Raw genomic sequence first — 113,112 nt, forward strand, 5'->3', positions numbered from 1 at the left:
GAGAGGAACCGCTTCGCGAAGCGCACGGACCGGTAGCCCCGGCTGGCCGAGGCGACCGGCAGCCGGTCCACGATCCCGGACACCCCTCGGCGCAGCGGGCGTGGGACGCGCTGGTAGCGCAGCGCCAGAAGGTTGGCGAAGTGCTTGCGGTACCCCGCGAACAGCTCGTCGGCGCCCATGCCCGAGAGCATCACCTTGACCCCGGCCTCACGGGCGGCCACGCAGATCAGGTAGGTGTTGATCGCGGCGGGGTCGCCGATCGGCTCGTCCAGGCTGTACGTCATCTGCGGCAGCAGGTCGAGGACGTTCGGGGCGATCTCGATCTCGTGGAGGTCGACGCCGAACCGCTCGGCGACCTGGCGGGCGTAGCGCAGATCGTCGGGCATCGCCTCGAACTTGGCGTCCTCGGCGCGGAATCCGATCGTGTAGGCGGAGATCCCGGGCTGGTGGCGGGCGGCCAGGGCGGTCAGATAGCTGGAGTCGAGGCCGCCGGAGAGGAAGGTCGCCACGGGTACGTCGGAGAGCAGGTGGCGCCGGGTCGACTCCTCGACGACGGCGTCGAGGTCCGGCTGTTCGTCGGCCAGGGCCCGCTCCCGGCCTTCGGTGGCGACGTCCTTCAGGTTCCAGAACCTGCCGCGTTCCACCCGGCCGTCGGGACGGCATCTGAGCCAGCTCCCGGGCGGCAGCTTCTCCGCCTCACGGAACGCGCAGCGGGAGTCCGGCACCCAGTAGTAGAGGAGGGAGGCCACCAGCGCCGCGTGATCCACCTCCAGCGACTTGCCGGTCGCGGCGGCGAGGGCCTTGAGCTCGGAGGCGAACATCAGGCCCTGGCCGCGCCGGAGCAGGAAGAGCGGCTTGATGCCCAACTGGTCTCGGGCCAGCACCAGTTCGCCGGTCCGCTCGTCGAAGACGCCGAACGCGAACATCCCGCGCAGCCGGGGCAGGCAGTCCGTGCCCCAGCGCCGCCAGGCCTCCAGGAGCACCTCGGTGTCGGAGGTCCCGCGGAAGCGCACCCCGGTGGCCGCCAGTTCGGCACGGAGTTCGGGCGCGTTGTACAGCTCGCCGTTGTAGGTCAGGGCGAGGCCGTCCGAGACCATCGGCTGGGCGCCGGTCTCGGACAGGTCGATGATGGACAACCGGCGGTGCCCCAGCTGCACTTCGCCGTCGCCCAGGGGGTGGCCGTAGCGGCCCGAGCCGTCCGGTCCGCGGTGGGCGAGGGTGTCGGTGAGCCGGTCGGTGACGGCCTTGCCGTCAGGCCATCGGTACGTGCCCGCGATGCCGCACACGTCCTACCTCACCTCCTGGTCGTTGTCGGGGACCCGTGCGGTCCGTATCGGCTGCCGTTCGGTGAGCCGCCGGCCCTCCCCTGTCTGCACGGCGTGGGCGGCACCCCCGGCGTTCTGCCAGCTCGGCCGCTCGGTCCGGCCGCGCAGCGCGTTGGCCAGCCCGTCCCACAGCGTGCCGTCGGTCCGGTCGCGCGGGTCGGGGGCGATCAGCACCACTCCGACGACCGGGATGCCCTGGTCCGCGAGCTGCCGGGCCACGGTGTGCAGCCAGGAGGCGCTGCCGTGTCCGGCACGTACGACGAGCACGGTGCGGGTGCCGAGGTACTGGAGGTCCGTCCACGCGGTACCGGGCGCCACCGAGCCGACGCCGATCCGCTGGTCCTGCGGGGACACGGTCGCCGCGTGCTCGCCGCCGACCACGGTGGGGTCTCCCGGTTTCGGCCGGTGGCCGGAGAGCTGGGTGCCGGGGAGGCCGTCGACGACGGTCACCGGCCCGTCCTCGCCCAGTGCCCGGGCGAGACCGAGGGCGATCACGGCCGTGCTGCGCGCGCAGCCGAGTTCCAGCAGCGACAGCGGTTCCGGCGCGCCGCGCGCGGTGCGGACCAGGGTGGTGGTGAGGCGTTCGCGGGCCACCCGGGTCCGCCGGCGCTGCCACAACCTGCCGGAGCGGCGGGGCAGTTCGGCGATGACCGAGGCGCCGAGGTTCGCCGCGATGTCCCGGCGCAGCACGGGCCGGTCCGCGACGACCACGCCGACGGCGGCCAGCGCGAGCCCGAGGAAGAGCCCGAGGACGAGTCCGACCACGGCGTCGGTGACGAGGGCCTTGGGCAGGGAGTGCTCCACCGCGCGCGGGGCGTCCACGATCTGCGTGCCGGCGACGAGCTGAGGTGCGCCGACGCGTGCCTCCTCGGCGCGCTGGCCGAAGTCGGAGATCTGCGAGGTGAGTTCGGCCCGCCGGGCGAAGAGCGACTCCAGGTTCGCCGCGTCCTTGGGGTCGGAGTCGGGCGACCGGCCGCCGATCGTCTTGTTGACGTCGGCGAGCTCCGTCTCCATGCGGTCGCGCTGGTCGATCAGGCCCTGGGCGTTGGCATCGGCGATGGCCTGGATGCGCTTGGCGTGGTCCGCGACGAACGCCTCGGCCAGCGCCTTCGCCCGGGCCACCGCCTCCGCGTCGGTCTTGCCCGTCACATCGATCTGGAGGACGTTGTTGGTCAGTCCGGTGCCCCGGTAGTCCTTCATGAAGTCCTCCGGTTTCTCCGGGGACTTGAGGATCTTCAGGGCCTGGCCGGCGATCCGCGAGGTCGCCAGCAGCTGGGCGTCGGTGCGGATCAGCGTCCCGGTGTCGTTCGGCTGGTCCTCCTGGTGCGCGACCAGCACCTTGGCCACAGCGGCCGGGGCCGGCGGCATCAGGACCGCCACGGCCGCGCCGGCCAGCATCCCGAGGAGCGCCATGAGGCCCCACAGACGGCGGCGTCTGCGCACCGCAACCACCAGTGCCTGGAGGTCGAGGAGCGGGGTGGCAGCCGACGACTCCGAAGTCGTGCTCGTCGTCACGCTGGATCTCCTGTCGCGTGGCCATGGACCGCGAACGTCAAAGTGGCGTCGTCGGAAAGTCGGTCGGCGGTTTCCGTCGGTCCGGTGCGGACCGTGCCGGCGACGACGACGCCGACGAGTTCGTGGCCGCCGTCCGCGCACGCCTCGGCGATGCCGGCGAGTTCGACGGCGGTCCAGCTCCCCGCGCTGAGGACGGCGAGCGCGCCGGACTCGGTCTCGCGGTCCGGCACGATCGGCCGGTCCACCGAGACCTCCACGACCCGCAGCCGGGGGTCACCCGCGGCCTCGGCGACGAGCTGTCCCGCGGCCAGCCGGGCCACCTCGTCACCTTCCGGTACGACGACCAACAGCCGCCGGGGAGAGGGCAGTTGACCCCGGAGGCGAGCACACACCCGCCGGTAGCGGATGCGCCGCCCGGCCTCGTCGGCGGAGCGCGGCGGGGCCGGGAGGTCCCACCGGGTGTCGATGCCGAGCAGGCGGCGGAGCCCGGCCCGTGCGCCGTGGCTCTCGGGCCGGTGCCCGTGCCGTTCGCCGGGCACGTCGACGGTGCCGAGGAACGGCGAGCCGAGCGCGGCGGCTATCTCCGGTTCGGTGCGCAGCCGGCGGCTCACCCGGGCGGCGGCGAGATGGCCGACGACGCCGAGCAGGAGGAACAGCAGTGCTCCGGCGCCGATGAGCTGCGTCCTCGTGGGAGCGGCCGCGCCGGTCGGCCGGGGGGCCGGTCCCATGACGACCATGCTGGCCTTGGCGGTGGCCGGGTTGGCCTCCTCCAGCTTCTTCATGGCTTCCTGGAGTCCGGTGCGCAGGCCTTCGAGCTCGGTGCGGGCCTGCACGCTCTCCACGGTCTGCCCCGGACCCGCCGAGCCGGCCAGCTCGGTGATACGGCGGTTGGTCTCGGCCACCTGCTTGCGCAGCGCCTCCGTCGCCGTGTCCGCCGCGGGGTCGGTGTCGCCGCCCGCGATGCGGGTGGCGAAGGTGACGAACTGCTGGGCCAGCTGGTCGGAGAGCCGCTGTGCGCGCTCGGGGGTGTCGGCCGTGCCGGAGACCTTGATGATGTTCCCGTCGTCCGCCTTGGCGCTCACGTCTTTTTGCAGCTCTGTGCCGTTCACGCCTTTCCAGTGGAGCGCGGCGGCGGCCCGGTCGGCCACCGCCGAACTGGTGGCGATGTCCACCTGGGTCAGGAGTTCACGCTCTTCCCACTGGCCCGGCAGCAGGACCGATGCCTCTGCCGTGTAGCGCGGCGGAAGCAGCAGCACCGAGGTGCCGTAGCCGAAGAGCGCGCCCACTACGGCGAGGACGGCCAGCAGCCGCCAGCGCCGACGGAGAATCCGTCCGATCGTGACCAGGCGGATCGTGTCGTCATTCAATGGTGCGGCCTCTTCCCCGTACGGACCGGCCCACGCGCGGACACCGGGGCTCGGTCCCGGCAGGCGGCGGCATAGGCGGCGAGCAGTGACGCTTGCGAGTTCTCCCAGGACAGCGGTCCGCTGATCCGCTCCTGGCCGGTCTTCCCCATCCGGGCCCGTTTCCCGGGATCGTCGAGGAGCAGCGCGACGAGCTTGGCGAACTGGGCCTCGTCGTCGTCGGGCGCGTAGACGGCGGCGTCACCGGCGGAGACGCGCGCCTCCCGGAGGTCGAAGGAGACGACCGGCCGCCCCATCGCCATGTACTCCAGGACCTTGTTCATGGTCGACACGTCGTTGAGCGGATTGCACGGGTCGGGGGAAAGGCAGACGTCCGCGGTGCACAGGTAGCGCACCAGGTCGGCGTCCGGGATGCGCCCGGTGAACTGCACCTGCTCGGTCAGACCGAGCTGCCGGGACAGTTCGACCATCGCGTCGAAGGCGTCGCCCGCGCCGACGAAGACCGCGTGCCAGTCGGTCCGCCCGAGCTCGTCGCGGAGTTTCGCCAGGGCCCGCAGGGCGTAGTCGACGCCGTCCTGGGGGCCCATGACGCCGAGGTAGCACAGCAGATGGGGCTTGCCGCGCTTCAACTCCGGCTCCGGCGGCACGGGTTGGAAGCGGTCGGTCGCGGGCGCGCTGCGCACCACGAAGACGTCCTCCGGCCGCTTGCCGCCGCGGCGCAGCGCGACGTCCTTGTAGCTCTCGTTCGTGGCGAGCACGATGTCCGCGGCCCGGTAGGTGCGCCGCTCCAGCGCGCACACGGCGCGGTAGAGCAGGTCCTCGCCGCGGTCGAACCGGGAGAGGTACAGCTCGGGCACCAGGTCGTGCTGGTCGAATATGAAGCGCGCGCCCCGCCGTTTCATCCACAGGGCGGGCAGGAACAGCAGGTCGGGCGGGTTGCAGGCGTGGACCACGTCGACCGGGCCGACCTTGCGGGCCAGCCGGACCGTGTGCCACAGCGCCGATCCGTACTCCCGCAGATAGCCGGCCGGTCCTCCGGTGGCCGCGCGCAACGGGTAGCGGTGGATCCGCACGCCGTCAATGACTGCCTCCGCCTCCGTGTCCCGCTTCTCCCCGCGGGGGCAGATGACGTGCACCTCCCAGCCCGCGTCGCGCAGGGTGGTGCACTCCTGCCACACCCTCCGGTCGAACGGCACCGAAAGGTTCTCCACCAGGATCAGCGCGCGTCGGCCCGTCCCGTCGCCGCTGTTCGCGTTACCAGGCAAGGCCCATGTACCCCGGCTCGGTCCGGCGCGCGTCGGCGTCGGGAAGGTGGATGAGGTCGACGATCGCCGGTCCGCCCGTGCGGGGCAGCGCCGACAGCACGGCCGGATCTCCGGTCCCGACCAGGCACACCTCGGCGTGCTCCAGCACCTCGTCGACGGAGTCGGCGAGCAGCTGCGCGAGATGCGGGAGCCGGCTCTCGATGTACTCGCGGTTCGCGCCGAGCAACCGGGAGAGGCTCACGTTGGCGTCGTAGATCCTGAGGTCGTAGCCCTTGCCGAAGAGTCGCTCCGCCAGTTCGACGAGCGGGCTCTCCCTGAGGTCGTCGGTGCCCGGTTTGAAGGACAGCCCGAACAAGCCCACCCTGCGTTTGCCGGTGCGCTCGACCAGGTCCACCGCCCGCTGGAGGTGGTCGGAGTTGGAGGCCAGCACGTGCGAGAGGATGGGGATGGAGACGTCGGCCCGCTGTGCCGCGTGGACCAGGCTGCGCAGGTCCTTGGGCAGGCAGGAGCCGCCGAAGGCGAAGCCGGGGCGCAGATAGGCGGGGCTGATGTTCAGCTTGCGGTCGGCCAGGAACACGTCCATCACCTGGTGCGAGTCCACGCCGAGGGCCTGGCAGACGGCGCCGAGTTCGTTGGCGAAGCCGATCTTGAGGCCATGGAAGGCGTTGTCGGCGTACTTGATGGCCTCGGCGGTCGGGATCGGCACCCGGAACACCTCGCCGGGCAGGCCGTCGTAGAGCGCGGCCACCGCGTCGCCGCTGGCCGGGTCGAGTTCGCCGATGACGGTCTTCGGCGGGTCGAAGAAGTCCTTGACGCTGGTGCCCTCGCGCAGGAACTCCGGGTTGACCGCGACCCCGATGTCCACGCCGGCGGTGCCGCCGAGGTGCTTTTCCAGGATCGGCACCAGCAGGTTCAGGCAGGTGCCGGGGAGCATGGTGCTGCGGAACACGACGGTCTGCCGGCCGCCCCGCTCGGCGAGTGCGGCGCCGATCTCCTCGGTGACCCGTTCCAGGAAAGTGGTGCAGAGGCTGCCGTTGGGCTCCGACGGGGTGCCCACGCAGATCAGCGACACCTCGCTGTCCGCGATCGCCTCGCGCACGTCCCGGGTGGCGCGCAGCGCGCCGGTCCGTACGACCTCGGCGATGAGTTCGCCGATACGTTCCTCCACCACGGGTGCCTTGCCGTCGTTGACCAGGTCGACCTTCACCTGGTTGACGTCCACCCCGATGACCTCGTGGCCCATGCTGGCCAGGCACGCGGCCGACACACAGCCCACGTAGCCGAGCCCGAAGACGCTGACTCTCATGACCGCTCTCCCCCCAGGCAGGCCCTGCGGCCTGCGGTCCGCGCGTCGGTCGGACGACCCCCGCGCATCAGTAGGCCCCCTGCCCGTGGATCACGGCGCGGAGTGTCTTCCACAAGATCACCGTGTCCAGGGCCAGCGACCAGTCCTCGACGTAGCGCAGGTCGAGGCGGACCGCCTCTTCCCACGGCAGGTCGCTGCGTCCGCTGATCTGCCACAGGCCGGTGAGCCCGGGCTTGACCAGCAGCCGTCTTCGGATGTCCGGGTCGTACGCGGCGGACTCCTCCGGCAGCGGGGGCCGGGGTCCGACGAGCGACATGGATCCGGTGACCACGTTGAAGAGCTGTGGGAGCTCGTCGAGCGAGTACCGGCGCAGCACCGCTCCCACCCGGGTCACCCGCGGATCACGGCGGAGCTTGAACAGCAGGCCCGCGCCCTCGTTCCGGTCGGCCAGGGACGCCCGTGCCCCGTGGGCCCCGGCGACCATGGTGCGGAACTTGAGGATGCTGAACTCGCGGCCGTCCTTGCCGACTCTGCGCTGGCGGTAGAGGACCCCGCCGCGGCTGTCCATCAGCACGAGCAGCCCGACGAGGAGCATCAGCGGCGCGAACACCACCAGCAGAATCGTTGCGCCCACTCGGTCGACGACCCCTTTGATCGCCCGGCGGCCCCCGCTGAAGGTCGGCATGCTGACCCGCAGCAGCGGAATCCCGAGCACCGCGTCGACGTGCAGGCGCGGGCCGGCCACCTCCATCAGCACGGGGGCCACGACCATCTCGGCGTCGCTGCCTTCGAGGTTCCAGGCCAGCCGCTGGAGCCGGTCCGGTGACCAGTACGGGTCCGGTGTGACGGCTACGACCCGGTAGCCGTCGTGGCGGACGTGCTTGGCGACGTCCTCCAGCATCCCTATGACCGGTACGCCGTCCAACTGGTCGCCGTCGAGGCCGCCTTGGTCTCCGTCGACGCCGCGGCCGTCCGTCGTGCACACGGCCTCCACCCGCCAGCCGAGGTGCGGGAACTTGCGGGTCCGGTTGATCAGATCGCGCACGGTTGCCGGGCTCCCGGCGGCGAGCACCGGTCTCAGGCAGCGTCCGTCGTAGCGCTGTCTGTGCAGCCAGAGCCGGAGCACATACCGCTCCGTCATCGTGACGAGCGCGATCGCCGGGATCGCGACGAAGATCCAGAGCTTGATGTTGCGCGAGGTCAGAGCGATCCCGCCGAGCGCCAGGACGACGGTCGCCGTGAACAGTGAACGTCCCAACCGGCGGAATTCCTCGGCGCCCTGGCCGAGTACGGCCGGAGACCACGAGCGGCTCACCGCCAGCGCGCCCAGCACCAGCAGCTGGGTGCCGAAGGCGAGAATCCCCCACTTCTCATGCCAGTTGGCCGCGTCCCTCGCCCCGAAGAAGTCGCCGATCCCGGCCACCACGAAGGCGGTGGCCACGGTGTCGCTGAAGATGACGGTACGCCGGTACCGCTGCTCCCAATCGGTCGCGGGCTGACTGATCGCCCCGTCCGTCAGACGCCCACGCGCCGACGGAAAAGGGCCGACTATTCCCCCCTGCCGCACAGAACCCCCCAAGGTCCCCAGTGGTCCGGCGTCGCCGCCTCACACTGTTTCGCCCCCTGCGGAGGGTCCCCGCCCTCCGCACTGTGCCTCCCCCTCGAGAGGCCCCCGCCGCACTGTTCCCCCTCGGAAAGCCACCGCCCCCGGCGTGTGGCATTCCGCTTGTCCCAGAGTTACGTCGACGACCCTGGCGATCGCGGACCCTCAGGTCCCGCCGGGCTCGTGACGTACGCGAGGACCCTCCGAAACCTCGGATGCTCCCCGTGCCCCAAGTCCCTCTCGAACTCCAAGAATTGATCCCCCCACGTCCGGCGCGGGAGACGCGGCTACTGGCCGTCCACAACGCCCGACCCATAGATCATCTTTTGTGGCTCGGTGTCCCACCATGCGAAAGCACGGTCAATCTAGACCATCTGGGGGCGCCTGAAGAGAGGTCTGTGTGGATTTTGTGCTCAAGATTTTGAGAGGTGTGTCCGTGGATCGCCGAACGCCCACGGGTGCCTTGGTGACGGAAAACGTCCCTTGCGCCCACCGACGGCGGCACTCCTCCGGACCGACGGCACCGGCGGCGCGAGGCGTCCCGGCACCGATCAACGGCACCCGGTACCGGCATTCACCGCTCCGTTTGCGCAGGCAGACGCCGACGCCGACCGCGACCGGGTCGTCGCCGTCGACTCCTAGATCGTCCACGCCGTCCAGCCCGCCACCGGAGCCCACGCGAACCGCCCACCGGCCGCGCCGGGCGCCCAACCGGCCGATTCACGTACCCATGGGGCGTACTCCTCACGAGCCGTCAGACCCCACCGAAGAAGGCAGGACAGGCGCGCGACAATGCCGCGAGGGCCGATCGGATCGCCCTGCGCGAGCGCCGTGGCGGATACGACGGCCGGTCGCCGGCCCTCGCCGGTACGGGGAGCGCGGCAAGATCGCGCCGAAGCCCGCGCACCAAGCCGCTCGGGCACGACAAAGACCGCCTTCCCATCGCTGAGAAAACGGCCTCTGACCTGCGACTTCTAAAGTCGGGACGACAGGATTTGAACCTGCGACCCCTTGACCCCCAGTCAAGTGCGCTACCAAGCTGCGCCACGTCCCGATACCCGTCTGACCTGGGGTTTCCCCTGGTTGAACGCGCATGGAAACAATACCGCACTCCCGTCGGTGATCGCGCACGCCTTTATCCGGGGGGGGATCGCCTTCCGTCCGACTCCGAACCCGCCGCTTGACCTGAAGTTTGGTTGAGGTTGCACGATCGTCCGCATGACGACCACCACCACGGAACACAGCAGCCTGCACACCTACGGCGACCTGCCCCGCCTCATGGGGCTGATGACCGGCGACGAGAAACACGGCCCCGCGGCGACCTCGACACTCGACGTGCTGTGGGTGCTCTACGACCGGGTGCTACGGGTCTCCCCGGAGCGGATGGACGACCCCGAGCGGGACCGGTTCCTGCTGTCCAAGGGGCACGGGCCGATGGCGTACTACGCCGTGCTGACCGCCAAGGGATTCGTACCGGCGGAGTGGCTCCCGGACTTCGGTTCCTACGACTCGCCGCTCGGCCACCACCCCGACCGGGTGCTGGTGCCCGGCGCCGAGATCGGCAGCGGGTCGCTGGGGCACGGGCTGCCGATCGCCGTGGGGACGGCGCTGGGGCTGCGGGCCCAGGGGCGCACCGAACCGCGGGTCTGGGTGCTGGTCGGGGACGCCGAGCTGGACGAGGGCAGCAACCACGAGGCCATCGCCTTCGCCGGCCCCGCCGGACTGGACCGGCTGCACACCGTCGTCGTCGACAACTCCTCCGCCAGCCATGCCCGCCCCGGTGGCATCGCCGCCCGCTTCGAGGCCGCGGGCTGGTCCGCGGTGACGGTCGACGGCCGTGACCACGAGGCGCTGTACGCCGCCTTCACCGCGCCGCACCCCGGTCGGCCCCATGTGGTCGTGGCCCGGGTCGAACCGAAGTCCGCCTGACCGTCCCGTCCCGCCCTCCCCTCCCCCACCGGCACATCGAGAAAGGCTCTCCATGGACACCATGCGTGACCGGTTCGCCCCGGTCGTCTCCCGGCTGCTCGACGACGATCCGCGGGTCGCGGTCGTGCTCGCCGAGATCGGCAGGGACGGCTTCGCGGACGCTCGACTCCGGCATCCGGAGCGGGTGATCAACGTCGGCATCCGCGAGCAACTCCTCGTCGGGGCGGGCGCGGGCCTCGCCCTGACCGGGATGCGCCCGATCGTGCACACCTTCGCCAGCTTCCTCGTCGAGCGGCCCTTCGAGCAGGTCAAGCTGGACCTCGGGCACCAGGACGTCGGCGCGGTCCTCGTGAGCGCGGCGGCCTCCTTCGACTGGCCCGCCGGCGGATTCACACACATGGCACCGGGCGACGTGGCCCTCCTCGACACCCTGGACGGCTGGACCGTGCATGTCCCGGGCCACCCGGACGAGGCCGAGACCCTGCTCCGGCACGCGGTCGCGGCAGGCGACGACAAGGTCTACGTCCGGCTCTCCGTCCAGTCGAACGCGGAGGCCCGCCCGGTCGACGGCGCCCGCTTCCACACCGTCCGCGAAGGCCGCTCCGGCGTGGTCGTCGCCGTGGGACCGATGCTCGACAACGTCCTCGCCGCGACGGAGGGCCTCGACGTCACCGTCCTGTACGCCACGACCGTACGGCCCTTCGACACGGACGCGTTGCGTGCCGCCACCCTGGCCGCCGGCACGGATGTCGTCCTGGTCGAGCCGTACCTCGCGGGCACCTCGACGACGGCCGCCAACGACGCGCTCGCCGACGTGCCCCACCGCGTCCTCGGCCTGGGCGTCGGGCGCGCGGAACTCCGCCGCTACGGCACCATCACCGAGCACCTGACCGCCCACGGCCTCGACCCGCGGGCGCTGCGCGAACGGATCGGGGGCTTTCTGGGCGGATGACCAGGGCCTGTGCCCGGCGTACGGGCACGCCCGCGCCGGCACCCGTGGTCGCCGTCACCTCTCCTGCGGGCAGGCCCGTTCACGCGACGCCGCGGTGCTGAGGGCTCCCGGGCCGGCCGTGATCGCGTCGGCGCGTATCAGTCCGCGTACGGCAGGTATCAGGAGCAGGGTGGTCGGCACCACGAGGCTCATCGCGCCCGCGGCCAGGAGCACGTGGTCGGTGCCGAGGGCCGTGGCGGCGGGGCCCGCCAGGGCCTGGCCTACCGGCATCATCGCGAGGGAGCCCGCGACGTCGTAGGCGTGGATGCGGTTGAGGACGTCCGGTGGGACCTGGGTCTGGACGCTCGTCGCCCACATCACGCCCCAGAAGGACATGCCCACCCCGGCGACGGCCGCTCCGGCCGCCATCGCGGACACGCCGAGCCCCGCCCCGACCGTCGCCGGGAAACCGGCGAAGGCGAACAGGGCGATCGCCCCGGCGCGGAGCATCCGGCGCGGGCGCAGCCGCAGGGCGAGGAGGCCGCCCACGACGGTGCCCGCGCCCAGGGCGGAGTTGATCAGGCCGTAGGCGCGCGGGCCGTGCTGTTGGACGACCTGGGTGGCGACGAGCGGGACGGTCGGGCCCCAGACGGCGATCATGTAGAGGCACCACACGGCGATGACTCCCCAGAGCCAGGTGCGGGATCTGAACTCCCGCCACCCCTCGACCAGATCGGCCTTGAAGGCGCCCGAGCCGTGCCCGGGTTCGCGGCTGCCCGGTGCGAGCGGGGGCAGCCTGAGCAGCACGAGGCACAGGGCGCTGACCGCGTAGGTGGCGGCGTGGGCCGCGAACACGCCACCGGGCGAGGTGAAGCCGACGAGGAGGCCCGCCACGGCCGGACCCGCGAGCTGGGCGGCGGACTCGGCGATGCGTATCGCGCCGTTCGCGCCCTGGATGTCGGAGGCGAGTCTCGGCACCGTGCTCGCCACGCCGGGCTGGAAGACCGCGCCCGCCACGCCGTTCACGAAGCCGATCACGCAGATCTCCCACAGGACCACATGGCCGGTGAAGAAGAGTGCGGCGGCGAGGGACTGGGTGCCGAGGCGCACCAGGTCGGCGCCAATCATCAGCTTGCGGGTGCTGAAGCGGTCCGCGATCACCCCGCCGAAGACCACGAGTCCCGCGAAGGCGGCGGCCGTCGAGGCCATGGCGAGGCCGACCGCGCCCGCGCCGTACCCGTGTTCCAGCAGGCCGGCCGCGAGGGCCACGGGGAGCATGGTGTCGCCGAGCCGGGCGACGGCGCGGGCCACGAAGAAGAGGGCGAAGTCCCGTGACCAGACGGGCCGTTCGCGACGCTCGTCACCCTTCCTCACCAACTGGGTGACCGCATCGGCAACGATGTCATCGCCTCCGCCGACCGCCCCGCCCGGCACCGGCCCCTCGCCTGCCGGACTCGACGACGTCCCCGTCATCTCGCACCGCCCCCTCCCCCGACCGCCGCCCCCGCGGCGCCCCGCCGGTGTTCATGAACTCCCTCTGGGCGGGAGCCGGATCCCCCTCCGTCCCGGCTCCCACTCCCGCTGTCGGATGATGCCACGCGCCACTGACAACGCCCGAGGTAATTTCACTCGCCGGACGGCAGACCCAACTCGGGGTAGGCCTCCAGGAGTCGGGGCGTGGCCGCCTGGCGCCAGGAGTCGGCGAGGATGTCACGGAGTTCCTCCTCGCTGTCCAGCCCGGCGAGGTACGCCCGCACCCAGGCGAAAGCCGCCTCGTGATCGGCGACCCAGAACTTCTTCGGCTCCGCCAGGACCAGTTCGTCGCGCTCCTCCTTGGGGCAGCGCACCGCGATGGAGGTCTCCTCCTCGGGCAGCGTGACGAACATCTTCCCGGCGACCCGAAAGGTGGGCATGTTCCAGGCGATCTTCTCCGTCGTGTCCGGGAGGGAGAGGGCGATACGGCGTACGTCTTCGGCATCCGGCATGCGTCGCAAGATAGCGGCTGCCACTGACAATCACCTGGTGAGCGTGGCTGCTCTCACCGGCGGGGACCGTCCGTCGCACCAAGCCGCCCGTCCACGCCCGTGCCCACCCGCTTGTAGTAGAGCGTCGTCGGGCGCAGCACCCCGTCCGGGCTCGCCGCGTAGTCCGGGATCACACCGGCCCGGGTCCAGCCCGTGGAGCGGTACAGGTGTTCGGCGGGGCTGTCGGTCTCGGTGTCGAGGTGGAGGAGGGTGATGCCGGCGGCCACGGCCGCGTCCTCCGCGACGGTCAGGAGACGGCGGCCCAGGCCCTCTCCCCTGGCCTCCCGGTGCACCATCAGCTTGACGAGTTCGGCGCGGTGGCGGCTGTTGGGCTTGCCCGGGAAGGCCAGACTCACCGTGCCGATGATCCGGCCGTCGCGCGGCGCGGCCCAGACGGCGAGGTGTCCGGCGGCCACCGCGTCGGCGCGCTCCCGCCACCAGTCGACGGCCGCCGTACGGGCGAGCGGCGCGAGGAACCCGATCGAGGCGCCGTCCGCCACGGTGTCGGTCAGTAGGTCCGCCAACTCATCCGCGGCGGACCGGAGTTGGGGCGCTTCCAGGCGCCGCACGGTCACCTTCACGGCAGCACCACCGCCAGTACGTAGCGCACGTCGTCGGGCCCAGGGCACCGGAACCGGGTCGGCCCCCACACCCGCAGCCGCAGGCAGTCACCGGCGCCCAGTTCGTGCTCGGCGTCCTGCGCCGTCACCGCGAGGGCTCCCTCCAGGACCCAGATGTGCTGTTCCAGGCCGGGTACGGGTGGCCGGTCGTAGGCGATGTCGGCGCCCGCGCGGAGCCGTCCCTCGACGAGTTCGCCGCGCAGCCCGGTGTGCGGGGGCGACACGGACCGTCGTACGAAACCGGAGGCGCGGTCCTCCCACACCGGTTGGTCGGCGGCGCGGACCAGCAGGGCGGGTTCGGCCTCCACCTCGCTGAGCAGGTGGGACATGGTGCGGCCGTAGACGCCGCAGAGGCGGTTGAGGAGGGAGGCGGTGGGGCTGATCTCGGCGCGTTCGGCGCGGGACAGCGTCGAACGGCTGATCCCGCTGCGCTCCGCCAACTCGCCCAGGGACCAGCCGCGTTCGGCCCGCAGAGCGGCCAGCCGGGCGCCGAGCCGGGCGTCCATGGGGTCCGCGGTCTCCACGGCGGTCTTCGCCTCGTCCGGTTTCATATTCGGGACGGTATCCCGGATATGAGACGACGAGGTTACGTCCGGGCCACTTCCTCCAGCGCGTCCAGTACCGGCCGGATCAGCGGGTGCTCCTCCGTGCCGCGGCGTACGGCGGCGAAGACGCGGCGGGTCGGGGCGACGCCGTCGACGGGGCGGACGACGACTCCGGTCAGGTCCGTGCCGCGCAGTGCCGAGCGGGGGACGAGGGCCACGCCCGCGTCGGCCGAGGCGAGGGCGACCACGGCACGGAAGTCGTCCGAGGAGTGTTCCAGGCGGGGCTGGAACCCGGCGTTCTCGCAGGCCAGGACGACCACCTCATGGCAGGGATTGCCAGGGTACGGGCCGATCCAGGGGTCCTTGGCCAGTTCGGCGAGGGGGACCTCGTCGGCGTCGGCGAGGCGGTGGGTGACCGGGACGACGGCGTCGAACGGCTCGGCATAGAGCGGGAGATGCGTCAGGCGCGGGTCGTCGGCGGGCGGGGCGCCGCGGTACTCGACGGCGACGGCGACGTCGACCTGCCGGTCCAGCACCATCGGCAGGCTGGCGTCGCCCTCGGCGTCCTGGACGCGGAGGCGGATTCCGGGGGCCAGCCGGGAGAGACGGGTCACCGCGGGCGCCACGACCTCCGCGATGCCGGTCGCGAACGCGGCGACGGTGACCGTGCCGGCCGCGCCCGAGCTGTACGCGGCGAGCTCCGCCTCGGCCCGCTCCAGCTGGGCCAGGACCACATTGGTGTGGCTGAGCAGGATCTCACCGGCCGGGGTCAGCCGTACGCCCTTCGCGCCGCGCTCGACCAGCCGGTGCCCGGTCTCCTGCTCCAGCGCGGCGAGCTGCTGCGAAACCGCCGAAGGGGTGAGGTACAACGCGGCGGCCGCCGCCGTCACGGTGCGGTGGTCGGCCACCGCACGGAGGATGTGGAGCCGCCGCGCTTCGATCATGGGACCGATTATCGCAATATGTCCGAGGGCGGGGGCGCGCATGGGGTGAAGGGGGGCGTGCCTGGGGGTGGAGGGGCGGGCGAGCCCGGTCCCAGGGGCGGTCGGGCCTGACCCGGCCCTCCGGGGCTGCCCCTCTCACCGAGCAGCCCCCTCACCTGGGGACAGCCCCCGACCTCACCCCGCCAGCTCGGCCCGCGCGGCGACGAACGCGTCCACCGCCCGGTTCACGTCCTCCGTGGAGTGCGCCGCCGACAGCTGGACCCGGATACGGGCCGCCCCCTGCGGCACCACCGGATACGAGAACCCGATCACGTACACGCCCCGCTCCAGCAGGAGCTCCGCCATCCGCCCGGCCACCGCCGCGTCGCCGATCATCACGGGGGCGATGGCGTGGTCCCCGGGGAGGATGTCGAACCCCTCCTCGGTCATCCTCCGGCGGAACAGCGCGGTGTTCTCGGCGAGTTGGACGCGCAGGTCGTCCGCGGACTCCAGCAGGTCGAGCACCTTGAGGGAGGCCGCGGCGATCACCGGGGCGAGGGCGTTCGAGAAGAGGTACGGCCGGGAGCGCTGGCGCAGCAGCGCGACGATCTCCGCGCGGGCGGCGACATAGCCGCCGGAGGCGCCGCCGAGTGCCTTGCCGAGTGTGCCGGTGATGATGTCGACGCGGTCCATGACGCCGTGCAGTTCGGGGGTGCCCCGGCCGCCGGGGCCGACGAAGCCCACGGCGTGCGAGTCGTCGACCATGACCATCGCGTCGTAGCGGTCGGCGAGGTCGCAGATGTCGCGGAGCGGGGCGACGTAACCGTCCATGGAGAAGACGCCGTCGGTGACGATCAGCTTGCGCCGGGCGCCGGACGCCTCCTTCAGCTGCTGTTCCAGGTCGGCCATGTCACGGTTGGCGTAACGCAGCCGGCGGGCCTTGGAGAGGCGGATGCCGTCGATGATCGAGGCGTGGTTGAGGGCGTCGGAGATCACCGCGTCCTCCGGGCCCAGCAGGGTTTCGAACACGCCGCCGTTGGCGTCGAAGCAGGAGGAGTAGAGGATCGTGTCCTCCTGCCCGAGGAACGCGGACAGCCGGGCCTCGAGTTCCTTGTGCACCTCCTGGGTTCCGCAGATGAAGCGCACGGACGCCATGCCGTAGCCCCAGCGGTCGAGGGCCGCGTGCGCGGCGGCGACGACGTCGGGGTGGTCGGCGAGGCCGAGGTAGTTGTTGGCGCAGAAGTTGAGGACCTCGCCGGGACGGCCGCCCGCGGTGACGCGCACGGTCGCGGACTGGGGTGAGCCGATCACGCGTTCGGGCTTGTGGAGCCCGGCGGCGCGGATCTCGTCGAGGGTGGTGCGGAGGTCGTCGCGCACGGAGTCGAACATGGGGGAAGCTCCTAAAGTTCCTTCACCGAAAGGGAGTTACGCGGCCCGGAGGGGATCTACGCGGTCCAGTCCAGGATGACCTTGCCGCCCTTGCCGCTCGCGGCGTCCGCGAACGCCGCCTCGAAGTCACGGTGGCCGTACCGGCCGGTGATCACGGGCGCGAGGTCGAGGCCGCCCTCCAGCAGGACCGACATGGCGTACCACGTCTCGAACATCTCACGGCCGTAGATGCCCTTGATGGTGAGCATCGAGGTGACGACGCGGGACCAGTCGACCGGGAACTCCTCGGCGGGCAGGCCGAGCATGGCGATCCGGCCGCCGTGCGTCATGTTGGCGATCATGTCGCGCATCGCCTCGGGGCGGCCGGACATCTCCAGGCCGATGTCGAAGCCCTCGCGGAGCCCCAACTCGCGCTGCCCGTCGGCGATCTGAGTATCCGTCACGTTCAGGGCGAGGCTCACGCCTATCTTGCGGGCGAGGGCGAGGCGTTCCTCGCTCACGTCGGTGACCACGACGTTCCGCGCACCGGCGTGCCGGGCGACTGCCGCCGCCATCAGGCCGATCGGGCCCGCACCGGTGATCAGCACGTCCTCGCCGACGAGCGGGAAGGAGAGCGCGGTGTGCACGGCGTTGCCGAACGGGTCGAAGATCGCGGCGACGTCGAGGTCCACGGGGACGCGGTGCACCCACACGTTGGCGGCGGGCAGCGCGACGTACTCCGCGAAGGCCCCGTCCCGGCCGACGCCGAGCCCGACCGTGGCCCGGCACAGGTGGCGGCGCCCGGCGAGGCAGTTGCGGCACTTGCCGCACACCAAGTGGCCCTCACCGCTGACCAGTTCACCGACGGCGATGTCGGCGACGTCCCGGCCCGTCTCCACGACCTCGCCCACGAACTCGTGGCCGAGCACCAGCGGCGTACGGATCGTCTGCCGCGCCCAGCCGTCCCAGTTCCGGATGTGCAGGTCGGTGCCGCAGATCCCGGTCCGCAGGACCTTGATCAGTACGTCGCCGGTTCCGACGGCGGGCTCCGGGACGTCCGCGAGCCACAGCCCGGGCTCCGCCTTCTCCTTGACCAGCGCCTTCAACGCAACGGCTCCTGAGGGTGAGGTCCCGGGCGCGGGCACGCCGAACGAGCCCGTTCCGGGTGTGGGGTGGATTCTGTGAGCAATCTGCCCCACCGGAGCGCCCCGGTCCATCGAGGTTTTCTTAAGCCGTGCCGCAGCTTTCCTTCACAGCGGTCAGCGCCGGTGACGAAGGGGGCGTTCTCCGAGCCGGACCGCATCCGAGCCCGCGAGCCGCCCGGCGCGGCGCCTGAGGTCGTCGGCCCGCTCCAGCGGGGCGCGGGTGTGCGGGAGCAGGGCGGCGCCGGCCGGGGTGAGGGCGATCGAGCGACGGTCGCGGTCGCAGAGCCGTACGCCCAGTTCGCGTTCGAGGGCCTTGATCTGCTGGGAGAGGGAGGGACCGGCGATCAGGAGGCAGTCGGCGGCCCGGCCGAAGGTCAGCTCCTCGGCGACGGCGACGAAGTACCTCAGCCGGCCCACGCGCCACGTCCGGCATGCTGCCTGTCGTGGCGCGCGGGCCGGTCACGGGTCACGATGAAGGCCTGGAAACCCGGCGCCCTGCCGTGGAGGCCCGAACGGAGCGAGATCATGCTGCGAGAGTTCCTGGTCGAGATCACCACCACGATCCCCGAGGGCACCCCTCAGGAGGAGGTCGACCGGCGCCGCGCCGCCGAGGCCGACCGCGCCCGCGAACTGGCCGCGACCGGCCGTCTGGCCCGGCTGTGGCGCCCGGTCGGCGAGCTGCGCAGCGTCGGCATCTGGCGCGCCGCCGACGAGGAGGAACTCCGCGAGAAGGTGCTCGGCACCCTGCCCCTGCACGCGTGGATGGCCTTCGCCGTCACCCCGCTGGAACCGCACCCGAACGACCCCGGCCGCACGGAGTAACTCGCCCTATCCGAGAGGGACTTCAGCACCACGGCGTGGATCGCGCTCCGGCGCGGTCCCGCGACCCTGCTGCACGGCGGGCTGCCCGGCCTCCGTCTTCTCGGACAACTGCCGTAGCCGGTAGAGCGGTTGGGCGCCGTCGCCACCGCGGCCGAGGATTCGCGTCCCCTCCCGTCGCCACCGTGCGACCGGTCGCCTATCCCCCGCCGAGCAGTTCGAGCCGGGCCACCAGGTCCGCCGCCGTCGACTTGATCGTCTCCAGACCCGGCTTCCCCCACGGCCGCGGTTCCGTGTCGACGACACACACGGTGCCCAGCGCCATCCCCGTGGAGTCGATGAGCGGTGCCCCCAGATAGGAGCGGATGCCGAACTCGTCGACGACCGGGTTGCCCGCGAACCGCGGATAGTCGCAGACGTCCTCCAGCACCAATGCCTTGCGCCGGACCACCACATGGGGGCAGAACCCGTAGTCACGCGCCAACTGCCGCCCCACCTCGGGCTTGGCATGCTCCCCTCCCGACACGGGCCGGGGCAGTCCGACCCCGCCCGGAGTGTGCAGGCCGGCGAAGAACTGCCGGTTCTCGTCGATGAAGTTGACCATGGCGTACGGCGCCCCGGTCAGGCCGGCGAGATGGTCCGCGAAGGCGTCGAGCGCCGGGTCCGGGTGCGCCCCGAGGCCCAACCCGCGCAGTCTGCGCCTCCGTTGAGGAGCCTCCTTGTCCTCGGGCGTGAGCAGCAGACGACCGGCCGGACGCGGCGGGTCGTAGCTCATGGGCGAACTCCGTCCCTGTGGACGTATGTCATGGAGGGCCTCCGTGGCGGTGTGCGGGGATCACATATGGGCACCATGGCTGGGCGCATGGGCCGGGGCGTGGGCGATGAGATGGCGTACGAGGGTCAGCAGGGTCTGGACACCCGAACTGGAGATCCGCGCGTCGCAGCGGACGACCGGGATGCCGGGGTCGAGATCGATGGCGGCGCGCACCTCCTCGGGGTCGTAGCGGTAGGAGCCGTCGAACTCGTTGATCGCGACGATGAAGCCGAGGCCGCGCTGTTCGAAGAAGTCGACGGCCGCGAAGCACTCCTCCAGGCGGCGGGTGTCGGCGAGGATGACCGCACCGAGGGCGCCCTCGGACAGCTCGTCCCACATGAACCAGAACCGCTCCTGTCCGGGCGTACCGAACAGGTAGAGCACGTGTTCCGGGTCGAGGGTGATCCGGCCGAAGTCCATCGCCACGGTCGTCTCGACCTTGTTCTCGATGCCTTCGAGATCGTCGGTCGCGGCACTGACCGTGGTGAGCAGTTCCTCGGTGCTGAGCGGCGCGATCTCGCTCACCGCGCCGACGAAGGTCGTCTTGCCGACGCCGAAGCCGCCCGCCACCAGGATCTTCAGCGCGGTGGGAAACGGATCGTGGCCGCTCTCGTAGTCAGAGCTGTCGTCGTAGTCCATCGAGCACTGCCTCCAGAAGAGACCGGTCAGTGGGGTTGTGGTGGAACTCGGGTGGCTTGGTGGTCAGCGCCCCGCAGTCGACGAGGTCCGACAGCAGCACCTTGGTGACCGCGGCCGGCAGCTTCAGGTGGGCGGCGACCTCGGCGACCGAGACGGGCGCGCGGCACAGGTCGAGGGCCTGTGCGTGCTCGGGTCCGAGGTAGCCGAGGGGGGTGGCTCCGGTGGCCATCACCTGCGACAGGAGGTCGAGTGCGACGGAGGGCCGGGTGCGGCCGTTGCTGACCGTGAAGGGGCGCACAAGACGTCCGGCCGCGTCGTCCAACCAAGGCCCGTCGCCGGCCGTCGCCACGCTCAACGCCTCATCGCAGGGGAATCGACGGCATGCTGCCGGGGCGCGGTCACGAGATAGGGGCGGACGCTCTTGACCAGCATCGCCATCTCGTAGCCGAGGACGGCCGCGTCGGCCTCGCGGCCGGCCAGTACGGCGAGGCAGGTGCCCGATCCCGCGGTGGTGACGAAGAGGAGCGTCGAGTCGAGTTCGACGACGACCTGCCGGACGTCTCCGCCGTCACCGAAGCGGACGCCCGCACTCCGGCCGAGGGAGTACAGCCCGGAGGCCAGGGCCGCCATGTGGTCGGCGCTGTCGGGGTCGAGCCCGTGAACCGACTTCACCAGCCCGTCGCAGGAGAGCAGGACCGCGCTGGTGGTGTGCGGCACGCGCTGCACGAGGCCGCTCATCAGCCAGTCGAGATCGGATACATGGCCGGTCGGCTGGCCGGTCGGCGCATCGCTCGCCATGGTGGATCGACTCCTTGGGGTCCGAAGGTCTGCGGGAGCGCGGGTGGGGGTGACGCTGGGCGTGGGGGTGGGGGCCTGCGTGGTCATCCGGCTGATGCGCTCCCGTCGTGCCGGGCGGTGCGGTCGTGGTCAGGTCCGGGCACATGGGTGTGCGCTTCGGACAGGGGGGCCGCCTCCATGTGAGGGGCGAGGGTGAAGCGGTCCGTCCCGGTGTCCGGTGCCGCTGTGTGAGCCGTGTAGCGGTGGAGCGCCGTGTCCTGATAGCCGGAACTCGTGTGGGTGGCCGACAGGTGCGGCGGGTCCACGGCGGTGTGCGCGTCCGGGGCCGTGGGGTCGGCGTGGAGCGCGTTCAGGTAGACACCGCCGGTGTGGACGCCGCCGGTTGTGTCGGCCCCGTTGGTGTGCGGGAACTCCATGTGGGGCGACGACGTGTGGTCCGCCGGCACGTGGTCGGAAGACATGTGGTCCGACGACATGTGGTCGAAAGACGTGTGGCCCGACGCCAGGTGCGATGCGGCCACCTCGACACCCTCCGACGGCACCGCCCCGGCTGCCGCCTCCGCGGCCTCCGCCGCCTCCATGTGCTGCTGTGCCTCCGCGAGGCCGATCCCGCGCTGGAACGCGGCCATCAGACCCGGGTCGTGCCCTGCGGGGTGTTCGGTGTCCTGGCGGGGTGTCGGGCCGTCGCGGAGCTGGGGTGCGATGTGCTCCTGGGCGCGGCGGCGCGGCAGTTGGGGCGGCTTGCCCATGGTGCCGCGCACCGCTCCGCCGCGCGGGACGGGCGCCGCGGTCACGTTCTCCGCCACGGTCTGCCGGTCGTCGGCACGGATTCCGGGCACGGCCGCCAAGGGGTTCGCGCGCTCCGCGTGGGCGCCGCGCACGGGCAGCGGCACCGGTCCGCCGCCGTTCGGCGCGGGTGCGGCGGGCGGTACGGAGTCCCGCCGCTGATGGCGTCCCGGCGACCCGGCCTCACGCTGGTGCCGCCCCGGTGCGCCCTGCCCGACCACGTGCTGACCACCACCGTCGGTCCCACCCTGCGGAACCTGCTGCGGCGGAACGAGCTGCTGCCCCCCGCCCAGGCTGTCCTGCGGCTGTCCCGCGGCCCCGGGGGCGCCCCGTGCCGTACCCAACAGGGCCTGCGGGACGACGAGTACGGCCTGCGTCCCGCCGTAGATGTTGGTCTGGAGTCGGACGTGGATGCCGTGGCGGCGGGCGAGCTGGGAGACGACGAACAGACCGATGCGGCCGTCGGCGAGGAGGCTGGCGACGTTGACCTGGTCGGGGTCGGTCAACAGGGCGTTCATACGGCTCTGTTCACCGGCGGGCATGCCGAGGCCGCGGTCCTCGACCTCGACGGCGAGGCCGGAGGTGACGAGGTTGACGCGGAGCAGCACCTGCGTGTGCGGGGCGGAGAACACCGTGGCGTTCTCGACGAGTTCGGCCAGCAGGTGGATCACGTCCGCGACGGCGTGGCCGCGCAGGGTGCCGTCGATCGGCGGCACGAGTTTGACGCGGGAGTACTGCTCGACCTCGGCGATGGCGGAGCGCAGCACCTCGGTCATGGAGACCGGGTTGCTCCACTGTCTGCGGGAGACGGCGCCGCCGAGGACGGCGAGGTTCTCCGCGTGGCGGCGGATGCGGGTGGCGAGGTGGTCGACGTGGAAGAGGCCCTTGAGGAGGTCGGGGTCCTCGATCTCGTTCTCCAGCTCGTCGAGGATGGAGATCTCCCGGTGCACCAGGGACTGGAGGCGCCGGGCGAGGTTGACGAAGACCTCGACCTTCTGTTCGCTGCCCGCCTGGCTGGAGAGCTGGGCAGCCGCGACGACCGCGGTGACGGCGCCGTCGTGGGCGTGTGCCAGGTCGGCGGCCAGAAGGTCGAAGTCGTCGGCGTCCCCGGGCGGCCTGCTGGGCGGCTTGCGCTGCGGTGGGCCCTCCCCTCGGCGGAGCGCCTCGACCAGGTCGCGCAGGTCGGCCTCGCCGCGCGCGCTGCTGCGGCGCAGGGCGCCGATGCGGTCGCTGACGGAACTCGCGGCGCGGCCCGCGGCCACGGCGGCGATCAGGATGCCGGTGAAGGTCACCGACGTGGCTCCGGCGAGGACGCCCCAGAGGGTGAGGCTGGTCCGCGCTCCGGTGGAGCGGACGGTGAACAGCACGGCCGCGCTGGCGCTCAGCGCGACCGCGACGGGCGGCAGCACGGCCAGGCGCAGGAGTTGGGGGCGTATGTGCGTATCGGGCAGTGCGGGCACGGGGCGGGCGGCCGGTCGCCCGTGCCGGCCGCCCTCACGGCGGTCTGCGCGTGCGACCGGTGCACGGAGTTGAGACATCGGCGTCCTCGTACGTGGTGCGTCGGGCCGGTTGCTCGCGCGGGGTGCGCGATTCGGGCATACGCCATCGGCGTGCCGGTCGAGAGAGCCGAAGAATTCGGCCCCGCGTCGCCCGACGGACACTCACAGTAGTCGCCAACGCATCAGGTGCGATGGGCAGTTGACAAACTCCCCCGGGGACCGTCCCGCTCTGGTATGAGGCCTCGTACGACAGACCGATAACCCCCTCGACGACATGCCGAAGAAGGACAAAGAATCGATCGCGCCTGATCGGAACCGGTCATGAAAAAACGTCGGGGGCCGGTGAGCAGTGATGCCCACCAGCCCCCGACGTTCGCCTCCCGCGCCCTCGCGACCGGATCGCGGGGGCGTTTCCCGGGGACTCGACCTTCCTCAGCCGCACCCCTGAACATCACGGAACGTGATGACGGGTCGAGCCTTCCCGGCCCGGTTCAACTCGGCTCGGCTGGCTCAGCGCTCGCTCGCGAGGTCCAGTTCCGCCGGGGGCGCCGGCTGCTTCGCTTCCGGCTCGGCCGGGGTCGCGGTGTGCCAGTGCCGGTCGATCGTGCCCCCGAAGGGACGCCACCACGGGTCCGTCGCCAGGGTGCCGCCCGGCTCGAACGGCTCGCCGGGCGTCGGTGTGGCCACGGCCTGACCCGCCGACTCCCCCGCGTCGGCGGTCCACTCGCCGGGCTCGGCCCATGGGTGCAGCGCCAGGTTGAACGTGCCCCAGTGGATCGGCAGCAGCACCCCGTGCGGCTGCCCGCCCTGGAGGTCGAGGTGGGCGCGCAGGCCCTCCTCCGGGGTCATGTGGATGTCGGGCCAGAACTCGCTGTACGCGCCGATCTGGATCATCGTGGCGTCGAAGGGACCGTGCGCGGTGCCGATGTCCTTGAAGCCGTCGAAGTAGCCGGTGTCGCCGCTGTGGTAGATCCGGTGCTCGTCACCGGCGACCACCCAGGAGGCCCAGAGGGTGTGCTGGGTGTTGCGCAGGCCGCGCCCGCAGAAGTGGCGGGCCGGGGTCGCGGTCAGGGTGAGGCCGCCGACCTTGGTCTCCTCGTGCCAGTCCAGCTCGCGCAGCCGGTCGGGGGACACGCCCCAGTGCTCCAGGTGCGCGCCGACGCCCAGCGGGACCGCGAACAGGGTGTCCGTGTCGGCCAGCGCCTTGATCGTGGGCATGTCCAGGTGGTCGTAGTGGTCGTGCGAGATGACGACGACGTCGACCGGGCCGAGCGCGGCCAGCGGCAGGGGCACCGGGTGCAGGCGCTTGGGTCCGGCGAACGGGAACGGGGAGCAGCGCTCGCCCCAGACCGGGTCGAAGAGGACCCGGTGGCCGTCGATCTCCGCGAGCACGCTGGAGTGGCCCATCCAGGTCAGCCGCAGGCCGGTCGCGGCGGGCCTGGCCAGGTCGGCGAGGGTGGTGGCGTGCACGGGCAGGGTGCCGGTGGGGGCGCGGCGGGCGCGCTCCTCCTTGTCGAGGTAGGACTTGCCCATCCCGCGCATCGCGCCGCCGGAGGGGCGAACGCTCGTGTTGCCGCCGGGGTTCTGGAAGACCCCGTCCTTGAAATGGGGGGATCTACGGATGCGCGCCAGGCGCTCGCCGCTCGGGTCCGCGCCGAAGGCCTCGGGCTGCAGCGCGCGGAGCCCGGAGCTGAGGGCACGGATTCCGGTCACGGTTCCTCCAGGTGGAGTCGGTCAGGCTTTCCATTATGGTCGACCCCTGCGACAACGCCGTCGCATCGGCATCACGGAGCCCGCTTTCCAAAGAAAGCCCAAAGTTCCATGCCGGGGGACGACACGCCGGGCCGGGACCCGGTCCCGCGTTGACAGGACCCGACGCCACTTCCGATACTGACTCGCCGTTCAGTAACCACTGGCCGGTCGACCTTCGGTACGCGTCCTGCCGGCCGGTGCCCCGAGGAGCCCGTATGACCGCCCCCTTGATGTCGCTCACCTGGACCGACCACGTCACCGGCCGCCAGGGCTTCCTGGTCGTCGACCGGCTGGTGCGCGGAGTGTCCAGCGGCGGCCTGCGGATGCGGCCGGGCTGCACCCTCGACGAGGTCACCGGGCTCGCCCGGGGGATGACCATGAAAGAGGCGCTGCACTACGACCCGGAGGGCCGCTACGTCCCCCTGGGCGGCGCCAAGGGCGGCATCGACTGCGACCCGCAGGACCCGGGGTCGTACGGCATCCTCGTGCGCTATCTGCGTGCCATGCGGCCGTACATCGAGAGCTTCTGGACGACGGGTGAGGATCTCGGGCTCACCCAGGACCTGGTCGACCGGGCCGCCGCGGAGGCGGGGCTCGTGTCGTCGATCCAGGCCGTGTATCCGCTGCTCGACGACGAGACGGAGGCACGGCGGCGGCTCGCGGACGCCTTCGCGGTCGAGGTCGACGGCATCGGTCTGGACGAGCTGGTCGGGGGCTGCGGGGTCGCCGAGTCGATGCTCGCGGCGCTGGACCGGGCGGGCGTGCCGTACGCGGGGACGCGGGTCGCCGTCCAGGGCCTGGGCACGATGGGCGGGGCCACGGCGCGGTTCCTCACGCGCGCGGGGCTGACGCTCGTCGCCGTCGCCGACGTCAAGGGCACGATCGTGAACCCGGGCGGACTGGACATCGACGCGCTGCTGTCGGCCCGGGACGCCTACGGCACCGTCGACCGTTCGGTGCTGCGTCCCGGCGACCTCGAACTGCCCGGCGAGGACTGGCTGTCGGTCGACGCGGAGGTGCTGGTCCCGGCGGCGGTGTCGTACGCGGTCGACACCTCGAACCAGCAGGGGATCACCGCCCGCTGGATCGTCGAGGCGGCCAACATGCCCGTCCTCCCGGAGGCGGAGGAACTGCTCTCCGCGCGCGGGGTCGTCGTTCTGCCGGACGTGGTCGTGAACTCCGGGACGAACGCCTGGTGGTGGTGGACCCTGTTCGGCGACATCGGCGCGGACGCGGACGCGGCGTTCGCCCACACCCGGCGGTCGATGCGCGCCCTGATCGACCTGATGCTGGCCCGCGCGGAGGCCGACGGCACCACTCCGCGCGCCGCCGCGCACGCGATCGTCGCGGACCGGCTGCCGGTCATCGCGGAACGGTTCGGCTGGTACCGGTGACGTACGGGGCACCACCCCTATGGGCAACGGATTAGGGTGATCGCGTGGCGAGAGTGCGGCTGGGCGTGGCGGAGCGGCGGGCGGAGTTGCTGCGCGCCGCCGTGGAGCAGATCGAGGCGCGGGGCGTGGCGGCGGTCAGGATCGCCGACGTGGCCTCGGCGCTCGGGGTGAGCAACGCCCTGGTGCTCTATCACTTCTCGACCAAGGAGAAACTGGTCGCCGCCGCGTTCGCCTTCGCCGCCGAGGACGACCTCGCGCATCTGCGCAAGCTGCTCGGCCGCCGTACGACCGCGCTGCGCCGGCTGCGGGCCGCGGTGCGCTGGTACGCGCCGACCGGGCCGGCCAAGGGCTGGCGGCTGTGGATAGAGGGCTGGGCGGCGGCGCTGCGTGAACCCGCCCTCCTGGACGTCACGCGGGATCTCGACCGGCAGTGGAAGCAGGCCCTGGCCGAGGTCGTCGCCGAGGGGGTGACCGCGGGCGAGTTCCACTGCCCGGACCCGAGCGCCGCGGCCCTGCGCCTCACGGCCCTCCTCGACGGCCTCGCCGTACAGATGACGGCGTACGCGGGAGCCGTGTCCCGGGCGCGCGCCCTGGAGTGGGTCGACGAGGCGCTCGCCCGTGAACTGGGGCTGGACCGGGCCGCGTTGACGACGCCCTGACCGGTCTCTCCGTGGAGACCCGGTTCACTTCGCGGGCCGTGACGACGGCGCCCGTGGCACGCACCGCGCCAGGAGCGACCGCCGCGTCCGCTCGCCTCTCCTCAGGCCACTATCCCGATCCGCATCTTGATGGCGTCGGGCGACAGCGCGCCCTTCGCCTCCACGTGGTCGCCGGAGGACTCGCCGCGCAGACGGCGTCCGATCCACGGCACCAGGTACTCGCGCGCCCAGTGGACGTCGTCGCGCCGGATGTCGAGCGGGCCGCGCGGCGGCAGCGGGGGCCAGGGCTGGTCCGGGTCGGCCGGGACGTCGACGCCGAGGACCTGTCCGGCGCGGAGCGCCACGCGCGTGTGCCCCTCGGGAGAGAGGTGCAGCCGGTCGCCGTCCCAGGCCCGCCGGTCCTGGATGGTCTTCAGGGACCACAGGTCGAGCACCGGGCAGCCGTAGCGGTCGGCGATGGCCCGGACGTGGCCGTTGTAGGTGGCGATCTTGCCGCGCAGGTGCTTGAGCACGGGCACGCCGCGGGTGTCGAAGCCGGTCGTCACCATGACGGTGCCGACGGCGCCGGTGAGGTCGGCCACCGCGCGCTCGAAACGCTCGGCAACCTCGTCGGGGTCGGTGCCGGGGCGGATGATGTCGTTGCCGCCCGCGCAGAAGGAGACCAGGTCGGGGCCGATCTCCTTGGCCCGGGTGAGCTGGTCGGCCACGATCTGGTCGAGCAGCTTCCCGCGCACGGCGAGGTTGGTGTACGCGAAGTCGCCCTCGGGCCGGCGATCCGCGAGCAGTACCGCGAACCGGTCGGCCCAGCCGACCATCGCACCGTCGGGCCCGGGGTCGCCGACGCCCTCGGTGAAGCTGTCCCCCACCGCCACGTACGACCCGATCACTGTTCTGCTGTCACTCTTCGAATCGTTAGCCACGGCAACCATAATTCACCCTTGGCTGTGACCTACGCGATCGTAATTAGGGGTTGACGGGCGGTGAGATAAGCCACTTGTAAAGGGTTGTCCAAAGTCGGAATAACTCTCTGACCAGGGTCGTTGACGCCGGAACTGCCCTACGCCGAAGGCCGGACCCGGGGATAGAGGTCCGGCCTTCGGTGATGTGGGGGCCTGGCGTCGGGCCTGATGTCAGCCGACGGTGACGCCGTGCGAGCGGAGATAGGCGACCGGGTCCACGTCCGAGCCGTAGTACGGCGTGGTCCGGATCTCGAAGTGCAGGTGCGGGCCGGTCACGTTGCCGGTCGCCCCGGAGAGGCCGATCTGCTGGCCCTCGGTCACGGTCTGGCCGGCCGAGACGGAGAGCTGCGACATGTGGGCGTACTGCGAGTACTGGCCGTCCGCGTGCCGGATGACGACCTCGTTGCCGTAGGCGCCGTCGTAGGCCGCCGAGACGACCGTGCCCGCGGCGATCGCCTTGATGGTGGTACCGGTCGGGACGACGAAGTCGACGCCGGTGTGGTAGCCGCTGGACCACATGCTGCCGGCGACGCGGTAGCCGGTGCCGATGGTGGCGCCGGTCACGGGAAGGCCGTAGCCGGTGGAGGTGCTGGTGGTGTCGGCGCTCTGCGTGGCAGACGACTCCTTCGAAGAAGAAGACGACGAGGACGAGGAGGACGATGTGCCGGACGACGTCGACGACTTGGTCGTGTCCGTGCCGCTCGTCGCGGCCTTCTCACCGAGGGAGAGCTTCAGGCCCGGGTGGATCAGCGACGGGTTGCCGCCGATGGCTTCGCGATTGTCCTGGTAGATCTTCTTCCAGCCGCCGGTGACGTCCTGCTCCTCGGCGATCTTCGAGAGATAGTCGCCCGACTTCACCGAATACGTCGTGACGCGCGCCGACTTGGCGGCGGTGGACTTCTCGCTCGCCGTCTTCTCGGCCGCCGGAACGGACTGAACCGCCTTTTCCGGAGCGGACGTCGTGGTCGCGGCATGGGCGCCGGTGGCTCCCATGAGCGGAAGGGCGAGTGCCGCGCCGCCGGTTCCGGCGACGGCTATCGAACGGGTGAAGCGCTGGGGCTTCGGGCGGCGGTGTTTACCCTTCGCGGGCATGACGAATTCCTCTCCGGCGCCTGCGAGGTGAGCTGTCGGGTTCGGGCTGGAGATGCCCGGCCGCGCCCGGAGCGCGGCTTGACCCCAAGCCCGTTCCGGAGACCGGAACAGGCGTCTTACCTGTGGGTCCCCCGCTCCTGCCGCATACGGGTGAGTGGATGCGAAGTCCGGTCGGCGGCAGGACTGGGCGTCCGTCCGGATTGGTGGCGAACGTAAGCGAGGAAGACGCAAAGGGACAAGCAGGAGGTTCCACGGATTTGCGTTTCTTGTGATCCCCTGTGGGAATTCACCGTCACCCTCCGTGAATTCCCCCGGGACTCCGTCCGTCAATTCCCCTGCAAAAGCACGTCAATTACGTGAACATGACGAACGACGTACGGTCACGAATATGACGCTGCTCACGTACCCGACTCTCAGCTTTCTTTTTCCCAGGGCGAGTTGGAACGAAGGTTGCAATTGGGACAGAAGGATCAGATGCGACGCAGCCGGAGAACCGTCGCATCAAGGTCACCGCGCAGGCCGGTCCGCAATCCGTGGTGCAACAGCACGGCCCCTCGGTGGACTTCGCCCGTTTCGAGGCATTCGTACGATGCTGTCGGGTCAAGCCCACGCAGCCGGAGCGCCGGGAGGGGCTCGCCGTAGTGCTGCGCCTGGAGGAGGGCGAGGACGACGGTCTCGTCACCGCGGACGTACTGCACGGCGCTGAGCCCTCCGGTCGGCGGGCGCAGGCGGTGCAGGTCGCCGTGCTGCACGAGGGGCCGGATCTCCTTGTAGAGGTCCACCCAGCGGCGGGCCTCGGCGAGTTCCTCCTCGGTCCACTCCGAGAGGTCGCCGCCCACGCCGAGCACGCCGGCCATGGCGCTCACGAACCGGAAGCGCAGGCTGCTGACCCGGCCGTTGAGCTGGGTGTTGGGGCTGTCGGTGACCCAGGCGGCCATCACGCGCGCGGGGTGGATCTGGCTGAAGCCGTGCTGGATGGCGAGCCGGTCCAGCGGGTCGGTGTTGTCCGAGGTCCACACCTGGTCCGTGCGGCTCATGATGCCGAGGTCGATCCGGCCGCCGCCGCCCGAGCAGGACTCGAAGGCGACACCCGGGTGAGCCGCCCGCAACCGGTCCAACAGGCCGTACAGGGCGCGCACATGGTCGACCCATAGGCGCTGCGGGTAGGCCTCGCCCGGCCAGCCCGCGTCGGTGAAGCAGCGGTTGAAGTCCCACTTCACGTAGTCGATCGGGGCGCTGGAGAGGAGCCCGTCCAGCTGCTCCCACAGGTACTCCTGAACGTCCTCGCGGGCGAGGTTCAGGACGAGCTGGTTGCGGAACTCCGTCCGCTTGCGTCCCTCCTGGTACTGCACCCAGTCGGGGTGCGCGCGGTACAGGTCGCTGTCCGCGTTGACCATCTCGGGCTCGACCCAGATGCCGAACTGCATGCCCAGGGCGTGCACCCGGTCGGCGAGGGGCTTGAGCCCGGCGGGGAAGCGGTCCGGATTGGGCGTCCAGTCGCCGAGCCCGGCACGGTCGCTGGTCCGGGCGCCGAACCAGCCGTCGTCCACCACGAACAGCTCGACCCCGACCGCCGCCGCCCGCCGCGCGAGCACCTCCTGCTGGTCCTCGGAGATGTCGAACTGGGTGGCCTCCCAGGAGTTGTAGAGCACCGGCCGGTCCTGGTCCGCGTCCGGGATGACGTACGTCCGCTGGTACGTGTGCCAGGTGCGGCTTGCGCCGCCGTGGCCGGTCTCGCTCCACAGGCCGGCGAAGACCGGGGTCGTGAAGGACTCCCCCGGCGCCAGGAGCAGCAGCCCGGAGTCGTCGTACCCGGCGCCCCCGGTGATCTGCACGCGCGCGTCCGGGAGCTGGGCCACGGCGAGCCGCCAGGACCCCGACCAGGCGAGGGCGCAGCCGTAGACCTCGCCGCGTTCCTCGGTCGCGTCGGTGTCGAGGGCGACCCAGGGGAGGTGCTGGTGTCCGGTGTGGCCGCGGCGGCTGCCGATGACCTTCTCACCGTAGGTGAGGTCGGAGCGCACCAACCGGGACTCGGCGGCCCACCGCCCGTGCAGCTGCGACAGCCGCCAGCCCTCGCGCTCGGGCAGCGTCCAGGTGGCGGAGTCGGCGCGCAGCAGCTCCAGGGGCTCGGCCCCGTCGTTGTCGAGGGTCGTCCAGCGCTCGACGACGTCGCCGCGCGTCCGGTAGTGCAGCGTGATCGCCAGTCCGCCGTCCCGGAAGCGCAGCCGCAGCTCGTCGTCCTCGGTGTCGTACCGCTCGAAGGTCCACTCCGTGCCGCGGCGCTCGGGCGTGCGTACGGAGAGGGCGGGGCGGGCGAAGCGGGGGCCGCCATCGACGGGGTACTCCTCGCGGCCGTCGAGCTGCGACTCGAAGGAGGAGGCCCCGGGCAGCGGGCGGGCCGCCAGCTCCTCGGCGTCGGCGAGTGCGATCGCGGGGCCCCAGTGCAGGTGGAGCAGCTCGTCGTGCTCGGTGAGATGGACGGCATAGCTGCTCGTCGGGCCCGACAGCACCCATGTACGGCCGTTCTCGGCGATCTCCAACATCAAGTCCCTCACAGATTCGAACAAGTCCGCTCAAGCACCAACATCATCAACGGCGCGGGGCCTGCGAGGCAACGCCTGTGGACAACTCATTGCCTGGGGAACCCATGTCGTATCGTCGAGAACGTGCCCGCCGGTGAGCCGCGTCGTCGGGCCGAGTGGGAGGGAGTCCTCGTGACGCAGCAGATTCCGTCGACCGAGCCGGAGTTGTCCGGAGTGCGCAATTTCCGGGATGTGGGCGGACTTCCGACCGTGGACGGACGCCGGGTGCGGCACGGGGTGCTGTTCCGCAGCGGCCACCTCGCGCACGCGACGGAGGAGGACGCCGTGTTCCTCGGCTCGCTGGGCCTGCACACGATCTTCGACTTCCGCAACGCGTCGGACCAGAAGCTGGAGGGTCCCGACGTCGAGCTGCCGGGTGTGCGCAATGTGAATCTGCCGCTGAGCGACCCGGCGGACGGCTCCGAGTTCTGGAAGATGGTCCGCGACGGCGAGATGGAGCAGCTGCGCGAGATCCTCGGCGACGGCAAGGCCGCCGCCCGCATGATCGCGTCGTACCGCACGATCATCAAGGAGCGCACCGCCGAGCACTCCCAGGTGCTGCGCTCCCTCGCGGACGACAGCGTCCCGGCGCTGATGCACTGCGCGGCGGGCAAGGACCGCGCGGGCCTGTCGATAGCCGTGACGCTGCTCGCCCTGGGCGTGGAGCGCGAGGCGATCGTGACCGACTACCTGGAGTCGAACGCGAAGCACCGGCGTTACAAGGTGCGCCGCAGCAGTTCCTCCGCCGCGGGCTACTCCCCCGAGGTGATGGAGCTCCTCAGCCCCCTCTTCGACGCCCGCGCCGAGTATCTGACGGCGGCCTTCGAGACGGTCGAGGAGACCTGGGGCGGCGTGGACGCCTACCTGGAGCAGGGCCTCGGGGTCACCCCGGAGATCCGGGAGCGGCTGCGCGAGCGCCTGCTGGACTGAACCGGCCGAGGCGGCCGGCCCGGCTGGACGGACTTCCGTCGCGGGCTACTTGGCGCCCACGGAGAACAGCAGGTAGATGAAGGCCGCGAAGAGGTGGCCCACGGCAATGTAGATGATGAGCCGAATCCACAGGGCGCGGGGGAACTTGTCCTCGATGTTGTTGCCGCTCATGATGTCTCTCCGGTGATCGGGCCCAGGCACAGGGTGGCCGTGGGGCTCTGGAGCAGGGTGTGGACGAACAGGACCTCGACGCCGTCCTCGTCGGCCGCGGCGAGGCGGTGCGGGGTCAGCGAGTCGAAGTGGGCGCTGTCGCCCGGCGCGAGGATGTGCGCGGTGTCGCCGAGGCGCAGCCGCAGCCGGCCGGCGAGGACGTAGAGCCACTCCTCGCCAGGGTGCACGCGCACGATGTCGCCCTGGGAGCCGTGCGGGATGCGGACGCGCAGGGACTGCATCCCGCGGCCGGGGGCGCCGGCCTGCCAGTAGGTCCAGCCGCCCGCGCGGGTCGGTTCCATGTCGGCGGCGCGGACCACGGAGTCCCGGTCGGTGGCCGTCTCGCCGAGCAGATCCGAGACTGTCGTACCGTAGATACGGGCGAGCGCGAGCAGCATCGGCAGCGAGGGCTGGCGCTGCCCGGTCTCCAGACGGGAGAGATGGGCGGGCGAGAGCCCGGCGGAGCGGGCGGCGGCCTCCAGGGTGAGGGAGGCGCGGCGGCGCAGCGCGCGGAGCTGTGGTGCGACGGTGGTCGGCAGGTCTTCGGTCGGCCCGGCCGACGGTTCCGGCCCGGTCTCGGAGGAGCTCATGCCCTCCATTCAGCCGGACTTTTGCCCCTGCGGCAAATTTCTTGCCTCAGGGGCAAAAACCTCCCGGCGCCCACTCCGCGGGCTCGGCGCGGCCCCCTACCGGTTGGCCACCGCCTGCTTCACCAGCGTCTTGCTGAAGTCCCACATCAGCCCGCCGCCACTGTGCGCGTCGTCCATCACGGCGGTGAACGCGTCCACGAACCGGTCCACCTCGCGCTCGCCGATGACGAGCGGCGGGATCAGCTTGATGACCTCCAGGTGGTCGCCGGAGACCTGGGTGAGGATGCGGTGCCGCTGGAGCAGCGGTACGACCACCATCTGCGCGAACAGGCCCTTGCGCGCGGCCTGGAGCATGGTCCAACGGCTGCGCAGCTTCAGCGACTTGGGCCTGCCGAACTCGATGCCGATCATCAGGCCCCGGCCGCGGACATCGGCGAGCAGCTCGTACGTGTCGACCAGTGCGGCGAGCCGGGACCTCAACTGGTCGCCGGTGGCACGGGCGTTGGCGACGACCTGCTCGTTCTCCATGACGGACAGCACGGCGAGGCCGGCCGCCATGGCCTGGGCGTTCGCCCCGAAGCTCGCCGAGTGGACCAGCACGCGGTCCATGGACGAGTAGACCTTCTTGAAGATCCAGTCCTTGCCGAGGGTGGCGCCGACCGGCACATAGCCGCCGGAGAGCGCCTTGGCCACGCAGACGAGGTCGGGCTCCACGCCCTCCTCGTGCTGGTAGGCGTAGAAGTCCCCGGTGCGTCCGAGGCCGGTCTGCACCTCGTCGGCGATGAGCAACGCCTTGTGCTGGTGCAGGAGTTCCTGCGCGGCGCGCAGATAGCCGGGCGGCGCCTCGTGGACGCCCTTGCCCTGGATCGGCTCGACGACGAGCGCGGCGACGTCGCCCTTCTTCAACTCCCGTGCCAGGGCGTCGAGATCGCCCAGCGGTACGGCAGTGTCGGGCAGCAGCGGGGCGAAGCCGTCACGGAAGCCGTCCTCGCCGTTGACCGAGAGCGAGCCGGTGGTCAGGCCGTGGAAGGCGTGGTCGCAGTAGAGGACGCGGGGTTTCCCGGTGGCGTAGCGGGCGAACTTGAGCGCGGTCTCGACCGCCTCCGTGCCGCTGTTGCCGAAGAACACCCGGTCCAGGTGCGGGCTGTGGGTGAGGAGTTGCTCGGCGAGCAGGCCGGGCAACGGCTGGCAGTCGAAGCGGGTGAGGTCGGCGAGCTGGGCGTCGAGGACGTCGTGCACCGCCTTGCGGACGACGGGGTGATGGCGGCCCAGGCCCATCACCCCGAACCCGGCGAGCATGTCGAGGTAGTCGTTGCCGTCGGCGTCCCAGAAGTAGGCGCCCTCGCCCCGCTCGTAGACCTTGTCGAAGCCGATGGTGTGGAGCATGCGCGGGAGCTGGTGGTTGAGGTACTTGGCGTGCAGCTCGTAGCGCTCGGCTCCGCGCTCGGCCAGCAGCGCGGTGAGGTCGAACTCCTTGGTCATTCGGGTTTCTCCTTGGCTGTGCCGGCGTTCGTGTCCTTGACCGCCAGGCTTGCGCTGATCCGTCCGGCGACCTCGACGGGTGTGAGGCCGATGTCGGCGAGCACCTCCCCGCGTTTGGCGTGCGCGAGGAACTGGTCCGGGATGCCGAACCGCCGTACGGGGACGTCGACTTCGGCGTCCCCGAGCGCCAGCGCCACGGCGGCGCCGACGCCGGAGGCGCGGCTGTTGTCCTCCACGACGGCGACGAGGCGGTGCTCTGCGGCGAGGCCGGGGAGCGCCGGGTCGACGGGCTTGACCCAACGGGGGTCCACGACCGTGCAGTTGATGCCCCGCGCTTCGAGGAGTTCGGCGGCCTGGAGGCAGACGGGCGCCATCACCCCGACGGCGACGAGCAGCACCTCGGGGGTCTCCGTGGCGCGGTGCAGGACGTCGAGGCCGCTCACCCGGTCGATCGCGGGGATGTCCGGTCCGACCGACTCCTTCGGGAAGCGGACGAGGGTCGGCGCGTCGTCGACGGCGACCGCTTCCCGGAGCTGGGCCCGGAGCTGGCCGGCGTCACGCGGGGCCGCGATGCGCAGCCCCGGCACGACCTGGAGGATGGACATGTCCCACATGCCGTTGTGCGACGCCCCGTCGACTCCGGTCACTCCGGCGCGGTCCAGGACGAACGTGACCCCGCAGCGGTGCAGCGCCACGTCCATCAGGAGCTGGTCGAAGGCGCGGTTGAGGAAGGTTGCGTAGACGGCGACGACGGGGTGCAGTCCGCCGGTCGCCAGGCCCGCCGCCGACACCGTCGCGTGCTGCTCGGCGATGCCCACGTCCCACACCCGGTCGGGGAACCTCGCGGCGAACTTGCCGAGGCCGACCGGGTGCAGCATGGCCGCGGTGATGGCCACGACGTCGTCGCGTTCCTCCCCGATGCGCAGGATCTCGTCGCCGAACACGCTGGTCCAGGACGGGCCGTTGGAGGGTGCGAGGGGTGCGCAGGTGAGGGGGTCCATCACGCCGACGGTGTGGAAGTGGTCCTCCTCGTGGGCGAGGGCAGGCTCGTAGCCGCGGCCCTTCTCCGTGAGGCAGTGGACGAGGACCGGGCCGTGGAAGCGTTTCGCGCGGCGCAGCGCGGACTCGACGGCGCCGATGTCGTGTCCGTCGATCGGGCCGACGTACTTGAGGCCGAGGTCCTCGAACATGCCCTGCGGGGCGAACGCGTCCTTGAAGCCCTTCTTCGCGCCGTGCAGCGACTCGTAGAGGGTGTTGCCGACGACCGGGGTGCGCAGCAGGACGCGCTTGCCCCAGGCGAGGACCTGTTCGTAGCTGTCGGTCGTGCGCAGGGTGGCCAGGTGGTTGGCGAGGCCGCCGATGGTGGGCGCGTACGAGCGCTCGTTGTCGTTGACGACGATGATCAGCGGCCGATCCTTGGCGGCGGCGATGTTGTTCAGCGCCTCCCAGGCCATGCCGCCGGTCAGCGCGCCGTCGCCGATGACCGCGACGACATGGCCCTTCTCGCCCTGCACCTGGTGGGCCTTGGCGAGGCCGTCGGCCCAGCCGAGCGCGGTGGAGGCGTGGCTGTTCTCGATGACGTCGTGCTCGGACTCCTCGCGTGAGGGGTAGCCGGACAGGCCGCCCTTGCCCCGCAGCTTCGAGAAGTCCTGACGGCCCGTCAGCATCTTGTGCACATAGCTCTGGTGGCCGGTGTCCCACAGGATGCGGTCGGCCGGGGACTCGAAGACGCGGTGCAGCGCGATGGTCAACTCCACCACGCCCAGGTTGGGTCCGAGATGACCGCCGGTCCTGGCCACCGCGTGGACCAGGAACTCCCTTATCTCTTCGGACAGTTCGCCGAGTTCCGCCTCGGACAGCGACTTCAGGTCGCGTGGTTGGCGGATGCTCTCCAGGATCGTCACGTCGGGCCCCCTTCGGTCCGTGCTGTTCAGCTCACGGTGACGGCCGGCTCCCCCGCCGCGACGCCGTCCTGCTCCATCTGTTCGGCGATCTTCATCGCCTCCTCGATGAGGGTCTCCACGATCTTCGACTCGGGCACGGTCTTGACGACCTCGCCCTTGACGAAGATCTGACCCTTGCCGTTGCCGGAGGCGACCCCGAGGTCCGCCTCCCGCGCCTCGCCGGGGCCGTTGACGACGCAGCCCATGACCGCGACGCGCAACGGCACCTCCATGCCCTCCAGGCCCGCCGTGACCTCGTCGGCGAGCTTGTAGACGTCCACCTGGGCCCGCCCGCAGGACGGGCACGACACGATCTCCAGTCGGCGGGGCCTGAGGTTCAGCGACTCCAGGATCTGGAGGCCGACCTTGACCTCCTCGACCGGCGGGGCGGACAGCGACACCCGGATGGTGTCGCCGATGCCCTCGCCGAGCAGCGCCCCGAAGGCCACCGCCGACTTGATCGTGCCCTGGAAGGCGGGACCGGCCTCGGTGACCCCGAGGTGCAGCGGATAGTCGCTCTGCGCGGCCAGCTGCCGGTAGGCGTTGACCATCACCACGGGGTCGTTGTGCTTGACGGAGATCTTGATGTCGCGGAAGCCGTGCTCCTCGAAGAGGGACGCCTCCCACAGGGCCGACTCGACGAGCGCCTCGGGCGTCGCCTTGCCGTACTTCTGGAGCAGACGACGGTCCAGGGAACCGGCGTTGACCCCGATCCGGATCGGCGTGCCGTGGTCCTTCGCGGCCCGCGCGATCTCCTTGACCTTGTCGTCGAACTGCTTGATGTTGCCGGGGTTCACGCGAACCGCCGCGCAGCCCGCCTCGATCGCGGCGAAGACGTACTTGGGCTGGAAGTGGATGTCCGCGATCACCGGGATCTGCGACTTGCGGGCGATGGTCGCCAGCGCGTCCGCGTCGTCCTGCGTGGGGCAGGCGACGCGGACGATCTGGCAGCCGGACGCGGTGAGTTCGGCGATCTGTTGCAGGGTGGCGCCGATGTCCGACGTACGCGTCGTGGTCATCGACTGGACCGAGACGGGGGCCCCGCCCCCGACCGCCACCGGCCCGACCTGGATCTGCCGCGACACTCGTCGCGCGGCGATCGGCCGGACCGGCATCTCGGGGACGCCCAGGGACACTGCGGTCATGGCGTCAGTCGCGGTTTCCGGCGACGGTCTCGCGCATGGCCCGCAGGGACTCCTTGAGGGAGCCCATGGTGGCGAGGACGGCGGTGGGCTCGTAGCCGCAGTGCGCCATGCAGTTGGCGCAGCGCGGGTCCTTTCCGCGGCCGTACTTGTCCCAGTCGGTCTCCTCGATCAGCTCCCGGTACGTCGGGACGTACCCGTCGCTCATCAGGTAGCAGGGGCGCTGCCAGCCGAAGAGGGAGTAGTTCGGGATCGCCCAGGCCGTGCACGGGAAGTCGACCTTGCCCTCCAGGAAGTCCAGGAAGAGCGGCGAGTGGTTCAGCCGCCACTTGCGGCGGTTGCCGCCCGCGAAGGCCTTCTTGAACAGCTCGTGGGTCTGCGCGACACCCAGGAAGTGCTCCTGGTCGGGCGCCTTCTCGTAGGCGTAGGCGGGCGAGATCATCATCTCGTCGACCTTGATGTCGTCGTTGAGGAAGTTGAGCACCTCGATGATGGTCTGCGGGGTGTCCGTGTTGAAGAAGGTCGAGTTCGTGGTGACCCGGAAGCCGCGCTTCTTGGCCTCCTTCATCGCCTCCACCGCCTCGTCGAACACACCCTCCTTCGCGACCGACTCGTCGTGCCGCTCACGCAGCCCGTCGATGTGCACCGCGAAGGCGAAGTACGGCGAAGGCGTGAACTTGTCCAGCTTCTTGCGGAGCAGCATCGCGTTGGTGCAGAGGAAGACGTATTTCTTCTTCGCCACCAACTGCCGCACGATCTCGTCGATCTGAGGGTGCATCAGGGGTTCGCCGCCCGCGATGGACACCATCGGCGCACCGGACTCGAGCACCGCCCCGACGGCCTGCGCCACCGGCATGCGCTGCTTGAGCACGCCCGCCGGGTGCTGGATCTTGCCGCAGCCCTCGCACTTCAGATTGCATGCGAAGAGAGGTTCCAGCTCCACGATCAGGGGGAACTTGTCCCTCTTGCGAAGCTTCTGTTCGGCCAAATATGTAGCGACCTTGATGGACTGGCGCAGCGGCATGGCCATCTGGCTCACCTCCGGGGGAGCAGCAAAGAACGGTGCCATTCGAAAAAAACAGGAAGAACGGATCGAAGAACGCGGAAAGCCGATATTCCACCGCGCACCGTGCCGATCCGGACGAGTTCATGTTCAGGAGCGTCCACGACCACCCGTACGGCCGCAACCGGGCGCGCGCCCGTACGCACGGCGCTCAGCAGCGTGGCCGCCGACTCCATGTCGACCGCGATCGCGCCGGTCGCGAGCAGATCCGACCGTTCCTGTCCGCGGACGATGTGATCGGAGCCGGTCAGGGGGCCGGTGTGGACGGCACGTCCGGGCAGCGCCCGGGCGAGCTCCTTGACGAGCAGTTCGGTACCGACGCACGGAACGGTTCCGCGCGCCTCCCTGGTCTCCTCGGCGACCACGAGGTCGCCGGGGTGCATACCGGGGGCGAGTCCGGCGCAGAAACCGGTGGCCAGTACGGCGGCCTCCGCCAGCGCCGGGTCGGCGAGGCGCCGGGAGACGGCCTCCTCGGCGGCCTGTGGCCCCATCCCCGTCCTGAGGAAGGTGACCGGCCCGCCGGCGCCGGAGCGGTCGCCTGCGCGCAGGGCGAGGCGCTCGATGCCGAGCGCGCAGGCGATCAGCAGCGGCGTTCCGGCGGGCTGTGAACTCATCAGCCCCCCTTGGCCGGGGAGAACGCGGGCTGGGAGAACGGTTCTCCATGGACGAAGCGGCCGAGCGCGGTGAGCGGGAAGACCTGCCGGTAGAGGTGGTAGTTGATGGAGAAGTCCCACGGGAAGCCCGTGCCGGTGAAGTAGGGCTCGTCCCACGACCCGTCCTCCCGCTGGGTCGCCGCGAGCCACGCCACACCGCGCTCCACCGCCTTGGAGTCCCGCTCCCCCGCCGCGAGCAGGGCCATCAGCGCCCAGGCCGTCTGCGAGGCGGTCGAGGCGCCCCGGCCGCTCCACTCCTTGGCGTACTTGTAGGAGCGCAGGTCCTCGCCCCAGCCGCCGTCGTCGTTCTGGACGCTCTCCAGCCAGGTGACCGCGCGCCGGATCGCCGGGTGCGAGCCGGGGAGCCCGGCCGCGGCGAGTGCCGGTACGACGGACCCGGTGCCGTAGACGTAGTTGACGCCCCAGCGGCCGAACCACGAGCCGTCCGGCTCCTGTTCGGCGAGCAGCCACTCGATGCCGCGCCGGGTGCGCGGGTCGTGGGCGAGGCCCTCGACGGCGAGCATCTCGACGACATGCGCGGTGACGTCCGCCGACGGCGGGTCGATGACCTCGCCGAAGTCGCAGAACGGCAGCCGGTTGGGGAACGGGCTGGTGTTGTCGACGTCGAAGGCGCCCCAGCCGCCGTTCTTCGACTGCATGCCGAGGTTCCAGCGGACCGCGCGTCCGGCGGCCCGGTCCAGACGCTCCGGGTCGTGATGTCTGACCCTGCGCAGCGCGAGCACCACCTCGGCGGTGTCGTCGATGTCGGGGTAGTTGTCGTTGTGGAACTCGAACGCCCAGCCGCCCGGCGGCAGTTGGGGCCGCTTGACCGCCCAGTCGCCGGGGCGGACGATCTCCTCCCCGAGCATCCAGTCGGCGGCCTTGACCAGTTGGGGGTGGTCGGCGGGCACTCCCGCGTCGGCGAGCGCGATGGTCGCCAGGCAGGTGTCCCACACCGGGGACTGGCAGGCCTCGATCATCCGGGCCCCGTCCTCGCGCCAGACCGCGAACCGGTCCAGCGACTCGAGTCCCGCGCGCATCACGGGGTGTTCGAGGTCGTAGCCCAGCAGATGCAGGGCGATCACCGAGTACACGGCAGGCGGCTGGATGCCGCCCCAGCAGCCGTCGTTCTCCTGCCGCTCGATGATCCAGCGGGCCGCCGCGTTCATCGCGGACCGGCGCAGCTTGCGCGGGGCGACCTTGCGGTAGAGGTGCAGCGCCTTGTCGATCCGCTGGAAGGCACCGTCCCAACTGGCCACCGGCGCAAGGGGCTTGACCGGGTTCGGATGGTCCGGGTCGGTGTGCAGTTCGTCGAGCGGGAAGGGCGCAGGCCGCACCGGCCGCTTCGCGGAGACGACCGTCAGCGGCACGATGGTCTGCCGGGCCCAGCATCCGAAGTCGTAGATGTTGAGCGGCACCCAGGTCGGGAAGTACAGGAGTTCCGGCGGGAGTTCGGGCAGGTCGTCCCACTTCCACCAGCCGAACAGCGCGAGCCAGATCCGGGTGAAGACGCGGGCCGAGGCGATGCCGCCCCGCTCCCGGACCCAGGCGGACGCCTTCGCCATGTGCGGGGCGTCCGGCGCGTCCCCGGCCAGCCGCAGGGCGACGTACGCCTCGATGGTGGTGGAGAGTTCACCGGGTCCGCCGTAGAAGCTCGCCCAGGTGCCGTCCTCGCGCTGTTCGCCGCGGATGAAGAGTGCGGCGGCCTGGGTCGTCGACTCCTCGCGGATGCCCAGGAACTGACGGAGCAGCAGATCCTCGGCGTCCATCGTGACGTTCGTCTCGAGGTCGCCCTTCCACCAGCCCTGCGCGTCCTGCTGCGCGAGGAGGAAGTCGGTGGCGCGTTGTACGGCGTGGGCGGCGGCGTCGTGCACCCCGGCCGCCACGGGGGTGTTGATGTCGGTTTCGCTGGCCGCGGCAACACGGGGAGGCATGGCCCCGGTGCTTCCGTCGGTCGTCGCTGTCATGGCTTCCCCTTCGTGCAGTGGCATGTCTCTGCTGTGGGTCCGCCGTCGGCCGGTGCTCGTTCGTTCGCAGCACCGGCCGGCGACTACGCGAGGGCTATTCGACCGATAGTGATCATCTCTTTCGTACGACGACGAAGTCCGCGAGCGCCGTGAACCGTGCCCGAACCCGGTCGGGCATGTCGATGGCGTCGAGGACCTCGATGGCGATGGTGTGCTGACGGCGTGCCTCTTCGGCGGTCCACTCGCGGCCGCCGGCCTCCTCGATGAGCGCGGCGCGGGCCGCGAACTCCTCCTCGGAGAAGTTCTCGAAGTCGCTGCTCTTGGCGTCGGCGGCGAGGATCTCGCCGAGCCGGTCCGAGGCGGGTCCGCCCGCCGCGAGCGCCGCCACCACGGGCAGGGACTTCTTGCGCTGGCGCAGATCGCTCCAGGTCTGCTTCCCGGTGGCATCCGGGTCGCCCCAGATGCCGAGGAGGTCGTCGACGGCCTGGAAGGCCAGGCCGAGGTGGTAGCCGTACTTCTCCAGGACGTCGGCGGTGCGGTCGTCCGCGCCGCCGAGCACGGCCCCGATGGAGGAGGCGCAGGCGAGCAGGGCGCCGGTCTTGTTGCCCTCCATCTCCAGGCACTCCTCGACGCTGACGCGGTCGCGGTGCTCGTAGGAGATGTCCTGCGCCTGGCCGTCGATGAGGGCGCGGGTCGCGGTGGTGAGGCGGCGGGTGGCGCGGCCGGCCTCGACGGTGCCGAGCTCCAGCAGGACCTCGTTGGCCAGCGCGAAGAGGGCGTCGCCGACGAGGATGGCCTGGGCGGGGCCGTGCACCTTCCACACGGTGTCGCGGTGGCGGCGCTGCTCGTCGCCGTCCATCAGGTCGTCGTGCAGCAGCGAGAAGTTGTGGATCAGCTCGACGGCGACGGCGCCGGGGATGCCGGTCTCCGGCGCGGCGCCGGTGACCTCGGCGGAGAGCACGGCGAGCGCAGGGCGTACGGCCTTGCCGCCGTCGCCGGCCGCCGGGTTGCCCTCGGCGTCGATCCAGCCGAAGTGGTAGGCGGCGACGGTGTCCATGGGGGGAGCCAGCCGGTCCACGGCCGCCCGCAGCACCGGTGTGGCAAGGGTCCGGCCGCGCTCCAGGAGCGCGGACACGTCCACCGCGTCGGCAGCCGTCTCGGCCGGGGGCACAGTGGGCACAGTCTCTCCTCTTGTCGCGCTACCGAAGGTGCGGGGGTCGCCTGCCGCCTGCTGATCGAGCATCACGCCGCCTCCTCGAACTCGAAGAGATGGCGGGGGCGGGGCCGGCCCAGGGCGGCGAGGGCGGCGTCCGCCGCGCTCACCCCACTGCGGACCGCACTCTCCATGGTCGCGGGCCACCCTGTGGCGGTCCACGCTCCGGCCAGGTACAGGCCGGGGGCCTTGGTGCGGGCGCCGGGCCGCAGCCGTCCGACGCCGGGGGCGGGAGCGAACGTCGCCGTGCGCTCCCTGGTCACGAAGAAGTCCTTCACCTCGGCGCCGCGCGCACCGGGCAGCAGCCGCTCCAGTTCGGGGAGGTAGCGCTCCCGCAGCGCCGCCACGGGCTCGTCGATCTCGTCGTGCACGGCGGACTGGGACAGCGCCAGGTACTGGCCGTCCTTCAGCCCGGACGCGTCGGTCCGGTCGAACACCCACTGCACCGGGCTGCCCAGCGCCGCGAAGAACGGGCGGGCGAGCACCTTGCGGTCGTAGACGACATGGACGTTCAGGATCGGCGCGGTGTCGATGGCGAGCAGCCGGCCGGGGTTGTCGAGGGCGCCGTCGGGGAGCAGTTCGTGGGCCTCGCGCTGCGGTACGGCGAGCACGACGCTGTCGGCCTCGATCGTCTCGCCGGGGCACTGAACGCTCCAGCGTCCGTTCCCGTCTGTAGAGATGGAGGTGACGCGTGTACGGACTTCGGTGCGCACGCCCGCGGAGTCGAGCGCCCTGCGGGCGAGCCGGTCGTGCAGTTCGCCCAGCGGGACGTGTGCCCAGCCGATGTCGGCCGCGCCCGGGTCGGAGAGCAGACCGGTCTTGAACACCATCGCGGCCAGGGCGAGTGAGGAGTCGCCCGCGACCGCGTTGAGGGTGGCGACCCCGACCAGGTCCCACAGTGCCTCGACGGCACGCGCCGACTGGCCGTGCGCGGTGAGCCAGCTGCCGAAGTTCTGCGCGTCCAGGGCCGGATCGGCGAGATCGAGCCCTTTGAGCGCGAGCGCGGCACGGCCCACTCTGGCGCGTTCGGCGAGCGAGAGATGCGGGTACGTCGCGAGGCTGCGCCCGAGATGCAGCGGCACGGGCAGCGCGTCGCGGCGGAGTCTGCCGAGCCGGCGTCCCTCGGGGCGGTTCACGTCGAGTACGGGCACGTCGAGACGATCCTGCAGCGGAGCGAGCGCGGCGCCCTCGATGCGGTCGAGGAACCAGCGGTAGGCGGTGCAGCAACGCAGGTAGACATGCTGGCCGTTGTCGACGGTCAGGTCGCCGCGCTGGAAGGAGAAGGCGAGTCCGCCGAGGCGCGGGCGGCCTTCGAGCAGGGTGACGCGGACTCCGGCGTCGGCCAGCGCGAGCGCGGTGGTGATGCCGGCGAGTCCGCCGCCGACGACGACGGCATGCCGGCCGGCCTGTGCCGTCGCCGGATCGGCGGGCAGCCCGTCGGCCCGCGTCCCGTCGCTCATCGTGCACTCCCCCCTGCGCGCCCGCCGAGGCACTCGAACCAGCCACGGCGGACCGTTTCCGTCAGGGACGCCGCACCGCACCGGAGGGTTGCCTGCCGCATCTCTCCGGTGACCTCACCCTGGCCCACTCCGTCCATCAGGCGCGCCTCCTGAGAGTCCTCCGCGAGACGTGCCGGGCGTCCAGTCCGGACAGGCCGCGCACCGCGACGTAGGCCTTCTCGCGGCCGGGCAGGGAGACGCGGCCGCGCAGGACGGCCTCCGGCTCGCGCTCGATGCGGTCCAGCAGGCGGCGGTAGATGCCGGCCATGGCGGCGACGCAGGCGCCGCTGCGGCGGTCGAGCATGGGGAGCAGCCGGTAGCCCTCGGCGAAAAGAGTGCGGGCCCGTCGCACCTCGAAGTGGACGAGACCCGCGAAGTCGGAGCCCTCGGGTGGCGTCGGCCCGTCGAACCCGGCCGAGCAGCCGAATTTCGCGAGGTCGTCGGCGGGCAGATAGATCCGGCCGCCCTCGGCGTCCTCGCGGACGTCTCTGAGGATGTTGGTGAGCTGGAGCGCGAGCCCCAGCGTGTCGGCGTACTCCGGGGCGCGCTCGACGCCGCGCGCGCCGGGCTCGGTGCCGAACACGCCGAGCGAGAGCCGCCCGATCGCGCCCGCGACACACCGGCAGTAGACCTTCAGGTCGTCCCAGGTCTCGTAGGTCTCGCCGCGTACGTCCATCAGGACGCCGTCGATCAGTTCGTCCAGGCCGTCCAGCGGGACCGGGAAGGCCCCGGCCGTGTGCGCGAGGGCGACCGCGACCGGATCGGTGTCGTCCTCCTCGACCTCGCCCTCGCGGACCCGGGTGAGCAGCGCCCGGGTGTCCTCCAGGCGGGCCGCCTTCACCTCGGTCTCCAGCGTGCCGTCGCCGATGTCGTCGACACGCCGGGAGAACGCGTACAGCGCCGACATGGCCCGACGCTTGGGCGCCGGGAGCAGTCTGATGCCGTAGGCGAAGTTCCGTGCCTGTTGTCCGGTGACGGCCTCGCAGTAGCTGTAGGCGGCGAGTACCGGCGCGGACATGTGCGGTGCAGACTCCACGGTCCGGATCACCCCTCTCCTCGCAGAGTCACGCCCACCTCACGCAGCAACTGGATCTTGCCGGGCTTCGGCGGGCCGGGAAGTACGTCGTATTCGGCGGCGGCGATCGCCCGGATCGCCGCCCTCCCCCCCGCCACGAACCCCGCGAGCAGCAGCTTCAGTCTGCCGTGGACGCTACCCACCAGGGGGGCGCCTTCATTCAGGAGATCGCGGGCGCGTTCTGCTTCGTATGCAACCAGTGCGCGCACCGATGCGCCCGCGGAGGGCGTGGCGAGATCCGCTTCCTGGACGTGAAAGCGCTTCATGTCCTGGGCGGGCAGGTAGATGCGGTCGCGGCCGAGGTCCTCGGTCACGTCCTGCAGGTGTTCGACGATCTGAAGTGCGGTACAGATCGCGTCCGACAGCCGGACCCGCTCGGGGGTCTCGGTGCCGGTGACGCCGAGGACCAGGCGGCCGACGGGGTTGGCGGACAGCTCGCAGTAGGCGAGGAGGTCATCGTAGGTCTCGTAGCGCGTGACGAGCTGGTCCTGGCGGTTCGCGGCGATCAGGCCGAGGAAGGGCTCGGGGGTCAGCGCGCGGCGGCGGACGGTGGGCTGGAGGCGGCGCAGCAGGGGGTGGCCCGGGGTGCCGTCGAAGACGCGGTGGAGGTCGGCCTCGAAGGCGTCGAGGAGGACCAGGCGGTCCTCGGCCTCCGCGGGTGCAACGCCGAGCAGCCGGGCGTCGGCGCCGCCGGGGGCCAGGTCGCCGTCGCCGATGTCGTCGACGAGACGGGCGAATCCGTACACCGCCATGAGATCGGTGCGCCAGGCTCGGGGCAGGAAGAAAGGCGCCACGGGGAAGTTCTCACCCGCGGCCTTGTCGAGTGTGCCGCGCTCCGGATCGCCGGTGCCGGCAATCCCGCTTCCCGTCACCGCTCACTGCCAGGGGCGGGGACGGCACATGCTTCGGTGAGCTGGGGAGTTTCCGTAGCCATTGCCGTCACATCTCCCGTTCTACACTGCCGACCCAATACACACTATTTCGGACACGCCGCCCGGACGTCCGCACGGATACCCGAAGAAGGGTGTCGCGCATTATCGCCCCACTTGCCGCTATTCGGCACCGGTACAGCTTACGTTGTACAACGCAGCGAGCTTCCTCGGGGTGTCCTGCACATCACAACAACACACCGATTGGCGTCAAGATTCCTTGGGCCGGGCCGAGTTGACGTTTCCTTTGCAGACGCGGGGCCCCGCCGGAACAGTTCCGGCGGGGCCCTGGGAAGCGTTATGGGCTTTTGCGGCCCCTATGCGGGCGCACTACTTGCCCGTGAACTTCTCGTACTCCTTGAGAACCTCGTCGGTCGGGCCGTCCATCCGGAGTTCGCCCCGTTCCAGCCACAGCACACGGTCGCAGGTGTCGCGGATCGACTTGTTGTTGTGACTGACGAGAAACACCGTGCCCGCGGACTTCCTCAGTTCACGGATGCGCTCCTCGGAGCGGACCTGGAACTTGCGGTCACCGGTGGCCAGCGCCTCGTCGATCATCAGGACGTCGTGGTCCTTGGCGGCGGCGATGGAGAAACGCAGCCGGGCCGCCATGCCGGAGGAGTAGGTGCGCATCGGGAGGGTGATGAAGTCGCCCTTCTCGTTGATGCCGGAGAAGTCGACGATCTCCTGGTAGCGCTCCCTGACCTGCTCGCGGGACATCCCCATGGCGAGACCGCCCAGGATGACGTTCCGCTCGCCGGTGAGGTCGTTCATCAGGGCCGCGTTCACGCCCAGCAGGGACGGCTGGCCGTTGGTGTAGACCCTGCCCTTCTCGGCCGGGAGGAGGCCCGCGATGGCGCGCAGCAGGGTCGACTTGCCGGAGCCGTTCGACCCGATCAGGCCGACCGCCTCGCCGCGGTAGGCGACGAAGGAGACGCCCTTGACGGCGTGCACCTTGCGCACCCCGCGCTCCTCGCCGCGCTTGACTATGCGGCTGAGGGCCGACGTGGCGCTGCCCTTGCCGGTCTTGGCGCCGTGCACGCGGTAGACGATGTGCAGTTCGTCCGCGACGACGGTGGGAATCAGGTCCCCCGGCTTCCGGTCCGTCAGGTTCTGCTCGATGTTCTGCTCAGCCACGGCCGTACCTCTCCTCCGCCTTCCAGAAGTACACGAAGCCGCCGGCGAACAGGACCACGGCCCAGAAGGCGGCGATGGCCCACACGTGCGGCGGCAGGTTCGACGCGCTGTAGCCGTCGATCAGCGCGAAGCGCATCAGGTCCATGTAGACGGCGGCCGGGTTCACCTGGAGCAGCCGGACGAACACCTCGGAGCGGCCCTCCATCATCGTGCTGATGGAGAACATGACGCCCGACGTGTACATCCAGGTGCGCAGGATGAACGGCATCAGCTGGGCCAGGTCCGGAGTCTTGGCGCCCATCCGCGCGACGATCAGCGCGAGCCCGGTGTTGAAGAGGAACTGGAGCAGCAGGACCGGGACGATCAGCAGCCAGGACAGGCTCGGGTAGCTGCCGAAGCCGATGACGATGATGAACAGCACGGTCATCGAGAACAGCAGCTGCTGGAGCTGCTGGAGCGCGAAGGAGATCGGCAGCGAGGCGCGCGGGAAGTGCAGCGCGCGCACCAGGCCGAGGTTCCCGGAGATCGCCCGCACGCCCGCCATGACCGAGCTCTGCGTGAAGGTGAACACGAACACGCCCGTGACCAGGAACGGGATGTACACGTCCCGGGACATGCCCCGGGACGCCTTCAGGATGACGCCGAAGATGAAGAAGTACACGGCCGCGTTCAGCAGCGGGGTGGCCACCTGCCAGAGCTGCCCGAGCTTCGCCTGGCTGTACTGGGCCGTCAGCTTCGCCTGGGAGAAGGCCAGGACGAAGTGCCGGCGTCCCCAGAGCTGCCGGACGTACTCGGCGAGTCCGGGGCGGGCACCGCTCACGGTCAGCCCGTACTTGGCGGCGAGCTGTGCCGCCGTGAGGCCTGCGTCGGGCGACGGACGCGGGCTCACCGCGATTCCGCCGTCATGCGTTGTCTCACTCAAGAGTGGAAGCCCTCATCTTTGGATGCGTCTTACGATCGTCTTGCGTTCGTCTTACGGAATTCTGCTACAGAACGCGACACGTATCCGCCGAGGGATACGGTCCGGAGGCGTGCGCGTGCCGGGGACCCGGTCACGCGCCCGGCGAGCCTGTCAGATCACGGGAGGACGGCCGAGCCGGGTCAGCCGCCACACGGTACGCCACCGGATGGGCCGGCGCGGCCCGCAGGGGGTGGTCCAGCCCTCCTTGAACCCGCCGAACCAGGCCTGGAGAGCCGGGCGCGAGGGGCGGCGCAGAAGCGTGAGCAGCAGCCATACCCCGAGGTAGACGGGGACGAGGGGCGCGGGGAGGTTGCGGCGGGCCAGCCAGACCCGGTTGCGGGCGACCATGCGGTGGTAGACCGCGTGCCTTGAGGGCGCGGTGGTCGGGTGGAACAGCACCATGTCCGCCCGGTAGTCGATCATCCAGCCCGCGTCGAGGGCCCGCCAGGCGAGGTCGGTCTCCTCATGGGCGTAGAAGAACTCGTCCGGGAGTCCGCCGACCTCGGCGAAGACCTTCGTGCGGACGGCGTTGGCGCCGCCGAGGAAGGTGGTGACCCGGGAGGAGCGCATCGGGTCGGAGGCGCGCAGCCGCGGGACGTGCCGGCGCTGGGTGACGCCCGTCTCCGGGTCGGCGATGCGGAAGCTGACGATGCCGAGGCGGGGATCGGCGGCGAAGGCCTCCCGGCACAGCTCGGCGGTGTCGTGCCGGGCGAGGAGCCCGTCGTCGTCGAGGAACATCACTATGTCGACATCGCGACCTGCGGGCCCGAAGGCCTCCAGGCCGACGTTCCGGCCGCCGGGGATGCCCAGGTTCTCGGGCAGTTCCATGGTCCGCACGCCCTCGGGGACGTCCGGGACGGGCGAGCCGTTGCCGACGACGACCGCCTCCACCCGGTCGCCGTCCTGCTTGGCGACCGAGTCGAGCAACGCCCGCAGTTCGTCGGGGCGGTTGCCCATGGTGATGATCACCGCGCCGACCTTCATGCCGCTCACTTCAGCCTGCTCGACGCGAGGATCGACACCAGGTGCAGCAGGGTCTGGAGCAGCGCGATGCCGGCCAGTACGGCGACGCCGAGCCGCGAGAAGTACAGGTCGCCGCGGACCTGGTCGACGATCGCGAGGACCAGGATCAGCAGGGTCGCCTCGATGCCGAGGATGAGCCGGTGGAACTTGAAGGCGGCTGCGGCCCGGCGGGCCAGTGCCATCCCGGAGGACCGCATCTCGGCGGCGGCCTCCTGGACGGGGGCCTTGCCGGTCTGGTGGCGGGCGACGCCGACCAGGTCGGTCTCGGCCTTGATCAGGATCGCGCCGAGCGCGGCCAGCGTCCCGAGGAACGCCCACAGCCAGTCGATACGGCCGCTGCCCCACAGGTCGGCGGCGCGCAGCCCGAAGCCCACCAGCACGGCGGCGTCGGTCAGATAGGCGCCGACCCGGTCGAGGTAGACCCCGGCGAGGGAGTACTGCTTGCGCCAGCGGGCGATCTCGCCGTCGACGCAGTCCAGCAGCAGGTACATCTGGACGCACACCACGCCCAGCACGGCGCCCGTGATCCCCGGCACCAGCAGCGCCGGGGCGGCGAGCACGCCGAAGACGGTCATCAGGTACGTGAGCTGGTTGGGCGAGACCCTGGTGTTCACCAGGTAGCGGTCGACCCGCAGGGACACCTCACGCATGTAGAGGCGTCCCATCCAGTGCTCACCGCTGCGCCGGTCCTTCACCCCTGCGGGGTGGACGACGGGACGGAGTTCAGCTACCGATGGCCTTGACATAGTCGGCGTAGATGTCCTTGATCTGGTCGGTTTTCAGGTCGAGGTGTTCGAGGATGGTGTAGCGCCCGGGGCGGGTCTCCGGAGCGAACTCCACGGCGCGGACGAACTCGTCCACCGTGAAGCCGATCTCCTCCGGCAGCACCGGCAGTCCGTGCCGGCGCAGCACCTCGGCCATGGCGGCCGATTCCTCGTGGGCCCCGCGGAGGTACATCGCGAAGGCCGCGCCCAGTCCGCACTGCTCGCCGTGGGCGGCGGCGCGTTTGGGGAAGAGCAGGTCGAAGGCGTGGTTGATCTCGTGGCAGGCGCCGGAGGCCGGACGGGAGTCACCGGAGATCGACATGGCGACACCGGTGAGGACCAGCGCCTCGGCGAGCACCTGGAGGAAGGCGTTGTCACCGACCCCGCCCGGGTGCCGCAGCACGGCCTCACCGGCCTGCCGGGCCATGGCCGCGGCGAGCCCGTCGATCTTCTCGCCCTTGACGCGGTTGGCGAGCTCCCAGTCCGCGATCGCGGAGACGTTGGAGATCGCGTCCCCGATGCCCGCCCGCACGAAGCGGACCGGTGCCTCGCGGATCACGTCGAGGTCGATGACCACGGCGATCGGGTTCGGCACACCGTAGGAGCCGCGGCCCGCGTCGTTGTCGAGGGTGGCGACCGGCGAGCAGAGACCGTCGTGCGCGAGGTTCGTCGGTACGGCGACCAGGGGCAGGCCGACGCGTGCCGCGGCGAACTTGGCGCAGTCGATGATCTTGCCGCCGCCGAGGCCCACGACCGCGTCGTAGTGACCGGCCTTCATGTCGCCGGCCAGCCGGATCGCGTCGTCGAGGGTGCCGCCGCCGACCTCGTACCAGGTGGCACCGGGCAGGCTCGGCTCCAGGCGCGCGCGCAGCCGGGCACCCGAGCCGCCGCTGACGGCGACCGCGAGCCGGCCGGAGTGCGAGATGCGCTGGTCGGCGAGGACGCAGGCAAGGTCGTCGAGGGCACCCGGGCGGATGTCGACGACGACGGGCGAGGGGATCAGCCGGGTCAGTACAGGCACGCGATCTCCCGCCCCTTGGCCAGATCCTCGTGGTTGTCGATCTCGACCCACTTGACGTCACCGATCGGGGCGACGTCGATCCGGAAGCCGCGGTTGACCAGTTCCTGGTAGCCGTGCTCGTAGAACTGCTGCGGGTCGGTCTCCCACACGGTCTTGAGCGCGTCGGCCAGGTCGGCGGTGGCGTCGCCCTCGATGAGGGTGACGCCGATGTACTCGCCGGTCGCCTCGGCCGGGTCCATCAGCTTGGTGATCTTCGTCATGCCCTTGGCGGGGTCGACGACGACCTTCATCTCCTCGTCCGCGAGGGACTTGACGGTGTCCAGCGCGAGGATGATCTTCTTGCCGTCGCCGCGCGCGGCGAGCAGCGTGCGCTCGACGGAGACCGGGTGGACGGTGTCGCCGTTGGCGAGGATCACGCCGTCCTTGAGGGCGTCACGTCCGCACCACAGGGAGTAGGCGTTGTTCCACTCCTCGGCCTTGTCGTTGTCGATGAGGGTGAGCTTGAGGCCGTACTTCGCCTCGAGGGCCGCCTTGCGCTCGTAGACGGCCTCCTTGCGGTAGCCGACGATGATCGCGACCTCGGTCAGACCGATCTCGGCGAAGTTGCCGAGGGTGAGGTCCAGGACCGTCGGTTCGCCCTCTATGCCCGCGGGGCCCACCGGCACCAGAGCCTTGGGAAGGCTGTCGGTGTAGGGGCGCAGACGCCGTCCGGCGCCGGCCGCCAGCACGAGGCCGATCATGCGGGTTCTCCTTCATCGTGTACGGCGGGCGCCCCTGCGGACACCCAGAAGCGGATGCTCTCGAAGAGCACCAGCAGGGCCACGGCCACGGCGAGGACCGTGAGCGCGACCGTGAACTGCGACGCGGTGAGTGCGGCGGCGAGAACGGTGACGAGCAGCGTCCGCCCCTCGTGCCCCCCGATGGCGCGCACCAGCCAGGCCGGGGACGCCCCGGCGTTGCCGCGGATGCGGTACACCGTGTCGTAGTGATGGTAGGCGACGGCGGCCACCAGGCCGAAAGCCGCCGGAAGCGCTCCGTTCACCTCCGCTTTGGCCGCGAGGATCAGCACGGTGCAGTACTCGGCCGCCCGGAAGACCGGGGGGACGAGCCAGTCGAGGGTGCCCTTGAGGGGGCGGGACAGGGCCTGACCGGCGGTGACGGCGTAGACGAAGGCGCCCGCCACGGGGGCCCAGGTGACGCCGGAGAAGAGGGAAAAGGCGAGGACCGCCGTGCCGGCGGCCGCGAGGAGGAGCGGCGCACCGAGGCGGCCGGGGTTCACACGGTCCACGAACGCCGCCAGGGGTCCGTTGTCCGCGAGGTCCGCCAGCGCCTGGGCCGCCCGGTCCGTGCGCCGGGCCTTGCGGGTCAGGGAGCGCAGCACCCGGCCGGCCGTCGTGTACGTCGCCGCGAAGGCACAGCCGACGAGGAGGACGTAGAAGGTGATGCGGGGGGTCGTCACGGCCGTGAGGACGGCGATCATCGCCCATCGTTCGCCGATGGGCAGGACTATCATCCGGCGCACCCAGACCGTCCAGCCGACGCTGTCGAGCTTGTCGGAGAGTGCCGCGGTGGGGCTGGTGTTGGCGGTGGCGTCGTGGTTTGCCTCGTTGAAGGAGAAGTCCACGACGTGCCGGCAGGTCTGAAGGATCATCGCGCCGAGCGCGAGCGCCCAGACGTCGTCGCCGCCCCGGGCCGCGCCCAGCGCGAGGCCGGCGTAGTAGGCGTACTCCTTGGCGCGGTCGAAGGTGGCGTCGAGCCAGGCGCCGAGCGTCGAGTACTTCAGGGCGTAGCGGGCGATCTGGCCGTCGACGCAGTCCAGGACGAAGGACGCGATCAGCAGGACGCCGGCCGCGACGAATCCGGGGCGGGTGCCGGTGGCCGCGCAGGCCGCCGCGATCAGAGCGGTGAGCAGGGACGCGGTGGTGACCTGGTTCGGGGTGAGGCCGCGGCGGGCGCACCAGCGGGCGATGTAGCGGGAGTACGGGCTGATGAAGTGCGTGGTGAAGAAGCCGTCGCGGGACTTCACTGCCGACTTCAGGCGTACGGCCTCGTCGTCGACGGCGGCGACGGCCTGGCGTGCCTCGTTGCGGGTCTGCGGGTCGGCGGGGACCGTGGCGACGAGGCTGCCCAGCTCGGGGCGGTGCACGTCGCAGCCGTCGGCGTCGAGGGCGGTGACGACGCGGTCGGCGAGGTCGTCGAGGAGGACCGTGCCGCCGCCGGCGGAGTGCTCGCGGGCGACCGCGCGGGTCAGCGCCTGACGGCCGGCCGGCTGCGCGGTGACGGCGCCCGGTACCGCGGCGAGCGGGAAGCGCGGGTCGGTGAGGCCGAGGCGCAGCGCGTGCAGGTGGCCGACGAAGCGGGCGTCCACGACGGCGACGCGCCGGTCACCGGGGACGGCCGCGAGGAGCGTCTCCGCCTCGGTGGTGTCGGCGGCGGTCCGGACGTCGAAGCCGAGCGACCTCAGATCGGCCTCGATCGACGATCCGGGGACCGGCTGACCGGTGAGGATGGCGGTCGACAACCGAACTCACTCCCTGGGTGCCGACGCTCGGGCGCCGGTCATGTGCATGGTGGTGGCGCCCATCGGGTGACACCCGGGCGGCATGTCGGCAGAGGCTATCGGATGCTCTCAAGCCCGTGTTCACCGGCCGTTCATGGCCTGATCAACAGGGTCTGCCAGCGCCTCCGCCGAGATCATCATCAGGGATTCGGGGCCCGGCCGACAAACCGCACCCGTCAGACCGGGCATCGCGGGACATAGCGGAGGCCCTCTCCGTATCGGCATAGGGTGAATGCCCATGACATGGCTGATCACCGGCGGAGCCGGATACATCGGGGCGCATGTGGCACGGGCGATGGCGGGCGCCGGGGAACGTGTCGTCGCCCTGGACGACCTCTCCGCGGGAGACCCCGCTCGCCTTCCCGAGACCGTTCCGTTCGTCCACGGCTCCTCCCTGGACGGCGGCCTCCTGAAGCACGTGTTCGCCGAGCACGGCGTGAGGGGGGTCGTGCACCTCGCGGCACGCAAGCAGGTGGCCGAGTCGGTGGCACGGCCGACGTACTACTACCGCGAGAACGTGGGCGGCCTGGCGACCCTCCTGGACGCGGTCGCCGAGGCCGGCGTCCGGCGGTTCGTGTTCTCGTCCTCGGCGGCGGTCTACGGCGACCCGGGCACGGACCTGATCACCGAGGACACCCCGTGCGCGCCGGTGAACCCGTACGGCGAGACCAAGCTCACCGGCGAGTGGCTGGTCCGGGCGGCGGGCGCGGCGCACGGCATCGACACGGTGTGCCTGCGCTACTTCAACGTGGCGGGGGCGGCGGCTCCGGAGCTGGCCGACACCGGGGTCTTCAACATCGTCCCCATGGTCTTCGACCGGCTCACCCGGGACGAGGCCCCGCGGATCTTCGGCGACGACTATCCGACCCCGGACGGCACCTGTGTCCGGGACTACATCCACGTGGCCGATCTCGCCGAAGCCCATCTGGCGGCGGCCCGGCGCCTGGCCGACGGGGGCGCGGAGGGCGACCTGACGGTCAACATCGGCCGCGGGGAAGGGGTGTCGGTCCGTGAGCTGGTCACGGTGATCGGCGAGGTCACCGGGGACCGGCGTCCCGCCGTCGTCGAGGGACGGCGTCCCGGTGACGCCCCGCGCGCGGTCGCGTCCGCCGAGCGGGCCGCCGCGGAGCTGGGGTGGACGGCTCGGCGCGGGGTGCGGGAGATGGTCGACTCCGCGTGGCGCGGGTGGCGGGCGCACCACGGCGGCTGATCACCGCACCACCCTGACCTGCGATTCGTTTGCGCAGGTCAGGGCACATGACAACGGTGTTCAGTGCCGCGTTGCCCGATACCCCCCGCCCGTAGTTCACTGTGATCCGGAGCAGTAGTCAGGAGGGCGGCTTCCCATGGGGGCAGGGCACGACCACGGGCATTCTCACGGTGCTCCCGTCACCGGTACGGCGGCGGCCGCGTACCGGGGCAGGCTGCGTGTCGCGCTGGGGATCACGCTCACCGTGATGGTGGTCGAGGTCGTCGGCGGGCTGCTCGCGGACTCGCTCGCGCTCATCGCGGACGCGGCCCACATGGCGACCGACGCGCTCGGCCTCGGCATGGCCCTCCTCGCGATCCACTTCGCGAACCGGCCGGCGAGCGGCAACCGCACCTTCGGCTACGCCCGCGCCGAGATCCTGGCGGCGCTCGCCAACTGCCTGCTGCTGCTCGGCGTCGGCGGCTACGTCCTGTACGAGGCGGTCCAGCGGTTCGTCACGCCCGCCGACACCGAGGGCGGGCTGACCATCGTGTTCGGTCTGATCGGCCTGGTCGCGAACATGATCTCCCTCACGCTGCTGGTGCGCGGCCAGAAGGAGAGCCTGAACGTGCGGGGCGCCTTCCTGGAGGTCGCCGCGGACGCGCTGGGCTCCCTCGCCGTGATCATCTCGGCCGTGGTGATCCTGACCACGGGCTGGCAGGCCGCCGACCCGATCGCCTCCCTCGCCATCGGCCTGATGATCGTGCCCCGCACGCTGAAGCTGCTGCGCGAGACCCTGGACGTCCTCCTGGAGTCGGCCCCCAAGGACGTCGACATGCTGGAGGTGCGCTCGCACATCCTGGCGCTCGACGGCGTCGAGGACGTCCACGATCTGCACGCGTGGACGATCACCTCGGGCATGCCGGTGCTCTCCGCGCACGTCGTCGTCCGCTCGGACGTGCTGAACGCCATCGGCAACGAGAAGATGCTCCACGAACTCCAGGGCTGCCTCGGCGACCACTTCGACGTGGAGCACTGCACCTTCCAGCTGGAGCCCAGCGGCCACGCGGAGCACGAGGCGAAGCTCTGCCACTGACACCCGCGTGGTGCTCGGCGAGGCCCCCGGACTGACAGGATTCGACCGGTTCGGCCTTGAGTGCGCCCGTCCCGCGTACACCCCTGTCCGTACGGCCTCGGTGCCACCCCCGGACGGTTCCCCCGTCGCCGCGCCGGGCACGATGAACTGCCGGGAGTGCCTGATTCGTACGGCAGACTTGGCTTGAGGACCGATGTGAAGGATGGGTATGCCGACCACACCTGCCACCGCGACGCCCAGCTCGTCGAACGGCACCGCTGAAGCGATCTTGCTCGAACTGGTCGACGAGAACGGCGTGACGATCGGCACCGCCGAGAAGCTCGCCGCCCATCAGCCGCCGGGGCAGCTGCACCGCGCCTTCTCCGTCTTCCTCTTCGACGAGCAGGGCCGGCTCCTCCTCCAGCAGCGGGCGCTCGGCAAGTACCACTCCCCCGGTGTGTGGTCCAACACGTGCTGTGGCCACCCCTACCCCGGCGAGGCGCCCTTCGCGGCGGCCGCCCGGCGCACGTACGAGGAGCTGGGCGTGTCCCCGACGCTGCTCGCCGAGGCGGGCACGGTCCGCTACAACCACCCGGACCCGGACTCCGGTCTGGTGGAGCAGGAGTACAACCACCTCTTCGTCGGCATGGTGCAGTCCGCGCCGCGGCCGGACCCGGAGGAGGTGGGCACGACCGCGTTCGTGACCCCCGCCGAGCTGGCGGAGCGGCACGCGAAGGACCCGTTCTCGTCCTGGTTCATGACGGTGCTGGACGCGGCCCGTCCGGCGGTCAGGGAGCTGACGGGCCCGTCCGCGGGCTGGTGAGCGGCGCTACGGCAGCTGCGCGCGGGTGAGCGGCAGGGCGGCCCAGATCACCTTGCCGCCGCTCGCGGTGTGCTCGACGTCGCACACCCCGCCCGCCTCCCGGGTCACCTCGCGCACCAGCAGCAGTCCCCGGCCGCCGGTCTCGTCGTGGTCGGCCACCAGGGCGGTCGGGCGGTAGGGGTGGTTGTCCTCGACGGACACCCGCACCCACTCGGCTCCCACGGCGACCTCCACGGCGAGGGTCGGCGACAGCAGCGCCGCGTGCCGGACCGCGTTGGTGACCAGCTCGGAGACGATCAGCAGCAGCCCCTGCAACACCTCGTCCGAGAGGGGCACGCCCTGCCGGTGGAGCAGGTCCCGTACGGCGTGCCGCGCCTGCGGGACGGAGACGTCGACGGCGGAGGCCGTGAACCGCCAGACTCCCTCGTACGGCAGCGGGCCCGGCGGGGCGGAGGCGGAATCCGGGGCGGGAGCGGAATCCGGGGCGGGATCCGATCCGGGATCCGGAGGATCGTCTCTGCCGCCTTCTGGGCGTGGGGCCGACCCACGCCCGCGGTTCTCCATCGTCCGGTCGCCACCCTTGCGCTCGATTGTCACCACACGACGAGTGTTGGCATCGACCCGCGCCACCCCGGATGACTGAACAGAAGTCAGCAGTTATCGGACGCTTTCCGATCGTTGCTGCGGGGATCGGTCGACTCCAGGATCGCCGGTGTTCCTCTCGTACCGACTTCGCGAACTCTTCGGGTTGTACGTAGCATCCGGCCCATGGAGCCTCGCCTGCTGCACGACGTGACCGGCTCGGTCGCCACGGTCGTCATCCACCACCCCGGCAAGCTCAACGCGATGACCGCCGAGATGTGGCGGGCGCTGCCGCCCCTGCTCGACACGTTCGCCGCCGATCCGGGCGTACGGGCGCTCGTGCTGACCGGTGAGGGCGGGACCTTCTGCGCCGGTGCCGACATCTCGACGCTGCGTTCGGAGCCGAGTGCGGCGCAGGGGCTGTCGGTGCTCGCGGAGGAGGCGCTCGCGGCGTTCCCGAAGCCTGCGGTGGCGGCCATCCGGGGGCATTGTGTCGGCGGCGGGGCGCAGTTGGCGGCGGCGTGCGATCTGCGGTTCGCGGAGGAGGGCGCGCTGTTCGGGGTGACTCCGGCGAAGCTCGGGATCGTGTATCCGGCGTCCGCGACCAGGCGGCTGGTGTCGCTGGTCGGTCCCGGGACCGCCAAGTACCTGCTGTTCTCAGGCGAGTTGATCGATGCGGAACGTGCGCTGCGCACGGGCTTCGTCGACGAGCTGCTGCCCGAGGGCGAACTCGCCAAGCGGGTCGCGGAGTTCACCCGGGTGCTGGTGTCCCGCTCGCAGCTGACTCAGGCGGCGGCGAAGGAGTTCGCCAACGGCCGTACGGACAGGGACGGTCACTGGAGGGACCAGGCGCGCGGCAGCGGCGACACCGCCGAGGGCGTCGCCGCGTTCCTGGAACGCCGGAAGCCGCGCTTCACCTGGACCACATCCGGGACTACGTCATGACGAACCGGCTGTTCGCGCGGAACCTCTCGACGAGGTGGGCGGGGGCCTTCCGCGGGGACCCCGCGTCGTAGGGCGGCTGCGGGTCGTACTCCGTCAACAGCTGTACGGCCTGGGCGTGTTCATCCCCGGCGATCCTGCCGAGCAGGGTCAGCCCCATGTCGATGCCGGAGGAGACCCCGGCCGCGGTGACGTACTTCCCGTCGGTCACGACCCGCTCCCCCGTCGGCTCGGCGCCGAACCGCCTCAGCTGCTCCAGCGCCAGCCAGTGCGAGGTCGCCCGGCGCCCGTCGAGCAGCCCGGCGGCGGCCAACAGCAGGGAGCCCGTGCACACCGAGGTCGTCCAGGTGCTGGTGGCATCGGCGGTGCGCAGCCAGTCCAGGAGGGGCGCGTTCTCCATCTGCGGGGTCTGACCGGGGCCGCCCGGGACGACCACGATGTCGGGGGCCGGCACGTCCGCGAGGGCGCGGTCGGCGACGAGTGCCAGGTTGCCGCTCTCGTTGCGGACCGGGCCAGCCGCTTCGGCGACGAAGACGGTCTCGGCGCCGGGGAGGCGGCCGAGGGTTTCGTACGGGCCGACGGCGTCGAGGGCGGTGAAGCGGTCGAAGAGGACGATGGCGATCTGCATGGGGTTCCTTCCGGTGGTCACGGGATGCGTGCGCGGGAGGTCTTCCGGCGGCCGGCGGGCACACGCGCGCTGGGCGTCGGACGTCGGGCGTTCAGTGGTCAACGAGCGATCGCGTGGAAGCGGCGGCGGTACTCGGCCGGGGGTGTGCCGAGGGTCTTGAGGAAGGCGCGGCGCATGGACTCGGGGGTGCCGTAGCCACTGGCCCGGGAGATCTCCTCGACGCCGTCGGCGGTGTCCTCCAGGAGGCGGCGGGCGTGTTCGAGGCGGACGCGGTCGACGTAGCGGCCGGGGGTCATCCCGGTCTCGGACTGGAAGGCGCGGGCGAAGTGGCGGGGCGAGAGGCGGGCGCGGGCGGCCAGGGTCTCGACGCTCAGGTCGTCGCCGGGGTGTTCGGTGATCCACTGCTGGACCTCGCGGAGGGGTTCCCGGTGGGCCGTCTGGGCGGCCAGCTGGGCGCTGAACTGGGCCTGGTTCCCGGGGCGGCGCAGGAAGACGACCAGGTGGCGGGCGATGGTCAGTGCCGTGTCGCGGCCCAGGTCCTCCTCGACCAGCGCCAGGGCGAGGTCGATGCCCGAGGTGACGCCCGCCGAGGTGGAGACGTGGCCGTCACGGACGTAGATCGGGTCGGGGTCGACCTCGACGGCGGGGTGGTCGCGGGCGAGTTTCGCGCAGTACGCCCAGTGCGTGGTGGCCCGGCGGCCGTCCAGGAGGCCCGCCTCGGCGAGCAGGATCGCCCCGGTGCACACGGAGACCAGCCGCTCGGCGCGCGGCCCGTGCGCGCGCAGCCAGTCGGTCACGCGCGGGTCCGGGCCGCGTGTGCCGGGGCCGCCGGGGACGAGAAGGGTGTGCGGGGCGGGCGCGTCGGCGAGGGACGAGTCCGGTACGACGGTCAGACCGCTGGAGGTGCGCACCGGGCCGCCGTCCAGGGAGGCCGTACGGATGCGATAGGTCCCCGGGACCCGCGCCTCGGCGCCCGCGAAGACCTCCACGGGACCGGTGACGTCGAGGCTCTGGACCTCGTCGAAGAGGACCAGCAGGACGGTTCGCATACCGTCGATTCTTCGCGCCCCGGGCATTGGCCGCAACGACGGATACCCCACCTTTCCTGCCATGCCGTACCGGCGCTTCCGCGTCGTACCGACCAGTCGGTAACGTGACCGTCATGACTACTGCCGCCGTAGATCCCCGTGCCGGGCGCCGCTGCCACAACGCGCTCAACTCCCTGCACGCCACGCTCTACTTCTCGCCCGACCTGGGGAAGGAGTTCGGCGCGCTCGGCATCACCCAACCCGCGGCCGTCAATTTCGCCGTGCGCGCGGCAGCGATGGGCCCGGTCGGCCCCGGCACGGTGACGGCGGCCTTCTACAACTACAAGTACGCCCTCGTGGCCCGGCACGTGCCCGCCGTCTGGGAAACCGCCTCCCCGGAGCAGTGCCTTCACGCACGCGCGCGTGCCGTCGACGCGACCCTGCGGCGGCTGCTCGGCGAGGACGTGGTCGCGTCGGAGGAGATGGCGGAGGCCGCGCGGCTCGCGCTGCGGGCCGCCGAGGCGTGCACACGCCCTGGCCGCCCCCTGTACGCGGCGTACGCCGACCTGCCGGTCCCCGAGGAGCCGCACCTCGCCTACTTCCACGCGGCCACGCTGCTGCGCGAGCACCGGGGCGACGGCCACCTGGCCGCCCTGCTGTCCGCCGGACTCGACGGCCTGGAGGCCGTGGTCACCCACACCGCGACCGGCAGGGGCACGACCCCGAAGTGGGTGTTCCGCACCCGCGGCTGGAACCAGGAGGAATGGGACGCCACGACGGAGCGGCTCCGCGAGCGCGGACTGCTCGACGGGGAGGGCGAGTTGACCGAGGCCGGGGTCGCGCTGCGCGCCGGGATCGAGTCGGAGACCGACCGGCTGGACCGGGCACCGTACGAACACCTGGGCGCCGAAGGGGTCGTACGTCTGACCGAGCTGGCCACCGGATTCGCGCGGCGCGCGCTCGCCGCCGGGGCGTTTCCCCGGGATCTGCTCGGCAAGAGCTAGAGACCGGGCCCGCAGGACAGCGCCCTGATCCCCGGTTGTCGGTGCCACCTGCCACAATTGCCGCGCAACCTCAGTGGAGAAGGCGGTACGGGCGTGACGACACCCCTCGTAGGGTCCATCGAAGGCAGGATCGCCGAGGAGCTCGGCGTACGGGAGCGGCAGGTGAAGGCCGCCGTCGAGCTGCTCGACGGCGGATCGACGGTGCCCTTCATCGCCCGCTACCGCAAGGAAGCGACCGAGATGCTCGACGACGCGCAGCTGCGCACGCTCGAGGAACGGCTGCGCTACCTGCGGGAGCTGGAGGAGCGGCGGACCGCGATCCTGGAATCGGTGCGCGAGCAGGGCAAGCTCACGGAGGAGCTGGAGGCGCAGATCCGGGCCGCCGAGACCAAGGCGCGCCTCGAGGACATCTACCTCCCCTACAAGCCCAAGCGGCGCACCAAGGCGCAGATCGCGCGCGAGGCCGGTCTGGAGCCGCTCGCGGACGGCCTGTTGGGCGACCCGGGCGTGGAACCGCTGGCCGCTGCCGCCGCGTTCGTCGACGCCGACAAGGGTGTCGCCGATCCGCAGGCGGCCCTCGACGGGGCCCGCGCGATCCTCACCGAGCGGTTCTCGGAGGACGCCGACCTCATCGGTGAGCTGCGTGAGCGGATGTGGCAGCGCGGGCGCCTCGCCGCCAAGGTGCGGGAGGGCAAGGAGGAGGCGGGCGCCAAGTTCTCCGACTACTTCGACTTCTCGGAGCCCTTCACCGCGCTGCCCTCGCACCGCATCCTCGCGATGCTGCGCGGCGAGAAGGAGGAAATCCTCGACCTCGTCCTGGAGCCCGAGGAGGCCACGGAGGGGCCCTCGTCCTACGAGGGGATGGTCGCCCACCGCTTCCAGGTCTTCGACCGGGGCCGTCCCGGCGACAAGTGGCTTCAGGACACGGTCCGTTGGGCCTGGCGCACGCGCATCCTCGTGCACCTCGGCATCGACCTGCGGCTCCGGCTCCGTACGGCCGCCGAGGACGAGGCGGTCAACGTCTTCGCCTCGAACCTGCGGGACCTGCTGCTCGCCGCCCCGGCCGGCACGCGCGCGACGCTGGGCCTGGACCCCGGGTTCCGCACGGGCGTGAAGGTGGCCGTCGTCGACGCCACCGGCAAGGTCGTCGCCACGGACGTGATCTACCCGCACGTGCCGGCGAACAAGTGGGACGAGGCCCTCGCCAAGCTGGCCCGGCTCTCCGCACAGCACTCGGTCGACCTGATCGCGATCGGCAACGGCACGGCGTCCCGCGAGACCGACAAGCTCGCCGGTGAACTCATCACCAGGCACCCGGAGTTGAACCTCACCAAGGTGATGGTCTCCGAGGCCGGCGCGTCCGTGTACTCGGCGTCCGCGTTCGCCTCGCAGGAACTGCCCGACATGGACGTGTCGTTGCGCGGCGCGGTCTCCATCGCACGCCGGCTCCAGGACCCGCTGGCCGAGTTGGTGAAGATCGACCCCAAGTCGATCGGCGTCGGCCAGTACCAGCACGACCTGTCCGAGGTGAAGCTGTCGCGCTCGCTGGACGCGGTGGTCGAGGACTGTGTGAACGGCGTCGGCGTGGACGTCAACACGGCCTCCGCGCCGCTGCTCTCGCGCGTCTCCGGCATCACCTCCGGCCTCGCCGAGAACATCGTGTCGCACCGCGACGCCAACGGCCCGTTCACGTCCCGGACGCAGCTGAAGAGCGTGGCACGGCTCGGCCCGAAGGCGTACGAGCAGTGCGCGGGCTTCCTCCGCATCCGGGGCGGCGACGACCCGCTGGACGCGTCCAGCGTGCACCCCGAGGCGTACCCGGTCGTCCGGCGGATGGTGAAGAGCGCGGGCAGCGAGGTGGCGTCGCTGATCGGCAACACGTCGGTGCTGCGCTCGCTGAAGCCGGCGGAGTTCGTGGACGAGAAGTTCGGTCTGCCCACCGTCACCGACATCCTCAAGGAGCTGGAGAAGCCGGGGCGCGACCCCCGGCCCGCCTTCAAGACGGCCACGTTCAAGGACGGCGTCGAGAAGATCTCCGACCTGACCGCCGGGATGGTCCTGGAGGGCGTCGTCACGAACGTCGCCGCGTTCGGGGCGTTCATCGACATCGGCGTCCACCAGGACGGTCTGGCACACGTGTCCGCCCTGTCCAAGACGTTCGTCAAGGACCCGCGCGACGTGGTCAAGCCCGGCGACATCGTCAAGGTGAAGGTCCTCGACATCGACATCCCGCGCAAGCGGATCTCCCTCACGCTGCGCCTGGACGACGAGGCGGCGGCCTCCGGCGGGGAGCGGCGACAGCAGGGCGGTGGCGGCGAGCGCCGGCAGCAGGGCGGTGGGCGTCCGCCGCAGCAACGCCAGCAGCGCCAGGGTGGCCAGGGCGGCGGCGGTTCGCGGCAGGCGGCTGCTCCGCCGGCCAACAGCGCGATGGCCGACGCCCTGCGGAAGGCCGGGTTGCTGGACCAGGGCAGGAAGGGCAAGCGCTGACGGTTTGTGCCGGTCAGGTGGTGGGGAGCTGCGGGTCCGTTGTGGCTGGTCGCGCAGTTCCCCGCGCCCCTAAAAAAAGGGGGCGTTGCCCGCAGGGTGTCGTCATTCCGACCGCGCCTCTTTGTCGCCGCCGAGCGCCCTCCCCCTAGGGGCGCGGGGAACTGCGCGACCAGCCACGACGGCGTCGCAGACGAACGGCGACGCTACCGCGCCTCCGTCACCTTCCCGTCCGCGACCTCCAACCGCCGCGTCACCTGCACCGCATCCAGCATCCGCCGGTCATGAGTGACCAACAGCAGGGTCCCCTCGTACGCGTCGAGCGCCGACTCCAGCTGCTCGATCGCCGGCAGGTCGAGGTGGTTCGTGGGCTCGTCCAGGACCAGGAGGTTGACGCCTCGGCCCTGGAGCAGGGCCAGGGCGGAACGGGTCCGCTCGCCCGGTGACAGAGTCGCGGCGGGGCGCATCACATGGTGGGCCTTGAGGCCGAACTTGGCGAGCAGGGTGCGGACTTCGGCCGGCTCGGTGTCCGGGACGGCGGCGCAGAACGCGTCGAGCAGCGACTCCGTGCCGTGGAACAGCAGCCGGGCCTGATCGACCTCGCCGACCAGGACGCCCGAGCCGAGCGTCGCGTGCCCGGCGTCCAGCGGGATGCGGCCGAGCAGCGCGCCGAGGAGGGTCGACTTGCCCGCGCCGTTCGCGCCGGTCACCGCGACCCGGTCCGCCCAGTCGATCTGAAGGGACACCGGGCCGAAGCCGAAGTCACCGCGCCGTACCTCGGCGTCCCGCAGGGTGGCCACGACCGAGCCCGAGCGGGGCGCGGACGCGATCTCCATGCGCAGTTCCCACTCCTTGCGGGGCTCCTCGACGACATCGAGCCGTTCGATCATGCGCTGGGTCTGCCGGGCCTTCGCCGCCTGCTTCTCGCTCGCCTCGCTGCGGAACTTGCGGCCGATCTTGTCGTTGTCGTTGTTCGCCTTGCGCCGGGCGTTCTTGACGCCCTTGTCCATCCACCCGCGCTGCATCTGCGCCCGGTCCTGGAGCGCGGAGCGCTTGTCGGCGTACTCCTCGAAGTCGTCGCGGGCGTGCCGGCGCGCGACGTCCCGCTCCTCCAGGTACGCCTCGTAGCCGCCGCCGTAGAGGTTGATCTGGTTCTGGGCCAGGTCGAGTTCGAGGACCTTGGTGACCGTGCGGGTGAGGAACTCGCGGTCGTGCGAGACGACGACCGTGCCCGCGCGGAGGCCGGAGACGAAGCGTTCGAGGCGCTCCAGGCCGTCGAGGTCCAGGTCGTTGGTGGGCTCGTCGAGCAGGAAGATGTCGTAGCGGGAGAGCAGGAGCGAGGCCAGGCCCGCTCTCGCCGCCTGGCCGCCGGACAGGGACGTCATCGGCTGGTCCAGGTCGACGGCCAGGCCGAGGGTGTCGGCGATCTCCTCGGCGCGTTCGTCGAGGTCGGCGCCGCCGAGGTCGAGCCAGCGCTCCAGGCTCGACGAGTACGCGTCGTCGGCGCCGGGAGCGCCGTCCACCAGTGCCTGCGTGGCCTCGTCCATGGTCCGCTGGGCCTCGGCGACCCCCGTGCGGCGCGCGAGGAAGGCGCGCACGCTCTCGCCCGGGCGCCGCTCCGGCTCCTGCGGCAGATGTCCTACGGTCGCGGCCGGCGGGGAGAGGCGCAGTTCGCCCTCCTCCGGTGCGAGCAGGCCGGCGAGCATCCTGAGCAGGGTGGACTTGCCCGCGCCGTTGGCACCGACCAGACCGATCACATCACCGGGGGCGACGACGAGGTCGAGCCCGGTGAAGAGGGCGCGGTCGCCGTGTCCGGCGGCGAGATTCTTGGCGACGAGAGTGGCAGTCATCAGATCGCCGATCCTAATCGGTCCTCTTCCCCGCCTTGGCGTCCAGTCCGACGGGGCTCGGCACCGCATGGCCTGTTCGGCTACCGTCCGCGCATGGAGAGCGGCGGGAGTGGCGGGAGTGACGGCATGAGTGGCGATGTGATCGTGGTCGGCGGTGGTGTCATCGGACTGACGACGGCCGTCGTGCTGGCGGAGCGCGGGGCGCGGGTGCGGGTGTGGACGCGGGAGCCGGTCGAGCTGACGACCTCGGCGGTCGCGGGCGCGCTGTGGTGGCCGTACCGGATCGAACCGGAGCCGCTCGTCGGTGAGTGGGCGCTCCAATCGCTCGTCGTGTACGAGGAGTTGGCGGCGCGGCCCGAGGAGACGGGGGTACGCATGGTCGACGGCGTACAGGGTCAGACCCGGCTGGACGAGCTGGGGTCGTGGGCGGCCCGGGTGCCGGGGCTGCGGGAGGCGCGGGCCGAGGAGTTCGCGGGCGGCGGACTGTGGGCTCGGCTGCCGCTGATCGACATGTCGGTCCATCTCCCGTGGCTGCGGGACCGGTTCGTGGAACTGGGCGGGACCGTCGAGGAGGTGTCGGTGGCCGCTCTCACCGAGGTACCGGCGTCCGTCGTGGTCAACTGCACCGGGCTGGCCTCCCTGGACCTGGTGCCCGATCCCTCGGTGCGGCCGGTGCGGGGGCAGCTGGTCGTCGTGGAGAACCCGGGGATCACCACCTGGCTGACGTCCGTCGACCACTCGGCGGACACGTCCACGTACTTCTTCCCGCAGCCGGGCGGCCTCATCCTGGGCGGCACCGCCGAGGACAACGCCTGGTCGATGACCCCCGACCCCGCGACCGCCGAGGCGATCATCGCCCGCTGCGCGGCCTTCCGCCCGGAGATCGCCGAGGCCCGCGTCCTGGAACACCGGGTGGGGCTGCGGCCGACGCGTCCCTCGGTACGGCTGGAGCGTGAAGTACTGGGCGGGGGAAGGGCGTTGGTGCACAACTACGGTCACGGCGGGGCGGGGATCACCGTGGCGTGGGGCTGTGCGCGGGAGGCGGCGGACCTGGTGGGTGTGAGGGCGGGCTGAGGCGCTCGGGGACAGCACCGAGACTGCGCGACGGGGCGGGCCGGGAATCCGGCCGGCTCACCCCGCACACCCGCCCCACGCGAAACGGCGGAGCACATGCGCTCCGCCGTTCCCGTCGAGCCGTAGGACCGTCAGTCGGCGGTCAGTTGCCCGGTACCCGCTGTGCGGACCGTGGTGCTCGTACGCCGTCCAGGGCCGTGGGCGCCGGTGTCCTGGACGTGGTGCCCGCGGTGGCCTTCCTGAACGCCGACGCGCCGCCGACGAGGGGGAGGCGGGCCGAGGTGCGGGACAGGTCGAGGGTGAGGGCCGGGGTGGTGGACGGGGGGTCGATGAGGTCCTTGTCCGTGCCCGCGACGATCAGGGCGAGGCGGTGTCCGGCGGGGACGACGTGGTCGGTCGCCGCGAGGTCGAGGGTGATGGTGTACGCCTTGCCGGGGGTGAGCGGTACGCCCTTCGTGGCGGAGGCGTAGTGGCCGAGGTCGGCCCAGCCGCGGCTGACGACGTTGTAGTCGACGGCCTTGGTCCTGGCCTGGGTGGCGAGGAAGCAGGCGCTGTCGCCGGCCGTGCTCTCACCCCAGCAGGTGCGGTCGGTGAGCGTGGTGATGCCCTCGGCCGAGTCGGCGTAGTCCCGGATGGTGTCGGGTCCGACGTCCACGAGTACGGCCGAGAGGTGGGCCGTCGAGGTGGTGGGCGTCGCGGTGACGGTCACCTGCGAGGAGCCCGACAGGCGCAGGTCCTTGGTGAGGGGGCCGGTGACGAAACCCGCCTTGTCCGACGTCGGCCTGTCGATCGCGGCGGCCCAGTCCGTCTCGCTCTCCCGCGGGTCGTCGGTGAACGTCTCGGTGCCCGAGCCGGTGCGGAGACCGAGCGCGCCGACGCCCGGCCTGGTGCCCCGCGCCGGGTGGAGGGTGGTCGTCGCGGTGCCGCTCGGCGGCCAGGTCGCCGACGTGACCCACTGGTCGGGGTGGCGCTCGATGTCGGCCATCGGCCGGCGGTCGATCCCGTTGTCGTAGCCGAGGAGTTCGTGGTCGAACCAGCGGTGCAGGGTGTCCACGAAGTCGGCGCGGCGGTAGTCGAAGGGGTCGACGTGGCCGGTCTGGGAGAGCCAGATCTTGCGCTCGACGCCGTTCTTGGCGAGGGCGTCCCACCACTGGCCGAAGTTCTTGGTGCGGACGTTGAGGTCCTGCATGCCGTGCACGAGGAACACGCTGGCCTTGACCTTGCTCGCGTCCTTGACATAGTCGCGCTCGGTCCACAACGGGGTCCAGTCGCCGGTGCGCGGGGCGCCGTCGACGAGTTTCCGCTGGACGGCCGCGCAGTTGGCCTGCGCGTCGGGGCTTTCGACGGCGTCGGAGAGCCAGTCGGGGCCGGAGTCGTAGAGCGGGGCGCCCTGGGCGAAGTAGTAGTCGTACCAGGAGGAGATGGCGCTGATCGGGACGATCGTCTTCAGGCCCTTGACGCCGGTGGCGGCGACGCCGTTGGCGATGGTGCCGTCCCAGCTCTTGCCGATCATGCCCGTCCTGCCGTTGGTCCAGCTCGCCTGAGTGCGCACGGTTCCGGTGCGTGTCGTGTACGCCTTGGCGCGGCCGTTGAGCCAGTCGACGACGGCCTTCGCGGACTGGATGTCGGAGCGTCCGCCGACGTCGACGCAGCCGTCGGAGCGGTTGGTGCCGGCGAGGTCGACGCCGACGAAGGCGTAGCCGCGGGGCACGAAGTAGTTGTCGTAGAACAGCGGCATCTGGACAACGTTGCCGCCGGCGTCGTACGTCTTCAGCTGGCTCTCGTTGCCGCGTCCGCAGCAGGAGTAGTAGGGGCTGGCGTCCATGATGACCGGGACTTTGCGGCCCTGGCGGGCGGGTTCGCTCGGCCGGACGATGTCGACGGCGACCCGGTCGGTCTTCCCGTCGCCGTCGCCGTCGAGTCCGGTGTCCACCCAGACGGCCTCGCGGACCGCGTTGGCGTAGGAGTAGACGGGCCGGCTCTCCTGCGGGGCGCTCTGGGCCGTCGCCGGGGTGAGGAAGGCGGCCAGGAGGGCGGCGATCGCCGCCGTCGCGAGCGATCTCCAGATCGTGAAGCTCGTGCGTTTCGGCATGCGCGGACGGTACATCGGTCAACTCCCGCGCAGGAAGAGGCACTCGGGTCGTGACGGCCGAATGGCGATCGTGTGACAGGAGGGGCCGTGGACAGGCAGCGGGGCACAGGGAGTGAATAGCCTGTGGACGGACTCGCTGGACCGACACCTACGGCACTTCGACCTTCGTGGACCCCCATGGCTCCTCAACCCATTGCGGAGCCCTACGACTTGGAGTTCTCGTGCACCGCAGAATCATCGCGCCGGGCGCCCTCGCGGCGGCCTCCCTCATGCTGGCGATCCCGGCATCGGCGGCAAGCTACTCCCCCGGCGCTCCGGGCAGCGGCGACCCCTACTACCCGTTCTACGGCAACGGCGGCTACGACGTCTCGCACTACGACCTGAGGCTCCAATACCAGCCCGCCACCGACGAGTTGGCGGGCACGGCGACGATCCTCGCGAAGACCACGCAGGACCTGTCGCGGTTCGACCTGGACTTCCTGCTCGACGTCAGCGAGATCCGGGTCAACGGCGCGAAGGCGACCTTCGCGACCTCCGGACAGCACGAGCTGGAGATCACCCCGAAGACCCCGCTGCCCAAGGGCACGCCGATCACGGTCGTCGTCCGCTACAGCGGGGTGCCGTCCACGAAGAGCGCGTACGGCTTCAGCACATGGCACCGCACGCCGGACGGCGCGGTCGCGGCCGACGAGCCCGAGTCCGCGTGGTGGTGGTTCCCGAGCAACGACCACCCCAGCGACAAGGCGACCTACGACGTGTCGGTGGCGGTGCCGGACGGCACCCAGGCGATCTCCAACGGCACGCTCCAGTCGACGAGTTCACAGCGCGGCTGGACCCGCTACAACTGGCGGCAGAACAAGCCGCAGGCGACATATCTGGCCACGCTCGCCCTCGGCAGGTTCGACATCACGACCAGCACCTCGGACGGCGGCGTCCCCGTCATCAACGCCTACAGCAAGGACCTCGGCGACAACGACGGGTCCGCGCGGGCGAGCGTCGAGCGGACCGGGGAGATCGTCGACTGGCTGAGCGGCTACTTCGGGCCGTATCCGTTCAGCACGGCCGGAGGGTACGTGCCCAACACGACCACCGGGTACGCGCTGGAGACCCAGACGCGCGTCTACTACAGCCCCAGGCAGTTCGCGAACGGCGCCAACACCTCTGTCGTCGTGCATGAGCTGGCCCATCAGTGGTACGGCGACGACGTGTCGCTCAAGGGTTGGAAGGACATCTGGATCAACGAGGGGTTCGCTCGGTACGCGCAGTGGCTGTGGTCGGAGCACGAGGGTGAGGGGACCACGCAGGAGCTCGCCGACTACGTGTACGCCTCGCATCCGGCGGACGACCCGTTCTGGACGATCGCGCCGGGTGACCCCGGGCCGGAGGACCAGTTCGAACTGCCCGTCTACGACCGGGGGGCCTTGGCGATTCAGGCGTTGCGCAACGAGGTCGGTGACGACGCGTTCTTCGCCATTCTGAAGGGGTGGCCCCAGGAGCACGCTTACGGCAACGCCTCGGTGGCGGACTTCCGGGCCTATGCCGAGCAGGTCTCCGGGAAGTCGCTGTCCGCGCTCTTCGACACGTGGTTGTTCGAGCCGGCCAAGCCCGCGGCTCCGGCCGCGCGGAGCGCGTCCATCGCGAAGGCGTCGGCGACCCCGGTGCGGCCGAAGTCGTGGAAGAGGATCGCGGCCACCAACGACGTGCACTAAGCGTCCGCGTGGTTCCGCGGTGCGGGCGCCGCTCTCGCCAGGAGTTCGCCGCGGGTTATCGGTGCCGTCTCCGTCGACGGCACCGTGCAGGCGTGCGCCCCCGCGATCGAGCCGTACCGGGCGGCGCGCTGCGGGGTCTCCCGGTTGAGCCAGCCGTAGAGGAAGGCCGCGGCGAAGGCGTCGCCCGCGCCGTTCGAGTCGATGGGCGCGGAGGGCGGGGCGACGGGCGGGATGTGGGTCAGCTCGTCGTCGGCCAGGAGGTACGCGCCCTCCGCTCCGGCCGTGGCGATGACCAGTTCGGCGCGGCCGTGTTCGGCGATGGCTCGCATCGTGCGCTCCGGGGGGCCGGTCAGCGCGGTGGTGGAGAGGAAGACGATGTCCGCCGCGTGGGCGAACTCCTCCTGGTACGGGTTCTTGCCGTCCCAGTTGTGCAGGTCCGTCGAGATCGTCGCGCCGGACTCGCGCAGCAGCGGGAGGGCGTGGGCGCAGGGCTGGGTGATGGAGACGTGGGCGTGGCGGCTTCTCGTGGCGAGGGCGCGGACCGTGGCTTCCGGGAGGCGGTCGTCGGGACGGGCGCGGGTCGCGTCGTAGAGGGAGAGGCGCCGGCCGTCGGGGCCCACGAGGTTGACCGCGCGCTTGGTGCCCGCCGGCTGCGGGATCTCGGTGAGCGGGATGGCGTGGTCGCGGTGCAGCGCGCGGACCAGGTCACCCTCGGGGTCGGCGCCCAGCATGTCCAGGTGGTGGGTGCGCAGGCCCAGCGCACTCAGGCCCAGGGCCACGAAGTCGCCGGTCTGGCCGGCGCGGGTGCGGATGCCGGGGTCGATCATGTAGCTGTCGGCGTACGGGAGCGGTAGCTGGGGGACGTGGACGATGGTGTCCACTCCGGCGCCGCCCAGGACGAGGACGTCGATGTCGCGGCTCATGGCTCTCCCTCTCGGATACGGGCAGTGAGTCAAGCAGGCACCCACGGCCGATTGCAAGGGCTTGCAGAAAACCCCGCAAGTCCCTTCATGCGCCTGCCGGTTGGGCCCCTCGGTCCCCGTGGTCGTACACACTCACCGCGATCCCCCGCCGCACCAGCCTCTCGGTGATCAACGGTTCGACGCGTGACCATGTGCCACCCGCCAGACCGCAGCCGATGCGGGGCATATGGACGGACGCGCCGAGCCCGGCGGCCCTCTCGGCGAGGTGGGTCAGTGCGGTGTCGATCGCGTCGTAGCGCACGGGGACGCCCTTGCTGCCACCCCGGACATAGTTGATCTCCCCCATGCCGACCACCGTAGACGGCACCACTGACAACGGCCCCGGCCTGGTTTCACAGTGGTGGTGAGACAGCGATACTGCTGCACATGACGACCGACACCGAGGAGCCCACGCTCACGATCGACGAACTGGCCGCGCGGGCCGGTACCACGGTCCGCACGGTCCGGTTCTACAGCACCAAGGGGCTGCTCCCGCCGCCGGTGATCGGGGCGCGGCGGGTCGGGCACTACGGGCAGGAGCATCTGTCGCGGCTCGCGCTGATCGAGGAGTTGCAGCAGCAGGGCATGACCCTGGCCGCGATCGAGCGCTACGTGGCACAGCTGCCGCCGGAGCTCACCGCGCACGACCTCGCGATCCACCGCGCGGTGGTCGCGTCGTGGGCGCCGGAGGGCACGGAGACCCTGGACCGGCGGGAGCTGGAGCGGCGGGCGGGGCGGGCTCTGGGCGAGGAGGACGTGGAGCGGCTGGTCGCGATGGGTGTGGTCGGGCTCGACGGGGACGCGTACCGCGTCGACTCGGGGCTGCTGCGGCTCGGCGTGCGGCTGCTCGACGTGCCGATCTCCCAGGAGGCGATCCTCGCGTCCCGGAACGTGCTGATCGAGCACTCCCGGGCGGCGGCCCACGCGTTGTCGCAGGTGTTGCGCGGGGAGGTCTCCCAACGGGCCGCGCAGGACGTGAAGTCGCTGTCCGCGCACATGCAACCCCTGGTCGTGCAGGCTCTTCTGACGACCTTTCAGCGGTCGTTGCGCGAGGAGCTCCGCGAGTGGCTCAAGGAGTCACCGGAGGACCGGGACGGCTGAGCCACTCGCGGCTCGTGCCTCAGCGCGCGTCGCTGAAGCGCTCCCCCTTCTCGGCCTTCTCCACGAGCAGCGCGGGCGGCGTGAACCGCTCCCCGTAGCGCTCGGCGAGCGCACGCGCGCGTGCCACGAAGCCGGGCAGGCCGCCCTCGTAGCCGTTGATGTACTGGAGGACGCCGCCGGTCCAGCCGGGGAAGCCGATCCCGAAGACGGACCCGATGTTGGCGTCCGCGACGGACGTCAGGACGCCCTCCTCCAGGAGCTTGACCGTGTCGAGCGCCTCGGAGAACAGCATGCGTTCCTGCATGTCACGGAAGGGGATCTCCGCGCCTTCGTGGGTGAAGTGCTCGCGCAGGCCCGGCCACAGCCCGGCGCGCTTGCCGTCCTCGTCGTAGTCGTAGAAGCCCGCGCCGCCGCTGCGCCCGGGACGGCCGAACTCGTCGACCATGCGGTCGATGACGGCCTCGGCGGGGTGGCCGGGCCAGGTGCCGCCCGCCTCCTCGACGGCCCGCTTGGACTCGTTGCGGATCTTGCGCGGGAGCGTGAGCGTCAGCTCGTCCATCAGGGAGAGGACCTTGGCCGGGTAGCCGGCCTGGGCGGCGGCCTGCTCGATCGACGCGGGCTCGATGCCCTCGCCGACCATCGCGACGCCCTCGTTGATGAACTGGCCGATGACCCGGGAGGTGAAGAAGCCGCGCGAGTCGTTGACGACGATCGGGGTCTTCTTGATCTGCCGGACGAGGTCGAAGGCGCGCGCGAGCGCCTCGTCGCCGGTGCGCTCGCCCTTGATGATCTCGACGAGGGGCATCTTGTCGACCGGCGAGAAGAAGTGCAGCCCGATGAAGTCGCCCTGCCGCTCGACGCCTTCGGCGAGGGCGGTGATCGGGAGGGTGGAGGTGTTGGAGCAGAGCAGCGCGTCGGGTTCGACGATGTGCTGGATCTCCTGGAACACCTTGTGCTTGAGCGAGGTGTCCTCGAAGACGGCCTCGATCACCGCGTCGCAGCCCGCGAGGTCCTGCGGGTCGGCGGTGGGCGTGATGCGGGCGAGCAGCGCGTCCGCCTTCTCCTGTGTCGTACGACCGCGGGAGACGGCCTTGGCGCAGAGCTTCTCGGAGTACGCCCTGCCCTTGGCCGCCGCCTCCGGGGTCACGTCCTTGAGGACGACGTCGATGCCCGCGCGGGCGCACGTGTACGCGATGCCGGCGCCCATCATCCCGGCGCCGAGGACCGCGGCCTTGCGGACCGGGCGGGAGGGGATGCCCTGGGGGCGGTTGGCGCCGGAGTTGACGGCCTGGAGGTCGAAGAAGAACGCCTGGATCATGTTCTTCGAGGTCTGGCCGACCGCCAGCTCGACGAAGTAGCGGGTCTCGATGACCTGGGCGGTCTCGAAGTCGACCTGGGCGCCCTCGACGGCGGCGGCGAGGATGTTGCGCGGTGCCGGGTAGGGCGCGCCGTTGGTCTGCTTGCGCAGGGTGGCGGGGAAGGCGGGCAGGTTGGCCGCGAACTTGGGGTTGGCGGGGGTGCCGCCCGGGATGCGGTACCCGGGCTTGTCCCAGGGCTGCTGCGACTCGGGGTTGGCGTCGATGAAGGCGCGGGCCTTGGCGATCAACTCGTCCGGGGTGGTGGCCACTTCGTGGACGAGGCCGTTCTCCTGGGCGCGCCGGGGGCTGTACTGGGTGCCCTGGAGGAGCACTTTCAGCAGGGCGTCGGCGATGCCCAGCAGCCGTACCGTGCGGACGACGCCGCCGCCTCCGGGGAGGAGGCCGAGGGTGACCTCGGGGCAGCCGATCTTCGAGCCGGGCGCGTCGAGGGCGATGCGGTGGTGGCAGGCGAGGGCGAGTTCGTAGCCGCCGCCCAGGGCCGCGCCGTTCATCGCGGCGACGACCGGCTTGCCGAGGGTCTCGATGCGGCGCAGGTTCCGCTTGATGGCGAGGCCGCCGTCGAAGAACTCCTGGGCGGTGTCGGGGGTGACACGGATCAGGTCGCGCAGGTCGCCGCCCGCGAAGAAGGTCTTCTTGGCGGAGGTGACGATGATGCCGCGGATGGAGTCCCGTTCGGCCTCCAGGCGGTCGGTGATCGCCGTGAGGGAGTCGCGGAAGGCCGCGTTCATGGTGTTCGCGGACTGGTTCGGGTCGTCGAGGACGAGGGTGACGACGCCGGTGTCGTCCTGTTCCCAGCGGATGGTGGTGCTCTCGGTCATGAGGGGTTCTCCGTAGAAGTCTCTGATGGCCGCGGAGGCCGCAGGTGGCCCGGAGCGGCTCCGGTGTCCACAGGAGGGCTCTGGTGGCCGCTGGGGTCTCAGATGCGCTCGACGATCGTCGCGATGCCCATGCCGCCGCCGACGCACAGCGTGGCGAGGCCGTAGCGCTTGTCCTGGCGCTCCAGTTCGTCGACGAGCGTGCCGAGGATGATCGCTCCGGTGGCGCCGAGCGGGTGGCCGAGCGCGATGGCCCCGCCGTTGACGTTGACCTTGTCCAGGGACAGGCCCATGTCGCGTACGAAGCGCAGGACGACCGCGGCGAAGGCCTCGTTGATCTCGACGAGGTCGATGTCGTCGATGGTCAGCCCGGCCTTGGCGAGGGCCTTGCGGGTGGCGGGCGCGGGCCCGGTGAGCATGATGGTCGGCTCGGAGCCGGAGACGGCCGCGGAGACGATCCGCGCGCGCGGGGTGAGGCGGTACCGCTCGCCGACCTCCTTCGAGCCGATGGCGACGAGGGAGGCGCCGTCGACGATGCCGGAGGAGTTGCCCGCGTGGTGGACGTGGTCGATCTTCTCGACCCAGTGGTACTTCTGGAGGGCCACCGCGTCGAAGCCGCCGAGTTCGCCGATGTCCGCGAAGGACGGCTTCAGCCTGGCGAGGGAGTCGGCGGTGGTGCCGGGGCGCAGGTGCTCGTCCTGGTCGAGGACGACAAGGCCGCTGCGGTCCAGGACCGGGACGACGGACCGGTCGAAGCGGCCCTCCTTCCAGGCGGTGGCCGCGCGCTCCTGCGAGAGCGCCGCGTACTCGTCCACGTCGCGCCGGGAGAATCCCTCGATGGTGGCGATCAGGTCGGCGCCGATGCCCTGGGGCACGAAGTTGACGGCGAGGTTCGTCATCGGGTCGTTGAACCAGGCGCCGCCGTCCGAGGCCATGGGCACCCGGGACATCGACTCGACACCGCCGGCGAGGATGAGGTCCTCCCAGCCCGAACGCACCTTGGCGGCGGCCATGTTGACGGCTTCGAGGCCCGAGGCACAGAAGCGGTTCTCCTGGACGCCGGCGACCGTGTCCGGCAGTCCCGCGGCGACGGCGGCGATCCGGGCGATGTCGGAGCCCTGGTCGCCGACCGGGCCGACGACCCCGAGGACGATGTCGTCGATCGCGGCCGGGTCCAGGTCGGGGAAGCGGTCACGGAGTTCGTGGATGAGCCCGACGACCAGGTCGATGGGCTTCGTGCCGTGCAGGGATCCGTTCGCCTTGCCGCGCCCGCGCGGGGTGCGGATCGCGTCGTAGACATACGCTTCGGTGCTCACTGACAAGCCTTTCAATGAGGGTTTTCGACGGCTCGATGAGGATCTTCCATGGCGTCGACGAGTCCGGGGACGTCCCAGTCGCGGACCACGCCGGAGGTGTCGGCGCCCGGCAGGGCGGGCCCGCCGCGCACCGAGGTGGGCGTGGCGGAGAACCGGGGCGCGGGGGCGGGCTGGGTGATCCCGCCGTGCTCGGTGAACGTGCCGCGGGCGGCGAGGTGCGGATGGTGCGGGGCCTCCCGCAGCGACAGCACGGGCGCCACGCACGCGTCCGTACCCGCGAAGACATCCGTCCACTCGTCCCGGGTACGGCTCCGGAAGCGGGCCGCGACCGCGTCGCGCAGCTCGCCCCAGCGGGCCCAGTCCCGGCGTGCGTCGGCGAAGTCGGCCAGGCCGAGCAGGTCCACGAACTCGTCGTAGAACCGCGGCTCCAGGGCGCCGACCGCCATGTGGCCGCCGTCGGCGGTCTCGTAGGTGCCGTAGTACGGGCAGCCGCCGTCGAGGAGGTTGGCGGCGCGCCGGTCCTGCCAGCTGCCGGCCGCGAGCATGGCGTGGATCATCGCGGAGAGGTGGGCGGTGCCGTCGACGATGGCCGCGTCGACGACCTGGCCGGTGCCGCTCACGCGCGCGTGGTGCAGGGCGGCGAGGACGCCGACGACGAGGTAGAGCGCGCCGCCCGCGTAGTCGCCGAGGAGGTTGGCGGGGGCGGGCGGGGGCTCCCCTGGGCTGCCGATCATGCCGAGGGTGCCGGTGAGGGCGATGTACGCGATGTCGTGCCCGGCGCGCTCGGCGAGGGGGCCGTCCTGGCCCCAGCCGGTCATCCGGCCGTAGACGAGCCGGGGGTTGCGGGCGAGGCAGGCCTCGGGGCCGACGCCGAGGCGTTCGGTGACGCCCGGGCGGTTGCCCTCGACGAGGATGTCGGCGCGCTCCACGAGGTCGAGCACGCGCGCGGGGCCCTGCGGTGACTTCAGGTCGACGAGGACCGAGCGCTTGTTGCGGTTGGTGATGTCGTACTCGGGGGCCACGCCGAGTACCGGGCCGCCGGGCCGGTCGACGCGGACGACGTCGGCGCCCAGGTCGGCGAGGAGCATGGCCGCGAAGGGGCCGGGGCCGATCCCGGCCAGCTCGACGACGCGCACGCCGGAGAGCGGGCCGTGCCCGGGCGTCGTTGCCGCTGTCATCCAGCCCCCAGCTGTGACACAACTGATGTAACACCGATGATGCTAAAGAACGTGTTCCACTCGGCACAAGGCCTGGGCGAGCAAGCGCTTAGCCACCGTACCCGCCGTCACCCGCGACCGCCCGCGTCGAGTTCGGCCGTCAGACGCTTCGGGGCTATGGCGCGGTAGCTCTCCTCGACCCAGTTGCACAGCAGCTCGGCGGCGGGGACGCCCTGTCCGGCGAGCGGGACGCGCACCCAGCCGGCCCTGCCGAGGCCGTAGCCCGCGGGTTCGGCGCCGGGTGCGGTGAGCGCGTGGGCGTGGGCCGCCTCGTCCGTGAGCTTGACCGTCATGCCCGGCGGGTGGCTGCCGTCGCCGACACCGAGGAAGACGAACACCTTCCTGCCGACCTTGGCGACGGACTCCCCCCAGGGGAACTCCTCCACGGCGCCCGGCAGGCCGAGGGCGAACTCGCGTACTTTCGCCCGCTTCTTCAGGGCGTTCCTGTCCACGGTCACCTGATACCTCCGGGCTCGTCGTCGGGCTCCGCGGTCCTCACGCTAGCCTCAGCCACCGACAGCGGCGCGGGCCGCGGGACTGGAGTGTCATGAGCAGGCTGAACGGGACGGACCGTCCCTACGACATCGTGCTCTTCGGAGCGACGGGTTTCGTCGGCGTGCTCACCGCGGAGTACCTCGCGGCGCACGCGCCCGAGGGCCTGCGCTGGGCGATCGCCGGCCGGGACGAGCTGAAACTGAAGCGGCTGCGCGAACGGCTGCCCCGGGGCACCGCGGTGGGTGTCCTGCGCGCCGACGTCTCCGACCCGTCCTCGCTGCGCGAACTCGCCGAGCACGCGCGCGTGGTGGCCACGACGGTCGGCCCCTACGTGACCTACGGCGAGGACCTCGTCGCCGCCTGCGCGGACACCGGCACGGACTATCTCGACCTCAGCGGAGAGCCGGAGTTCGTGGACCTGACGTATGTCCGCCACGACGCACGCGCGCGGGAGACCGGCTCCCGGCTGGTGCACTGCGCGGGTTTCGACTCGATCCCGCACGACCTGGGGGCGTACTTCACGGTCCAGCAGCTGCCGGAGGGGGTGCCCCTGACGGTGGACGGCTTCGTGACCGCCGACGCGATGTTCTCCGGCGGTACGTTCGCCAGCGCCCTGAACCAGTTCGCGCGCGGCCGGCAGGTGCTGGCCGCCGCCCGGGAGCGGCGCCGCCACGAGCCGCGCCTGGTGGGCCGCCGGGCCGAAGCGCCCATGGGGGCACCGCGGTTCGCCGGGGAGATCGGGTCCTGGGCGGTCCCCCTGCCGACCATCGACCCGCAGATCGTTCAGCGATCCGCGAAGGCCCTGGACCGCTACGGCCCCGACTTCCGCTACCGCCACTACGCGGCCGCGCGGCGCCTCCCGATGGCGCTCGGCGGGGTCACGGCCGCCGGCGCCCTGTTCACGGCGGCCCAACTCCCGCCCGCCCGACGCTGGTTGTCCGACCGCCTGAAGCCCGGCAACGGGCCGAGCCCGGAGAAGCGCGCCCAGAGCTGGTTCTCCGTGAAGTTCGTCGGCGAGGGCGGCGGCCGACGGGTCTTCACCGAGGTCGCGGGCGGCGACCCCGGCTACGACGAGACGGCCAAGATGTTCGCCGAGTCGGCCCTCGCCCTGGCCCTCGACGAACTCCCGCCCACAGCGGGCCAGGTGACGACAGCGGTGGCCATGGGCGACGCCCTCATCGCACGGCTCCGCGCCGCAGGCATCACGTTCCGGGTGGCGGCGAGCCGGTGAGACTGTCGGACCCCCGTGTCACGATGGACGGCATGGAGACACCGCACACCGAGTGGATCACCGTCGCGGCCTACGAGAACCTGCCCGGCCGCCCCGCGCCGCAGTCGGCCACGCGCGCCTGACTGCGTGAGCGCGGCATCGACTGGATGCCGTTCGCCGAGCGGGAGTTGCGCTATGGCCTCGCCTGCGGCATCGGTCCCGACGGTCGTTGGCACGGCTGGTTCGACGTCCAAGTCCACGCCGACGCGCTCCGCCGCCTAGGACTGCACCCGGACCAGCCCACCGCCGAGGTCACCGGCCCTTCGCCGCCCGGGTGGTGGCATGCCGCGGCGGAGCGCCGGACGCTGTACCCGCCGCTCCCACAAGGGAGTTCGAAGTGATCTCAGGCATGGGATATGATGGATCATGAGCCGGTCGCCGGAACACCCGGAGTTCGGTCGCGCGTCGGTGGTCCAAGGAAAGACGCCCCGCTTCCCGCGGGGAAATGCAGGTGCAAGGCCTGCCCGGCGCTCAAGTCCGAGCCCCACACCGTTCATCACGGTGTGGGGCTCGAGTGTTTCCCGCGCCGGTACACCCCGACGTCACGGCCACAGCGTGTAGATCATGCCGCCGATCCAGGCGAGACCCGCCGCCACGGACAGGACGAGCGCGATGGTCACGGCGCGCTCGACCGGCTGGCTCGGGTGGGCAACGGGCTTCGGGGAACGGTGGGTTGTCATGCGGACAGCCTGCCGATCACGCGGGCGGGGTCGCATCCGTACGCGTACTCAGATCACGTACTCAGGGACCCGGCCCGCAGGTTCACGCGGTCGCCTCCCGCAGCGCCCGCCGACACAGCGCGTCCGCCCTGCGGGTCGTCTCCGGCAGGCGGTACTCCGGAGTGAGCGCGAGGGTGTGGGCGCAGGCGTTGTCCAGGGTCACGCGGTGGCCCACGGAGACGAACACCGGCTTCACGCCGTCCCGGGTGCGCAGGGCGCGGCCCACCTCGTCGGCGTCCGCGCGCAGCGGCGACGAGGAGCCGCGCGCGGTGCCCGGCTCGTCGTAGGTGAAGGTGAACGGGTTCTTGGCGACGCCGATGGTGGGCAGGCCGGTGAGCACGCCGAGGTGGCTGGCGAGGCCGAAGCGGCGGGGGTGGGCGAGGCCGTAGCCGTCGCACACGACCAGGCCCGGCGGGCAGGGCAGCGCCTCCAGAGCGGCCAGCACCGTGGGGATCTCGCGGAAGGCCAACAGCCCCGGTACGTACGGGAAGGAGACCCGGCCCACGGCCGTGGCCTCGGCGACGACGGCGAGGCTCGCCGCGTCCAGCACGACGGCCGCGGCCACCACCACGTCCCGCTCGTCGTCGTAGGCGACGTCGACTCCCGTGACGTGCCCGGTCCTTGGCGGCGGCCCCGGTTCCCCGGTCACCACCCGCTCCCGCAACTCGTCCTGCACGGCGCGGGCCTGCTCCTCGGTCGCGGGCCAGCCCGCGGGAATGTCTACGGTCGTCATGGTGGTGCCGAGCGTACGGGGATCTCCGGAGGGCGAAGCCGCGGCGGGGTCCGCGACGGCCCCGCCCGACTCCTCAGTTCTCCAGCCGCGCCACGCGTCCCAGTTCACCCGCCGCCCAGCAGCCCCGGTCGGCCGCGCAGTCCACGGTGTCGTACGAGCCGGTGTCCACGGTCCGCCAGGTGCGGCCGGCGTCGGTCGTGAGGTCCGTGCCCGTGGGGCCGACCGCGAGGGCCGTGGTGCGGCTGTGGGGCAGCCAGGCGACGCCGGAGCGGTAGGCGGGCGGCGGGGTCGTGGCGGGACGCCAGGTGCGGCCTCCGTCGCCGGTGACGGCCGCCGCCCGCGGTGACGGCGCGCCCGCGGTGTAGTCGCCGCCGACCGCGAGGCCGTGCGTACGGTCGCGGAAGGCGAGGGCGAACACCCCGCGCGCGGGGTCACCCGCCGGGATCGGCGTGTCGGACGCCGTCCAGGTGTGGCCGCGGTCGGCGGAGTGCAGGACACGCGCGCGTGCGCCCCCGCCGGTGGCCAGCCACACATCACGGGGCCCCGAACTCACCAGGCACTGCCCGCTCGCGGCGAAGCCCGCCTCGCCGTCGAGCGCGGCCGGCATCCCGGCGTTCGGGAGCACCTTCCAGGACCGGCCGCCGTCACCGGTGGACAGGATGCGGAACCTGCCGTCCACCGGGTCGCTCATCGCGAGGCCGTGCCGGCTGTCGAAGAAGGTCATGCAGTCGTAGAAGGCGTGCGCGTCGGTGTTGCGGAAGGACTCCGTCCAGGTCGCTCCGGCGTCATCGGTGCGGTAGACGCGGGACGCCTCCCCCTCGCCGATCGCCAGGACGACCGCGTGCCGCGCGTCGAACGCCTCGACGTCCCGGAACTGGAGGTCGGCCGCGCCGGGCGGCGAGACGTTCCGCCAGCTCGCCCCGCCGTCGGTCGTGCGCAGCACCGTGCCCGCCGTCCCGGCCACCCACGCGGTGTTCCGGCTGACCGCCGAGAGACCCCGGAACCGCACGCCGGCGGCCCCGCTGTCCTTCAGCTCCCAGTGCGGAGCCCGGTGCGCGGTGTCCCGCGCCTGCGCCGGTACGGCGGTCAGCGCGGCCAGTGCCGCCCCGCACGCCATGGCCACCGCCATGCTCCGGTACGTACGTCCCACCCGTCGCGTCGTCCCCATGCGCCTCATGGCGGGCGAAGCTAGCCCACTCCCCGGGGGCCGTCCAGATGCCCTCGCCCGCCTTGGGCGCATATGGGCGGCGGTGACAGAGGTCACTCGGAATTCATGTGCACGGATCGGCCCGTTCCGGCGTCTCTTCCAGTGCGGACCAATCCACTCCGGGGTCCGTTCCGGAATCTTTTCAGGAGTCCGTCCGGCCTTCACCGCAGTCGCACCGCCGTCACACAAGGGAGCAAGGCGTTGTCCATCGTCATCGAGCAGCCCGTAGAGGCCCGTCTCGTCGCCGCAGCACCGCGGATGCCGAGCATCCCCGCCACCTTGCACTACGACCGGCGGGACCCGTTCGCCGTCCGGATGACCTTCCCGGCACCGGCCACCCTGGAGGGTGTCGAGGTCTGCTGGACCTTCGCCCGGGAACTCCTCGCGGCCGGTCTGCACCGCCCCGAGGGCCATGGCGACGTCCGGGTGCGGCCGTACGGCTTCGACCGCACCGTCATGGAGTTCCACGCCCCCGAGGGCACCGCCGTCGTGCACGTCCACTCGTCCGAGGTGCGCCGCTTCCTGCACGCCACCGGCGAGCTGGTGCCCGTCGGTCTCGAACACCTCCAGCTCGATCTGGACCACGACCTCGCCGAGCTGATGCGGGACGCCTGCTGAGCTAACGCCCCCGCTCCAGCAGCGAGTTCAGCTCGCCGTAGCCGAGCCCTCCGGCCTGCGCGCCGTAGGTACCCGTGTCCAGCAGCTCCCGCGCGGCACGGCGCACCACGGCGTACGCGGCCAGCGCGACGCCGGAGCCCGCGCTCACCCGCGCGACGCCCAGCGCGGCCAGTTCCGCGACCGGCGGCGCACCGGGGCCGACCAGCACATTGAGCGGCGCGTCGATCCCGTCGGCGAGTTCCTTGACCGTTCCCGGTTCGACGGCCCCGGGGACGAAGATCCCGTCGGCGCCCGCGGCCCGGAACGCGGCGGCCCGCTCCAGGGTCGCGTCCACTCCCCCGGCGCCCCGCAGAAACGTGTCGATGCGCGCGTTGACGAACAGCGGCACGCCCTCCGCGTCGGCGGCCTCGCGGGCTGCGGCGATGCGCTCGGCCTGCTCGGCGACGGGCCGCAGGACGCCCTCACCGCCGTAGAGCGCGTCCTCGATGTTCACCCCCACCGCACCCGCGGCGAGCACCGCGCGGACCGTGTCGGCGACGCCCGCCGGGTCCTCGGCGAAGCCGCTCTCGATGTCGGCGCTCAGCGGTACGGCCACGCTCGCGGCGATCCGGGCGACCGCCGCCACGGCCCGCTCCCGGCCCAGCAGGTCGCCGTCCGGGACGCCGAGCGCCCAGGCCACACCCGCGCTGGTGGTCGCCACGGCCGCCGCGCCGGTGTCCTCGACGATGCGGGCGCTCGCGGCGTCCCACGCGTTCGGCAGGACGAGCGGACGGCCCGGCACATGCAGCGCGCGGAAGGCGAGGGCCCGGTCGCGGAGGGTGTTCTGGTTCGTCATACGGCCCACTCAAGCAGCGTCCGGCGCGCTCCGGCTGGCAGGAATGCGACGTCGACGTGCCGGGTCGCGGGCTGCCGCAGGGCGGGCGCGGACTCTCGTTTAATGCGTTGACAGGCCCACGGCGGCGTTCGTAGCGTTGTCCTCGGTTCTGTTGCCGTCGATAGGAGTAGGACGTTGCTCGTCTGAGGTTCTGAGACACCGCGTCACACACCCCTGAGGTGTGTCCGTCGTGTACGACCTCGGCGTTCGAGCCGTCCTCCGGAGCAGGGCCTTTCTCTCTGTCCCCGAGACCAGTCTCCCGCCTCGCGGTGTCTCGCTACGCGCCTGCCATCGACCGCATCAAGCACCGCGAGGCCCTCATGCATACTTCCGTCACCTGTACGTCCCTCTCCTTCGCGTGGCCCGACGGCACCTCCGTCTTCGAGGACCTGGACGTCGCCTTCGGCCCCGGCAGAACAGGGCTCGTCGGCGTCAACGGATCAGGGAAATCGACCCTGTTGAAGCTGATCGCCGGTCAACTCACCCCGTCCGACGGCACTTTGCGGATCGCGGGCGAGGTCGGGTATCTCCCGCAGAACGTCACCCTCGACACCGCCCTGCGCGTCGACGAGACCCTCGGCATCGCCGCGCGACGCGCCGCCCTGCACGCCATCGAGGCCGGTGACGCGGCCGAGGAGCACTTCGAGACGCTCGGCGACGACTGGGACGTGGAGGAGAGGGCGCTCGCCACCCTGGGTGAACTCGGCCTCGGGCACATCGACTTGGACCGCACCATCGGCGAGGTCTCGGGCGGCGAGTCGGTCCTGCTGCGGCTGGCCGCGCTGCTGCTCGGCCGGCCGGACGTCCTGCTTCTCGACGAGCCGACCAACAACCTCGACCTGTACGCGCGCAAGCGGCTGTACGCGGCCGTCGCGACCTGGCCGGGGGTGATGATCGTGGTCAGCCACGACCGTGAACTCCTCGACCTGGTCGACCAGATCGCCGATCTGCGCGCCGGGGAGATCACCTGGTACGGCGGCAACTTCTCCGCCTACGAGGAGGCCCTGAGCACCGAACAGGACGCCGCCGAACGGATGGTGCGCGTCGCCGAGGCGGACTTCCGCAAGCAGAAGCGCGAACTGTCCGACGCCCAGGTCAAGTTGGCCCGGCGCCGGAAGTACGGACAGAAGATGTTCGAGCAGAAGCGCGAGCCGAAGATCGTCATGGGGGCGCGCCGGCGGGCCGCCCAGGAGTCGGCGGGCAAGCACCGCATCCTGCACGAGGAGCGGCTCGCCGACGCGAAGGAACGGCTCGACGAGGCGGTGGAGGCCGGACGGGACGACGACGAGATCCGCGTCGACCTGCCGTACACGGCCGTACCGCCGGGCCGTCAGGTCCTGACCCTCATGGACCTCGAACTCGCCTACGGCGCCCGGGCGGGCGGGCTCGATCTGCGCGGACCGGAGCGGATCGCGCTGATCGGGCGCAACGGCGCGGGCAAGACGACGCTGCTGCGCACGATCGCCGGGGAGCTGGAGCCGGTGGCGGGCGAGGCGGTGACCCATGTGCCGCTGCGTTTCCTGCCGCAGCGGCTCGACGTCCTCGACGACGGGCTGAGCGTGGCCGAGAACGTGGCCCGGTTCGCGCCGGGCGCCACCAACAACCGGGTCCGGGCGCGGCTGGCCCGCTTCCTGTTCCGGGGCGCCCGCGCCGACCAGCAGGCGGCGACCCTGTCCGGCGGCGAGCGCTTCCGGGCGGCGCTGGCCGCGCTGATGCTCGCGGAGCCCGCTCCGCAGCTGCTGATGCTGGACGAGCCGACGAACAACCTGGACATGGCGAGCGTGCGCCAGCTGACCTCGGCGCTGGAGTCGTACGAGGGGGCGTTGATCGTGGCCAGTCACGACCTGCCGTTCCTGGAGTCGATCGGCATCACCCGCTGGCTGCTGCTGGACGGGGAGCTGCGGACGGTCACGCCGGAGGAGGTGGCCGACCCGGCCTGAGGTCCCGCGCGCATCTCAGGAGGGCCACATCCTCACGGCAGGGGTTTTGTCGGCACGGACGGGTGACGCATGATGGCCAACCGGTGCCGCGACAACGGCGCCGAAACGATCCCGCCGATACGGAGTCCCGCTCGTGCCCAGCAAGAAGGCCCTCGTCCGCCGCCCCAGCCCGCGCCTGGCCGAAGGGCTGGTCACGCACATCGAGCGGGAGAAGGTCGACGTCGAGCAGGCCGTCGAGCAGTGGGAGGCGTACGCGCACGCGCTGCGGGTGCACGGCTGGGAGACCGTCGAGGTGGACCCGGCCGACGACTGCCCGGACTCGGTGTTCGTCGAGGACGCGGTGGTCATGTACAAGAACGTGGCGCTGATCGCCCGGCCCGGCGCCGAGTCCCGGCGCGAGGAGACCGGCGGGGTCGAGGAGGCGGTGGCCCGGCTCGGCTGCTCGGTGAACTGGGTCTGGGAGCCGGGCACCCTGGAGGGCGGTGACGTCCTCAAGGTCGACGACACGATCTACGTCGGCCGGGGCGGCCGGACGAACGCGGCCGGCGTGCAGCAGCTGCGGGCCGTGTTCGAGCCGCTCGGGGCGCGGGTGGTCAGTGTGCCCGTGAGCAAGGTGCTGCATCTGAAGTCGGCGGTCACCGCGCTGCCCGACGGGACGGTGCTCGGACACATCCCGAAGGTGGACCGGCCCTCGCTCTTCCCGCGTTTCCTGTCGGTGCCCGAGGAGGCCGGCGCCCATGTGGTGCTGCTCGGCGGCGACAAACTGCTGATGGCGGCGAGCGCGCCCAAGACGGCCGACCTGCTCAGCGACCTCGGCCACGAGCCGGTCGTGGTGGACATCAGCGAGTTCGAGAAACTCGAAGGATGTGTGACGTGCCTCTCGGTCCGGCTCCGGGACCTGTACGCCTGACCGGGTGACGGAACCACCCGTTCCGCGCCGGGACCTGGGGTCCCGGCGTCGCCCGGGATTCCCCGGGGATGTGACCTGAACAGCGACCTTTTACAGCGCCCTTAACCTACGGTCTCGTAACCTACGGTTTCGTAGCCTACGATTCCGTAAGTTCCACAGCCACCGGCACCGCTCGCCGGTTTGTTCAGTTTTGCACCACGTCCCCCTGGAGTCCCCGTGACGATCACTTCCCCGCACCTCGGCAGCCCCGCAGTCTGGACCGACGCCAAGCTGCTGTACGCGTTGGAAGAAGTCGTCGAGACCGAACTCAACCGGCACCTCAAGGTCACCAAGGACTGGATGCCGCACGAGTACGTCCCGTGGAGCGACGCCCGTAACTTCCCCGGCTTCTTCGAGGACGGCGAGGCCTGGGGCAAGGAGCAGTCCAAGGTCACCGAGATCGGCCGCATCGCCCTCGTCGTGAACCTCCTCACCGAGGACAACCTCCCCAGCTACCACCACGAGATCGCCTCCCTCTTCGGCCGCGACGGCGCCTGGGGCACCTGGGTGCACCGCTGGACGGCGGAGGAGGGCCGGCACGGCATCGTCATGCGGGACTACCTGCTCGCCTCCCGCGCGGTCGACCCGGACAAGCTGGAAGCCTTCCGCATGCAGCACATGAGCGAGGGGTTCGAGTCGGACAACCGGCACTCGATGCTGCACTCCGTGGCCTACGTCGCGTTCCAGGAGCTGGCCACCCGTGTCTCGCACCGCAACACCGGCCACCAGTCGGGCGACCCGGTCTGCGACCGCATGCTGGCCCGCATCGCGACCGACGAGAACCTGCACATGGTCTTCTACCGCAACCTCCTGAAGGCCGCGTTCGACCTGGCCCCCGACCTCACGATGCAGGCCGTGCGCGACGTCCTGGTCAACTTCCGGATGCCCGGTCACGGCATGCCCGGCTTCGAGCGCTTCGCCGCGCAGATGGCCATCGGCGAGGTCTACAACCTGCGCATCCACCACGACGACGTCATCCAGCCCGTGCTGCGCTTCCTGAAGGTCATGGAGATCGACGGTCTCGGCCCCGAGGGCCGGCAGGCGCAGGAGGAGATCGGCCTCTACATGGGCGGCCTGGACTCCGAGGCCGCCAAGTTCGACGAGAAGCTGGCGACCCGCAAGGCCCGCATGGCGGCCCGCGCGACCGCCTGACCCGCCCCGGCCCTCCGCACCGGCGACCGAATCGCCGGTGCGGGAGACGGCCGGCCTGCGGCATCATGCCGCCATGCATGACAACAGCACGTCGGGGGCGGCGGTCGGCTTTCTGCTCGGCCTGATCGACAGCGGGGACGCCGCGCGGATACGGCGGCGGATCGGCCTCCCGGAGCCGGATCCCGAGCGGACCCCCGAGGCCCGGCGCACCGTCGAGATGTGGTCCTGGACGAGGACCCCGGTGCCGGCCTCCGTGCTGCTGTGGGTCCTGGAGCAGGACGACCCGGATCTGAACCTCGGCGTCTGGCAGCACATGTCGGCGGACAACGCGATGCGGCGGGCCATCGTGCGGGGTGTGCCGTTCGGCCCCGGCCACGAAGGGCCCTTGACCGTGGCCGACCGCCTGGGCGGGGAACCCGAGCCGCCGGTCCCCGAGAACTACACCCGCTTCGGCCTGGTCGGCGCCCTGCGCGAGGGCACCTCCATGCGGTCCGCGCGGACGGCCGCGTCGATGGTCCTGGAGCGCTCCGACTGGCAGGCCGTCACGGAGGCGGACCAGGACCGTCCGTTGCCCGGCTACGCGCGCTGGGCGCTGTCCGTACGCCCGGACTGCCCACCCGCACTGCGCGCGCGGTTCGGCACACACCGCAAGTTCACCCACCGGGTGGAGGAGGCCGGTGTCCTGGACAGCCCCGCCGACTACGCGACCGCCTGGGGCCCCGCGTCACATGTACTGAAGGTGCTCGCCACCGGTCGGCTGCTGTTCCCCGCGCGCGCGTCCGAGGCCGAGGACGCCCTGCGCCCCCTCGTGCGCGAGCACTTGGCCGGCCACGAGGACGCCTGGTCGGTGCTGGCGCAGCTGATCGACACGTTCCACGGCAACGCGGTGGAGCTGGTGGTGACGGCGGGCGCGGTCGCCTGAGCCGGGCTCCGGAAACCGGCAGGGGGCGGGGCGGCTGGATTCGAACCAGCGTGCCCCGGTTCTGGAGACCGGTGCGCCTGCCTCTGCGCTACGACCCCGCCCTTGGGGCCAGAGCGTAATGCCTTGGCCCGATGTCAGTGCGGCCTGGTACCACTTGAGGCACTGGGGAAATACGGCGCGGGGGGGGCGTGACATGGCGTACGGGGAGCGGGGTCGGCGTACCCCGGTGGTCGATCTGGCCGACCGCAGGGCGCTGGAGCGGTACCGCCCCGCGGACCCGGCGACGGTCGCCGAGGCGCGGCGGCTGAAGGAGGCCGCGCTGCTGGACTTCGGGCTGACGGAGTCGGCGGTGGCGTCCTGGCTGTACGCGAAGTGCCATCACCAGATCCCGACCACGGCGGTGGACACGGCGGCCGTGGTCGCCTCCGGCGACGGCTCCTGCCTGCTGCTCTTCAACCCGGACTTCTTCGTTCGACTGGGCCTGGACGGCGTGAAGTTCGTCCTCTTCCACGAGGCCCGGCACCTGGTGCAGCGCCATCTGTTCGCCGACCTGGAACTGCGCGACGACCCGGTCTTCGAGCTGGCCGCCGAGGTCTCCATCAACCATGTCGCCCTGGTCCGCCTCGGCCGCACCGACCTGCCCCTCGTGGACGGCCTGCCGACGGGCATCGACCCCCGGACGATCCACACGCTGTACCGCGAGGACCTCACGGCGCACGGCCTGGAGCCGGTGGCGTACGAGGAGTTCGTCGCGACCGACATGAAGGTCTACGGCGAGCTGAAGCGGATGCGGCACCCTCCGGTCCCGGAGCGGCACCTGTGCGTGCACCTGGTGGACGGCCTGGTACCGGCCGACCAGGAGACGGTGGACGCGGTGACGTCGTCCGCGCTGCTGAACTCCCTGCTGGCGGCGCGGCGCGGACACGCGGGCGCGGAGCGGGAGTTGCTCGACCTGATGGGCCGTACGGAAGACGGCTCGGCGCGGGCCGGCCGGATCTGGGGGAACCTCGGCGCGGGCGTCCTGCGCGGCGAGACGGCACGCACGCGTACGGTCCACTGGTGGCAGCGCTGGCTGGTCGACGTCCTCGGCTCGAAGCTGCGCGACGGCGAGCGGCTGGTGTACCCGAAGAAGCGCGGCGCCCTCCTCGCGGCCCTCGGCCAGGATCCGATGCTCTCCCGCCGCGGCCCGGTCCGCGACAAGGTTCTCGTCATCGCCTACGACACCTCGGGCTCGATGCCCCACCAGGTGATCGCCTGGCTCACCGAACTCGTCGGCCGCATCGACGGCGTCGAGGCGCACTGGCTGTCCTTCGACGCCGTGGTGATGCCGTTCCGGCCCGGCGAGCGGGTCTACGGCGGTGGCGGCACGAGTTTCCAGGTGGTCGCGGACTACGTGGAGGGGCGCACGGAGGTGAGCGGCCGGCGGTTCGACGTCACCCCGGACGCGGTCGTCGTCCTCACGGACGGACACGCCCCGCCGATCACGCCCGCCGAGCCGGACAAGTGGATCTGGCTGATCACCGAGGGCGGCAGCGAGTGGCCCGAGACGCACAACCCCGCGATGGACTGCCATCGCGTCACGACAGGATCGCGGTAGATGAGCACTCAGGCAGGGCAGTCGACGACCCCGGCGACCGGGCGTGGCCGGGGTGAGCCGTCGCGTCTGGAGTCGTTCATCGACGCGATGATCGACATGGGGCAGACCGGGCAGATCTTCGGCGAGCACGGCATCGGCAAGACGGCGACGTTCTTCTCGCACATCGGCAGGGCCCACCCGGGCACCGCGCTCGTGTACGTCCCGGCGGCGAACCTGACACCGGACGACCTGCTGGTCAACGCGCCGGTGCGGGACCCGGAGACCGGTGAACTGGTGCTGCGGCAGCTGGTGATGAACCAGTTGAAGCCGGGCACGCCGTTCGTGCTGCTCATCGACGACTCGTTGCAGGCGGGCGACACGGTCCAGTCGCAGCTGATGCAGATCGCCTGCGACTGGACGCTCGGCGAGCACGATCTGCGCGCCCTGGGCTGCGTCGGGGTCTTCCTCACCGACAACGAGTCGCTGTCCGAGACCTCGGCCAGACGCGGCGACCTCGCACTGCTCGACCGCATGGTCACGATGCGGATCACGGCCAACGACACGTCCTGGCGCACGCATCTGGCCGCCAAGTACCGCCCCTGGGACCTCGGTCCGGTGTTCGGTGTCTGGGCCTCGCTCTCGCCCGCGCTGCGCGAGCTGCTCTCCCCGCGCACGCTGGACCACGTCCTGGCCAACGCGAAGGAGGGCTTCCCGCTCCGCTGGGGTCTGCCCCTGATCGACGGCGAGCGGCTCCGTCTCGCCGAGCCCGGCGCGGACGGAAGACCCGGGCAGAACCGCACGGCGGAGATCCTGGGCCGCGTCGCCGAGGCTCTGGGCGTACCCAACCCGGCCACGATCCCCGACCCGGTACGGCAGGTCGTGCGGGCCGCGCTGCGCAACCGCTGGACGGTGCTGTTGCAGGGGCCGCCCGGGTGCGGCAAGACGGAGCTGGTCCGGGAGACCGTGCGTGCGGGCCTGGGCCGTGAGCCACTGTACTTCTCGCTGCCGGTGACGAACGTCGAGGACCTGTGCGCGCCGATCCCGTCGGCGGACGGCACCCTGGACAACCTGCTGGCCGCGAACTTCACCGGGCCCGGGCCGAAGGCGATCGTGTGGGACGAGTACAACCGCCCCAAGGACAAGGCCGCGTTCGCCAAGCTCATGGAGATCACCCAGGAGTGGTCGCTGGCCGGCCGGCGGATCGAGAACCTGCGGGCACAGATCGCCGTCCAGAACCCGCCGTACCACCTGGGCCGCAAGCTGCTGGTCTCGCGGAACAACATCGCGCAGGCGACGCGGTTCACGGCGTCGCTGACGGTGGAGCCGGAGGACATCCCGGCCAACGAGTGGCTGCTCGCGCGGTACGGCGCGGACGCGGAGACGGTGCTGGAGTGGTGGAAGCACGACATCGACGACGACGGCCGCGCCTGGATCACCAAGCGCACGCTGGAGCGGCTCATCAAGCTGCACCGGCGGGGGCTGCCGCTGGAGATGGCGACGGTGTATCTCGGCGACGGCGAGTACGCGCCCGTGCCGCTCACCGCCCTGATCGACCGCTTCAGGGGCCGCCCGGTCACCGGTCTGCGCGAGCTCGCGCGGGACGCGGACGCCTGGGAGGTCCGGCTGCGCCGCGCCGCCGACCACACCGACGAGGGCGGCGACGACAGCGACGTGGTCCACCAGATCCTCGCCAACGCCGAGTTGTCCCAGCTGAAGAAGCACCGCGCGGTGGTGGCCCGCATGGTGGCGCTGCTGCCGACGAAGCTCCGGGCGACCTATCTGGTGGGGGCGTCGGCTCAGCAACAGCGGTTCTGGACCGACATATTCACTGGCCTGGCGCGTCGCTGACCCCGTGCTCGCCCTCCCCCGGCCGTGCCGTGCGGTGCACACTGCGGACGGCGGCCACGTCGGGGGCGAGCGCCGGTCGGGAGACGTGGGCGGTGAGGGTCTCCAGGCGGCGTTTGATGCTGGCGGCGATGCCCTGGCCGAGGACGAAGCGGGTGGGGGTGAGCGCGCGGGGTGCCGTGTCGAGGAGCCTGTGGGCCTCGCGGCTGCGCATCCCGGTGTGGGACAGGACGAGATGGCTCAGGCGGTGTTCGGCACCGGCAAGGGCCTCGGCGATGGCTTCGGCGGCGGCCAGATCGACGTGGTTGTCGGTCGCGCCGAGCACGGCCGCCGCCCGCACCCGGCCCAGGTCCAGCAGGGCGACCCCGGCCGCGGTGGCCGCCGTCACCAGCCGCGCGGCTCCCCGCGGACCGATGCCGTTGCTGGCGACGGACAGCCGTACGAGCCGTCCGTACGGCGCGCGTTCCAGGGCGTCGGCCAGGAGGAGGGCGCCCGTGTCCCCCAACCGCGCCGCGGATACGTAGAGTTCATCGACGGCGCCCGCCGCGACGACAGCGGCGAGAGGCGCGGCGCCCTCCGCGCCGAGCGGGTTGCCGCCGATGAAGAGGCGCTCGATACGGCGTCCGTTGCCGTCGGCGGCGAGCAGCGCGTCGGCGAGGACGGTCACCCCGGCCGGGTCGAGTCCGGTCTGTACGAGGTCGAGGGTGCGCAACGACCGCGCGGACGCGATGAGTTCGGCCGCCGCCCGCCCACCCCCGCTGCCCAGCGGGTTGCGCTTGAGCCACACCCCGGTGACGACCTGCGGGGAGGCACGCAACTGGTCGGCGATCCGACAGGCACCACCGGCCGTGATCCCGTTGCAGCCGAGGTAGAGCGTCTCGACCTCACCGCTCCCCCCGGCCACGACCTCGGCCCCCTCGTCCCCGAGCCCGTCGGTGCCCAGCAGCAAGTGCCGTACGGGAGAGGGGCCTTGGGCCAGCGCCTCCGACACCAGCGCTGCGCCTTCGGCCCCCAGCTCCTGCTTGCACAGGTCGAGTCGGCCGTCGGGCAGCGCCGTACCGACCGCGAAGTCGAGGCGCTCGCCGGCCGGGCGCCCGGCGCGCAACCAGTCGAGCAGCGGGGCGAGTTCGGCGACCGGTCGCGGCCGGATGTACGGAACACCGGCGAAGGCGACCGTCGAGGGTGTCAGGGGCTCGGGGTTCGGGGCGTCCGGAGACTGGTGAATCCCTTCTCCCGCCTGCGTGTTCCCCTCGCCGCCGCTCACCACGCCGCCTCCCGATAGTCCTTGAGGAACACCCCGGACACCGGGTCCCCGGCTTCGCCGCGCACGATCGGATCGTAGACGCGGGCCGCGCCGTCGACGATGTCGAGGGGAGTGCGGAAGCCGGCCCGGGCCATGCGGCCCTTCTTGGGGGCCGGGTTCTCGTCCGTGATCCAGCCCGTGTCGACGGCGCACATGTGGACGCCCTGGCCGGCGAGTTCGGCGGCGCTGGTGCGGGTGAGCATGTTGAGCGCGGCCTTGGCCATGTTGGTGTGCGGGTGCCCGGCCATTTTGTTGCGTACGGCGAACCTGCCCTCCACGGCGGTGACGTTGACGACGTACCGGCGGGGGCGCGGCGAGGCGAGCAGCAGGGGCAGCAGTCGGTCGCAAAGGAGCGCGGGGGCAAGGGCGTTGACGAGCTGGGTCTCCAGGACCTCGGCCGGGTCGAGGGCGCCGAGCCGGGCGGACCAGGAGTTCTCCGGCGACGGGTCGGGCAGCAGTCCGGCCTCGTCGGCCTCGCGCAGCACGACAGGCAGCGCCGAGGCCCCGCCCGCGAGCATCCGCATCGGCGTGAAGCCGGGCGCGGCCCGCGCCCCCTCCGGCAGCGCGTCCCGCTCCCCGGCGGCCAGCAGGGCGTACGACTGCGGAGGGCGTCGTACGGTCTGCGCGGCGTTGTTGACGAGGATGTCGAGGGGCTCGCCCGTCTGCCGCAACTCCTCGCACAGGCCGAGCACTTGGCGCGGATCGCGCAGGTCCACGGCGAGGACCGTCAGCCGGTCGAGCCACTTCTCGCTGCCCGGCTCGGCACGGAAGCGGCGTACGGCGTCGTGCGGGAACCGGGAGGTGATCAGTACCTCCGCGCCGTCCCGCAGCATCATCAGCGCCAGCTGGAAACCGATCTTCACCCGGCCGCCGGTGAGCAGCGCCCGGCGCCCGCTCAAGTCCGTACTCAGCGCTCTGCGGGCGGAGTTGTCGGCGGCGCACGCGGGACACAGCCGGTGGTAGAAGGAATCCACCTGTCGATAGGGCGACTTGCAGACGTAGCAGCCGCGCGGCTTGCGGTAGACGCCGGCGGAGTCCGCCCGCTCCACCTGCTCGCCCACGGCGTTCAACGGGGCGTCCTCGCGTCGGTCCGCCGCGCCGGTCGCGGTCGCCGCCATCGTCGCCGCGTCGGCCGCGGAGAGGTCGGCGCCGCGAGCCTTGCGGCGGCGCAGCCGGCCGTCGCGGGCGAAGGACGCGGCGACCTGTTCCGCCCGCAGACGCACCGGATCGTCGACGGGCAGCTCCCGCAGCCTGCCCACCGTCCGGTGGAAGGCGGTCAGTTCCGCCTCGGTGATCCCGCCCTCGTCCGTCATCGTTCCCCGCCCCGGCCGTGCCACGAAGTGGGGCCCCGGCCGGATTCGAACCGGCGTATCCGCCTTGCCAAGGCGGTGAGTCTGCCTCTGCTCTACAGGGCCCCCGAACGCAGCCCGGGGATCGGATTCGAACCGATGTGCCTTGTCTTGGCAAGACGTGCGCCTGCCTCTGCGCTACGCCCGGGTGCGCCCCCGGATCCTAACCGCACGCCCCGCGCACACCGCACCGGATAAACGGCCTCGTTCAGCGAGAGCCGGTGCGGCGGATCTCCAGGCGTTCCTTCTCGGAGAGGCCGCCCCACACTCCGAAGCGTTCGTCGTTGTCGAGGGCGTACTCCAGGCAGGCGGTGCGGATCGGGCACATGCCGCAGATCCGCTTGGCCTCCCTGACGGAGCTGCCGGGCTCGGGGAAGAAGAAGTCCGCCCCGGTCTGCGCGCACAACGCCTCCTGCTGCCAGTCCAGGTCGGGCGCGGTGATCGTGTCGATGTGCATGGCCAGGATCGTGCCGCCCGGTGAAAAACGTTCCATCAACGCGGGATCAACGCCACGCTCCGAGGCCTCCGGCCGCCCCGATGATGGCCCCACGCCCGCACCGGCGCACGGCGGCGCGCGGAGCCGGTATGAAAACACGGAGAACTTCATCGGTCACCGAGGGTAACCGACGCGGTATCCGCGACCCGCTGCGTCACTCCGGCAGCGATTGTCAGTGGGCGGTGCAAGACTCGGCAGTGCAGAGAACGGGCCCTTCCCGACGGGACCCTTCAATCAGGAGGGCAATGATGCTCACCACCCGTTTCATCAACGGCGCTCCGAACTGGCTGGACGTCGGCTCCCCCGACATCGACAGCGCCATCTCCTTCTACGGCGGTCTCTTCGGCTGGCAGTTCCAGTCGGCGGGACCCGAGGCCGGCGGCTACGGCTTCTTCCAGCTCGACGGCAGGACGGTCGCCGGCGGGATGCCCCTGCCCGCAGAGCACACCTCGTCCGCCTGGACCGTGTACTTCCAGAGCCCGGACGCGGAAGCCACGGCCAAGACGGTGGAACAGGCGCACGGCGCGGTCCTGTTCCAGCCCATGGACGTGCTGGGCCAGGGCCACATGGCGATCCTCAGGGACCCCGCGGGCGCGGCGTTCGGCATCTGGCAGCCGGGACAGATGAAGGGTGTCGACGTCGCGGGCGATCCCGGGTCGCTGACCTGGGTCGAGCTGTACACACCGGACGTGGCCGCGGCGGCGGCGTTCTACAACGTGTCGCTGGGTCTGGAGACCTCGGCCGCCCCCATGGCGGGTGTCGACTACACCTGCGTCAACCCGTCCGGCGCCGGTGAGGACGCGATGTTCGGCGGCATCGTCCCCCTCGACTTCGACCCGAACGGCACGACGTCCGGGGCGTACTGGCTCGCGTACTTCGAGGTCGCCGACGTCGACGCGACGGTGACGAAGGCGCAGGAGTCGGGCGGCTCGGTCACGGTGCCGGCCACCGACATGGAGGGCGTCGGCCGCATCGCCCAACTCGCCGACCCGCACGGCGCGCGCTTCGCCGTCATCAGGAGCGAGGCGCCGCAGAGCTGACGGGGCATGGGGATCGGCACGGGTGCCAGGTCCCGCGCGGGGTGCGCGGGGCACGGCACGCGTGCCGGAACGGCCGGCGCAGGCCACCGCTGCCCCCTAAGCCCCCCCCGGGCACCGCTGCCCCCCTGACCCCGCGGGCACCGCGCCCCCTAACCCCCGGCTGGCCCCTAACCCCCGGCCGCCGCACGCACGCGCCCGCGCACCCACCCCCCACCTCTCACGCCGACTCCCGGTGAACCAAGGTCGTCGGCAGGATCACGCTGGAGGGCGCCCCTCCGACGCCGTCGTGGGCCCCCCGCCGGTCGAGCCCGCGCAGCAACAGGCGGGCCATCAGCCGCCCCATCCCCTCGATGTCCTGGCGGACGGTCGTGAGCGGGGGCTCGGTCTGTTCGGCGACCGGGAGCATGTCGTCGAAGCCGATCACCGCCACGTCCTCCGGCACCCGCAGCCCTTCCTCGCGGAGCACCTTCATGGCGCCGTAGGCGGTGAGGTCGTTGGCGGCGAACACGGCGTCCACGTCGGGGCAGTTGTGGAGGAGTTCCCGCATCGCACGCTCACCGCCGGCCGGGGTGAAGTCGCTCTCCACGATCAGCCGGGGATCGACGTCGACCATGACGTCCCGGAACCCGTCGAGCCGGTCCACCGCGGAGGTCTGGTCGAGCGCACCGGTGATGTGCGCGATCCGGGTGCGGCCGAGCCCGACGAGATGCCGTACGGCCTCGCGGGCGCCGCCCCGGTTGTCGCAGTCGACGTACACCGTGGGCCCGGACGCCCGCGTCCCCTCGCTCCAGCCGGGCCGGCCGCCGAACACCGTGGGGACACCGGCACGTTGGATCAGTCCGGGCAGCGGGTCCTCAAGGTGCAGGGAGAAGACGAGCGCGCCGTCCACATGTCCGCCGGCGAGATAGCGGCCGACGCGGGCGTGGTCGTCCCGGCCTTCCGTGAGAAGCAGCACGAGCTGGGAGTCGTGTGCGGTCAACTCCTTGCTGATGCCCCGGAGTTGCATGGCGAAGAAGGGGTCGGCGAAGACACGGGTCTCCGGTTCCGCGATCACCACGGCGATGGCGTCGTGCCGCTTGGTCACCAGGCTCCGGGCGGCCTGGTTGGGGACGTAGCCTAGTTCGTCCACCGCCTGCCGGACCCGCTCGACGAGTGATTCCCGTACACCGTCCCCGCCGTTGACCACGCGCGACACGGTGGCCCGCGACACCCCCGCCCGCGCGGCCACGGCCTCCAGCGTGGGACGCGGCGCTGTCTCGGTCACGTCTGGACCCCTCCTCGATGCTGCGGCACAGGATAGCGGCGGCCGAACCTGAAGGTGGGAGCGCTCTTGGCACCGGGCGCCCCACCGCTCTTGGTACCGGGCGCCCCACCGGTCCCGCCCCTCACTTCACTAGACGCGTACACCCGTCGGCCCCTCCGTCCCTCACCCCAGCAGATCCACCCGCCGCCCCACCCCGTCCCGCTCCGCCCGCTCGTACGCCAGCCAGGCGAGGGCCAGATCCTGCCACGGCATTCCGACGGGGGCGTAGACGGAACGCGCCCCGGCGTCGCCCCGTCCCGGATGGTCGCCGCGCAGCACATCGCCGAGCGTGGTGTCGATGTCCGTGGCGGCCAACGCGCCGACGGACTCGACCAGTTGACGGTCGTCGACGACCACGAGCGCCTTGTCGAGCAGATCGGGGGCGAGTTCCCGCTTGCCCGGTTCGTCGGCGCCCAGGCTCGTGAGGTGCTGGCCCTGCCGGGTGTCCGCGAGGGACAGCAGGGGGGTGCGGGACCAGGTCGACAGCAGGACGATGTCGGCGGCCGAGGCGATCTCCTTCGCCGAACCGAGCACCCGGCCGCCATGCCGTACGGCGAACTCACCGGCGCGCTCGAAGTCCGTGTCGTAGATGACGAGTTGACCGTAGGACCGCAGCGCGCCCAGCCCCCGCACCATCAACTCGGCCTGGGCCCCCGCCCCGATCACCCCCACCACCGCGTCCTCCGCCGACCCCGCGAGCGCGTCCGTGCCCAGGGCCGCCGCCAGCCCCGTGCGCCACGCGGTCACCGTCGCCGAGTCCAGCAGGGCGAGCAACTCGCCGTCCGCACCGCTGTACAGACACAGCACGCCCTTCAACGCGGGCCGCGCACCGGGGAACTTGGAGTTGACCTTCACGGTGTAGGCCTCGATGCCGGGCAGCAGTCCCGGGAGCAGAGCGGTCGCCGTACCGTCGAACGGCAGGTCGGTACGCACCCGTTGGCCCGGGATCGCCGCGGCGGCCCCCGTCGCGAGAAACCCGGCGCGCAGCGCGGCAAGGCAGGCCGAGGGCTCCAGCAGCGATCCGAGATCGCTCCGGGTCAGCAGGCGCGTCATACGCTCATGATCCGTCAGAGGCGGAGTCGGAGGCGGTACCGGCACCGGACGCGTCCCCGGCCCCGGACCCGGAGTCCGCACCAGCGCCTGCATCGGCCTCCACCCCATGCCCCTTCTTCGCCCTGCTCGGCTGCACCCGCTTCGGCTCCCCCGGCATCTTCGGATACTCCGGCGGATACGGCAGATCCCCCAGCCCATGGTCGTGTTCGTCGCGCCGGGCGAGTTCGAGGAGGGCGTCCAGGGAGTAGCGGTGGTCGTCCATGTCCGCGTGCACGTCGCCGAGTTCGGCGAAACGCGCCGGCATCGTCGCGAGGTCGAAGTCGCGGGGGTGCGCGGTGCCGACCTCGTCCCAGCGGAGGGGCGCCGAGACGGGGGCGTGCGGGCGGGGCCGTACGGAGTAGGCGGAGGCGATGGTGCGGTCGCGGGCGGTCTGGTTGTAGTCGACGAAGATGCGTTCGCCGCGTTCTTCCTTCCACCACTTGACCGTGACCTGGTCCGGCATGCGGCGGGCCAGTTCGCGGCCGACCGCGATGGCCGCGCGGCGGACCTGGGTGAAGGTCCAGCGCGGTTCGATCGGTACGAAGACATGCAGACCGCGTCCGCCGGAGGTCTTCGGGAAGCCCTTCAGTCCGCCGAACTCGTCGAGTACGGCGCGCAGTTCGTGGGCGGCGCGGACCGCGTCGTCGTAGTCGGTGCCGGGCTGCGGGTCGAGGTCGATGCGGAGTTCGTCGGGGCTGTCGACGTCGTCGCGGCGGACCGGCCAGGGGTGGAAGGTGAGCGTGCCGTACTGGGCGGCCCATAGGACGGCGGCCTGTTCGGTGGGGCACATCTCGTCGGCGCTGCGTCCGCTGGGGAAGGTGATGTGGGCGGTGGGGATCCAGTCGGGCATGTTCTTGGGCGCCCGCTTCTGGAAGAAGTTCTCGCCCTCGACCCCGTCCGGGTAGCGCTCCAGGGTGGTGGGGCGGTCGCGCAGTGCCCGGAGGATGCCGGGGCCGACCGCGATGTAGTACCGGGCGAGGTCCAGCTTGGTGAAGCCCCGCTCCGGGAAGAAGATCTTGCCGGGACTGGACAGCCGTACGGTCCGGCCGCCCGCCTCCAGTTCCACCGCTTCGCCCATGCGAGCCACCGTAGGCCCGACGCACGCACCTCGCATACCGGGCGGCTCGCGACGTACGGGAGCAGAATCGGAACCATGGATCTGCCGGTGATGCCACCCGTGAAGCCCATGCTCGCCAAGTCGGTCGCGAGGATTCCGCCGGGCATGCACTACGAGGCGAAGTGGGACGGCTTCCGGGCGATCGTGTTCCGCGACGGCGGAGAGGTCGAGCTGGGCAGCCGTAACGGGAAGCCGCTGACCAGGTATTTTCCCGAGCTGGTGGCGGCGCTGAAGGAGCGGGTCCCGGAACGTTGTGTGCTGGACGGCGAGATCGTGATCGCGCGGGACGGGCGGCTCGACTTCGACGCGCTGACCGAGCGCATCCACCCGGCCGACTCGCGGGTGCGGACGCTGGCCGAGCGGACCCCGGCCTCCTTCGTCGCCTTCGATCTGCTGGCCCTGGCCGACGAGTCGCTGCTCGACGTGCCGCTGGGCGACCGGCGGGCGCTGCTCGAACGGGCGCTGTCCGGCGTGACCGCGCCCGTGCATCTGGCGCCCGCGACCACCGACATCGAGGTGGCGCGACGCTGGTTCGAGCAGTACGAGGGCGCCGGGCTCGACGGTGTGGTGGCCAAGCCGCCGGCCCTGGGCTACCGGCAGGACGAGCGCGCCATGTTCAAGATCAAGCACGAGCGGACCGCGGACGTCGTCGTCGCCGGCTACCGCCTCCACAAGAGCGGCCCGGTCGTGGGTTCGCTGCTGCTCGGGCTCTACGACGATCAGGGCACCCTCCAGCACGTGGGCGTGGCCGCCGCCTTCACCCTGAAACGGCGGGCCGAGCTGATCGAGGAGCTGGAGCCGCTGCGCATGGAGGACACGGCGGGGCATCCGTGGGCGGCCTGGGCCGAGGAGGCGGCACACGAGTCGGCCCGGCTGCCGGGGGCGCCGAGCCGCTGGTCGGGCAAGAAGGACCTGTCGTGGGTGCCGCTGCGGCCGGAGCGGGTGGCCGAGGTGGCGTACGAGCACATGGAGAACGGCGCGCGCTTCCGGCACACGGCGCGCTTCCGCCGCTGGCGCCCGGACCGCACGCCCGAGAGCTGCACGTACGCACAGCTGGAGGAGCCCGTCCGCTACGACCTCGGGGAGATCCTGGGCGCGCAGGATCCGCCGGACTGACCCCTTCCGCATCTCGTAGTGGGCCGATCGGCGCAATCAGCGCGCACAATCACAACCAAGCGGGTAAGGCCACCAATGAACTTATAAGCGCACAATCGAAAACACAGACTTGGTGGCAACGGTGGGCATGGGACAGAGAGCACCCCGGCGGCGCGGCGCGAAGAGAGCGGCGCTGCTGGCCGCCACGATGACGGCCTCCCTGACGGTGGGCTGCACGGCCCATCACGGCGGGTCCGGAGACGACGGGCGCGGGCGCACACCGAGCCAGTCCCCGGCACAGAGCCCGAGCGCGAGCGGCACGACCGCCCCCGCCGCCGGCCCGGTGCTCGCGGTGAAGATCGACAACGTGCCCGCGGCCCGCCCGCAGACGGGTCTTGACGCGGCGGACATCGTGTACGCGGAGCAGGTCGAGGGCGGCCTGAGCAGGCTGATGGCGGTGTTCGCCACCACGTTCCCGCAGTCCGTGGGGCCGGTGCGCAGTGCCCGGGTGTCCGACCTGGAGCTGCTGCGCCAGTTCGAGAACCCGACGCTCGCCTTCTCCGGCGCGCAGCACAAGCTCCTGCCGCTGATCGACAAGGCCCCGCTGCGGTCCGCGTCGCCCGACGAGGCGGGCCGCGCCTATTTCCGGGGCGGTGACAAGGCCGCCCCGCACAACCTCTACCTGCACCCCAAGCGGCTCATGCACTCGGCCCCGGGCGCGGCAGCCCTGACGACCGGCTTCGTCTATGGCACGGCCCCCGCGGGCGGCAAGCCCACCGCTTCCCGCACCGTCCGCTACCCGTCGGCCCGCTTCACCTTCACCTGGTCCGGTGACAAGCACCGCTGGCTGGTCACCGAGGACGGCACCCCCACCGTGACGACCGACGGCAAGCGGCTCGCCCCGGCAACGGTCGTCGTCCAGTACGTCAAGATCCGCAGATCCGCCTATCACGACGTCCTCGGCAACAACACGCCGTACACCGTGACCGTGGGCTCCGGAAAGGCGGACGTCCTGCGGGACGGCCGCACCTACAGCGCGGACTGGAAGCGTCAAAAGGCCACGGACGGAACCCGGTTCACCACCCCGGACGGCAAGCCCCTGAACTTCGCGAAGGGCCAGGTCTGGGTGATCTTCGCGAAGTCCTGAACGGGCAGGGCGGGAGCGCCTCTTCAGGGGCGCGGGGAACGGCGCGACCAGCCCCCACCGGCCCGCACGGAAAGCACAACCGACCTACCGCTGCGCGACGAGGGGCTCCCCAGGATTCCGGAGCCCCTCCGCCGCGTCCGACACCCGCTGGATGAGATCGAAGAAAACACCCTGCTCGTCGGCGGAGAGCGGTGCCAGAAACACCTGGTTCATCCGTGCCGTCCGCACGACCAGCTTCCGGTGGACCCGCGTGCCGTCCCCCGTGAGCCGCAGCAGAAAACGCCGCCCGTCCTGCGTATCCCGCACCTTGTCGAGCAGCCCGCGCCGGCTCAGCCGGCTGACCACCTCCGCGATGGTCGACCGGTCGAGGCCCACCCGCTCCCCCACCGTGCGCTGATCGAGCCCCGGTTCGTCGACGAGCGCGTTGAGGACCGCGAACTGCGGCGAGGTGATCTCCTCGGAGACCATCGTGTTCCACAGCAGGTAGTGCGCCTGCTGGAGCCGCCGGGCGAGGTGCCCGGGGTGGGTGGTGAGGTCCACCGCGGCCATGTGTCCTCCCAGCGTCGGATTCGTCTGTGCACTGAACGATACCCGGAGGCACCGGGAGCGAGTCCAGCCTCGCGCACCGTCCTGGACCGGCCCTTCTCCCAGCTCTTGACGGCAGGCCCCCGCAGTGACAGCGTGAAGGAAACTTCACCGAAATGCTCAGTGCCCTGACTATCTGCTGACCGGGCGCTCGAACGGGACGGAGCTTCACGGATGGACAAGGTGGTCGCCACGGCCGACGAGGCCGTGGCCGATGTGCCGGACGGGGCGACGCTCGCGGTCGGCGGCTTCGGGCTGAGCGGTGTGCCGAACGTGCTGATCCAGGCCCTCTACGAGCGGGGCGTCGGCGGCCTCGGCGTGGTCTCCAACAACTGCGGGGCGATGGAGTCCGGCCTCGCGGTCCTGCTGTCGGCGGGCCGCATCGCGCGGGTGACCGGCTCCTACATCGGCGCCAACAAGGAGTTCGCCCGCCAGTACCTCGCCGGGGAACTGGAGGTCGAGATGATCCCCCAGGGCACCCTCGCCGAGCGCCTGCGCGCGGGCGGCGCGGGCATCCCCGCCTTCTACACCCCCGCCGGTGTCGGCACCCAGGTCGCCGAGGGCGGACTGCCCTGGCGCTACGACGGCTCGGGCGGCGTCACGCTCGCCTCCCCGGCCAAGGAGGTGCGGGAGTTCGACGGCACCGAGTACGTCCTGGAGCGCGGTATCCGCACCGACTTCGCCCTGGTCCGTGCCGCGAAGGGCGACCGGCACGGCAACCTCGTCTTCAACAAGTCCACCCGGAACTTCAACCCCCTCGCGGCGATGGCCGGCAAGGTGACGATCGCCGAGGTGGAGGAGCTGGTCGAGCCCGGCGCCATCGACCCGGACGCGGTGCACCTGCCCGGGATCTTCGTGCAGCGGGTGGTGGCCCTCACCCCCGAGCAGGCCGCCGACAAGCGGATCGAGCAGCGGACGGTGAGCAGCTGATGGCCTGGACACGCGAGCAGATGGCGGCCCGCGCGGCGCGCGAACTGGAGGACGGGCAGTACGTCAACCTCGGCATCGGCCTGCCGACCCTGATCCCCAACTACCTCCCCCCGGGCGTCGAGGTGATCCTCGAATCCGAGAACGGCATCCTCGGCACCGGCCCGTATCCGGCCGAGGACCAGGTCGACCCGGATCTCATCAACGCCGGCAAGGAGACCGTGACCGTCCTGCCGGGCGCCTCCTTCTTCGACTCCGCGCTCTCCTTCGGGATGATCCGGGGCGGGCACATCGATGTCGCCGTCCTGGGTGCCATGCAGGTGTCGGCGGGCGGTGACCTGGCGAACTGGGCGATTCCCGGCAAGATGATCACGGGCATCGGCGGGGCGATGGACCTCGTCCACGGCGCCCGGACCGTCATCGTCGTGATGACGCATGTGGCCAAGGACGGCTCCCCGAAGATCCTCGCGGAGTGCGCGCTGCCGCTCACAGGCAAAGCGTGTGTGAACCGAGTCATCACCGATCTCGGGGTGATCGACGTGTCACCCGACGGTCTCGTGTTGATCGAGACCGCGCCCGGTGTGAGTGTCGAGGAGATCGTCGCCAAGACCGACGCGAAACTCACCGTCACGGAAGGCCTGCTGTGAACCCGGTTTACATCGTCGATGCCGTCCGCACCCCCATCGGCAGGTACAGCGGAGGTCTCGCCTCCGTCCGCCCCGACGACCTCGCCGCCCACGCCCTGCGCGAACTCCTCGCCCGCACCCCCGACTTGGACCCCTCCCGCATCGAGGACGTCTACTTCGGCAACGCGAACGGCGCCGGCGAGGAGAACCGCAACGTCGGCCGCATGGCCGCCCTCCTCGCGGGCCTGCCCACCTCCGTGCCGGGCGTCACGGTCAACCGGCTCTGCGCCTCCGGCCTCGAAGCGGTCATCCAGGCGGCCCGCGCGATCGCGGTCGGCGACGCCTCCATCGCCGTGGCGGGCGGGGTGGAGTCGATGACCCGGGCGCCGTACGTACTGCCGAAGTCGGACCGGCCCTTCCCCGCCGGGCACACCGAGCTGTACTCGACCACGCTCGGCTGGCGCATGGTCAACCCGGCCATGAACCCGGAGTGGACCATCCCGCTCGGCGAGAGCGCGGAGCTGATCGCCGACAAGCACAAGATCAGCCGCGAGCAGCAGGACGAGTTCGCGCTCTCCAGTCACCGGAAGGCGGCGGAGGCGCAGGCCGCAGGACTCTTCGACGGTGAGATCGCCCCTGTCGCCATCCCCCGGCGCAAGGGCGACCCGGTCCTCTTCGCCGCCGACGAGTCCGTGCGCGCGGACGCCTCCCTCGCCGCCATGGCCAAGCTCAAGCCGTCCTTCCGCCCGGAGAACGGCACGGTGACCGCGGGCAACGCCTCCCCCCTCAACGACGGTGCCGCCGCCCTCCTCCTGGTCGACGAGGAAGGGCTGAAGGCGACCGGCCGCGAGCCTCTCGCCCGGGTCTCCGCGACCGGGGTCTCCGCGATCGATCCGCAGTACTTCGGACTCGCCCCCGTCGAGGCCGTCAACCGCGCACTCACCAAGGCGGGCAAGGGCTTTGACGATCTGTCAGTTCTTGAACTGAACGAGGCGTTCGCCGCGCAGGTGCTCGGATGTGTCGCCGTGTGGCCGGAGTTCGACTCCGCGATCCTCAACCCGCAGGGCGGTGCCATCGCCCTCGGCCATCCGCTCGGCGCCTCCGGTGCCCGGCTCGCGGGCACCGTCGCCCACCAACTCGCCCGTCAAGGCACAGGAGTCGGCGTCGCCACCCTCTGCATCGGCGTGGGCCAGGGCCTGGCCCTCGTCCTCGAACGGTAGGAACCCGAACGGCAGGAACCCCATGACTCTCACCCAGCACGACATCGACCTCGAAATAGCGGCCGAGCACGCGACGTACGAGAAGCGGGTCGCCGACGGCGCGCCGGTCGAGCACCATCCGCGCCGCGACTACGCCCCGTACCGCTCCTCCACGCTCCGCCACCCGAAACAGCCGCCGGTCACCATCGACGTCTCGAAGGACCCGGAGCTGGTGGAGCTGGCCTCGCCCGCGTTCGGCGAGCGGGACATCACGGAGATCGACAACGATCTGACCCGGCAGCACAACGGCGAGCCGATCGGGGAACGGATCACCGTCTCCGGACGGCTGTTGGACCGCGACGGGCGGCCCATCCGCGGCCAGCTGGTCGAGATCTGGCAGGCCAACTCGGCCGGCCGCTACGCCCACCAGCGCGAGCAGCACGACGCCCCGCTGGACCCCAACTTCACCGGCGTGGGCCGCACGTTGACCGACGACGAGGGCACTTACCGCTTCACGACCATCCAGCCGGGCCCCTACCCCTGGCGCAACCACGTCAACGCCTGGCGCCCGGCGCACATCCACTTCTCGATGTTCGGCACGGCGTTCACGCAACGGCTGGTCACGCAGATGTACTTCCCGAGCGACCCGCTGTTCCCCTACGACCCGATCATCCAGTCGGTGACGGACGACGCGGCCCGTCAGCGGCTCGTCGCGACCTACGACCACAGCCTGTCGGTGCCCGAGTTCTCGATGGGCTACCACTGGGACATCGTGCTCGACGGCCCGCACGCCACCTGGATCGAAGAAGGACGCTGACCCGCCATGACGACCATCGACACGAGCCGCCCGGAGTCCGTGCTGCCGACCCCGTCGCACACGGTCGGCCCCTTCTACGGCTACGCCCTGCCCTTCCCCGGCGGCGGCGACATCGCCCCGGTCGGGCACCCGGACACGATCACCGTCCAGGGCCACATCTACGACGGCGAGGGCACACCCCTCCCGGACGCCTTCGTCGAACTGTGGGGCCCCGACCCCGACGGCAACCTCTCCACGACCGACGGCTCGATCCGGCGCGACCCGGCCAGCGGCGGCTATCTCGGCCGCAACGGCGTCGAGTTCACCGGCTGGGGCCGCATCCAGACGGACGCCAACGGCCACTGGTACGCACGGACGCTGCGACCGGGGGCGCGCGGCCGCAACGCCCCGTACCTGAGCGCCTGCGTCTTCGCCCGCGGACTGCTGGTGCACCTCTTCACCCGCGTCTACCTCCCGGACGACGAGCGCGCGCTCGGCGCGGACCCGCTGCTGTCCGGGCTCGACCCGGCGCGGCGCGACACGCTGATCGCACGGGACGAGGGCAGGGGCACATACCGTTTCGACATCCGCCTTCAGGGCGAAGGCGAGACGGTATTCCTGGAGTTCCAGTGACAGTTGACGACCCGTCGGACACCGGCCTGCTCGCCCCCGGGTGGACCGGCTCCCCCGCCGCGTCCGCGACGAGCGACACCGCGTATCTACGGGCCCTGCTCGACGCGGAGTCCGCCCTCACCCGCGCCCAGGCCGCCCTGGGTCTCGCCCCCGCCGAGGCGGCGACGGCGGTGACGGCCGCGGCCGACGCCGGCCGCTTCGACGTACGCTCCCTCGCGGAACGGTCCAGGAGCGGCGGAAACCCGGTGATCCCGCTGGTCGCGGATCTGACGAAGGCGGTCGGCGAGGAGTACGGCCCGTATGTCCACCGGGGTGCGACCAGCCAGGACATCATGGACACGGCCACCATGCTGGTCGCGTCCCGCACCCTGGACCTGCTCCTGACCGACCTGACGCGCACGGCTCAGGCGCTCTCCCGGCTGGCCGCCGCCCACCGCGACACCGCGCTGCCGGGCCGCACCCTCACCCAGCACGCCGTACCGACGACGTTCGGGCTGAAGGCGGCGGGGTGGCGGTCGCTGGTGCTCGACGCACGGGACCGGGTACGGACCGTTCGCGACACGCTGCCCGTCCAACTCGGCGGAGCGGCTGGCACGTTGGCCGCGTTCACGGCGTACGGCGCCGCGGACGCCCTCGCGCTGCCGGACGCGTACGCCCGCGAACTCGGCCTGACGGCACCACGGTTGCCCTGGCACACGCTCCGGACGCCGATCGCGGATCTCGCCGGGTGCCTGGCCTTCGCGGCGGGAGCCCTGGGCAAGGCGGCCGCCGACGTCCTCGTCCTCGGCCGGACGGAGATCGCCGAGGTCTCCGAGGGCAGCGGCGGCGGTTCCTCGGCCATGCCGCACAAGGCGAACCCCGTACGGTCCACGCTGATCGCCGCCGCCGCGCGCCGGGCGCCGCAGCTCGCGGCCGTTCTGTACGGCTCGCTGGTCGCGGAGGACGAGCGGCCGGCCGGGGCGTGGCATGCCGAGTGGGAGTCCTTGCGGGACCTGCTGCGGCTGGTCGGCGGTGCGGCGCGCGACGCCGCCGAGCTGACCGAGGGGCTGCGGGTGCACCCGGACGTGATGCGTGAACACCTGGATCTCACCCATGGGTTGATCGTCTCGGAGCGGCTGTCCGCCGAGCTGGCGCCGCTGCTGGGCCGGACCCGGGCGAAGGAGTTGCTCACGGAGGTCGCGCGGCGGACCTACGCCGAAGGTCGTCCACTGGCCGAACTGCTCGCCGAGGAGCCGGAGTTGAAGGACCTCGACCTCTCCGCCCTCACCGACCCCGCCCGCTACACGGGTTCCGCGGGAGCCCTCACCGACCGTGCGCTGGAGCGACGTTGACCGAGAAACTCCTCAACTTCCGTGCCGAGGGCCCTGACTCCGCTCCCCCGCTCCTCCTCGGGCCCTCGCTGGGCACGTCCTACGCCCTGTGGGACAAGGTCGCCCCCGAGCTGTCCGTCACCCACCGGGTGATCCGCTGGGACCTGCCCGGACACGGCGGTTCGGCGCCCGGGTCGATCGGTCCCGGGGCGACGGTCGGAGACCTCGCCGATCTGGTGCTCGCGCTGGCCGACTCCCTCGGTGTCGAGCAATTCGCCTACGCGGGAGTGTCGTTGGGCGGTGCGGTGGGTCTGCACCTCGCCGTGCACCACCCCGAGCGGGTCACCTCGCTCGCCGTCATCTGCTCCTCGGCCCACTTCAACGGGGCCGGGCCGTGGGAGGAACGGGCCGCGCGGGTGCGGAGCGAGGGGCTGGACTGGCTGGTGGAGAGTGCCGACTCCCGTTGGTTCACGCCCGGGTTCACCGTCCCGGAGCTGGTCGCCGACCAGCGCGATGCCGACCCGGGCGCGTACGCCGCGTGCTGTGACGCGCTGGCCGCGTTCGACCTGCGCGAGCGGCTCCCCGAGATCGGCGCGCGGACCCTGGCGGTCGCCGGGCGCGAGGACCCGGCGACCCCGCCCGCGCATCTGCGGGAGATCGCGGACGCGGTGCCCGGCGCGGCCCTCGTCGAGATCCCGGGCGCCTCCCATCTGGCCCCCGCACAGTGCCCGGTGGCCGTCCTCACCGCGCTGCGCGCACACCTCGACGGCGGTGCCAAGCGCGGGATGGAGGTACGGCGTGAGGTCCTCGGCGACACCCATGTGGACCGGGCCCAGGCCCGGCAGACACCGTTCACGGCCCACTTCCAGGACTTCATCTCCCGGTACGCGTGGGGCGAGATCTGGACCGATCCGACGTTGTCCCGGCGTGAGCGGAGCATGATCACGCTCACCGCGCTGATCGCCCACGGCCACTACGACGAACTGGCGATGCACGTCCGCGCGGCCCGCCGCAACGGGCTCACTCCGGAGGAGATCGGCGCGGTGCTCCTTCAGAGTGCCGTGTACGTCGGGGTGCCCGCGGCGAATTCGGCGTTCGCCGTGGCGCAGCGGGTCCTGGCCGAAGAGACCGACTGAGGGGGTGGGGGCGTCTGTTGAGCGTCGTCCGCGACTGCGTCGTGGCTGGTCGCGCAGTTCCCCGCGCCCCTTAAAGGCAACGGTTGGCCCATGTCTTCAGGGGCGCGGGGAACTGCGCGACCAGCCCCCACCGGGCGGCAGGCGACGAACGACTCATCGCAACCCCCTCCCCGTCTCCAGCACCTCCCGCGCCTGCGTCACCAGACCATCCGCTCCGCACGAACGCGCGAGCGTCAGACCCCTGTTGATCTCGGCGACGGACCGCGCCGCGATCCCGTACTCCACCCGCGCCGCCGCATGTTCGTACTGACACGGTGAGGACTCCAGATAGGCGACAGCCTGCGCGGCGAGCCGTACCGCCCGCTGCCCCGTCTCCAGCGACGCCGCGCACCGCAGCGCCTCCCCGATCGCCGTGTCCGTACCGAAGTGCTCGGCCTGACGGCGTGCGTCGGAGGCGAGCTGGGCCGCACGGGTCGGATCCTCGACGGCGAGCGCGCGGGCGAGGTCCACGGCCCAGGGGACGAGCACCGGGTTGTGGTGACCGCGGACCGTCGCCGCCTTCGCGGCCTGTTCCAGTTCGTTGATGCCGTCCTTCGTGCGGCCGACGGCGAGCAGCAGCCGGCCCCGCACACAGCGCGGGTCGGGCAACACGATGGTGGACGGGTACGGCGGCGCGAAGCCGTACTGCTCGGCGATCGACCAGGCCTCGTCGACATGGCCGCGGGCGAGCAGCGTGTCGACGAGGTTGCAGGTCGCCGACCAGTACAGGGGCAGTCCGCGGCCCACGCGCTCGGCGAGGCGCAGGGACTCGCGCAGCGAGATCTCGGCCTCGCGGAGACGGCCGCGCCGCCGGTGGCCGAGCCCGATGTAGGCGTGCGCCAGGGAGAGATGGCCGCCGCTCCAGCCCGCGGAGACGTAGGCGCGCAGAGCTTCGTTGTACAGGCTCTCGGCGCGGTCCAGGCGGTCCGTGTAGGCGTACGAGCTGGCCAGCATCATGAGGATTTCGAGGCCCCACTCGGTGTCGGTCCAGCCGAGTCCGGGTGCGAGCCGTCCGTTGACGAGGGCGCGGTCGCACAGCTCGACGACCTCCTCGGCGTTCTCGCCGTGGGTCATGGCGTCGAAGCCGCGCAGGATCAGCAGGGCGCGCTCGGAGTTGTCCCGGCCGACGCAGGTGCCGGCGAGTGCGGCGAGCCGTTCGGAGCGTCCTGGGGAGGTGCCCTCGCCCGCGTAGATGCCCTCCCACATGAACTGGACGGCCTGGAGCCGCATCCGGGCGGCGCCCGGTTCGTGCCGGGCGGCCTCCGCCTCCACGGTGCGGACGGCCTCCTCCAGTTGGTCGTTGTGGGTCAGCGCCTGGGAGAGGCGGAAAACGGCGTCCACGCGTGCGTGGCCGTCGAGTCCGGGCATGCCCAGGGCGGTCTGGAGGTGGCCGATGGTGGTGGCGGGCGCGGTGAGGAGGGTCGCGCAGCCCAGTTCGTAGAGCACGCGCGCGTGGGTCTCGGGGAGCGGCGGCTCCAGGAGAGCGCGCTCAAGGCAGCGGCGGGCGGCGTCCGGGGCGCCGATGGAGAGGTGTTCGCGGGCCGCCTCGCGCAGCTGCTCGACGAGTTCCTGGTCGTCGTCCGGGTGCACCTGGAGGAGGTGCCGTGAGGCGGCGGCCGCGCCGAGTCCGGAGTCGGTGACGACCTGGGCGGCGATGCCGTGCATGGCCGTCCGCACCCCGCCGGGGATGGAGTCGTAGACGGCGGTGGCGATCAGCGGGTGGACGAACTCCAGCTCGCCCGCGCCGGCTTGGGAGGCCGCGGGGTCGGGTGCGGTGAGGATGCGGGCGGTGCGCAGGAGTTCGGCGCAGCGTGCCGCCTCGTCGCGGCTCATGGTGGCCAGCTTGGCGACGAGGTCCACCGAGATGCCGGTGCTGAGGATGGCGGCGGCCCAGGCGAACCGGGTGGCTTCGAAGCCCAGGTCGTCGAGGCGGGCGACGAGTCCGCCGCCGCGTGCGGAGCGGTTGAGCTCGCGCAGTTCGGCGGCCGAGTCCTCGACGGGCGCGAGGCCGCTCTCCTTCACCTTGGCGAGGAGTTCGACGGTCTCGTACGGGTTGCCGTCGGTGACCGCCCACACCTCGCGGCAGAACGCGCCGTCGGCGTGCGGGCCGAGGGTGGCGCGGGTGAGCCCCGCGGTGGCCTTCGGGGTGAGGGACTCCAGGACGGTGATCGGCGGGCCCGCGGTGGCGGCGATCGCGTCCAGGTAGCGGGCGCTCTCACCGCTGACCTCGCCGGGCCTGCGGGCGACCACGATCAGGACGGACAGGTCGTCGAGGCGTTCGGCGAACGCGGCGAGCCAGCGCAGGGTCTCCTGGTCGGCCCAGTGGGCGTCGTCGATCAGCAGGACCAGCGGCCAGTCGCGCTTGGCGAGCCGGCGCACCGCGGCGACGAGTCCGTCGCAGACGCCCTGCGGGTCGGCCTGCCGCTCGCCGGGTTCGGTGATGCCGAGGGCGGGGCCCGCGATGTCGTACCAGTCGCCGAGGTACTCGCGGGTCTCCTCGGGCATCAACGAGATGAGGGCGGGCTGGAGCAACTGCCGTACGACGTTGAAGGGGACGGACTTGAGGGTCTCGCCGCCGCGGGCCTGCCAGACCACGCACTCACGCGCCTCGGCCATGCGGCGGGTCTCGGCGAGGAGGGCGGTCTTGCCGATGCCGGCCTCACCGCGGACCACGAGCAGGCTGCCCGAGGAGGACCGGTCCGCGCAGAGTGCGTCGAGTGCCTCCGCCACACCGGCGACCGCGTCCTCGCGCTCCTACAGGGAGGCCGAGGCGGCCTTCGCAGGCCGTTCCTCCGTCATCCCGTTACCTCCCCAGTAGCCCGAACGACGTACAGCCCTTGAGCGTAGCCCTCCGGATGCCGAAGTGGAGGCCGGTCCGGGCAGCTGTTGCCGCAACGGGTGACGGAGGTCCGGCAGCGGCGCTCAGGTGCGTGACGAACGGTCAGGAGGCGCTAAATGAAGGTGTTTTCCGGTCACTCCCGACCTGTCTCGGACAGGCCCGCCGCACGGGCTCTGGTCGCCGGGTCGGTGGGAAATTTCATCGAGTGGTACGAGTTCGGGGTCTACGGCTCCTTCGCGACGGTGATCGCGGCGCGGTTCTTCACCCCGGAGGGCGCGGGCGCGGCCGAGGGGCTGGTGCGGACGTACGCCTCGTTCGCGCTGGCGTTCTTCTTCCGGCCGGTCGGCGCCGCCCTGTTCGGCCGGCTCGGCGGCCGGTACTGGTCCTGGTGATCGCGCTGATGACCGGCGCGACGACCCTGATCGGCGTCCTGCCCACGTATGCGAGCGCCGGCGCCCTCGCGCCCTGGCTGCTCACGTTGCTGAGGGTGTTTCAGGGACTGTCCGCCGGCGGGGAGTTCGGGGGCGCCGTGGCGCTGCTGACGGAGTTCGCGCCGCCGGGACGGCGGGGACTGTACGGGGCGTGGCAGTCGTTCACCGTGGCGCTCGGGCTGTTGGGCGGGGCGGGGGTCGCGGCGCTGCTGGCGACCGTGCTCGATCCCGGTCAACTGGCCGACTGGGGCTGGCGGTTGGCCTTCGTGCTGACGCTCCCGATGGGGCTCGGCGCGCTGTGGCTCCGGCTGCGGCTGGACGAGACACCGGCGTTCCGGAGCGAGGCGGTACGCGAGGTGCCGCCCGCGCGTGCGGTCCGGCGGGCGATCGCGTGGGGCGCCGGGCGGGTGATGGGATGGGCCGCGGCCGGTTACACCTTCCTGGTGGTGCTGCCGTCGTATCTGCAGAACACGCTGGCCGCGAGCTTCCACCAGGCGCTGCTGGCCACGGTGTTGGCCAACGTGGGGTTCGCGGTCACGATCCTCCCGGCGGGACTGCTGAGCGACCGGGTGGGGCGGCGGCCGGTGATGCTGACGGGGGCCGCGCTGGTGGTGGTCCTGTCCGTGCCGTTGCTCAACCTCCTTCAGAACGAGGGGACTTCGAACACGGTGAAGGGTGCGTGGGTGTTCGGGGCGGGTGCGGTGGTGGGGCTGATGGCGGGGCCGGGTCCGGCGATGCTCTCGGAGATGTTCCCGACGAGCGTGCGGTACACCGGTCTGGGACTCGCCTACGCCCTGTCCAATGCCGTCTTCTCGGGGTGTGCCGGGCTCATCATCACCGAGAGCGTGCGACGGACCGGGAACGTGGACATCCCGGCCTACTACGCGGCGGCGGCCTGCGCGGTGAGCGTGCTCGCGCTCGCCGTCACCAACACCCCTGCGGGACTGGCGAGTCGGGAGGAAGCGGATGCGGGTGATCGGGCTGATGTCCGGGACGTCGTACGACGCGATCGACGCGGCGGCGGCCGAACTGAGCCTCGCCGGTGACAGCGTCGTACTGAAGCCGCTCGGGATGGTGAGCGAGCCGTACGACGAGGAGCTGCGGGAGGCCCTCGCGGCGGCGCTGCCACCGGCCGGGACGACGCTGGCCGAGGTGTGCCGGCTCGACACCCTGATCGGGCAGGCCTTCGCCGCGGCGGCGGTCCGCGCGAACGCCGAACTGTGCGACGGGCGGGCCGAGTTGGTGGCCTCGCACGGGCAGA

General features: G+C 71.5%; 98 protein-coding genes, 4 tRNA genes, 4 pseudogenes and 1 riboswitch (2 of these 107 cut by a window edge). Of the genes and pseudogenes, 36 read left to right on the plus strand and 70 right to left on the minus strand.

Annotated features, from left to right (window positions below):
- From asnB to ACIRB1_RS02805, 7 genes are all read right to left on the minus strand, one after another.
- Positions 1-1,286, minus strand: partial view of an asparagine synthase (glutamine-hydrolyzing) gene (asnB, locus tag ACIRB1_RS02775; RefSeq protein WP_403464329.1) — the 5' portion only. The gene continues 649 nt to the left of window position 1, outside the view; only the first 1,286 of its 1,935 coding nucleotides appear in the window; its start codon is at positions 1,284-1,286; its stop codon lies beyond the left edge, outside the window.
- A 3-nt stretch (positions 1,287-1,289) separates the two neighbouring features.
- Positions 1,290-2,840 carry a Wzz/FepE/Etk N-terminal domain-containing protein gene (locus tag ACIRB1_RS02780; RefSeq protein ID WP_403464330.1) on the minus strand — a complete coding sequence of 517 codons (1,551 nt, stop codon included), beginning with the start codon at positions 2,838-2,840 and terminating at the stop codon, positions 1,290-1,292.
- Positions 2,837-4,207, minus strand: coding sequence for a Wzz/FepE/Etk N-terminal domain-containing protein (locus ACIRB1_RS02785; protein ID WP_403464331.1), 1,371 nt, complete (start codon positions 4,205-4,207; stop codon positions 2,837-2,839). The genes ACIRB1_RS02780 and ACIRB1_RS02785 overlap by 4 nt, the downstream gene beginning before the upstream one ends.
- The gene (locus ACIRB1_RS02790) at positions 4,204-5,469 is read right to left on the minus strand and encodes a glycosyltransferase family 4 protein (RefSeq protein ID WP_403464332.1); all 1,266 of its coding nucleotides are present in this window, start codon (positions 5,467-5,469) and stop codon (positions 4,204-4,206) included. Before ACIRB1_RS02790 ends, ACIRB1_RS02785 begins: the two co-directional genes overlap by 4 nt.
- Complete coding sequence (locus ACIRB1_RS02795; RefSeq protein ID WP_403464333.1) at positions 5,459-6,775, minus strand: nucleotide sugar dehydrogenase; 1,317 nt, start codon at positions 6,773-6,775, stop codon at positions 5,459-5,461. The genes ACIRB1_RS02790 and ACIRB1_RS02795 overlap by 11 nt, the downstream gene beginning before the upstream one ends.
- A 67-nt stretch (positions 6,776-6,842) precedes the next feature.
- Complete coding sequence (locus tag ACIRB1_RS02800; RefSeq protein ID WP_403464889.1) at positions 6,843-8,342, minus strand: sugar transferase; 1,500 nt, start codon at positions 8,340-8,342, stop codon at positions 6,843-6,845.
- A gap of 1,016 nt (positions 8,343-9,358) precedes the next feature.
- A tRNA-Pro gene (locus ACIRB1_RS02805) sits at positions 9,359-9,432 on the minus strand.
- Positions 9,433-9,596: 164 nt separating this feature from the next.
- Here ACIRB1_RS02805 and ACIRB1_RS02810 point away from each other — a divergent pair.
- Positions 9,597-10,307, plus strand: coding sequence for a transketolase (locus tag ACIRB1_RS02810; protein ID WP_403464335.1), 711 nt, complete (start codon positions 9,597-9,599; stop codon positions 10,305-10,307).
- Between the two features lie 52 nt (positions 10,308-10,359).
- On the plus strand, positions 10,360-11,259 hold the full coding sequence (locus ACIRB1_RS02815) for a transketolase family protein (protein WP_403464336.1): 900 nt from the start codon (positions 10,360-10,362) through the stop codon (positions 11,257-11,259).
- Positions 11,260-11,313: 54 nt separating this feature from the next.
- Here the strand turns inward: ACIRB1_RS02815 and ACIRB1_RS02820 are convergent, their stop codons facing one another.
- The 8 genes and pseudogenes from ACIRB1_RS02820 to ACIRB1_RS02855 all read right to left on the minus strand — a co-directional run.
- Positions 11,314-12,711 carry an MFS transporter gene (locus ACIRB1_RS02820; protein WP_403464337.1) on the minus strand — a complete coding sequence of 466 codons (1,398 nt, stop codon included), beginning with the start codon at positions 12,709-12,711 and terminating at the stop codon, positions 11,314-11,316.
- 152 nt (positions 12,712-12,863) lie between these two features.
- Positions 12,864-13,223 carry an MmcQ/YjbR family DNA-binding protein gene (locus ACIRB1_RS02825; RefSeq protein ID WP_403464338.1) on the minus strand — a complete coding sequence of 120 codons (360 nt, stop codon included), beginning with the start codon at positions 13,221-13,223 and terminating at the stop codon, positions 12,864-12,866.
- Between the two features lie 53 nt (positions 13,224-13,276).
- Entirely contained in the window at positions 13,277-13,837 is a 561-nt protein-coding gene (locus tag ACIRB1_RS02830) for a GNAT family N-acetyltransferase (protein WP_403464890.1), read from the minus strand.
- Positions 13,838-13,839: 2 nt separating this feature from the next.
- Positions 13,840-14,433 carry a helix-turn-helix domain-containing protein gene (locus ACIRB1_RS02835; protein ID WP_403464339.1) on the minus strand — a complete coding sequence of 198 codons (594 nt, stop codon included), beginning with the start codon at positions 14,431-14,433 and terminating at the stop codon, positions 13,840-13,842.
- Between the two features lie 35 nt (positions 14,434-14,468).
- A complete protein-coding gene (locus ACIRB1_RS02840; RefSeq protein WP_403464340.1) occupies positions 14,469-15,371 on the minus strand; it encodes a LysR family transcriptional regulator in 903 nt (300 codons plus the stop codon).
- Positions 15,372-15,545: 174 nt separating this feature from the next.
- Entirely contained in the window at positions 15,546-16,739 is a 1,194-nt protein-coding gene (locus ACIRB1_RS02845) for a glycine C-acetyltransferase (protein ID WP_403464341.1), read from the minus strand.
- Positions 16,740-16,795: 56 nt separating this feature from the next.
- Positions 16,796-17,824, minus strand: a complete 1,029-nt coding sequence (tdh, locus tag ACIRB1_RS02850) for an L-threonine 3-dehydrogenase (RefSeq protein WP_403464342.1) — start codon at positions 17,822-17,824, stop codon at positions 16,796-16,798.
- Positions 17,825-18,004: 180 nt separating this feature from the next.
- A pseudogene (locus tag ACIRB1_RS02855) lies at positions 18,005-18,280 on the minus strand (LysR family transcriptional regulator); the annotation flags it as partial.
- A gap of 111 nt (positions 18,281-18,391) precedes the next feature.
- Here ACIRB1_RS02855 and ACIRB1_RS02860 point away from each other — a divergent pair.
- Complete coding sequence (locus ACIRB1_RS02860; protein WP_403464891.1) at positions 18,392-18,685, plus strand: muconolactone Delta-isomerase family protein; 294 nt, start codon at positions 18,392-18,394, stop codon at positions 18,683-18,685.
- Positions 18,686-18,881: 196 nt separating this feature from the next.
- Here the strand turns inward: ACIRB1_RS02860 and ACIRB1_RS02865 are convergent, their stop codons facing one another.
- The 6 genes from ACIRB1_RS02865 to ACIRB1_RS02890 all read right to left on the minus strand — a co-directional run bounded on the left by ACIRB1_RS02865 (position 18,882) and on the right by ACIRB1_RS02890 (position 24,931).
- A complete protein-coding gene (locus ACIRB1_RS02865) occupies positions 18,882-19,457 on the minus strand; it encodes a GAF domain-containing protein (protein ID WP_403464343.1) in 576 nt (191 codons plus the stop codon).
- Positions 19,458-19,517: 60 nt separating this feature from the next.
- Positions 19,518-20,135, minus strand: a complete 618-nt coding sequence (locus ACIRB1_RS02870; protein ID WP_033281764.1) for an ATP/GTP-binding protein — start codon at positions 20,133-20,135, stop codon at positions 19,518-19,520.
- A complete protein-coding gene (locus ACIRB1_RS02875; protein ID WP_033281763.1) occupies positions 20,113-20,484 on the minus strand; it encodes a DUF742 domain-containing protein in 372 nt (123 codons plus the stop codon). The genes ACIRB1_RS02870 and ACIRB1_RS02875 overlap by 23 nt, the downstream gene beginning before the upstream one ends.
- A gap of 2 nt (positions 20,485-20,486) precedes the next feature.
- Complete coding sequence (locus ACIRB1_RS02880; RefSeq protein WP_352181102.1) at positions 20,487-20,933, minus strand: roadblock/LC7 domain-containing protein; 447 nt, start codon at positions 20,931-20,933, stop codon at positions 20,487-20,489.
- An 83-nt stretch (positions 20,934-21,016) separates the two neighbouring features.
- Positions 21,017-23,257: an ATP-binding protein gene (locus ACIRB1_RS02885; protein ID WP_403464344.1), complete on the minus strand. Its 2,241-nt coding sequence runs from the start codon at positions 23,255-23,257 to the stop codon at positions 21,017-21,019.
- Between the two features lie 471 nt (positions 23,258-23,728).
- Entirely contained in the window at positions 23,729-24,931 is a 1,203-nt protein-coding gene (locus tag ACIRB1_RS02890) for an MBL fold metallo-hydrolase (RefSeq protein WP_403464345.1), read from the minus strand.
- Between the two features lie 254 nt (positions 24,932-25,185).
- Here ACIRB1_RS02890 and ACIRB1_RS02895 point away from each other — a divergent pair, with 254 nt between their 5' ends.
- Together ACIRB1_RS02895 and ACIRB1_RS02900 are read left to right on the plus strand one after the other, a co-directional pair.
- Positions 25,186-26,364, plus strand: a complete 1,179-nt coding sequence (locus ACIRB1_RS02895; protein ID WP_352181099.1) for a Glu/Leu/Phe/Val dehydrogenase dimerization domain-containing protein — start codon at positions 25,186-25,188, stop codon at positions 26,362-26,364.
- A 44-nt stretch (positions 26,365-26,408) separates the two neighbouring features.
- The gene (locus ACIRB1_RS02900) at positions 26,409-27,023 is read left to right on the plus strand and encodes a TetR/AcrR family transcriptional regulator (protein WP_352181098.1); all 615 of its coding nucleotides are present in this window, start codon (positions 26,409-26,411) and stop codon (positions 27,021-27,023) included.
- Between the two features lie 101 nt (positions 27,024-27,124).
- Here the strand turns inward: ACIRB1_RS02900 and ACIRB1_RS02905 are convergent, their stop codons facing one another.
- The 3 genes from ACIRB1_RS02905 to ACIRB1_RS02915 all read right to left on the minus strand — a co-directional run bounded on the left by ACIRB1_RS02905 (position 27,125) and on the right by ACIRB1_RS02915 (position 31,617).
- The gene (locus ACIRB1_RS02905) at positions 27,125-27,910 is read right to left on the minus strand and encodes an SGNH/GDSL hydrolase family protein (protein ID WP_403464892.1); all 786 of its coding nucleotides are present in this window, start codon (positions 27,908-27,910) and stop codon (positions 27,125-27,127) included.
- 243 nt (positions 27,911-28,153) lie between these two features.
- A complete protein-coding gene (locus ACIRB1_RS02910; RefSeq protein WP_403464346.1) occupies positions 28,154-29,074 on the minus strand; it encodes a peptidoglycan DD-metalloendopeptidase family protein in 921 nt (306 codons plus the stop codon).
- A 4-nt stretch (positions 29,075-29,078) separates the two neighbouring features.
- Positions 29,079-29,241: riboswitch (cyclic di-AMP (ydaO/yuaA leader) on the minus strand.
- Positions 29,242-29,544: 303 nt separating this feature from the next.
- Complete coding sequence (locus ACIRB1_RS02915; RefSeq protein WP_403464347.1) at positions 29,545-31,617, minus strand: alpha-galactosidase; 2,073 nt, start codon at positions 31,615-31,617, stop codon at positions 29,545-29,547.
- 171 nt (positions 31,618-31,788) lie between these two features.
- Here ACIRB1_RS02915 and ACIRB1_RS02920 point away from each other — a divergent pair, with 171 nt between their 5' ends.
- Positions 31,789-32,586, plus strand: coding sequence for a tyrosine-protein phosphatase (locus tag ACIRB1_RS02920; protein ID WP_403464348.1), 798 nt, complete (start codon positions 31,789-31,791; stop codon positions 32,584-32,586).
- A gap of 45 nt (positions 32,587-32,631) precedes the next feature.
- Here the strand turns inward: ACIRB1_RS02920 and ACIRB1_RS02925 are convergent, their stop codons facing one another.
- The 20 genes from ACIRB1_RS02925 to ACIRB1_RS03020 form a co-directional block, all read right to left on the minus strand.
- A complete protein-coding gene (locus ACIRB1_RS02925; protein ID WP_266766518.1) occupies positions 32,632-32,757 on the minus strand; it encodes a DUF6126 family protein in 126 nt (41 codons plus the stop codon).
- Entirely contained in the window at positions 32,754-33,386 is a 633-nt protein-coding gene (locus ACIRB1_RS02930; RefSeq protein WP_403464350.1) for a helix-turn-helix domain-containing protein, read from the minus strand. The genes ACIRB1_RS02925 and ACIRB1_RS02930 overlap by 4 nt, the downstream gene beginning before the upstream one ends.
- A 96-nt stretch (positions 33,387-33,482) precedes the next feature.
- On the minus strand, positions 33,483-34,868 hold the full coding sequence (locus ACIRB1_RS02935) for an aspartate aminotransferase family protein (RefSeq protein ID WP_403464351.1): 1,386 nt from the start codon (positions 34,866-34,868) through the stop codon (positions 33,483-33,485).
- The gene (gene dxs / locus ACIRB1_RS02940; protein ID WP_403464352.1) at positions 34,865-36,772 is read right to left on the minus strand and encodes a 1-deoxy-D-xylulose-5-phosphate synthase; all 1,908 of its coding nucleotides are present in this window, start codon (positions 36,770-36,772) and stop codon (positions 34,865-34,867) included. Before dxs ends, ACIRB1_RS02935 begins: the two co-directional genes overlap by 4 nt.
- A 26-nt stretch (positions 36,773-36,798) precedes the next feature.
- On the minus strand, positions 36,799-37,956 hold the full coding sequence (gene ispG / locus ACIRB1_RS02945; RefSeq protein ID WP_352181091.1) for a flavodoxin-dependent (E)-4-hydroxy-3-methylbut-2-enyl-diphosphate synthase: 1,158 nt from the start codon (positions 37,954-37,956) through the stop codon (positions 36,799-36,801).
- Positions 37,957-37,960: 4 nt separating this feature from the next.
- Entirely contained in the window at positions 37,961-38,983 is a 1,023-nt protein-coding gene (hpnH, locus tag ACIRB1_RS02950) for an adenosyl-hopene transferase HpnH (protein WP_352181090.1), read from the minus strand.
- 5 nt (positions 38,984-38,988) lie between these two features.
- A complete protein-coding gene (locus tag ACIRB1_RS02955; RefSeq protein ID WP_352181089.1) occupies positions 38,989-39,630 on the minus strand; it encodes a 1-hydroxy-2-methyl-2-butenyl 4-diphosphate reductase in 642 nt (213 codons plus the stop codon).
- Positions 39,630-41,636 (minus strand): squalene--hopene cyclase, encoded by a 2,007-nt coding sequence (gene shc / locus ACIRB1_RS02960; protein ID WP_403464353.1) that lies wholly within the window; start codon positions 41,634-41,636, stop codon positions 39,630-39,632. Before shc ends, ACIRB1_RS02955 begins: the two co-directional genes overlap by 1 nt.
- 112 nt (positions 41,637-41,748) lie before the next feature.
- On the minus strand, positions 41,749-42,879 hold the full coding sequence (locus tag ACIRB1_RS02965; protein WP_352181087.1) for a polyprenyl synthetase family protein: 1,131 nt from the start codon (positions 42,877-42,879) through the stop codon (positions 41,749-41,751).
- A complete protein-coding gene (gene hpnE, locus ACIRB1_RS02970) occupies positions 42,879-44,309 on the minus strand; it encodes a hydroxysqualene dehydroxylase HpnE (RefSeq protein ID WP_352181086.1) in 1,431 nt (476 codons plus the stop codon). The genes ACIRB1_RS02965 and hpnE overlap by 1 nt, the downstream gene beginning before the upstream one ends.
- On the minus strand, positions 44,306-44,446 hold the full coding sequence (locus ACIRB1_RS02975; RefSeq protein ID WP_403464354.1) for a DUF6380 family protein: 141 nt from the start codon (positions 44,444-44,446) through the stop codon (positions 44,306-44,308). Before ACIRB1_RS02975 ends, hpnE begins: the two co-directional genes overlap by 4 nt.
- The gene (gene hpnD / locus ACIRB1_RS02980) at positions 44,446-45,396 is read right to left on the minus strand and encodes a presqualene diphosphate synthase HpnD (RefSeq protein WP_352181085.1); all 951 of its coding nucleotides are present in this window, start codon (positions 45,394-45,396) and stop codon (positions 44,446-44,448) included. The genes ACIRB1_RS02975 and hpnD overlap by 1 nt, the downstream gene beginning before the upstream one ends.
- Positions 45,393-46,295 (minus strand): squalene synthase HpnC, encoded by a 903-nt coding sequence (gene hpnC, locus ACIRB1_RS02985; protein ID WP_352181084.1) that lies wholly within the window; start codon positions 46,293-46,295, stop codon positions 45,393-45,395. Before hpnC ends, hpnD begins: the two co-directional genes overlap by 4 nt.
- 387 nt (positions 46,296-46,682) lie before the next feature.
- Positions 46,683-47,489 (minus strand): ABC transporter ATP-binding protein, encoded by an 807-nt coding sequence (locus tag ACIRB1_RS02990; protein WP_403464355.1) that lies wholly within the window; start codon positions 47,487-47,489, stop codon positions 46,683-46,685.
- Entirely contained in the window at positions 47,482-48,411 is a 930-nt protein-coding gene (locus ACIRB1_RS02995; protein WP_352181082.1) for an ABC transporter permease, read from the minus strand. The genes ACIRB1_RS02990 and ACIRB1_RS02995 overlap by 8 nt, the downstream gene beginning before the upstream one ends.
- A 150-nt stretch (positions 48,412-48,561) precedes the next feature.
- A complete protein-coding gene (locus ACIRB1_RS03000) occupies positions 48,562-49,434 on the minus strand; it encodes a glycosyltransferase (RefSeq protein WP_352181366.1) in 873 nt (290 codons plus the stop codon).
- A gap of 5 nt (positions 49,435-49,439) precedes the next feature.
- Positions 49,440-50,219, minus strand: coding sequence for a CDP-alcohol phosphatidyltransferase family protein (locus tag ACIRB1_RS03005; RefSeq protein WP_352181081.1), 780 nt, complete (start codon positions 50,217-50,219; stop codon positions 49,440-49,442).
- Positions 50,197-51,258: an iron-containing alcohol dehydrogenase family protein gene (locus tag ACIRB1_RS03010; protein ID WP_403464356.1), complete on the minus strand. Its 1,062-nt coding sequence runs from the start codon at positions 51,256-51,258 to the stop codon at positions 50,197-50,199. Before ACIRB1_RS03010 ends, ACIRB1_RS03005 begins: the two co-directional genes overlap by 23 nt.
- Complete coding sequence (locus ACIRB1_RS03015) at positions 51,246-51,998, minus strand: phosphocholine cytidylyltransferase family protein (RefSeq protein ID WP_328827249.1); 753 nt, start codon at positions 51,996-51,998, stop codon at positions 51,246-51,248. Before ACIRB1_RS03015 ends, ACIRB1_RS03010 begins: the two co-directional genes overlap by 13 nt.
- Positions 51,995-53,779: a DUF5941 domain-containing protein gene (locus tag ACIRB1_RS03020; protein WP_403464357.1), complete on the minus strand. Its 1,785-nt coding sequence runs from the start codon at positions 53,777-53,779 to the stop codon at positions 51,995-51,997. Before ACIRB1_RS03020 ends, ACIRB1_RS03015 begins: the two co-directional genes overlap by 4 nt.
- 277 nt (positions 53,780-54,056) lie before the next feature.
- On the opposite strand from ACIRB1_RS03020, the gene galE reads away from it, so the two are divergent.
- The 3 genes from galE (at position 54,057) to idi (ending at position 56,905) form a co-directional block, all read left to right on the plus strand.
- Positions 54,057-55,028, plus strand: a complete 972-nt coding sequence (gene galE / locus ACIRB1_RS03025) for a UDP-glucose 4-epimerase GalE (RefSeq protein WP_403464358.1) — start codon at positions 54,057-54,059, stop codon at positions 55,026-55,028.
- Between the two features lie 136 nt (positions 55,029-55,164).
- A complete protein-coding gene (locus ACIRB1_RS03030) occupies positions 55,165-56,103 on the plus strand; it encodes a cation diffusion facilitator family transporter (protein WP_403464359.1) in 939 nt (312 codons plus the stop codon).
- Positions 56,104-56,311: 208 nt separating this feature from the next.
- Positions 56,312-56,905 carry an isopentenyl-diphosphate Delta-isomerase gene (gene idi / locus ACIRB1_RS03035; RefSeq protein WP_352181076.1) on the plus strand — a complete coding sequence of 198 codons (594 nt, stop codon included), beginning with the start codon at positions 56,312-56,314 and terminating at the stop codon, positions 56,903-56,905.
- Between the two features lie 6 nt (positions 56,906-56,911).
- On the opposite strand, the gene ACIRB1_RS03040 is transcribed toward idi, so the two are convergent.
- Positions 56,912-57,469, minus strand: coding sequence for an ATP-binding protein (locus ACIRB1_RS03040; protein WP_403464893.1), 558 nt, complete (start codon positions 57,467-57,469; stop codon positions 56,912-56,914).
- A 204-nt stretch (positions 57,470-57,673) separates the two neighbouring features.
- Here ACIRB1_RS03040 and ACIRB1_RS03045 point away from each other — a divergent pair, with 204 nt between their 5' ends.
- Positions 57,674-58,432 carry an enoyl-CoA hydratase/isomerase family protein gene (locus ACIRB1_RS03045; RefSeq protein WP_403464360.1) on the plus strand — a complete coding sequence of 253 codons (759 nt, stop codon included), beginning with the start codon at positions 57,674-57,676 and terminating at the stop codon, positions 58,430-58,432.
- Here the strand turns inward: ACIRB1_RS03045 and ACIRB1_RS03050 are convergent.
- Complete coding sequence (locus ACIRB1_RS03050) at positions 58,422-59,057, minus strand: DJ-1/PfpI family protein (RefSeq protein WP_352181074.1); 636 nt, start codon at positions 59,055-59,057, stop codon at positions 58,422-58,424. The genes ACIRB1_RS03045 and ACIRB1_RS03050 overlap by 11 nt on opposite strands.
- Before the next feature lie 98 nt (positions 59,058-59,155).
- Positions 59,156-60,106 (minus strand): GlxA family transcriptional regulator, encoded by a 951-nt coding sequence (locus tag ACIRB1_RS03055; RefSeq protein ID WP_403464361.1) that lies wholly within the window; start codon positions 60,104-60,106, stop codon positions 59,156-59,158.
- A 113-nt stretch (positions 60,107-60,219) separates the two neighbouring features.
- Here ACIRB1_RS03055 and ACIRB1_RS03060 point away from each other — a divergent pair, with 113 nt between their 5' ends.
- Together ACIRB1_RS03060 and ACIRB1_RS03065 are read left to right on the plus strand one after the other, a co-directional pair.
- The gene (locus ACIRB1_RS03060; RefSeq protein WP_403464362.1) at positions 60,220-61,089 is read left to right on the plus strand and encodes a hypothetical protein; all 870 of its coding nucleotides are present in this window, start codon (positions 60,220-60,222) and stop codon (positions 61,087-61,089) included.
- Between the two features lie 93 nt (positions 61,090-61,182).
- Positions 61,183-63,576, plus strand: coding sequence for a Tex family protein (locus tag ACIRB1_RS03065; protein ID WP_403464363.1), 2,394 nt, complete (start codon positions 61,183-61,185; stop codon positions 63,574-63,576).
- Positions 63,577-63,779: 203 nt separating this feature from the next.
- On the opposite strand, the gene ACIRB1_RS03070 is transcribed toward ACIRB1_RS03065, so the two are convergent.
- Positions 63,780-65,423, minus strand: coding sequence for an ABC-F family ATP-binding cassette domain-containing protein (locus tag ACIRB1_RS03070; RefSeq protein WP_352181070.1), 1,644 nt, complete (start codon positions 65,421-65,423; stop codon positions 63,780-63,782).
- A 126-nt stretch (positions 65,424-65,549) separates the two neighbouring features.
- On the opposite strand from ACIRB1_RS03070, the gene ACIRB1_RS03075 reads away from it, so the two are divergent.
- Positions 65,550-66,497: an FAD-dependent oxidoreductase gene (locus ACIRB1_RS03075; RefSeq protein ID WP_403464364.1), complete on the plus strand. Its 948-nt coding sequence runs from the start codon at positions 65,550-65,552 to the stop codon at positions 66,495-66,497.
- Positions 66,498-66,639: 142 nt separating this feature from the next.
- On the opposite strand, the gene ACIRB1_RS03080 is transcribed toward ACIRB1_RS03075, so the two are convergent.
- A complete protein-coding gene (locus ACIRB1_RS03080) occupies positions 66,640-68,589 on the minus strand; it encodes a Xaa-Pro dipeptidyl-peptidase (RefSeq protein WP_403464365.1) in 1,950 nt (649 codons plus the stop codon).
- A gap of 221 nt (positions 68,590-68,810) precedes the next feature.
- On the opposite strand from ACIRB1_RS03080, the gene ACIRB1_RS03085 reads away from it, so the two are divergent.
- Positions 68,811-70,298: a M1 family metallopeptidase gene (locus ACIRB1_RS03085; protein WP_403464366.1), complete on the plus strand. Its 1,488-nt coding sequence runs from the start codon at positions 68,811-68,813 to the stop codon at positions 70,296-70,298.
- Here ACIRB1_RS03085 and ACIRB1_RS03090 read toward each other — a convergent pair.
- Together ACIRB1_RS03090 and ACIRB1_RS03095 are read right to left on the minus strand one after the other, a co-directional pair.
- Positions 70,295-71,221, minus strand: coding sequence for a PfkB family carbohydrate kinase (locus ACIRB1_RS03090; protein ID WP_352181066.1), 927 nt, complete (start codon positions 71,219-71,221; stop codon positions 70,295-70,297). The two genes, ACIRB1_RS03085 and ACIRB1_RS03090, sit on opposite strands and share 4 nt — an antisense overlap.
- 85 nt (positions 71,222-71,306) lie before the next feature.
- Positions 71,307-71,546 (minus strand): annotated as a pseudogene (locus ACIRB1_RS03095) (Appr-1-p processing protein); the annotation flags it as partial.
- A gap of 101 nt (positions 71,547-71,647) precedes the next feature.
- On the opposite strand from ACIRB1_RS03095, the gene ACIRB1_RS03100 reads away from it, so the two are divergent.
- Positions 71,648-72,361, plus strand: a complete 714-nt coding sequence (locus ACIRB1_RS03100) for a MerR family transcriptional regulator (protein WP_403464367.1) — start codon at positions 71,648-71,650, stop codon at positions 72,359-72,361.
- Positions 72,362-72,380: 19 nt separating this feature from the next.
- Here the strand turns inward: ACIRB1_RS03100 and ACIRB1_RS03105 are convergent, their stop codons facing one another.
- The 4 genes from ACIRB1_RS03105 to ACIRB1_RS03120 all read right to left on the minus strand — a co-directional run bounded on the left by ACIRB1_RS03105 (position 72,381) and on the right by ACIRB1_RS03120 (position 77,546).
- Positions 72,381-74,558: a 3-hydroxyacyl-CoA dehydrogenase NAD-binding domain-containing protein gene (locus ACIRB1_RS03105; protein ID WP_403464368.1), complete on the minus strand. Its 2,178-nt coding sequence runs from the start codon at positions 74,556-74,558 to the stop codon at positions 72,381-72,383.
- Positions 74,559-74,656: 98 nt separating this feature from the next.
- Positions 74,657-75,871 (minus strand): acetyl-CoA C-acetyltransferase, encoded by a 1,215-nt coding sequence (locus ACIRB1_RS03110; RefSeq protein WP_403464369.1) that lies wholly within the window; start codon positions 75,869-75,871, stop codon positions 74,657-74,659.
- Positions 75,872-75,882: 11 nt separating this feature from the next.
- Positions 75,883-77,049: a CaiB/BaiF CoA transferase family protein gene (locus ACIRB1_RS03115; RefSeq protein WP_403464370.1), complete on the minus strand. Its 1,167-nt coding sequence runs from the start codon at positions 77,047-77,049 to the stop codon at positions 75,883-75,885.
- A 107-nt stretch (positions 77,050-77,156) separates the two neighbouring features.
- Entirely contained in the window at positions 77,157-77,546 is a 390-nt protein-coding gene (locus ACIRB1_RS03120; RefSeq protein ID WP_403464371.1) for an MmcQ/YjbR family DNA-binding protein, read from the minus strand.
- Between the two features lie 89 nt (positions 77,547-77,635).
- Between ACIRB1_RS03120 and ACIRB1_RS03125 the strand changes: the two genes are divergently transcribed.
- Positions 77,636-78,814 carry a saccharopine dehydrogenase family protein gene (locus ACIRB1_RS03125; protein ID WP_403464372.1) on the plus strand — a complete coding sequence of 393 codons (1,179 nt, stop codon included), beginning with the start codon at positions 77,636-77,638 and terminating at the stop codon, positions 78,812-78,814.
- Between the two features lie 146 nt (positions 78,815-78,960).
- The gene (locus tag ACIRB1_RS03130; RefSeq protein WP_403464373.1) at positions 78,961-79,194 is read left to right on the plus strand and encodes a hypothetical protein; all 234 of its coding nucleotides are present in this window, start codon (positions 78,961-78,963) and stop codon (positions 79,192-79,194) included.
- A 201-nt stretch (positions 79,195-79,395) separates the two neighbouring features.
- Here the strand turns inward: ACIRB1_RS03130 and mmpA are convergent, their stop codons facing one another.
- From mmpA to ACIRB1_RS03145, 3 genes are all read right to left on the minus strand, one after another.
- Positions 79,396-79,533 (minus strand): morphogenic membrane protein MmpA, encoded by a 138-nt coding sequence (gene mmpA / locus ACIRB1_RS03135; protein WP_199824137.1) that lies wholly within the window; start codon positions 79,531-79,533, stop codon positions 79,396-79,398.
- 82 nt (positions 79,534-79,615) lie between these two features.
- Positions 79,616-80,305, minus strand: coding sequence for an endonuclease V (locus ACIRB1_RS03140; RefSeq protein WP_403464374.1), 690 nt, complete (start codon positions 80,303-80,305; stop codon positions 79,616-79,618).
- A 73-nt stretch (positions 80,306-80,378) separates the two neighbouring features.
- Positions 80,379-81,434, minus strand: a complete 1,056-nt coding sequence (locus tag ACIRB1_RS03145) for an oxidoreductase (RefSeq protein ID WP_352181056.1) — start codon at positions 81,432-81,434, stop codon at positions 80,379-80,381.
- 279 nt (positions 81,435-81,713) lie between these two features.
- Here ACIRB1_RS03145 and ACIRB1_RS03150 point away from each other — a divergent pair, with 279 nt between their 5' ends.
- Positions 81,714-82,130, plus strand: coding sequence for an SsgA family sporulation/cell division regulator (locus ACIRB1_RS03150; RefSeq protein WP_352181055.1), 417 nt, complete (start codon positions 81,714-81,716; stop codon positions 82,128-82,130).
- A gap of 1 nt (position 82,131) precedes the next feature.
- Here ACIRB1_RS03150 and ACIRB1_RS03155 read toward each other — a convergent pair whose 3' ends face one another.
- Positions 82,132-82,965 carry an isocitrate lyase/phosphoenolpyruvate mutase family protein gene (locus tag ACIRB1_RS03155; protein ID WP_403464375.1) on the minus strand — a complete coding sequence of 278 codons (834 nt, stop codon included), beginning with the start codon at positions 82,963-82,965 and terminating at the stop codon, positions 82,132-82,134.
- Between the two features lie 359 nt (positions 82,966-83,324).
- On the opposite strand from ACIRB1_RS03155, the gene ACIRB1_RS03160 reads away from it, so the two are divergent.
- From ACIRB1_RS03160 to ACIRB1_RS03175, 4 genes are all read left to right on the plus strand, one after another.
- Positions 83,325-84,944 (plus strand): ABC-F family ATP-binding cassette domain-containing protein, encoded by a 1,620-nt coding sequence (locus ACIRB1_RS03160; protein WP_403464894.1) that lies wholly within the window; start codon positions 83,325-83,327, stop codon positions 84,942-84,944.
- Between the two features lie 133 nt (positions 84,945-85,077).
- Positions 85,078-85,854 (plus strand): dimethylargininase, encoded by a 777-nt coding sequence (gene ddaH, locus ACIRB1_RS03165; RefSeq protein ID WP_328827279.1) that lies wholly within the window; start codon positions 85,078-85,080, stop codon positions 85,852-85,854.
- Positions 85,855-86,070: 216 nt separating this feature from the next.
- The gene (locus ACIRB1_RS03170; RefSeq protein WP_352181052.1) at positions 86,071-87,045 is read left to right on the plus strand and encodes an acyl-ACP desaturase; all 975 of its coding nucleotides are present in this window, start codon (positions 86,071-86,073) and stop codon (positions 87,043-87,045) included.
- A gap of 73 nt (positions 87,046-87,118) precedes the next feature.
- Positions 87,119-87,967, plus strand: coding sequence for a hypothetical protein (locus ACIRB1_RS03175; RefSeq protein WP_403464376.1), 849 nt, complete (start codon positions 87,119-87,121; stop codon positions 87,965-87,967).
- A gap of 24 nt (positions 87,968-87,991) precedes the next feature.
- On the opposite strand, the gene ACIRB1_RS03180 is transcribed toward ACIRB1_RS03175, so the two are convergent.
- Positions 87,992-88,067, minus strand: a tRNA-Trp gene (locus ACIRB1_RS03180).
- Positions 88,068-88,160: 93 nt separating this feature from the next.
- Between ACIRB1_RS03180 and ACIRB1_RS03185 the strand changes: the two genes are divergently transcribed.
- On the plus strand, positions 88,161-89,564 hold the full coding sequence (locus ACIRB1_RS03185; RefSeq protein WP_403464378.1) for a hypothetical protein: 1,404 nt from the start codon (positions 88,161-88,163) through the stop codon (positions 89,562-89,564).
- Complete coding sequence (locus ACIRB1_RS03190) at positions 89,565-91,391, plus strand: AAA family ATPase (RefSeq protein ID WP_403464379.1); 1,827 nt, start codon at positions 89,565-89,567, stop codon at positions 91,389-91,391. It begins immediately after the preceding gene.
- Here the strand turns inward: ACIRB1_RS03190 and ACIRB1_RS03195 are convergent.
- From ACIRB1_RS03195 to ACIRB1_RS03215, 5 genes are all read right to left on the minus strand, one after another.
- Positions 91,369-92,652, minus strand: coding sequence for a ribonuclease inhibitor (locus ACIRB1_RS03195; RefSeq protein WP_403464380.1), 1,284 nt, complete (start codon positions 92,650-92,652; stop codon positions 91,369-91,371). The two genes, ACIRB1_RS03190 and ACIRB1_RS03195, sit on opposite strands and share 23 nt — an antisense overlap.
- The gene (locus ACIRB1_RS03200; protein ID WP_403464381.1) at positions 92,649-94,004 is read right to left on the minus strand and encodes an SDR family NAD(P)-dependent oxidoreductase; all 1,356 of its coding nucleotides are present in this window, start codon (positions 94,002-94,004) and stop codon (positions 92,649-92,651) included. The genes ACIRB1_RS03195 and ACIRB1_RS03200 overlap by 4 nt, the downstream gene beginning before the upstream one ends.
- Positions 94,005-94,034: 30 nt before the next feature.
- Positions 94,035-94,106: transfer RNA gene (locus ACIRB1_RS03205), tRNA-Ala, on the minus strand.
- A gap of 10 nt (positions 94,107-94,116) precedes the next feature.
- Positions 94,117-94,189 (minus strand) — tRNA-OTHER (locus tag ACIRB1_RS03210).
- Between the two features lie 59 nt (positions 94,190-94,248).
- Entirely contained in the window at positions 94,249-94,497 is a 249-nt protein-coding gene (locus ACIRB1_RS03215) for a WhiB family transcriptional regulator (protein WP_352181364.1), read from the minus strand.
- 287 nt (positions 94,498-94,784) lie between these two features.
- Between ACIRB1_RS03215 and ACIRB1_RS03220 the strand changes: the two genes are divergently transcribed.
- Positions 94,785-95,576, plus strand: a complete 792-nt coding sequence (locus ACIRB1_RS03220) for a VOC family protein (protein WP_403464895.1) — start codon at positions 94,785-94,787, stop codon at positions 95,574-95,576.
- A gap of 217 nt (positions 95,577-95,793) precedes the next feature.
- Here ACIRB1_RS03220 and ACIRB1_RS03225 read toward each other — a convergent pair whose 3' ends face one another.
- The 3 genes from ACIRB1_RS03225 to ligD form a co-directional block, all read right to left on the minus strand.
- Complete coding sequence (locus tag ACIRB1_RS03225; RefSeq protein WP_403464382.1) at positions 95,794-96,840, minus strand: LacI family DNA-binding transcriptional regulator; 1,047 nt, start codon at positions 96,838-96,840, stop codon at positions 95,794-95,796.
- 162 nt (positions 96,841-97,002) lie between these two features.
- The gene (locus ACIRB1_RS03230; protein ID WP_403464383.1) at positions 97,003-97,932 is read right to left on the minus strand and encodes an ornithine cyclodeaminase family protein; all 930 of its coding nucleotides are present in this window, start codon (positions 97,930-97,932) and stop codon (positions 97,003-97,005) included.
- Positions 97,933-97,936: 4 nt separating this feature from the next.
- Positions 97,937-99,049, minus strand: coding sequence for a non-homologous end-joining DNA ligase (gene ligD / locus ACIRB1_RS03235; RefSeq protein WP_403464384.1), 1,113 nt, complete (start codon positions 99,047-99,049; stop codon positions 97,937-97,939).
- Positions 99,050-99,124: 75 nt separating this feature from the next.
- Here ligD and ACIRB1_RS03240 point away from each other — a divergent pair, with 75 nt between their 5' ends.
- Positions 99,125-100,204 carry an ATP-dependent DNA ligase gene (locus ACIRB1_RS03240; RefSeq protein ID WP_352181043.1) on the plus strand — a complete coding sequence of 360 codons (1,080 nt, stop codon included), beginning with the start codon at positions 99,125-99,127 and terminating at the stop codon, positions 100,202-100,204.
- Between the two features lie 127 nt (positions 100,205-100,331).
- On the plus strand, positions 100,332-101,330 hold the full coding sequence (locus ACIRB1_RS03245) for a DUF3048 domain-containing protein (protein WP_403464385.1): 999 nt from the start codon (positions 100,332-100,334) through the stop codon (positions 101,328-101,330).
- 84 nt (positions 101,331-101,414) lie between these two features.
- Here ACIRB1_RS03245 and ACIRB1_RS03250 read toward each other — a convergent pair whose 3' ends face one another.
- A complete protein-coding gene (locus tag ACIRB1_RS03250; protein WP_403464386.1) occupies positions 101,415-101,879 on the minus strand; it encodes a MarR family winged helix-turn-helix transcriptional regulator in 465 nt (154 codons plus the stop codon).
- 210 nt (positions 101,880-102,089) lie between these two features.
- On the opposite strand from ACIRB1_RS03250, the gene ACIRB1_RS03255 reads away from it, so the two are divergent.
- From ACIRB1_RS03255 to pcaD, 7 genes are read left to right on the plus strand one after another with little or no spacing between them, the layout of a single operon-like run.
- Entirely contained in the window at positions 102,090-102,845 is a 756-nt protein-coding gene (locus ACIRB1_RS03255) for a CoA transferase subunit A (protein WP_352181040.1), read from the plus strand.
- On the plus strand, positions 102,845-103,489 hold the full coding sequence (locus ACIRB1_RS03260; protein WP_403464387.1) for a CoA transferase subunit B: 645 nt from the start codon (positions 102,845-102,847) through the stop codon (positions 103,487-103,489). The genes ACIRB1_RS03255 and ACIRB1_RS03260 overlap by 1 nt, the downstream gene beginning before the upstream one ends.
- A complete protein-coding gene (locus tag ACIRB1_RS03265) occupies positions 103,486-104,688 on the plus strand; it encodes a thiolase family protein (protein ID WP_403464388.1) in 1,203 nt (400 codons plus the stop codon). The genes ACIRB1_RS03260 and ACIRB1_RS03265 overlap by 4 nt, the downstream gene beginning before the upstream one ends.
- Before the next feature lie 22 nt (positions 104,689-104,710).
- Complete coding sequence (gene pcaH / locus ACIRB1_RS03270) at positions 104,711-105,484, plus strand: protocatechuate 3,4-dioxygenase subunit beta (protein WP_403464389.1); 774 nt, start codon at positions 104,711-104,713, stop codon at positions 105,482-105,484.
- A gap of 6 nt (positions 105,485-105,490) precedes the next feature.
- A complete protein-coding gene (pcaG, locus tag ACIRB1_RS03275) occupies positions 105,491-106,096 on the plus strand; it encodes a protocatechuate 3,4-dioxygenase subunit alpha (protein ID WP_352181036.1) in 606 nt (201 codons plus the stop codon).
- Positions 106,093-107,427 carry a 3-carboxy-cis,cis-muconate cycloisomerase gene (pcaB, locus tag ACIRB1_RS03280; RefSeq protein WP_403464390.1) on the plus strand — a complete coding sequence of 445 codons (1,335 nt, stop codon included), beginning with the start codon at positions 106,093-106,095 and terminating at the stop codon, positions 107,425-107,427. The genes pcaG and pcaB overlap by 4 nt, the downstream gene beginning before the upstream one ends.
- A complete protein-coding gene (gene pcaD, locus ACIRB1_RS03285) occupies positions 107,424-108,542 on the plus strand; it encodes a 3-oxoadipate enol-lactonase (RefSeq protein ID WP_403464391.1) in 1,119 nt (372 codons plus the stop codon). The genes pcaB and pcaD overlap by 4 nt, the downstream gene beginning before the upstream one ends.
- Before the next feature lie 153 nt (positions 108,543-108,695).
- Here the strand turns inward: pcaD and ACIRB1_RS03290 are convergent.
- Positions 108,696-111,380 (minus strand): annotated as a pseudogene (locus tag ACIRB1_RS03290) (ATP-binding protein).
- Between the two features lie 156 nt (positions 111,381-111,536).
- Here ACIRB1_RS03290 and ACIRB1_RS03295 point away from each other — a divergent pair.
- Together ACIRB1_RS03295 and ACIRB1_RS03300 are read left to right on the plus strand one after the other, a co-directional pair.
- A pseudogene (locus ACIRB1_RS03295) lies at positions 111,537-112,897 on the plus strand (MFS transporter).
- On the plus strand, positions 112,818-113,112 hold the beginning of the coding sequence (locus ACIRB1_RS03300; RefSeq protein WP_403464392.1) for an anhydro-N-acetylmuramic acid kinase. The gene runs 860 nt beyond the window's last position; the window shows 295 of its 1,155 coding nt (coding positions 1-295); the start codon lies at positions 112,818-112,820; its stop codon lies beyond the right edge, outside the window. Before ACIRB1_RS03295 ends, ACIRB1_RS03300 begins: the two are co-directional and overlap by 80 nt.

Source organism: Streptomyces sp. NPDC096013 (assembly GCF_044763565.1).
In the GTDB taxonomy this organism is placed as follows: Bacteria; Actinomycetota; Actinomycetes; order Streptomycetales; family Streptomycetaceae; genus Streptomyces.

What these genes read in the sequence shown, in the direction of transcription:
- ACIRB1_RS02795 (WP_403464333.1), bottom strand. Translation starts at nt 6,775, where the DNA reads ATGAGAGTCAGCGTCTTCGGGCTCGGCTACGTGGGCTGTGTGTCGGCC.
- ACIRB1_RS02810 (WP_403464335.1), top strand. Translation starts at nt 9,597, where the DNA reads ATGACGACCACCACCACGGAACACAGCAGCCTGCACACCTACGGCGAC.
- ACIRB1_RS02815 (WP_403464336.1), top strand. Translation starts at nt 10,360, where the DNA reads ATGGACACCATGCGTGACCGGTTCGCCCCGGTCGTCTCCCGGCTGCTC.
- ACIRB1_RS02820 (WP_403464337.1), bottom strand. Translation starts at nt 12,711, where the DNA reads ATGACGGGGACGTCGTCGAGTCCGGCAGGCGAGGGGCCGGTGCCGGGC.
- ACIRB1_RS02825 (WP_403464338.1), bottom strand. Translation starts at nt 13,223, where the DNA reads ATGCCGGATGCCGAAGACGTACGCCGTATCGCCCTCTCCCTCCCGGAC.
- ACIRB1_RS02835 (WP_403464339.1), bottom strand. Translation starts at nt 14,433, where the DNA reads ATGAAACCGGACGAGGCGAAGACCGCCGTGGAGACCGCGGACCCCATG.
- ACIRB1_RS02840 (WP_403464340.1), bottom strand. Translation starts at nt 15,371, where the DNA reads ATGATCGAAGCGCGGCGGCTCCACATCCTCCGTGCGGTGGCCGACCAC.
- ACIRB1_RS02845 (WP_403464341.1), bottom strand. Translation starts at nt 16,739, where the DNA reads ATGTTCGACTCCGTGCGCGACGACCTCCGCACCACCCTCGACGAGATC.
- ACIRB1_RS02865 (WP_403464343.1), bottom strand. Translation starts at nt 19,457, where the DNA reads ATGAGCTACGACCCGCCGCGTCCGGCCGGTCGTCTGCTGCTCACGCCC.
- ACIRB1_RS02870 (WP_033281764.1), bottom strand. Translation starts at nt 20,135, where the DNA reads ATGGACTACGACGACAGCTCTGACTACGAGAGCGGCCACGATCCGTTT.
- ACIRB1_RS02880 (WP_352181102.1), bottom strand. Translation starts at nt 20,933, where the DNA reads ATGGCGAGCGATGCGCCGACCGGCCAGCCGACCGGCCATGTATCCGAT.
- ACIRB1_RS02885 (WP_403464344.1), bottom strand. Translation starts at nt 23,257, where the DNA reads ATGTCTCAACTCCGTGCACCGGTCGCACGCGCAGACCGCCGTGAGGGC.
- ACIRB1_RS02895 (WP_352181099.1), top strand. Translation starts at nt 25,186, where the DNA reads ATGACCGCCCCCTTGATGTCGCTCACCTGGACCGACCACGTCACCGGC.
- ACIRB1_RS02910 (WP_403464346.1), bottom strand. Translation starts at nt 29,074, where the DNA reads ATGCCCGCGAAGGGTAAACACCGCCGCCCGAAGCCCCAGCGCTTCACC.
- ACIRB1_RS02915 (WP_403464347.1), bottom strand. Translation starts at nt 31,617, where the DNA reads ATGTTGGAGATCGCCGAGAACGGCCGTACATGGGTGCTGTCGGGCCCG.
- ACIRB1_RS02925 (WP_266766518.1), bottom strand. Translation starts at nt 32,757, where the DNA reads ATGAGCGGCAACAACATCGAGGACAAGTTCCCCCGCGCCCTGTGGATT.
- ACIRB1_RS02930 (WP_403464350.1), bottom strand. Translation starts at nt 33,386, where the DNA reads ATGAGCTCCTCCGAGACCGGGCCGGAACCGTCGGCCGGGCCGACCGAA.
- ACIRB1_RS02935 (WP_403464351.1), bottom strand. Translation starts at nt 34,868, where the DNA reads ATGACCAAGGAGTTCGACCTCACCGCGCTGCTGGCCGAGCGCGGAGCC.
- ispG (WP_352181091.1), bottom strand. Translation starts at nt 37,956, where the DNA reads ATGACCGCAGTGTCCCTGGGCGTCCCCGAGATGCCGGTCCGGCCGATC.
- hpnH (WP_352181090.1), bottom strand. Translation starts at nt 38,983, where the DNA reads ATGGCCATGCCGCTGCGCCAGTCCATCAAGGTCGCTACATATTTGGCC.
- ACIRB1_RS02955 (WP_352181089.1), bottom strand. Translation starts at nt 39,630, where the DNA reads ATGAGTTCACAGCCCGCCGGAACGCCGCTGCTGATCGCCTGCGCGCTC.
- shc (WP_403464353.1), bottom strand. Translation starts at nt 41,636, where the DNA reads ATGACAGCGACGACCGACGGAAGCACCGGGGCCATGCCTCCCCGTGTT.
- ACIRB1_RS02965 (WP_352181087.1), bottom strand. Translation starts at nt 42,879, where the DNA reads ATGCTCGATCAGCAGGCGGCAGGCGACCCCCGCACCTTCGGTAGCGCG.
- hpnE (WP_352181086.1), bottom strand. Translation starts at nt 44,309, where the DNA reads ATGAGCGACGGGACGCGGGCCGACGGGCTGCCCGCCGATCCGGCGACG.
- ACIRB1_RS02975 (WP_403464354.1), bottom strand. Translation starts at nt 44,446, where the DNA reads ATGGACGGAGTGGGCCAGGGTGAGGTCACCGGAGAGATGCGGCAGGCA.
- ACIRB1_RS03000 (WP_352181366.1), bottom strand. Translation starts at nt 49,434, where the DNA reads ATGAAGGTCGGCGCGGTGATCATCACCATGGGCAACCGCCCCGACGAA.
- ACIRB1_RS03005 (WP_352181081.1), bottom strand. Translation starts at nt 50,219, where the DNA reads ATGTCAAGGCCATCGGTAGCTGAACTCCGTCCCGTCGTCCACCCCGCA.
- ACIRB1_RS03015 (WP_328827249.1), bottom strand. Translation starts at nt 51,998, where the DNA reads ATGATCGGCCTCGTGCTGGCGGCCGGCGCCGGACGGCGTCTGCGCCCC.
- galE (WP_403464358.1), top strand. Translation starts at nt 54,057, where the DNA reads ATGACATGGCTGATCACCGGCGGAGCCGGATACATCGGGGCGCATGTG.
- ACIRB1_RS03030 (WP_403464359.1), top strand. Translation starts at nt 55,165, where the DNA reads ATGGGGGCAGGGCACGACCACGGGCATTCTCACGGTGCTCCCGTCACC.
- idi (WP_352181076.1), top strand. Translation starts at nt 56,312, where the DNA reads ATGCCGACCACACCTGCCACCGCGACGCCCAGCTCGTCGAACGGCACC.
- ACIRB1_RS03040 (WP_403464893.1), bottom strand. Translation starts at nt 57,469, where the DNA reads ATGGAGAACCGCGGGCGTGGGTCGGCCCCACGCCCAGAAGGCGGCAGA.
- ACIRB1_RS03045 (WP_403464360.1), top strand. Translation starts at nt 57,674, where the DNA reads ATGGAGCCTCGCCTGCTGCACGACGTGACCGGCTCGGTCGCCACGGTC.
- ACIRB1_RS03050 (WP_352181074.1), bottom strand. Translation starts at nt 59,057, where the DNA reads ATGCAGATCGCCATCGTCCTCTTCGACCGCTTCACCGCCCTCGACGCC.
- ACIRB1_RS03055 (WP_403464361.1), bottom strand. Translation starts at nt 60,106, where the DNA reads ATGCGAACCGTCCTGCTGGTCCTCTTCGACGAGGTCCAGAGCCTCGAC.
- ACIRB1_RS03060 (WP_403464362.1), top strand. Translation starts at nt 60,220, where the DNA reads ATGACTACTGCCGCCGTAGATCCCCGTGCCGGGCGCCGCTGCCACAAC.
- ACIRB1_RS03070 (WP_352181070.1), bottom strand. Translation starts at nt 65,423, where the DNA reads ATGACTGCCACTCTCGTCGCCAAGAATCTCGCCGCCGGACACGGCGAC.
- ACIRB1_RS03075 (WP_403464364.1), top strand. Translation starts at nt 65,550, where the DNA reads ATGAGTGGCGATGTGATCGTGGTCGGCGGTGGTGTCATCGGACTGACG.
- ACIRB1_RS03080 (WP_403464365.1), bottom strand. Translation starts at nt 68,589, where the DNA reads ATGCCGAAACGCACGAGCTTCACGATCTGGAGATCGCTCGCGACGGCG.
- ACIRB1_RS03090 (WP_352181066.1), bottom strand. Translation starts at nt 71,221, where the DNA reads ATGAGCCGCGACATCGACGTCCTCGTCCTGGGCGGCGCCGGAGTGGAC.
- ACIRB1_RS03100 (WP_403464367.1), top strand. Translation starts at nt 71,648, where the DNA reads ATGACGACCGACACCGAGGAGCCCACGCTCACGATCGACGAACTGGCC.
- ACIRB1_RS03105 (WP_403464368.1), bottom strand. Translation starts at nt 74,558, where the DNA reads ATGACCGAGAGCACCACCATCCGCTGGGAACAGGACGACACCGGCGTC.
- ACIRB1_RS03115 (WP_403464370.1), bottom strand. Translation starts at nt 77,049, where the DNA reads ATGACAGCGGCAACGACGCCCGGGCACGGCCCGCTCTCCGGCGTGCGC.
- ACIRB1_RS03125 (WP_403464372.1), top strand. Translation starts at nt 77,636, where the DNA reads ATGAGCAGGCTGAACGGGACGGACCGTCCCTACGACATCGTGCTCTTC.
- ACIRB1_RS03130 (WP_403464373.1), top strand. Translation starts at nt 78,961, where the DNA reads ATGCCGTTCGCCGAGCGGGAGTTGCGCTATGGCCTCGCCTGCGGCATC.
- mmpA (WP_199824137.1), bottom strand. Translation starts at nt 79,533, where the DNA reads ATGACAACCCACCGTTCCCCGAAGCCCGTTGCCCACCCGAGCCAGCCG.
- ACIRB1_RS03140 (WP_403464374.1), bottom strand. Translation starts at nt 80,305, where the DNA reads ATGACGACCGTAGACATTCCCGCGGGCTGGCCCGCGACCGAGGAGCAG.
- ACIRB1_RS03145 (WP_352181056.1), bottom strand. Translation starts at nt 81,434, where the DNA reads ATGGCGGTGGCCATGGCGTGCGGGGCGGCACTGGCCGCGCTGACCGCC.
- ACIRB1_RS03155 (WP_403464375.1), bottom strand. Translation starts at nt 82,965, where the DNA reads ATGACGAACCAGAACACCCTCCGCGACCGGGCCCTCGCCTTCCGCGCG.
- ACIRB1_RS03160 (WP_403464894.1), top strand. Translation starts at nt 83,325, where the DNA reads ATGCATACTTCCGTCACCTGTACGTCCCTCTCCTTCGCGTGGCCCGAC.
- ACIRB1_RS03175 (WP_403464376.1), top strand. Translation starts at nt 87,119, where the DNA reads ATGCATGACAACAGCACGTCGGGGGCGGCGGTCGGCTTTCTGCTCGGC.
- ACIRB1_RS03185 (WP_403464378.1), top strand. Translation starts at nt 88,161, where the DNA reads ATGGCGTACGGGGAGCGGGGTCGGCGTACCCCGGTGGTCGATCTGGCC.
- ACIRB1_RS03190 (WP_403464379.1), top strand. Translation starts at nt 89,565, where the DNA reads ATGAGCACTCAGGCAGGGCAGTCGACGACCCCGGCGACCGGGCGTGGC.
- ACIRB1_RS03200 (WP_403464381.1), bottom strand. Translation starts at nt 94,004, where the DNA reads ATGACGGACGAGGGCGGGATCACCGAGGCGGAACTGACCGCCTTCCAC.
- ACIRB1_RS03215 (WP_352181364.1), bottom strand. Translation starts at nt 94,497, where the DNA reads ATGCACATCGACACGATCACCGCGCCCGACCTGGACTGGCAGCAGGAG.
- ACIRB1_RS03220 (WP_403464895.1), top strand. Translation starts at nt 94,785, where the DNA reads ATGCTCACCACCCGTTTCATCAACGGCGCTCCGAACTGGCTGGACGTC.
- ACIRB1_RS03230 (WP_403464383.1), bottom strand. Translation starts at nt 97,932, where the DNA reads ATGACGCGCCTGCTGACCCGGAGCGATCTCGGATCGCTGCTGGAGCCC.
- ligD (WP_403464384.1), bottom strand. Translation starts at nt 99,049, where the DNA reads ATGGGCGAAGCGGTGGAACTGGAGGCGGGCGGCCGGACCGTACGGCTG.
- ACIRB1_RS03240 (WP_352181043.1), top strand. Translation starts at nt 99,125, where the DNA reads ATGGATCTGCCGGTGATGCCACCCGTGAAGCCCATGCTCGCCAAGTCG.
- ACIRB1_RS03245 (WP_403464385.1), top strand. Translation starts at nt 100,332, where the DNA reads ATGGGACAGAGAGCACCCCGGCGGCGCGGCGCGAAGAGAGCGGCGCTG.
- ACIRB1_RS03250 (WP_403464386.1), bottom strand. Translation starts at nt 101,879, where the DNA reads ATGGCCGCGGTGGACCTCACCACCCACCCCGGGCACCTCGCCCGGCGG.
- ACIRB1_RS03255 (WP_352181040.1), top strand. Translation starts at nt 102,090, where the DNA reads ATGGACAAGGTGGTCGCCACGGCCGACGAGGCCGTGGCCGATGTGCCG.
- ACIRB1_RS03260 (WP_403464387.1), top strand. Translation starts at nt 102,845, where the DNA reads ATGGCCTGGACACGCGAGCAGATGGCGGCCCGCGCGGCGCGCGAACTG.
- pcaH (WP_403464389.1), top strand. Translation starts at nt 104,711, where the DNA reads ATGACTCTCACCCAGCACGACATCGACCTCGAAATAGCGGCCGAGCAC.
- pcaG (WP_352181036.1), top strand. Translation starts at nt 105,491, where the DNA reads ATGACGACCATCGACACGAGCCGCCCGGAGTCCGTGCTGCCGACCCCG.